Below are 115343 nucleotides of genomic sequence, written 5' to 3' on the forward strand. Positions count from 1 at the left end.
GTTATTACCGCGGTGAGCAGGCTTTCGATCCTGCTCGCCGCTGCAAAGAGGGTATCGAGCGCTGAGCCGCTTTATTCCGGCATGTTCCAGGGTTGTAGGTCGTAACCCTGTTGACTGAGCTCATCGCGGGACTTTTTCAGTACGCTGGCCAGTTGTTCTGGATCGGTATAGATGCTGCGGGACAGTTGTGTACGGCCAAGCAGGCGAGTACTGGTACGGTCGATGACGCTAAGGCTCAGTTCGCCAGTGCCGTCTTGTGGAGCCCAGGCGACGCATTGGAATGGTTGAAACGCGCGGCTGGCGATCAACAGTGCTTCGTTAAAACGGAGCGGGGTGTTCATGGGGTCGGTTTCTCCGAGTAGATCCCAATACAGTAAGCGGCCGCCGGCGCTAGACATACGCTGCTGGCCTGTCATGGGTGTTGATGATCAGAACTGATCTGCAAGTCACATTGGGTCGCAGAATTGATGGACTATGTCGCGAAAATGATAGGTTTTCAGGGTGTTGAGGATGATTTAGGGCGTTTGGCGGCATTTTGAGCTGAAGATGCCCTCTAAGGCGACGCAGCGAACGTGCTTTCTGAGCAGCAAATGGCAGTGCCCTGACCTGATTTTTGAACTCGAAGGAGGACATTTTTGTCGCTGAGCAGCTTCCGCACACCCAATTTGACCCATGGGATTCAGAAGAAAAGACAAAAAATTCGACAGGGCTTTCGTCGGCACGCGAATGGCCGAAGAGCCAGTAATGGTGCCGGTTCGGCTGTCGCTTCTGGCCTTGAGCGACTGCTCGTGGCGGGTTTTAGTCACTGCCGTTGGTCGGCAAAACTGCTCAAAAAATGAACGGATCCAGATTTTTCCGTTCAGAATAGCCAGTAGGTGACATGGGCCCAGATCCTCACCTACCCCCCAAAAGCGGAAGTGAAACCTCATATGCACGAAGTGCGAATGGGGGTTTTTATTACCTGAAAATGGAGATAACCGGATGATTGAAAGTTCGTTCGCTAGGCTCACTTTTTATCTCGATAGTGTAATGCCGCAAGATTAATTAATATAAATTGCTGGATTTTAATTGCAGTCGGTAATTAAAGAGTCCAGTTAAATCATACTGAATCGCTTGTTGATTCATTATTAGAATAAAGAGGTAACCATGGAACTCAATATAATTGCTTCGTTGTTAGAGCAAAAAGCGACCGTGGAGTTTTTGCGCTTAGGCGTTGTTTATTTTCACCTGATTGCCTGTTGTGTGGCGATTGGACTTGTTTTGACCAGTGACATTGCAATGGTCAAACAACTCCTTAAGGGGGATGCGTCAGGTCAGCACGATGATGCGCATATGGAAAGCCTGCAAAAAACAGTAGTGCTTGCTCTTGTAGCGCTCTGGATTACGGGCATTGCTATAGTCGGGATAGATTACGCCGGCAAGGGGATGGAGTATTTCCTCAACCCAAAGTTACAAGCCAAAGTTACTATAGTTATGCTGCTGACCTTTAACGGCGTCCTGTTGCATCGGGCTGTATTGCCTGCTCTGCAAAAAGCGGGTTCGTTGCTGAAGCTCTCCTTCAACCTGCGCATGCTGGCACTTTTCTCGGGAGCGTTGTCGGGCGTGTCGTGGTTCTATGCCACCCTGATGGGTGTTGGCCGCCCGCTGGCTTGGAAGTACTCGCTGGTGGAATTGCTGGCGGCCTATCCGGTCCTCATCGTCGGTGGATTCCTGGCGATGGTACTACTCACCAACTGGGCAAAAAGCAGAGACAGTGCAGGGCGCATGGAGCAAGGCACCTCGGCAGTAAGAAACACTGCTCTTGCTGCATGGTGAGGCCAAGCTGAACAAGGACGTTCAGTCTTAGCAAATAACCCCATTGTTAGGTGTTATATGACATGGCGGTCTCAGGCTTCAAATGCAACACCCGGGCAGGGTGCTGCTAGAAGTTTGAGATCGCCATGTTTATTTTAGGCGCTTGCTAGGTCTTTAATTCGAGCTGTTGCGCTCATGTCGATAAACACTCACCGCTTCATAAACCGCTTTGCGCAAGCGATTTATCCCCCCGATCGGTCGATGTTCCGGCAGCGAATGCCAGGGATTAAACGATAGATTGTCGCAAAATAGATTCTGCTCGGTGCTATCAAAGTCTTGGGCCGGCAGTTTAATGGTCGCGACTGTCTCGAACGCTGCTACCGACTCATCCCACTCGACGCTGGTGTCCTCAATGGGCATGTAGTGTTCGGGGTTTTGCCGTTGTACTTGCAAGGCAAAGCAGGCCGGAACGCGGTCGAGGGAGAGTTGTTGATAAAGCGCGTTACGTAGGAAGTTGGGTAAGTCATGGTTTTGCTTGGATAACTCGTAGTTCGGGCAATTCTCCGGGGTTGGGATGACGCGGTATTTGATGTTGTTTGGCCCGAGCTTGAACGGGGCGATGGAGTTGTAAGTCGTTGCCACCGGGCTTTCCGGTGCGGGGGCCAGCGTTTTCAGGGCGATGATCAGGTGACGCAATTCCCAACTGCGTGGGTCCCAGTTGGGAAAGAAGGCCAAGACTTTTTTGCCGCTGGCTTGGGCGGCGAAGTTGCTTTTGTACTCGGCGACGTCGCGGACGAAGAACGAGGGATGGTTGAACATCACGAAGTCTTGGTCGCCGGCGGTGCTCTGATTGGCCATCAGCTTCGCGCCGGGCACATCGAGCAGTTTGATCGCCATGCCACGAGCGTCGCGGGCACGGTCGAATTGTGGATAGGCGTTGCCGTTGGACAGGCGCATCCAGGCTTGCCAGGTTTTGCCCGGTTCGCTGAACACACCTTGACGCAAGGCTGGGTCGAGTTCCGCTAGCACGGTGAATTCGGCTTTCACGCAGCCGTGGGCTTTGGCATGGGCGTCACGCAGTACGCGGGTGTTGTCGCGGTGCTGTTCGACGACGCGGATGGCATCTTCGATGATGCCTTGGGTGAGGGCGGCTTCACCCGGCGGGATCCGTTCTTCGGCAGACACCGGGCCGGAAAATTTCCAGGCGTAGTAGAGGGAGCCAATGCCCCAGCCGCCGAGGCCGACGACCAGCAGAAGCACTATGAGTTTACCGAGCAAGTGGCCAAGCCAAAGCCAGCAGCGTTTGAGCATGGGGCGAGTCCTTGTTTGTTATGGGGTTTTCCGTGGAGGGATGTTTTCCCCTCACCCGAGTCCTCTCCCCAGCAGGGAGAGGGGATTGCTAGCCCTGACAACTGGGGCCTGGAGTCCAGGGTTTGGCTGCTATGGGTTTTAGTTGGCCTTCCAACTTGGCATTGCCCAGGGTCTTCAGGTACTCAAGCAGCGCCCAGCGTTCTTCGGGCTGTAGGGCGCGGCCGATAACGCCATCCTGACGGCAGCCATCGCGGAATTCGTGACCGCGATTACTGTTACCGGTGACGGTGGTTTTGAAGAGGAAACCGCCGTCGAACTTCTCGCTGTTAAAACCGACGCGCTGCGGGTCGTACTCGTGGTTGCCGACCCAGAACTGCTTCTCGCGTTCGGCGACGGGCGAGAGCAGTTGGAACAGCGTAGGCACCGAGCCGTTGTGTAGGAATGGCGGGGTGGCCCAGATGCCATCGAGTGGGCGAGCCTTGTAGCCACGCTTTTCCTGTACGCCGATGGGCAGGCCGTAGCCGTCCATGTTCCAGCGCTCCTCGGCTTGGATGCCGGCATCCTTATAGGCGCGGTTTTCCACGTAGGCGGTGACGTAGGCCAGGCCTTTAGCGCTGGAGATGCGGGCAAAGTCGACTTTCTCCGGGTTGCCGTCGAGCAATTTGACCCCGAGCTTGCCCAGTTCGGCCTTGTTCCAGCCGAGCTTAGTGATATCGAAACGGTGATCGGCGATGTTGTCGGCGGCGGTGGGGTCGGTACCCACGATGCGCGTCGGCACAATGCGCATCCGCCATTCTGGATCGCGGGCTGGCGCCAGGCGTTCGTCCGGCGCTTTAGGGTTTGCGGCGTGGCAATAGGCGCAATTTTCAGTGAACAGCGCGCGGCCTCGACTGGCCAGTTCGAGGTCGACCTTGCCGAGCACGTCTTCTGGCCAGGTCGGCGGCTTCAGTTGCTTGAGGGTTTCCTCCAGGGTGTAGAGGTCGCGCAGGCGCACGCTGGAGGCATAGCGCTCGGCTTCCGGCACGGCATGGCCGTTGGTTTCGAATAGGCGCAGGGTGGCGCCGACGCCAAGGGCTTCGCCGATATTGCGCGCCATTGGCTGCATGGCCGAGCCGTTCCACTGGACCCAGTCGAACTTCCAGATGTCCCAGACTTGCGGGTAGCTGACCGGGGCATTGCCGACGCGGTAGTTGCTGGGGTCAATCGCATCGCCGAACACGCTGTTGGCGATGCGGCCGAAGGCATCGGTGCGACCGAAGCCTTCTTCTGTGGGGTAGAGACCGCGATGGGTGTCGTTCCAGGCCTGGCCGAGGAGGCGGTTCAGTACGACTTTGAAGTCGTTGCGCAATTGGTCGCGACCCTTAGGGTACTGATGACCGAGCACCGTTTTGGCGAAGCGTTTGAACTTCAGCGGGTTGTAGTAGGTAAACGCCATGCTCATGCCGAGCGCTTGCCCAAAGCTGCCACCGCGCAGGGTCGGCACCGTGGAGGCCAGGGAGTGCAGGGCGGGGCCACCATCGATGCGCAGCGCATGGCCTTTATAACGCAACTCGCCGGTGTGGCAGGCGGCGCAACTGATGTCCAGGTATTGAGCGCCGGATTCGGCATCCTGATGGCGGGCGAAACCGACCGGCAGGTTCCCGGGATTAAGTGGCGTGGGTTGCTGCTGTGGCTCAGTCAGAAAGCCGAAGCGCGCGAGGTAATCGGGACTGGCGAATTTGTCTTGGCCGAAAGGTTGTTCCAGTGCGACGAACCAGTCGTAGCGCAGACCTTTCACTTGTGTGCCTTGCGGGGTGTAGTAGTAAGTCTGCCGCGCTGCTGGGCTCCACTGTTCAAGGTAGTGGAGCTGTTCAGGTTGCTGATAGCTCGGGAGGTTAGGGTTGGCAATGTAATAGAGCACCACGGCCAAGCCCGCCAATAGGGCAAACAGCAGCACAAGCAAGGAGCGGCGGAGGATTTGCATCGGATACTTCCTTGTAGCTTTCTTATGTACCTGACGTTATGCCAAGCAATTCGGCTATTGGCAAGATGCTATTACTGCGTCGGAGAAGTGCCTGCCTAGTAGCTCGCTGAGGCATCGCGCTTTGCTTACGACTCGACATCGACTTGGGCCAGTTCGGTGCGAAGATCCTCATGTGCGCTAAGCGGAATAGGCTTTATAGAGAAACGATCCAAACTGCGTCAAAGATGTTGCTAGCGTTACAGGTACGCGCGCCAAACTATTGTTTTTAATAAGTTTACAAAAAATGGCGCCAAGGATTGAGCATGCTTGAGGACGTCATACCTGCGCCTCGCCGCCTCTTGGTGGTGGATCCCTGCCATGAATGTGCGCGCCTTCTTTCGTACCTGCGTGCAGGAGGCTGGAGGGTGGAAAGCTGTGCCCTGGAAAAAGCCGCTGAGAGGGACTGCGATGTTGGCCTACTGCGCCTGCAAGCACTCAGTTTCCGTCCGCAGCAGATCAAGGAGTTGATTCGCAGCAGTGCTGCAGCATGGATCATCGCGTTGACTCCCAATGAACTGAACCTGCACGGCATTGGTGATTTTGTCGGTGAGTGGTTTTTTGACGTTCACACCTTGCCCTTTGACGTTGCTCGTCTGAAGGTTGCCCTTGGACGCGCCTGCATGGCGCGCCTACATGAGTTGGGTAGCAGCAGAAATCCGGCTTCTGAATACGAATTACTGGGTAACAGCCGGCGCATGAAGGAGCTGCGCAAGCTGTTGATCAAGCTGGGGCCAATCGCTTTACCGGTGCTTATCCGCGGCGAAAGTGGAACCGGTAAAGAACTAGTGGCCCGCACCCTGCATGCTCACTCGCGACGCCCATCGGGGCCATTTGTAGGGCTCAACTGTGCCGCGATCTCCGAGCCTCTGCTGCAGTCCAAGTTATTTGGTCACGAGGAGGGCGCCTTTACGGAGGGTTTTCGACGCACAATCGGCGGCATCGAGTCTGCGGATGGCGGGACTTTGTTTCTTGACGAGATCGACAGCCTTTCTTTGAAATTACAGGCCAATCTATTGCGCTTTTTGCAGGGGATGCAAAGCGGAGGTATCGGCGCTACTCAGTCCTTTTCTGTCAATGTTCGGCTGCTTGCGGCGACCGACCTCGATCTGGAACACGCCATTCGGCAGAAGCGTTTCCGTGAGGATCTTTACTACCAATTCAATGTGTTGCATGTGCAAACCGCTCCATTGCGCGAGCGGAGGATGGATATCCCGTTTCTGGCGGATCACTTAGCCTCGCTCCATTCGGTAGAAGTCGGCCGTTGTCTGCGACACTTCAGCGAGGCGGCACTCGAGGCGATGCTTAAGCATCCCTGGCCGGGGAATGTTCGCGAACTGTCCAACCGAGTGCGTCGCGCTTTGGTGCTGGCCGAAGGGCGGCAGATTGAGGCGCTGGATCTCGGACTGGAAAAAGAGCAGAACCTGGAACCTGCCATCGGCACCCTGAACGAATACATCTTCCGGGCTGAGCGCTTGGCGCTTAACGATGTGTTAACCCGCTATTCCGGCAATATGAGCGAAGCGGCGCGCGTGCTAGGGATATCCCGTCCAACGTTCTACCGCTTGTTGCACAAACACCAGATACGTTAAGCCAACACAACTAATTGCGGCTCGGGTTAGCCTGGCTATAAGAAATGAGCTGACTGCAAAGCTGCGGACAGCAGCACAGGGACTCGCTCTCCTTGACCTTTGAAACACCTGGTCTTTAAAACAACAGTTCCGGGCCGAGATAGGCATTGGCCTGATCGATGTCGTCATCGCCCAGCGCGCCGATGGCGGAGGCTAGTCGCAACTTGGAGAGCAGATACTTCAGTTTCGCTTCGAACAGGTTACGCCGAGCGGTGAACACCAGCTCCTCGGCGTTGAGAATATCGACGTTGGTGCTGCTGCCTGCGAGAAAGCCTTTTTTCGATGAATCGAGTGACTTTTCACTGGAACTCACCGCTTTTTCCAGCGCCCTGACTCGGGCCTCACCACTTTGCACACCGCGAAATTCACGCGTTGTGCCGGAGATGATCTCTTCGCGAGCGGCATTCAATTCTTCTTCAGCCTGGTCTCTGCTCGCCACCGTCTGACGAGCCCGTGCACTGACGTAGCCACCGCTGAACAGCGGGATATTCATCTCTACCCCGACCGAGCCGTAGCGGTTGCGTTGGTTCAGGGTGGACACCGACTCGCTTTCCCCAGAGGTGTAACCCAGCACGAAATCCAGTGTGGGCCAGTGCCCGGCTTTGGCTTTGTTCACTTCTTCTTCTGCTGCATTCACGCTGTAACGCCGAGCTTGTAGCACCGGGTTATCGCTCTGTGCCTTGATAATCCAATCCGGCAGGCTGCCGGGCTCCAGTGGAGGGGTCGGGAAACCTTCGCGCAGAGTGGCGAGCTGCTCGGGCACCTCACCGAGGTACTCCTGTAATAGGCGTCTAGCCACCAGCAGGCTGTCCTGCGCCTCGATCAGCTCGGCCAGTGCCAGGTCTCGCCGCGCAGTCGCTTCATCGACATCGGTGATGGTGCCGTCGCCAAGGTCAAAGCGCCGTTGTGCCGAGGCTACCTGCTGCTCGAAGGCCTTGAGCTTGGCTTTAGCCAATTCAATGGTCTTGTGCGCTAACAAAACGTCGAAATAACGTCCAGCAAGACGCACAGCAGCATCCTGGGTCTTGGCATCGAACACCGCCACGCTGTAGTCAGCCTGTTGCTTGCCCTGGCGATACTCGGCCATCTTTTGCTTGTTGAAGAGGGCTTGGCGCAGTTGCACCGTTCCACCCTTGGACTCGTAGTGGAGATCGTTCTCGACAGTGCGCCCTAAGGCGTTTGGTTCTTCCTGGGTGCCGTTGACGTGGTGATCGTATGCGCTGGCGTTGATCTGCGGCAGCAGGCCGGCCTGGCCAAGTGCGCGGTTTTCTTCACCCGCTTCCTTTTCATGTACGGCAGCCAGGTAGGTTGGTCCCTGATACTGCAGAAGGTGCCAGGCTTCTCGGAGGTCCAGTGCCTGCACCGGAAGGGCGATACAGGCGAGGCCCACGAGTATGAGGCGAGGAGCCATCTCACTGCTCCTTGAAGGAACTGTCGACCCGGTCGAGCAGGGGCTTCATCAGGTAACTCATCAGGCTGCGCTCCCCCGTCTTGATGGTGACGGTAGCTGGCATGCCTGCGCGGATTCGGTTGGCCCCGAGCATGGACATGCCGGCGGGGGTCACTTCGATCTGTGCGAGGTAGAAGGGCTGCTTGTTTTCCTCGTCGATCAGCCGGTCGGCCGAGACGGTCAGCACCGTGCCTGGAATGTTAGGGGTCTGCGCATGGTTGAAGGCGGGGAAGGCAATGTCTACCTGCAGCCCTGGCACCATTTTGTCAATCGCTTGAACTGGGATCATGGCGTCGACCTGTAAGGGTTCATTGGCCGGCACAATGTCCATGATTTTGAAACCTGGCTGAATCACTCCGCCGATGGTCGAGATGCTGAGCCCTTGCACCATGCCATCAATCGGCGAGCGAATTACGGTGTGCTTGACCTGGTAATCAAGCGCTTGTAGCCGGTCGGCAAGCGCGGTGTTTTCCTTTTGTACGTCAGTCAGCAGTGACTGCACTTCTTTACGGTAGTCGTACTCACGCTGGAGAATGCGCAGTTTGAGTTCGGCGATCTGGCCACGGGTGCGAGCAATGTTGTTGATGTTCTCCGCTTGAGAGGCGTTCAGCTCAGCGGCGCTTCGCTCGAGTTCGAGCATCCGGTTCCGTGGGATGTAGCCCTCGGCAGCGAGGCTGCGAGCACCGTCCAGCTCCTGCTGAAGGAATTTGAGCTGGCCTGCGCGCGCGGCATAAATTTGCTGCAAACCCTTGATTTGCCCTTCGGCGGACTTGAGTGTCTCTTGCAGGATGCTGACTTCGCCGGCGAGCCCCGTGAGGCGGGTTGCGAATAGGCGTCGCTGTAGGGTGAGCGAGGCGACGAGGCGTGGGTCGGCCTTGAAACGATCAATCAGTGCCGGGTCGAACGTCACGTCGCTCAAGCCGTCGCGCTCAGCTTCCAGCCGATTCTCAACGGTCTTGCTGACAATGTACTGGGCGCTGACCACGCCTTGCTCGGAGATCGCCTGGGTCGAATCGAGTCGCACCAGCTCCTGACCCTTTTTGACGCTGTCGCCCTCGCGCACCAGAATGGCGTCGATGGTGCCGCCGGTAAGATGCTGGATGGTCTTGCGGTTGCTCGTCACCTTGACGGTGGCGGTAGCGACCACCCCGGCATCCAGTGGCGCCAGCCATGACCATAACAAGAAGCCACCGAAGCCCAGTAACACCAGCAATACCCCCCAGCGCGCAGGTTTGCGATCGTCGACGTCGATGCCTAGCGCAGCATTGGCCAGGACCAGATTCTTGTGCTCAATATTTAACGTGGTCATTTATTCTCTCCCCCTGACCGCAGCCAATGTCGGGGGGCCCCCGGCCGGGAGCACGCTGGCTTGCCGGAGTGCTGCGAACACCTCTTCGCGTGGGCCGAATATCTGCATGTTGCCATCGCGCAGCATCAACACCTTGTCCACGGTGCCCAGCACGCTCGGTCGATGTGAGATAAGTATGGTGGTGGTGCCGCGACGCTTGAGATCTTCGAGCACCTCAACCAGTGCTTTCTCACCGGCGTCGTCGAGATTGGCGTTTGGCTCGTCGAGCACGATTATGGCTGGCTCGCCGTAGAGCGCTCGGGCCAGTCCGATGCGTTGTTTCTGGCCACCGGATAGTGGGCTGCCATCGGCGTTGAGACGCGTGTCGTAGCCTTGGGCAAAGTGCAGGATCATGTCATGGACGCCCGCTCGCTTTGCCGCGAGGATCGCCGCATCGCTGTCGATCTCGCCGAAGCGCGCGATGTTTTCGGCGATGCTGCCCTCAAACAGTTCGACGTCCTGTGGCAGGTAGCCTAGCCAGGGGCCGAGTTCTTCCTTGTTCCAGATAAATACATCGACGCCATCGAGCCGCACCTTGCCCCCCTGGGTTGGCCACACACCCACCAGCAGGCGGGCGAGGGTTGATTTACCCGCGGCGGAGGGGCCGATGATGCCAAGTGCCTCACCGGGTGAGAGGTTGAAGTTCACTCCACGAATGATCGTCTGAGAGGTGCCAGGTGCACCGGCGTAGACATTCTCCACGGCCAGCATTCCCAGTGGTCGCTGTAATGGCATCGCGGGCGGGCGAGCGGGGAAGTCATTCAGCAGTTGATTCAACCGCCCCCACGACCCGCGAGATGCGAGCAACTGCTTCCAGGAACCGATCGCCTGTTCGACCGGACCCAGGGCGCGCCCGGTCAAGATCGAGCAGGCGATCATCATCCCGGGGGTGATCTTGCCTTCGATCGCCAACAGCGCCCCAACCCCGAGAATCAGCGACTGCAAAGTTATCCGCACGAAGCGGCCGATACCGCTGATATAGGCCGCCCGATCAGAGGCCAGGGTCTGCATTTCCAGAATGCGCAGGTGGCTTGTGAACCAGCGCTTGCTGATGGCCGGGAGCATCCCCATGGCCTCAATGACTTCAGCGTTGCGCAGATTGTTATTGGCGAACGTGCCGGAGGTTTGCGAGGCCTGATTGGCTTCAGCCAGCGGCTTTTTGGTGGCGATCTCCGTCAGATAGGTAAGCAATATGAGAATCAGCGAGCCGATCAGTGTCAGCAGCCCGAGCAAGGGGTGAATCAGGTAGGCGACCAATAGATAGATCGGCGTCCAGGGCGCGTCGAAGAAGGCGAACAGGCCGTTGCCGGTAAGAAACTGGCGCACCTGGGCCAGATCCTGCAATGCCTGTGCGGGGTTGCCGCCCGCTCGCCCTAGGTTGCGCTCAAAGGCGGCGGTGAAGATCCGGCGATTGAGCGTCATGTCGAGCCGATTGCCGACTCGGATCAGTACCTTCGAGCGCACCACCTCCAGCAGCGCCATCAGCATATACAGCCCCAGTACCAGAACCGTCAGCATCAGCAAGGTGGTGACATTGCTGCTGACCAATGCACGGTCGTAGACCTGCAGCATATAAACCGCAGGCGTAAGCATTAATAGATTGATTACGCCACTGAAAGCGGCCAATGAGTAAAAGGTGCGGCGCACACGAAACAAGGCATCCGCCAGCTCAGAACGTGGGTTCGACTGCTTATCCATCGTGGTCATCCCTTGCTGCAGACTTTCTGGGAAATCCCGTGCGGCAAGAACCAGCTGACGGAGTACAGAGCTGTTCCATTCTGCTTACCGTCCGATCCTCAAGGATCTTGTTCCGATCACAACCGCCCTAGCTGTTTCCAAATCCAGAGTAGGTGAGGTTTGTCTCTTTGGCGAAACACCTTGTCTGCTTTTCGGCGTTCTTTGTTCTTTGTATAAAAATATTTATGTTTATAAACAGCTAGTTATGATTTTAATTGCCGCTTGTCGTGGAGATTGACGGATGCTTGACACTCATCATCGATGCAACTTAAGTCTACCTCAGGGCAACGGTTGACATTGTGAGCGGCACTGAGCTAGGGGTGCTGGAGCTGATGTCGGCGTCCCTTGCTAGGGAGAACATCATGAGCACTGCCGCGCACTCGCAAAGAGTGAAGGTACTTTTCCCGAAACCCGTCTTAGCCCCCGAGTTTCATGGGCCACCTATGACCTGAGCAACACCACCGACCCAGTCGGTGCGGAGTTGTTATGGGACTGAATTCCCCGTAGTCGAGCACGGCTGAGCGCATGCGATTCAGCACGGACTCGGCGTGGCTGTGATACCAGGTCCTGTCGTTTTTGTTCATTGAGTCCAACGCTAAACCACATGTTTGTAGCTGTGTTTTACGCATGTGGTTTCCTGACTTATTAAGCATCGAGGAAACAGTCATGGCCAACTTCATCAAATCCGATCTCGAGTTCATTCTTCAGCAAATTTTCATCGCCGAAGCCGACGCTGACCCGGACGGCCCAAGCCTTTCTGATCTGCTGCCGAACTCATTCGTGCCTTTTGGCCTGCGCACGGTAGACGGATCGTTCAACCACATATTCCCGGGGCAGAGCGAGTTCGGTGCAGCCGACACACTGTTTCCGCGCCTGACCACCCCGCTGTTCCGTCCGGCGGAGGGTAGCCCGGCGGGTTTCTTCGGCCCGGGCAGCCCCGCAGGGCCGGCCACCTCCTACAGCCAGACCAGCGGCCTGGTGTTCGACTCGCAGCCGCGGATCATCAGCAACCTGGTCGTCGACCAGACGATCACTAATCCGGCGGCTGTGCAGGCTTTCGTCGATGCGGGGCAGGGCACCATCGACCCTCTGACAGGTGCGTTGCTGGACCTCGATGGTGTGCCGATCCCTGCCGGCCAGACTCTGTTCATTCCCAACACAGCGCCGGACGTAGGCCTGTCGGCGCCGTTCAACGGCTGGTTCACCTTCTTCGGCCAGTTCTTCGACCACGGCCTCGACCTGGTGACCAAGGGCGGCAGCGGCACGATATTCATCCCGCTGCAGCCGGATGATCCGCTGTTTGTTGCGGGCAGCCCGACCAACTTCATGGTGCTGACGCGGGCCACCAATCAACCCGGTCCGGACGGCATTCTGGGCACCGCCGACGACATCCACGAGCACACCAATACCACCTCGCCCTTCGTCGATCAGAACCAGACCTACAGCTCGCATCCCTCGCACCAGGTGTTCCTGCGTGCCTACGAGTTAAACGCCGCCGGCGACCCGGTTGCGACCGGCAAGCTGATCGTCAATCGTATCCTCGGCGATGGCATCTTCGGCAACGCGGACGACGTTGTCACGGGTCCGGGTACGGGCGGCATGGCCACCTGGGCCGTCGTCAAGGCGCAGGCGCGCGATATTCTCGGCATCAATCTCACGGATGCGGACGTGTTCGACATTCCGCTGCTGGCGACCGATGCCTATGGCAACTTCATTCCCGGCGCCAATGGCTTCGTGCAGATGGTGGTGAGCAACCCCGATGGCACCACCAGCCTAGTGGAAGGGAATCCGCTTGCCCCCATCAGTACGGTCAACGCCGTGCGCACCGGCCATGCCTTCCTCAACGACATCGCTCACAGTGCGGTGCCCAACCCGGGGCTCGTGGTCGATGCCGATACCGTCGCCGGTACAGACGACGGCTTGGCCACCACCTATGACAACGAACTGCTCGACGCGCACTTCATCGCCGGCGACGGCCGCGTCAATGAGAATATCGGCCTGACCGCCGTCCACCACGTGTTCCACGCCGAGCACAACCGGCTGGTCGATCATACGAAGGAGGTGATCCTGCAGGCGGCAGCGGCGGGTGACGTGGCTTTTCTCAACCAGTGGCTGCTGACGCCTGTTGTTGCAGTTCCCGCTGACCTGTCGACCCTGGTGTGGGATGGCGAGCGCCTGTTCCAGGCCGCGAAATTCGGCACCGAGATGCAGTACCAGCACCTGGTGTTCGAAGAGTTCGCCCGTAAAGTCCAGCCGATGGTCGATGCCTTCCTGGCTCCGGAAGGGTTCGATACGACTATCGATCCATCGATCGTCGCCGAGTTCGCGCACACGGTCTATCGCTTCGGCCACACGATGCTGACCGAGACTGTCGATCGCCTCGACCCCAACTTCGCCTCGAGCGAGATCGGCCTGATCGAGGCCTTCCTCAACCCGCTCGCGTTCAATCAGCTCAGTGATGGTCTGGGCGGAACCGTAACCGTCAGTGCTGAAGCGGCAGCCGGTGCCATCGTGCGCGGCATGACCCGCCAGGCCGGCAACGAGATCGATGAGTTCGTCACCGAGGCGCTGCGCAACAACCTCCTCGGCCTGCCGCTCGACCTTCCCACCATCAATATCACCCGTGGCCGCGATACCGGCATTCCGTCCTTGAACGCGGCGCGCCGTGAATTTTATGAAATGACCAGCGACAGCCAGCTCAAGCCTTACACCAGCTGGCTCGACCTCACGCAATACCTGAAGCACGAGCTGGCGGTCGTCAACTTCATCGCTGCCTATGGCACGCACGGGACCATCACCGGCGCGACGACGCTGGCGGCCAAACGCGCGGCGGCCATGAACCTGGTGTTCGGCGATGCAACATTGACCGGGCAGGCTGCGATCGACTTTGAAGCAGACCGTCTCGCCTTCCTCAACAGCACCGGCGTCTGGGCGAGCGGCGCGGACGGCGTGACCATCACCGGCGTCGACGCCATCGACTTCTGGGTTGGCGGCCTGGCCGAGGAGCAGATGCCCTTCGGCGGCATGCTCGGCTCGACCTTCAACTTTGTGTTCGAGACGCAGATGGAGGCACTGCAGAACGGCGACCGCTTCTACTATCTGTCTCGTCTGGCGGGGCTGAACTTCCTCAACGAGATGGAGAACAACTCGTTCGCCAAGCTGGTGATGCTCAACACCGACGCGACGCACCTGCCGGCCGACATCTTCTCGACGCCGGGCTTTATCCTCGAGGTCGACCCGACGAAACAGTTCACGGGTCTGAACGATGCGGGCCCGGACGGAATTCAGGGCAATGCCGATGATGTCATTGGCCCGGATCTTATTGCCAACAACTCCGACCCGTTGGGCGGCAGCGCCCTCATTCCGCTGGTGATTCGCGACAACCCCGCCACCGCGGGCCTCGACACCAACTACCTGCGCTACACCGGCGTAGACCATGTGGTTCTCGGGGGTACCGCCGGTGATGACATCCTCATCGCCAGCATCGGTGACGACACGCTCTGGGGCGACGGCGGCAACGACAGGCTTGAAGGCGGCGACGGCGTCGACAACATCGAAGGCGGCGACGGCAACGACATCATCACGGATTGGGGTGGCGACGACATCCTCAAGGGCAATGCCGGCGACGACGTCATCCACGGCGGCAACGGCTTCAACCTGATCCTCGGCGGTGACGGCAGCGACTTCATCATCACCGGCGAGGACGTTTCCGAGACCTTCGGCGGTCAGGGCAACGACTTCATCCTCGGCGCGCAAATGAACTTGCCGACCTTCGGCAACGAAGGCGACGACTGGATCGAGATCGGCACCTCGGATGGCGCCGGCGGCGACAATTTCGACCCGCAAGAGGCCGGCACGGTGATCGGCCATGACGTCTTCATCACCGGCGGCGGCTTCGATGAAGCCGACGGCGAAGGCGGCGACGACATCATGGTCATGTCCGACGGCGAGGATCACTTTGGCGGCGGCGGCGGTTTCGACTGGGCCAGCTACAACAACGATCAGCTCGGCGTGACCGCCGACATGCTCGTCAACGACTTCATCGAGCCGCCGGTGGCGCCCTCGAACCAAGGCATCCTCGATCGGTTCGCCCAGGTGGAAGGTCTGACGGGATCGGCGTTCGGCGACGTGCTGCGCGGCGATGATGCCGATGCGGCCGAGATCGGCACCGGCGATGCGCAGGACAGCACGCTCAACGCTGCCGGCATCGCCCGCATCGCCGGCCTGCAGGAGTTCCTCACGCAGGCGTTCGGGGCGCCCGTGATCTCGTTCGGCGCCGGCAACATCATCCTCGGCGGCGGCGGCAGCGACATCATCGAGGGCCGCGGCGGCGACGACCTGATCGACGGCGACCGCTGGTTGAATGTGCGCATCGAGGTGACCGGGCATGTGCCTGCGGCAGGCCAACCGGTCATTACCAGTGTCAATAGCCTGGCTGAGCTTGTGCCCTATATGCTTTCGGGCGAAATCACACCCAGCCAGCTCAGCATCGTTCGTGAGATCAACACGGCCGCCGCCGCCTTCGACACGGCGATGTTCTCCGGCAACCAGGCGGATTACACGGTCGTCGTCAACGATAACCTCACCCCGCTCGACTTTAGCGACGATGTCGTCACGGTGACCGACAACGTCGGCACCGATGGCATCGACCGTCTCGTCAACATCGAGCGGCTGCAGTTCGCCGACTCGTCGCTCGTCCTGGTGCCCGGGCTCAACGCCGAGCCGCTGGGCTTGCTGACGATCGACGACCCTACGCCGGCGGTGAATCAAGTGTTGACCGTGTCGTCGGCGGGCGTGAGCGATGCGGACAATCCCGGCGGAACCATCACCGGCCCCATCAGCTTCGTCTGGCAGGTCGAATTGGTCGCCGGCTCGGGCGTCTTCACGGACATAGTGGCGCTCGGTGGCGGCAACCCTGCGACAGCGCACGGCAATACCTTCCGCGTCACGCCTGACCTCGATGGCTTGGCGCTGCGCGCCAGGGCCGTTTACCAGGACGCCAATGGCGTGCTGGAGAACGTGTTCTCTGCCTCAACCACGGCGGTCACTGGTGTTGTCGCTCTTCCGCCAGTAGCACCTGTGCCACTAGAGTCGCCAACCACCAGCCCTGGCAACGGTCTCCATCTGATCCGCGCCGACCTGCAATTCATACTCGACCAGATATTGTTCGCGGAAAGCCGTCCGGACGGTAATGTCCTCGACGTTATCCCGAACTCACGCCTGCCGTTCGGCCTGCGCACGGTCGACGGCACGTTCAACAACCTGGTCCGGGGCCAGACCGACTTCGGCGCCTCGGACCAGAACTTCCCGCTGCTGTTGGATCAGGTGTTCCGCGATGATGCGGACGGCGACACCTTCGGGCCGGTGATCAACACCAACTACGCCAGCACCATCAGCGTCGCCGATGCCGATCCGCGCATCATCAGCAATCTGATCGTCGATCAGACGATCACCAATCCGGTCGCCGTGCAGGCTTACGTCGATGCAGGCTTTGGCACCCTGGACGTGAATGGTGTCCTGCTTGACCTCGCTGGTGTCCCTATTCCGGGCGGCGTGACCCTGACCCTCCCCAACACGGCGACGGACGAGGGCCTGTCCGCGAGCTTCAACACCTGGTTCACCTTCTTCGGCCAGTTCTTCGATCACGGCCTCGACCTGGTCGACAAGGGCGGCAGCGGCACGGTCTTCATGCCGTTGCAGCCGGACGATCCGCTGTTCGTTGCGGGCAGTCCGACTAACTTCATGGTGCTGACACGGGCCACCAACAGCGCCGTCAACGCCGGAGCCGATCTCACACTCGGCACGTCCGACGACGTCCACTTCCACAACAACGAGACGACTCCGTTCGTCGACCAGAACCAGACCTACACCTCGCATGCCTCGCACCAGGTGTTCCTGCGCGAGTACGTGCTCGTCGATCACGACGGCCTTGCTGGAACTCCGTTGCGCCCTGTCGCCACCGGCCGGCTGATCGATGGCGCCAACGGCGGCATCGGCAGCTGGGCCGAGGTCAAGGCTCAGGCCGCGGATCTGCTCGGCATCCAGCTGAGCGATTTCGACATCCACGACGTTCCGCTGCTGGCCACCGACGCCTACGGCAAATTCATCCCCGGCGTGAACGGCTTTGCCCAGTTCGTCACCACCACCGGTCTCGTCGAGGCGAACCCGGCGGACAACGGCGGCTTGGGCACCCTGGTGCCGGCCAACGGGCTGCGCTCTGGCCACGCCTTCCTCAATGACATCGCCCATCACGCGTCTCCGGGACTGTTCGATAACGACGGAAATCCCGCCACGCCGGGGATTCCCCAGGTCGCCGATGCCGATGCCGGCCTCGAGGGCCTGTTCGGCGATGACCTTGATCCCGCGACCTACGACAACGAACTGCTCGATGCGCACTTAATCACCGGCGACGGCCGCGGCAACGAGAACATCGGCCTGACCGCGGTCCACTTCGTGTTCCACGCCGAGCACAACCGCCTGGTCCAACACATCCAGGACGTGGTCCTCGCCAGCAATGATCCGGCGTTTATCGCGCAGTGGCAGTTCCCGGACGGTTCGTGGAACGGCGAGCGCCTGTTCCAGGCCGCCCGCTTCGGCACCGAGATGCAGTATCAGCACCTGGTGTTCGAGGAGTTCGCGCGCAAGGTCCAGCCGCAAGTCGACGTATTCCTGGCTGAAGGCCAGGGCTACGATTCGACGATCAATCCGGCGATCGTTGCCGAGTTCGCCCACGTCGTCTATCGCTTCGGCCACTCCTTGCTGCCCGACACCATCGATCGCTTCGACGCGGACTTCAGCCTGGTCGGCGCGGATACCGCGCAGATTGGTCTGATCGAGGCCTTCCTCAATCCGCTCGAGTTCACCGCCAGCGGCGCGACGCCCGGGGAAGCAGCCGGCGCCATCATTCGTGGCGTCACCCGCCAGGTCGGCAACGAGATCGACGAGTTCGTCACCGATGCGGTGCGCAACAACTTGCTCGGCCTGCCGCTCGATCTGCCGGCCATCAACCTGGCGCGCGGCCGCGATACCGGCGTGCCATCACTCAACCAGGCGCGGGCCCAGTTCTACACCTGGACCGGCGACAGCCAGCTCAAGCCGTACGAGAGCTGGGCCGATTTTGCCGGCCACCTGAAGCACGAAGCCTCGCTCGTCAATTTCATCGCCGCCTACGGCACGCATGATTCGGTCACGCTTGCGACGACGACTCTTGCCAAGCGCGCGGCCGCCTACGCCCTGGTTTACGGGGACGGTGGTATTGATGGAGACGTGCTCACGCTCGGAGACAATCCGACCGTGCCTGTGCCGGCCGACCGTCTCGACTTCCTGAACGCGACCGGTGCCTTCGCGCCGGATGGCTTAGGCCCGAATGAGGACAGCCGTGGCGGCCTCAACAACGTCGACCTGTGGATCGGCGGCCTCGCCGAGAAGCAGATGCCGTTCGGCGGCCTGCTCGGCTCGACCTTCAACTACGTGTTCGAAAACCAGATGGAGAAGTTGCAGAACGGCGACCGCTTCTACTACCTGGAGCGCACCGCGGGGCTGAACTTCCTCACGGAGCTGGAGAACAACTCGTTCGCCAAGTTGATCATGGCCAACACCAACGCGACGCACCTGCCGGGCGACGTGTTCTCGACGCCGGGCTTTACCCTCGAGGTCGATCAGGCGTCGCAGTTCACCGGTCTCGGCCTTGACGGCCGTGCCGATCCCGTCGCCCTCGGCGCTCTGACTCCGCTGGTGAGCCGCGCCCCGGGCTTCCTCAAATACACCGGCGACCAGCATGTCGTCCTCGGCGGCACGAATCCAGGCAACCTCGCTAACCCCAGCGGAAATGACACCATCATCTCCAGCGAGGGCGACGACACGCTCTATGGCGACGCTGGCAACGACAGACTCGAGGGCGGCTACGGTAACGACATGATCCTCGGTGGTGCCGGCGACGACATCATCACGGACCTGGGCGGCGACGACAACCTTCAGGGCGGCGACGGTAACGACGCCATCCAGGGCGGCAACGGCGTCAACCTGATCCTCGGTGGCTTCGGCAACGACTTCATCGTCACCGGCGAAGACGAGTCGGAGGCCTTCGGCGGCACCGGCAACGACTTCATCTTCGGCGTTAAACCGGTCGAAATGCTGTTCGGCAACGAAGGCGACGACTGGCTCGAACACGGCATGGCCGATGGCAGTGCCGGCGAGAACTTCGACACCCGCGGGCTGGACTCGATTATCGGTAACGACGTCTTCATCGGCGACACTGTAGCCGACAGGATGTTGGGTGAAGGCGGCGACGACATCATGGTCGGCAATGGTGGCCAGGTGGATCGCTACATCGGTAGCTCCGGTTTCGACTGGGCCGTCTTTAAGGACGCTACAGCTGGCGCGAGCGTCGACTTGCGCCTGCGCGCCTTCGATGAAACGCCGGTGCCGCTGTCGCCCGCATCGACCCTTGCCCGGTACGAATCGGTGGAAGGTCTCTCGGGCTCGGCGTTCAGCGATATCCTGCATGGCGATGATGCCAACGCGGCCGCGATCGCCGCCTCCGGCTTCACGGGCAGCGTGCTGACCAATATCAGCCTGATCAATGGTCTGCAGGGCTTGCTCAATGACGTGCTCGGGGCGCCCGGAGTACCTGTGACTTCGTTCAGTTCGGGCAATATCATCCTGGGCGGCAACGGCAGTGACATCATCCAAGGCAATGGCGGTGACGACCTCATCGACGGCGACCGTTGGCTGAATGTGCGCATCAGCGTACGCACCAACCCGGACGATCCTCTCACGGAGTTCCGCAGTGCCAACAGCATGACCGAGCTCCAGGCGGACATCTTCGCAGGCACCATCAACCCCGGCCAGCTTGTCATCGTCCGTGAGATCCTGCCTGGGAGTGTCGGCTTTAACTTCGACACCGCCGGGTACTCGGGCCTTCTCGCTGATTATGTGGTCACGGAGGTCTTTCACGATAACGGGACGCTCGACATTGCCGACGACTTTATCTCCTACACGGTCACCGACCTTGTCGATGGCAGGGACGGGACTGACAGCATCATCAACATCGAGCGGCTGCAGTTCAACGATCAGTCGATGGTGCTCGTCGCCGGCTTGAACGCCGAGCCGCTGGGCTTGGTGACGATCAACGACACCACACCGGAAGTCGGCTCGCTACTGGCGGCATCGGTGCCCGGGGTGACCGATGCGGACAACCTTGGTGGTGCGATCACCGGGCCTGTGAGCTATCAGTGGCAGGCCGATGTGCGCGGCGACGGCGTCTTTGAAGACATAATCGTGGCGACCGGGCTAGGCGATGAACGTGCAAACGGCCCAACCTTCAGGGTGACGGCGGATCTCGCCGGGCTAGTGCTGCGCGTCAAAGCCATCTACCAGGACGCCAACGGTGTGCTCGAGACCGTGTTCTCGGCAACGACGGACGTGGTGGCGGCGGTTTCCGTCCAAGACGCACCGGTCGGCACCATGCTGATTAGCGACACGACGCCCCTTACCGGTCGGCAGTTGACCGCCATCCGCGCCTTCACCGATCCCGACGGCCCGGTTAACCCGACGCTCTCGTATCAGTGGCAAGCAAGAACCGGCGCAGACCCCTTCGTCGCTATCGCCGGCGCTACCACCGCGACCTTCACGCCGACCCTGGCGCAGATCGGTCAGCAGCTGCGCGTCGTCGTCACCTACACCGACGACCTCGGCACGCTGGAAACGGTGACCTCGGCGCCGACGGAGTTGGTGGGGTCTCTCATCATCGGCACTGCAGGAGACGATGTGCTTACCGGCACAGCGGGCGGCGACGAGATCCAGGGGCTCGGCGGTAACGACACCCTGAATGGGTTGGCTGGCAACGACATTATGACCGGCGGGCTGGGCAACGATACCTATGAAGTCACCGAGCTTGGGGATGTGGTGAACGAACTCCTCGGCGAAGGCACGGATACGGTGCGGACCTCGCTGGCGAGTTACGCCTTGGGGGCCAACGTCGAGAACCTCACCTTCTTTGGTGGTGGCAACCACACGGGCACCGGTAACGCCTTGGCCAACACCATCACGGGGGCCGCGGGTATCGACGTGCTCGACGGTGACGCGGGTAATGACGTGCTCAACGCTGGCGGGAGCAATGACACGCTCTTTGGTGGCACCGGCAACGACACGCTCAATGGCGGAGCCGGGGCCGATGCCATGGCCGGTGGCGCCGATGATGATACCTATATCGTCACCGAGGTCGGAGACGGGGTCACCGAGCTTGCTGGCGGAGGCAATGACGTGGTCTTTACCTTGCTCACCAGCTATACGCTGGGTGCCAACGTCGAGCGTCTCGTCTATGGCGGCGTCGGCAACTTCACCGGTACCGGCAATGCGCTCAACAACGCGATCACGGGTGGTGTGGGTAACGACGTGCTCAACGGTGGCGGGGGTAACGACACGCTCAGCGGTAGCGCCGGCAATGACACGCTCAACGGCGGAGCCGGGGCCGATAGCATGGCTGCTGGTGTCGGTGACGATACCTATATCGTCACCGAGGTCGGAGACCTGGTCACCGAGTTTGGCGGCGCAGGCGATGACATGGTCTTTACCTTGCTCAACAGCTACACGCTGGGTGCCAACGTCGAGCGTCTCGTCTACGGTGGCGTCGGTAACTTCACCGGTACCGGCAACGGACTCGCCAATGTGCTCAGAGGCGGCGTGGGTAACGACGTGCTAAGCGGTGGCAACGGCAACGATGTACTCTTTGGCGGTGCAGGCAACGACACGCTCATCGGTGGGGCCGGCAACGATACCTTCGTGTTTGCTGCCGGTTTCGGCACCGACTCGGTCCAGGGCTTCGACGCCAATCCGGCCGGGGGGCAGGACGTGCTCAACATCGCAGCGCTGGGAGTGACCGCGGCGAACTTTGCCGCCAGCGTGACCATCGCCGATGTCGGCGCGGACACCTTGGTGACGATTGGTGCGGGCTCAATCCGCCTGGTGGGTATCGTCGACGCGGCCACCGTAACCCAAACCGATTTTACCCTGGGGGTATGAGGAGAGCGCCAGAAGGCACTAGCTACAAACAGCACTCGCTATAAAGAGTTGTGGTGTGCGGCGCAAAGCCGCACACCATATTTTTTTCTAACGGTAACCCCCCCGAAAAACGCGCTGTCTTCACGCAACAATTTTCGCTGTGTACCCGTTAAATCTTGAGTTGGGCGGCAGCTCCTACGGGTTTTGCGTTTTTCCAACGCGCGCCTTGCAACAGCTGATGCAGTTCGTAGGCTGGGTTTCACTCCGTTCTACCCAGCCTACGATTGAGTCGGCGACCGGGCTACAAAGGGCGGCTCACCCGCGCAAACAGTGCGTAGGCTGGGGAGCGCTTCACGAAACTTAGTTGCGTTTCAGTCGTAACTGCTACCACTGCGACTAGTGTGCTGTCTCAGAATTATTGTTTCGATGACACCGGCTCGTAGGGTGCGCCGTGCGCACCAGGCACCCGGTTGTCAGTGGTGCGCACGGCGCACCCTACACAGGCCACTAGTGCCGACAATCGGGTCATTCAGACAGTCCGGCTTGCCGTCGTCATACAGATCTATCTTCACCCGGTTGCGGATCGCCCCGCCCACCGCGATCTGACCGGCAGGGCCTAATCTCTGCTTTCGCCCCGGATCGTGCGGGCGAGCATATCTATATCGCGCTCTGGTTGTGACATGTTGACCTCCAGATATGAAAAAGCCCGCGCGGGGCGCAATGCTGTTCACTTAAGGTCTGTGCATTTGGCTCCCCTCGCCCGTTTACGGGAGAGGGGCTGGGGGAGAGGGTAAATAGCGGGCAAAAGTGAATTCATTTGACCATGCTCCCCTCTCCCTAACCCTCTCCCCAAAGGGGCGAGGGGATAAAAAGCGCTGGCGCATGCTTAAGTGAACAGCATTGCGCGCGGGGCGGGCTATTGGTTTGAGTTATTTGCTCTTGCTCTGCATAATCCGCACCTACCACATGCTAAGCGTATAGCAATCAGTAGGGGGGGCGATGATCGGCGACGGACCTATACGTTTTATTGCGGCGGATGGTATCCGCGGACTTGCCTGCCTGATCGTTTTGCTCGTACATGCCGTTGCGGTTTTCTTCCCAGCATCTTTCCCTTATCTCAAAGGCTGCGGAAAAATTGGGGTCTGGCTGTTCTTCGTGCTTAGCGCATTTTTACTTTCCCATAAGCTACTACTCTCACAAATGCGCCCATTAGCCCTTGTTAATTATGGTCTCGGGCGATTCTTGCGTATTATCCCTCTGTTCATGTTAGCGGTGCTTGTGTACGCATGGGTTGGCCTGGTCTCTTGGCAAAAGACAATCGACGCATTGCTATTCAATACAGGCCTAATGCACTTCTGGACTATCCCGGTAGAGTTTAAGTTCTACGCTATTCTTCCGCTATTACTTTGGTGCCTGATAGCCGCTCACCGATTCGCAGGATGGAAGGGGGCTGTAGTCTTTACTGTGATTTTTATCGCAGTCCATCAAGCATTATTTCCTTTCTGGGAACTACAAGAGAGTTCGATATTTACCTCTTGGTATGTGCCAAGCTTCATCTTCGGGTGCACCGGCGCCGTCATTTATACGAAGCTAAGCACGGCAATTTCCGGTAGAGCATCTCTATATATTGGAATCGGCATCCTTTTACTGATGATCCTGTCGTCTCCCGGTGCACGGTTTTACCTATTTGGAATACCCATGACAGACGACCTGATGAACAAACATATCCCGTTTAGTTTGTTGTGGTTGTTTTTTATAATGGCCCTTATTGATGGGCGAGGTTGGCTGGGGGCAGTTCTCCGAACCGCCCCTATCAGCATGATCGGGAAGTGGAGCTATTCTATATATCTATTCCACTTTCTTATGCTTCTCAAACTCTCAGCGACGCACAAGAACAGCATTGCCTGGATGGCTTTGGCCATCATAGCGTCTGTCGCTATTGGAGCGTTGTCATATTACCTTGCCGAGCGCCCTCTGGAGTTTTTGCGAGGCAGAATGCAACTTCGGTATCTATCAAGCAAATATGAAACTGGGAAATAACTTGCTCCGCTCTCAAACGTATTGATAACCGAATTGAGCTGCACGTCGTAGCGCTTTTCGGTCGCCGATTCCTAGTGTGCTGTCTCGCAATAATCATTGCTCAAGCGGCTGGGCTGGCCTGTGTAGGGTGCGCCGTGCGCACCACTGACACCGGGTGCCTGGTGCGCACGGCGCACCCTACGAGCCGGTGTCATCGAAACAATAATTCTGAGACAGCACACTAGAATGTCGGAATGGTGCTGGCCGTAGTCATGGGGCTCGGACCCTGCAATGCTGTGGCAAAGGCGAGCGAGAAATTAGTTCGTAGGTTGGGTAGAGCCCCTACGAAACCCAGCCTACGATTGAGTCGGCGACCGGGCTACGCAGGGCGGCTCAGCCGCGCAGGCAGTCGAGCAGGGCCGCGTGCCAGTCGGGCAGAACCACACCCCAATCGGCCTGCAAGCGCGTGCAGGCCAGCCGCGAGTTGAGCGGGCGCGGGGCCGGGGTCGGGTAGGCGCTGGAGGGGATGGGCACGAGGCGCGCGTAGGGCTTGCCTTCGGCCTTGAGCCGTTCGGCGATGGCACTGGCGAGGCCGAACCAGGAGGTCTCGCCCTGGCAGCTGAAATGGTAGGTGCCCCAATGTGGGTTACCCTGCTGCCAGCGCTCGATCAGTTGGGCAGTAGCCTGAGCGATGCTGCCGGCCCAGGTCGGCGCGCCGATCTGGTCGTCTACCACCCTGAGTTCCTCGCGCTCCTGTAGCAGGCGTTGCATGGTCAGCAGGAAGTTGCGCCCGTGCAGGGAATAGACCCAACTGGTGCGCAGGATCAGGTGTGCGCCGCCGACCGCCTGGATCGCCTGCTCGCCGGCCAGCTTGCTCTGGCCGTAGACGCCGAGCGGGTTGGGCGCATCGTCTTCCTGGTAAGGAGACGGCTTGCTGCCGTCGAACACATAGTCGGTGGAGTAGTGGATCAGCGGCACGCCCAGCGCGGCGGCCTCCTCGGCCAGCACGCCAGGGGCCGTGGCGTTGAGCGCGAAGGCCTGCTCGGGCTCGCTTTCGGCCTGGTCCACCGCGGTATACGCGGCGGCGTTGATGATCAGCTCGGGGCACAGGCTACGCACCTGCCGGCGGATCTGCGCGCTGTCGCTCAGGTCCAGCTGTTCACGGCCAAGGGCGATGACTTCGGCTGTTCCGTCCAGGGTCAGTTGCAGCTCTCGGGCGACTTGGCCGTGCCGGCCAGTAATGAGGATTCTCATGGGAACAGCTCGGCGTCGTTCAGCGACAGGCCGGCCTGGTCCTTGACCGAGAGCTGCGGCGGTGTGCTCAGCGGCCAGTCGATTGCCAGGGTCGGGTCGTCCCAGCGGATGCAGCGCTCGTGGGCCGGGGCGTAGTAGTCGGTGGTCTTGTAGAGGAACTCGGCGAACTCGCTGAGCACCAGGAAGCCATGGGCGAAGCCTTCCGGCACCCATAACTGGCGCCTGTTCTCGGCGGACAGCCGCACGCCGACCCAGCGGCCGAAATTCGGCGAGCCGCGGCGAATATCCACCGCCACGTCGAACACCTCGCCGGCCGTGACCCGCACCAGTTTCCCCTGTGCCTGCTGGAGCTGGTAGTGCAGGCCGCGCAACACCCCGCGCTGCGAGCGCGAGTGGTTGTCCTGGACGAACGCCGGTTTGCGGCCGGTGGCCTCTTCGAAGGCGCGGGCGTTGAAACTCTCATAGAAAAAGCCGCGTTCATCGCCGAACACCTGGGGTTCGAGGATCAGGACGTCCGGCAGCTCGGTGGCGATCACCTTCATACATGCTCCCCCGCCAGTTTGAACAGGTACTGGCCATAGCCGGTCTTGCCGAAGGCCTCGGCCTGCTTGAGCAGTTGCGCACGATCGATCCAGCCGTTGTGGAAGGCGATTTCTTCCAGGCAGGCGACCTTCAGGCCCTGGCGGTGCTCGATGGTCTGCACATATTGCGAGGCTTCCAGCAGGCTGTCATGGGTGCCGGTGTCGAGCCAGGCGAAGCCGCGGCCGAGCTTTTCCACACGCAACTCGCCGCGCTCGAGGTAGGCGTTGTTGACGTCGGTGATCTCCAGTTCGCCGCGAGGTGAGGGCTTGACCGCCTTGGCGATCTCGATCACGTCGTTGTCGTAGAAGTACAGACCGGTCACCGCATAGCTGGATTTCGGCTGCTTAGGCTTCTCCTCGATGGACAGCGCACGGCCCTGCTCGTCGAAATCGACCACGCCGAAGCGCTCGGGGTCTTTCACCCAGTAGCCGAACACGCTGGCGCCGCTAGGCTCGGCGGCGGCACGTTTGAGCTGCTCGCTGAAGTGCTGGCCGTGGAAAATGTTGTCGCCGAGGATCAGGCACACCGAATCGTCACCGATAAACTCCTCGCCGATCAGGAAAGCCTGCGCCAAGCCGTCCGGCGAGGGCTGCTCGGCATAGCTGAACTCCACACCGAACTGGCTGCCATCGCCCAGCAGGTTACGGTACTGCGGCAGGTCGTGCGGAGTGGAGATGATCAGGATTTCACGGATGCCGGCGAGCATCAGCACCGAGACTGGGTAGTAGGCCATCGGCTTGTCGTAGATCGGCAGCAATTGCTTGGACACGCCGAGGGTGATCGGGTGCAGGCGGGTGCCGGAGCCGCCGGCGAGAATTATTCCTTTCATACTGAAGCTCCCAGTCGTTCACGTTGATAACTACCGTCCTGTACGCGGCGGCACCAGTCGAGGTTGTCCAGGTACCACTGCACGGTCTTGCGCAGGCCGGTTTCAAAGGTTTCCTGCGGCACCCAGGCCAGCTCGCGCTGGATCTTGGAAGCATCGATTGCATAACGCAGGTCGTGGCCGGGGCGATCCTTCACAAAAGTGATGAGCTCTTTGTAGGAGCGGGCTTGCCCACGGTTCGCGCCGTCAGGCATCGCCTCGGTTGCGGATTGCTTCGCGAGCCTGCTCGCTCCTACAGCGGTGGGCTGCAGTGGCATTAGCTCATCCAGCAACGCACAAATGCTTTCCACCACTTCGAGGTTGCGCTTCTCGTTGTGCCCGCCGATGTTGTAGGTCTCGCCCACCTGGCCCTCGCTCACCACCTTTAATAGGGCGCGGGCGTGATCCTCGACATACAGCCAGTCGCGCACCTGCTGGCCGTTGCCGTAGACCGGCAGCGGCTTGCCATCCAGGGCATTGAGGATCACCAGCGGGATCAGCTTTTCCGGGAAGTGATAGGGGCCGTAGTTGTTCGAGCAGTTGGTCACTAGCACCGGCAGTCCGTAGGTGCGTTGCCAGGCGCGCACCAGATGATCCGAGGCGGCCTTGCTCGCCGAGTAGGGCGAGCTGGGCGCGTAGGGTGTGGTTTCGGTGAACAGGTCATCGACTCCGTGCAGGTCGCCGTACACCTCGTCGGTGGAGATGTGGTGGAAGCGGAACGCCTGCTTTCGTTCGGTTGGCAGGTTCTGCCAGTAGGCGCGGGTGGCCTCCAGCAGGCTGTAGGTGCCGACGATATTGGTCTGGATAAACGCTGCCGGACCGTCGATGGAGCGATCGACGTGGGATTCGGCGGCCAGGTGCATGACGGCGTCCGGCTGGAACTGCGCTAGCGCCTGCGCCACCTCGGGCTGATCGCCGATATCGGCCTGCAAAAATTGGTAGCGCGGGTTGTCCGCGACGCTGGCCAGCGACTCCAGGTTGCCGGCGTAGGTCAGCTTGTCCAGATTGAGCACTTGGTGTTCGGTGTCGTTCAGCAGGTGGCGAATCAGCGCTGAGCCGATAAAGCCGGCACCGCCGGTGATCAGAATCCGCATATCAATTGCCTTTTTTCCTTAAGTTCAGCTAGTGAGGCGGCATGAACTTCACGCCCGCCATGATCAGTTGGTTATCTGGCAGCCAGTAGGGTGAAGGGCCTGTAGGAGCTCGTTCCTACAAAAAACGTCACAGGCCGATTCATCTTGATTAACTGTCGGATTCATAGGTGATTATTCAGGTGCCTGACCAGGGGATGTCCCCCCTGGTCAGGACGAAAGGCCTTGGACGGAAGTCGAGATCCTGGTACGCAGCGCTGTGGCTAAAGGCTTGATCGTGGCTCATACGTTCAGCCATCCCGATTGTCCAGTCGCGGTAGCGGGGGAGGCGGCGTAGCAGAACCAGGGCAAGCCTGAAGAGTGGCAAGGGCAGGCGCACGATCCGTGTCGGTTTCCCCAGGGCGGCGAATACTCTGGCTAGCATGTCCTGGTAACTCAACGCTTCGGCCCCGGACAAGATATAAGTCTTACCGGTTAATGGTTTGTTCAGGGCGGCCGTGCATGCCGCCGCTACATCGTCGGCATGCACGGGTTGCCGCAGCCCCAGGGCCTTGCCGAAAACCGGGAAGAAGCCCAGCCGCTGGATGGTCCGGGCCATCTCGGCTACGTTCCTATCCTGGCCATGCCCATAAATCAGGGTTGGACGCAGGATGATCCAATCGACCCGATTGGCTTCGGCCCAGCTCTGGAAGGATGCCTCGCTGTCGGCCAAGCGCTGGGCCAACTGGCGCTCACGCGGGTCAGGGGAGTGATCCTTGGCCATCAGGCTGGTGGAGGAAAGGGTTATCACACGTTGTGCACCCATGGCGCCAAGCTGCGGCAGGACTTCAACCAGCACCCAGATGGGGAGCAGGCTGATCCAGCGGCGAATGGGTTCGGCAAGCGCGTTGGCGCCAGCAGGCTCGGGAAAGCGCCGCCACTCGCCCCGCGCATCCTTAACAACCTCTGGCGGTTGCCTGGAAAAGGCAATGACCTTGCGCTCCGAGCCGGCCAGCAGCGTTAGCAGGCTAGTCCCCACTAGGCTACGCGCCCCCAGCACGCCCACGCCACCATCAGGCATCCTTATTACCCCGCTGCCACGAGCGTTTCAGCAAGTGATAGCAGACGACCGCGCTAAAGCGCAGCCACACACCGGAAACCACCATGCCCATCAGCGCCCCTGGGTACTGATTGCGAAAGAACTTGCGGTAAAAGCGCACCATGCCGAGGTGCTTGTGCCACTCGACAAAGAAGGGGCGTGCCACGCTACAGCGGCCTTTGTGGTGGGTTATGCGGGCGCCAGGCTCGAATAGGATACGCAAGCCTGCGGCGCGGAAGCGCATGCACCAGTCCAGGTCTTCGCAGTGCATGAAGTAGCCCTCGTCCATAGCGCCGACTCGCTCAAGGGCATGTCGGGGCACCAACATGCAGGCGCCGGAAATGGCTTCCACCTCGACTGCCGCCTCTGGCAGGGGCGAGAGATGCAACAAGTAGTCCGAGAACAGCCGCGGATAACGTTGGGCGAGGCTGGCCAAACCGAATGCCCGGACGAAGGTGCGCCAGGGCGTCGGTACTGAACGGCGGCCACCGGCCTGTTCGCTGCCATCGGCATTGAGCAACAGGCCGCCGACCATGCCCACGGACGTGTGGCTGTTGGCCGCGCGAGTCAGGCTGTTCACCGCATCGGGCGCCAGTTCGCTGTCGGGGTTGAGGAACAGCAGGAAATCCCCCTCGGCCATGGTCGCGCCCTGATTGCAGGCTCGGGCGAAGCCCAGGTTGCTGGTGTTGCGTATGACCTTGAGACGGGTACCGGCGGGAACGGTCTTTTCCGCCTGCCCCAGGCTGTCGTCGCTGGAAGCGTTATCCACCAGAATGATTTCCGCGACCTGGGCGCTGCAACTGACCAGGCAGCGGCTCAGGTAGGAGCCGGCATTATGGTTGACGATGACCACGGAAACCCTGTTCTTCGTTTCAAGTAATTCCAAAAGCAAAAAACTCCTAAACTTGCCTAGCAAGTAGCCAGATTATCTCGAGCAATGCGTTTGGATATTAGCCACTCACCAAGGCGCATGCCGTTACGCTCGATCAGGACGTGGGCGATTTGAGCCGCAACTACGACTAGAGCTATAGAAAGGATTGCGCAGAGTATAAATGAGACGCCATTTCCTAAAGAAAATCCATAAATTCTCTTATAGATAGGTTGGAGCATGTAAATAATTACGGGGTGGCATAAATAAATCCCGAAGCTTAGCTTTCCGAGGAAAGCAAAGGCTTTGTTTGATATAAGAGGGAATGGTTTGAGGCATTGGGAAACTATCAGGAGGGCAAACACCAGTCCCCAAAGGTTTGAGCGGCTCCCTATATGCGGTACAACAGCCCCTTCGAAGAGAATAACTGGAACCATGATAGCTAGTGTAATAGCAAGTATGGTATAGCCAAGATTGATTGGGGGATTTTTTTGAAGGTGTTTGTATAAAAAGTATGCAGGAGCGCCAAAGGAAAACACGCCGATTGAGCCAAGGAAGCTCATGTATGCGTAGCCTGGGGGGTAGCCCCCACTTTTGTAAAAGGTGTAAGCGAAAGCGCTTAATGCAATCATTGTTATGCAATAAGCAGTAGCGCTATATATGGTTTTTATAAGTGTTAGCAGGTAGGGAACAACTAGGTAGAATATTACCTCTACACCGATCGTCCAGCCTGCCCAAACTATGCTCTCATGTTTTCCTGGGAAGAGGTTGTAGAGTAGCGAAAAATTCATGATAATATCGATGGCGCTGTATGTTTTTCCAAATTTCAGATATATAAATATCAGAAAAAAAATAGTCATGGAATAAAATAGTGGTGCGATCCTGAAGATGCGCCGGAAGAAGTAGGCGGATAACCAACCATCTTGGCCGACTCGTGATGAGGTGCTGAGAAAGAGCGAGAAACAACTTATCGTGAAGAATAGTGGAACGCCGAGGCCGAAGTAGATATTTATAAAGCCAAACTGATCAGGTATGGCTAGTTTCGCGATTCCAAGTGTGTGAAATACCACAATGGAAAGAGCTGCTAAACCTCTTAATGAATGCAGCCCTGTTAGTGTCATTGTTATTTTCTCGAGTTAAATTTTTGATTTAGGATAACAAATTAATATTTGTTATCTGGGGAAATTATAGTGCTCAGCATACTCAATAAATGATCTATGTTTTCATTCGCACTAAATGCTTCGGTATTAATGACTAGCGCTGGGTTAACTGGTGGCTCATAGGGTGAATTGATGCCCGTGAAGTCCTTTACTTCGCCAGCTCGTGCGCGTTGGTATAAGCCTTTCACATCACGTTGTTCGCAGGTCTCCAGCGAGGTGGCCACATGCACCTCGAAGAAGGCCGCTGTGCCGATGATCTGTCTGGCCTGCTGGCGGTCTTCGCGGTAGGGCGAAATAAAGGAGGTGATGACGATCAGCCCGGCCTCGTTCATCAGGCGTGCCACCTCGGCAACACGGCGGATATTCTCGCAGCGATCCTCCGGGGAGAAGCCTAAATCACGGTTCAGCCCGTGGCGCACATTGTCGCCATCGAGCACGAAACAGGCATGGCCCATGGCGAGCAGGCGTGCTTCCAGAGCGAAGGCCAGGGTTGATTTGCCGGCTCCGCTCAGCCCGGTCATCCAGATGGTCACCGGGCTGTGGCCGAAGAGACGACCACGCTCTTCACGGGAGACGTGGCCATCTTGCCAAACGATATTTTCAGGCTTCATTTCTTATCCTTCACAGCGAAGACAGTTTTCACTAACCAAGGCTCTCGGCAGGGCTAGATGGCTAGCCGGTTGCAGCCCCGCAGGGTTACTTGGCCAAAAGCAGGTGCATTCGTTAGCGCGGGTTGAGCTCCAGCTTGGATCGCTGGGTGGCGCAGGCCAGTTTCCAGAATGCTGCATATTACAACAACGACCGTTTGGCGATTTTGTAACGGCGGCCCAGGCCTTTGTCCAGCAGGCGCCAGATGCTCCGGATGCCTGCTTGGCGCTGTGCCTGGATCGCGCGGCGCTTGCGCCACATGCGCGGTAGGCCACGGATGGCATCCCACTTGGCGCGCAGCAGCACCCGGCCCCTGCCACGGCAAACATAAATCAGTGTGGTCAGTAGGTTCATGAGTATATGGGCGGGCAGCATGAGCCAAAAGAGTGCGCCCGGCATGTTCTTCACATAGGTCCAGACCAGGTTGCGGTGCCCGTGGTAAAGGGCGAAATCGCTCTTCTGCCCACCGCTGGACGCCGAGCCGACATGCAGGGCTCGGGCAGTCGGCACCAGGCGGCACTGATGCCCGGCCAGCCACAGGCGAAAGCCCAGGTCGACGTCCTCGCAGTAGCAGAAGAAGTCCTCGTCCAGCCCGCCGACGGCCTCGTAGAGATCGCGCCGGTAGAGTGCCGTGGCGGCGCACGGGGAGAAGATCAGCCGCTCCTGAAGAGATTCCTCGTTCAGCGGCACGCCATGCCCCAGTCGCCAACAGAGGCCACTGGCATGATAGGCGTCGCCGATACCATCCAGCCGCGTTGGGTCCTGTGCCATCAGCGTTACTGCGCCGAAGCAGCCCACCTGCGGCTGACGCATGGCCGCCTGCAGTAGTTGCTCCAGACAATCGGGAGCGAGGAAGGCATCGGGATTGACCAGCGCTATCCACTCGCAATCCTGCAGCTCGGCCACCCCTAGGTTGTTCGCCCGGGCGAAGCCGACATTCTCGGCCAGGCGGATATAGTGGGTGTCGGCGGGTCGCTGGCTCGGCAACGCCTCGGGCGGATTGCGGCTGGCGTTGTCGATGACGATGGTTCTATGGATAGGCGCCTGCTGCCCGGCCAAGGCGGCCAGACAGCGCTCGAGCACGTCGAACGTATTCCAGTTGACGATAATCACGCCGACTCTTGGCCGCTCAAGAGCGGCTACCCCGGAGGAGGCGGTTAGAATGTCAGTGGAAAGGTTGTACATGGTGGTTGCGTGCCGGCGAGGTGGATATTCTAGTCAAATAAGCTCGAAAATTTGGGTTGTAGACTGCAGTAGTGTATCAGTGTTCAATCTTGGGACTTCCGGTGATCCATTTGCCAGTTGGCTAAAGCCGAAGCGCTACCCTATTCGCGGGTATGTCTGAGTTTCGGTCTCCCGAAAACTGCTTAGAGTCGCTGGCGCTCACGCTGAGCTGCAGGGTGTGAGCGCGACTCATGGTTGGAGTTTAATGCTTGCGACTGACCAGCACGTCGATATATTCGGCGCGGATGCCTTGGTCGATATCGTCGATCATTATAATTGTGGTGGGCGTTTTTGCCGAGTCCGAGATATAGCCGGCAATATCATAGCCCCAATGCATGGTGACCAAGGCGCCTTTGGCGTCGACAGGATTGCCATGATATTCAGGCTCGTGGTGGTAAATGATTTCACCCTCTTCGGTGCGGGAGGCCCAACGTTCGCTCTTATTACCCTTATTGATCAAAGGCGCGGTAAATATATGAGCGCCACCGGGTTTAAGCACTCGGGCAATTTCCTTGAAGGCCTTTTCCGGATCGAAGATGTGCTCCATCACGTCCTGGGTAATGAATAGGTCGAATGAGTTATCGGGAAAGGTAAGGTTTTCTAAGTCCTCGCAGCGAAAGCCACTCTGCGGGTGAGTTTTTCCAGGAGCGACGTTGGGATAATATTGCGAAGCAGAGTAGTCTCGGCATTCCTTGTGGAGTTTAACACTGGCGCCGCGACCACCAGGTGATGATTCGTGAATGCAGAGATCGCGATAGTTTGGGAAATAGTCAATAATTACTTTAAACAAGGCTCGCTCACGTGGTATTGAGCCACAGTTTGAGCAGAGCAAGTGGTCTCTGAACCATATATACTCAGCCGAGAAGGTAACTTCTTTTTCACAGATGGGGCATCGGCCATTATGCTGAAAAACTGTCATGTCAAGCTCCTGTTTGGTTCCTTGGTCTTGGCTGGTGCTGAAGGTTAGCGGATCAAGTTACTTTTCTGCCGAGTTGTATCAGCGCAGGTATTGCTTGCTCAATTATTGAGAGAAGATCTTGAGTGTTTAGTTCAAAGTCTGCCTGGGTACAGACACGGCGTGATGCATAGTGTTCAGCACTCCACCAGCGTGCATCATTCTTCATCAGCACTTTGGATGGCTCATCTAGCAGGTTATGCAGCAGCATATTGTCAGCACGGGTGGCGGCGATAATCTGTTCGGATAGTTCTTGATCAATGACCCAAGGTGCTTTTCCCTCAAACTTTAAGAACTTTGAAAGGATACTGTCGACGTCTGCGCCGTGGGTGCATCTGAGTGATGGGTATTTCTTTAAAAGCTTTATTAAAGTCGGATTAAGGCTGACGTTATTCCGCTCTTCGTGAGCTGCGCTGAGGGTTGGTCTAATATTGAAAAGCCCCATGAAATCTTCTACGACGTCACTCGGCTGCAGCCTTACAGTGATGTTTTCAACGCCAGGTAGTCTTTGCCACTTGGTGATCTGGTCTGCCCAGAGCATAAAATTATAGCCCCAGGCTTTGATGACATCGCCAGGGTTAGAGAACTCACTGGCCCAGGCATACCACTGCCACCAGGCCGAATTAAACCAGTCAACCTGTGGGCGTACATAGACTATGCCATGTGCTGTGCAGTCTAGTTGAGTGAATAAATCAGAGTTTTTAAAGTGACCGGCGCGGCGCCCCCAGTCTTCTTGTGAAAAAATCGGCGTATAACCAGCATCAAATATTTCGTCCAGTGCTTGTTTGATCTTCGAGAGATTCTCTGTTTCTGCGATGGCGGGGGAAGAGGCGATGTACTTAAGAGGGGTGAGTGAAGCTTTTTTCGTTAGCTCTTCGCCATAGATGATTCTTCCATCACTTTGAAGGCTGCAATAAAGCAGTCTTTCGTTCGTTTCAGGTGTTGTATGCTCGGGATTGAAGGACAAGTAAGACTGTAGCGCGGAGCTGCCGGTCTTACCGAATCCGATGTGAAAGTAAGCTTTTCTCAATTTTTCACCAAAGCTTAAGATTATGTTCTATCCAGGATGCAGTAAGGGCTATCCCGCTCTCGATAGTTGTTGAAGGCTTCCAGCCGGTATGTGCTGTGATTTTTACGTTATCCAGCACATTGCGCTTGACGTCCACGGATCTTGCTGCGGAGTAATTGACTTTTAATTCCAGTTCCAGCGACTTACCAAGTATCTCGATAAGTTGGTTGATCGAGTGGCCCATGGAAGTGCCAATGTTATAAATTTCACCAGACTTACCTGACCAAGCTGCAGCCAGGATGCCTTGGGTGGCATCGGTTATATAGATGTAATCCCTGATATTGGCGCCGTCGCCCCAGATTTCGATGGTATCGCCCTTGAGTGCCTTGTAAGTCAGCGCGGCGATAATGCCTTGCCCTCTGAGCGGGTGTTGCCAGGGGCCGTAGGGGTTGGCCAGCCGGGCGATCACATAGTCCAGGCCGTACAGTGTGCGGTACAGCGCGAAATACTTCTCGATGGCGACCTTCACCAGCCCATAGGAGCAGATGGGCTCGGTCGAGCTCGTTTCGACAATCCGCTCGCTGTCTTGCTGACCATAGACGGTACCACCGGAGGAGAGAAACACCCAGCGCAGGTTCCGTGCTTTGGTGGCTTCCAGGTAGCGCAGCGTGGTGGCCAGGTCGAGACTGACTTCTTCTGCCGCCTGGGCCGTACTGGGCGAGGGGCGGCAGGAGCTGACCAGGTGGAAGACCAGTGCATTGTCCAGGGCTTCCAGCAACTCGGCAGGCAGGCTGGCGAAATCGCCGATAATCGCCTTGGCTCCCACCGGCCACTGGGGCGAGCTGGCTCGGTCGAAGCAGATCAGCTCGTAGCCCTGCTCGGCCAGGGTGTTGGCGAGATTTATTCCGATAAATCCCGCCGCGCCGAGGATGACGGCTCTCTTATATGACTTGACTGATGCCATCACGGATTCCTTTACCGTTCTTGCTCGGTATCTGGAAGTGCTCATGCAGGTGCTCGATATAGGCATGTGCCTTGGCGAGCGCCGCCGCGGATGGTTCCGTCAGCTCGCGAGCGATTTCCTGAACTTTGCAAACTTCCTGCAGGTGATTGAGTTCCTGGGTGGAGCTGGTGACGCTGTTGGTGTGGCGGCGGTGCTGGTTCAGCGATTTCTCGCAGAAATACACCTTGCCCTGTAAGAGCGCATGAAGATAGATCAGCCAGTCCCCGGCGACCCGATAGCCGAACAGGTCATCGCCTATGGCATTGAATGCCCGTTCGAGCGCGGTTCTGCGGAACAGCACGGCGCTGACATTGGGAATGGTGTTCTTGATGCTCAGGGCTTCGCCGATTTCCTCACGGCCATCGCGCACATAGTGGGTCAGCCAGTGTTCTGAAATATCCTTGGTGTAGTCGAGATAGTTCGGTGCCAGTACCTTGCCTCTGTCGTCGATCTGTTTGGATTGACTGTAGGCCAGCACCACGGATGGGTCATGGAAGGCCGGCGCTAGCTCATCGAGGAAGTCACTGTCGGCGAGATCGTCGGCTTCGGCGATCCACAGCAGGTCACCTTTGCTCAGGGCCAGACCCTTCTGCCATTGGCGGAAGACCGAGCCGGAATTGCTCTGGTTGACAATCAATTGGCCATCGCTACCGCTGCGCTCGAGATGTTTCTCGATGACTTCGACGCTGTTATCGCTGGAGGCGTCGTCCAGCACTATCAGCTCATAGATCGGCCAGTTCTGCCGGTAGATGCTTTTCAGGCGCTTGCCGATGTGCCGTTCGTAGTTGTAGTTGGGTACGACCACGGAGATGCGCGGAAAACCATTGAGGTGGTGCAGCAGGTCCAGGGCATATTGCTGAAGCGAACCGACGGAGCGGCTGGGCTGTTCTACCGGGTTGGCCAGCAACTCGCAGAGCTGCCGGGCGAAGTCCTGCACATCCAGGTAGCTTGCCAGGCGACCACCTTGTTCCTGGATGAAATCGCCAGCCCCCGAGGCGCCTTCGAAAGCCACCACGGGCACGCCGACTTCGGCGGACTCCAGTACCACGTTGGGGAAGGGGTCCTCGCGCGAGGGTAGGGCATAGGCCGCCGCCGCCGCGTAATAGGCGAGGGGTTCGCGGTCGAAGCCGGTAAACAGGACGCGATCCTCTAACCCCAGTTGCTGAATGCGCTGGGTGACGGATTTCTCCATCTGCTGCTCGGCATGGCCAACCCAAATGAACGCTGAATTGGGGCGCACTTTGAGGGTTTGTGCGGCAATTTCGACGAACAGGTCGGCGCCTTTACGCGAATCGGCATAGCCGATACTGAGAATGATCTGGCAGTCGGCGGGCAGCTTGTGCTTCTTGCATATCTTGCTGTGGGCTTCGGCGCGGCGCGTCTTGTAGGGGTTCTTGCGCAGCACGCCCTGGGGGCGGATGACAACCTTCTCCACGGCGACCGGGGTAATCTCGCAGTAGCGCTGGTGCACCAGGGATGCAGGGAAGACGATCTTGTCGGCATGCTGGGCAATGGCCTCGGCATTGACCTCTTGCTGCATCTCACGGATTACGCCGGGAAGCTCGTGGATCAGGCTGAGCACACGGAAACCCAAGGCTTTCAGTTGCGGCAGCACGCGCCCGCTAACTACGGTGCTGGTGATGGCATCCGCACAGCCCTCGGCCCTGAGGTTGGCAAGGAACGTCTGCACGGCCTGGCCTCCCACTTCCTTGGCATTGAGGGTGCGACCGACGTGGGCGAAATCGTCCAGTAGCTTGCCGCCATCTAGAGCCAGGATGACGACCCGTAAGCCATTGGCCTTGAGCTGTTTGGCGGTTTCCAGGATGAGGAACTGGGCGCCATGCGGGTGACAGTCGTGGGTCACCAGCAAAATCGACTGGTCTTGGTTGGTGTCGGCAGGGCTGAGCGCGTCGCGGGTGGCTTGCAGGTAGGCATAGCCGTAATGAGCGTCGGGCTCCAGGTGGGCGCCTTCGGCCCATTCGTTCCAGGCGTTGACGAAGATCAACTGCTCATCAGGGTTGTCATGACGCTGCTCGGTGTCCTGAATGGCATTTTCCAGCCAGCGCCGATAGAGCGAAGGAGTGCTGTTGAGGAAGACGGTGCTGCGGTTCTTCCTGCGTGCGGTGTTGTCCCAGGCCGGGCAGACACTGCGGAACAGCTTGTAGTCGGGCTGCTGGTATTTCTCGCTGCGTTCGACGAATACTCGCCAATCGTAAACGGTGGCGCCGAAGTCTTCGTTCAGCGGGGTAACGCTGTTGGTGATGTTCGGCGGCGCGGAGTTGTTCGGCGGAAATTCGATGGCGGCGTCGAAGCCGTATTTGGCCGGGTCGACCGTCTCGAAGGACTGGGTGTAGGCCAGGTAGATTTCGCCGATGCCGTTGGCCCGGCACCAGGTGCGCCAGCGTTCGGCGGTTTCCTTGGCCGAGGGCAGCAGGCTGGGACGGTAGACCAAAAGCAGCGGCTTGCCGTCGATGCGAATGTAGCGGGCGTCGCGCATGTACTGGGCAACATGGGCGATAAAGGCCAGATCGTCTTCCGGTGAGTGTTGCTGGTCGATCAGGATTTCGCTGTCCAGGCCGTCCCAACGGCGACTCCAGTTTTCGTTGGCCCAGCACAGGCAGAACGGCAGATCCAGGCTGGCATCTTTCAGGTAGTTTTCAATCGGGGTTTCCAGCAGGCGCTTGCCGCCGAACCAATAAAAGTAGAAGCAGAAACCCTCGATACCATAGAGCTTGGCCAGTTCGGTCTGGCGTCGTTGCACGGCGGAGTCGAGCAGGCTGTAGTAGCCCAGTTCGGCCGGGACATGGGGCTGGTAGTGGCCGGCGAACTGCGGTTGGGCCGGCTGGACGTTGGTCCACTCGGTAAAGCCTTCACCCCACCAGGCATTGTTCTCGGCGATGGGGTGGAACTGCGGCAGGTAGAAGCAGATCAATTTCACCGGTTTGCTCTTCAAGGGCGCGCCCTGGAGCAGGGGAATGTATTCGGCACTGGCCGACGCCTGTAGCTGGGTTGGCGCTGTGGCAATGGCGCTGCAGGCTGGCGGATTGTGGTTGATCGGGGCGGTGAAGTTCTGCCAGCTGCGGTAGGCCTGGGTCCAGCGGAAGACAGTGGGCAGCGATTTGAAGATCGTGTTTTTGAACCGTTGCTTAGCTTCGCTGGAGAAGGGCAACTGGTGCCAAGCCGCATGCGCGGTATTGGAGAAGGTGCGACGGATAAACCGGTAAGGCCTGGTCATCATGCTTCTGCGGAGGAAGCGCAGCGGTTTGGTCAGGAACCAGGACTTGCTGCTGATAATCCGCGCCAGTTGGGCGTTGGTCTGCGCCAACTGCTGGCTGAGGTGCAGGACATTATGCTGTTCGGCCGCGTACTGGCCTTGTAGATGGCCTACCTGCTGCTGCAACTGGTCGCGGGTATCGTTCAGCTTTTCAACGCTCAATCGCGTGTCGTGTAGAGCTTTCCCGGTCTCGTCTTGTCGGGCGATCAGCCCGGTTTTTTCTTCCTGCAGGCGTTCTTGCTCTTGGCGTAAGTTTTCGAGTTGCGCCTGTGTGCCGGCGAGCTGCTGCTGAAGCTGTTGCGCGGTCTGGGCGCTTTGAGTATGCAGCTGTTTCACGTGCTGCAGGGTCTCGGTGAGCCTCGCGACTTCTTCTTGAGCGGCTTGTTGTGCAGCATTGAGCTGGTCGGTTAGATCGGCCTTTTCGCTCAGGCTGTACTCGTAGGCAGCGCTTACCTGCGCATGCTCCTGAGCAAGTTCGCTGAGGGTCTCGGTGAGCCTCGCGACTTCTTCTTGAGCGGCTTGTTGTGCGGCATTGAGCTGGTCGATTAGGTCGGCCTTTTCGCTCAAGCTGTGTTGGTAGGCAGCGCTTACCTGCGCGTGCTCCTGAGCAAGTTCGCTGAGGGCCTCGGTGAGCCTCGCGACTTCTTCTTGAGCGGCTTGTTGTGCGGCATTGAGCTGGTCGATTAGGTCGGCCTTTTCGCTCAAGCTGTGCTCGTAGGAGGCGCTTACCTGCGCATGTTCCTGAGCAAGTTTGCTCAGAGCCTGCTCTGCCGCGAGATGCTGGATTTGTAGCTGTTCGAGCTGGATACGCAGGCTGGTCAGCTCGTTGAACAGTTGCTCATGCGAGGCTGCCAGCGTTTGTTGGGCGTTGACTGCCTGATCTCTGGTATTGATTGCGATCGCCAGTTGTTGCAAGGCGCTCTCGCGCTCGCGGGTGGCGGCGTCCCGGGCTTTTTCCAGTAGGTCCGAGTGCGCCAGCAGCGGGAGGAACTCCAGATAACGCTGCTCGAAGGCTTGCCAGCGTTGTTCGAGGGCATTGCCGTTGGCGGGCAGGCTGTCCGCCGCCAACTGCTGGAGCAGTTGGTAGAGCTCGTGAATGAACGGCGAGACCTGCTGAGTATCGGTCAGGCGCTCGTGGGCTGCCACGTTATGCCGCAATGCCGGGGTCAGGAACTCTTCCGTGTATTCGCGCAGCGCTTGTGGGGCGCTCTGTGGGGGCGGCAGCTCGAGTGCTCGCGCAATTCGCGTCAATTGCTCTTCGGGCTCTTCAAGCATGGCGTCGTAGGTGACGAAGACGCGTTGCTGTTGATGGGTCCCGCGGAGTGCGCCGACCTGGTGTTTGGCCCACAGCATCAGGCCTTTAACCTGGGCAAAGTCGTCACGTTTGTGCAGCGACTGGGCTACGTCCAGCGGGTTGCGAATGGCGATGAGGTAACTGGCCTTCAGGTCGAGTTGGGCGAAGATGTTTTGCCAGAACGGCAGCAGTATCGCGACGCGTGGATCCTTGAAGGCGAATACGGTGTTGTCCGACAGCTTGCCTTGCAGGAGAGCGGTTGCGGTCTTGCGCTCCAGCGAGAACTCCGGGCGCAGCAAAACCTGGTCGTCCAGCTTGGCCAGGCGATGCCAGGCGGAGTCCAGCTTCTTTAAAAGGGCTTCGTTGAAGGCATTGATCTCGGCATCTTCCCAGAAGCCCTTCTCGTTGTTACCGGGAATGGCGCCGATCAGTTTGTCGCCGAGATCCAGGGAGAGCACCTGCAGCCCGCGGGTTATCGCGCTCGTACCGCTGCGGTGCATGCCAAGTACGACTACGATTCGCTTTGTCACTTCTGCCATAAGTTACTCTTCCGTACTTGCAGCCATCGAGGCGATATCAAAATTGATCAGGGCGTTTGTCATGCGTCCCTCGTAGGCTTGGACGCGGAACATTACCGCGTCGAGAATGCGATGCAGGTAGATGCGCTCGGGGTGAGTCGCGGTTTCCCCTTGCAGACCCGCGTTGAAGAAGTAGGTGCCCGGGTTCATCAGCGCACGAAAACTAAAGCTGACCTCGTAGGTTTGCCCTGCTTTCACCTCGGGAAGGTACTTGTTGACCGCCGGATAATTGGCTCCGCCGATTTCGAAACCACTGATGGTCTTTATTAACATGCCGAACTGTATGTTGCGCGCGTTCTCGATGAAGCGCACGGCATAGCAGTACTGGTACTCCTGCATGGCAACCAGGCTGTTGACCCGCTGCCCTTCGAGTGTCTCGATATGCGGGTCGGTGATGAGCGCACCGAGCTGTTCGTACTCGATCCGGCTCTGTGACACCAGGCCTTCGATGTAGTGTGGGCGTTCGGCTTTGACGGCTGGCGCGTTGAGCGCGGGGGCGCTTCCTGGCGGACTGATGTTCGAGTTGGCGGCGGGAGCTTGCGCGGCGTTGCGGATCTCCTGGAGCACATGGGCGCGGCGGGCCTCGGGGGCGAACAACAGCTTGTTGTAGAGGGCGATGGTTTCTTTGGGTGTGCCATCGAACAGCAGTTCGCCACTATCCAGCAGTAGGGCACGATCGCACAGTTCCACCACCAATGCGGCGGCGTGGGAGACGAATAGGATGGTGGTGCCCTTTTCGCGTAGCGCTTCGATGCGGGCGAAGCATTTGCGGCGAAACGCCTCGTCGCCAACCGCCAAGGCTTCATCCACGATCAGGATATCCGGTTCACGAGCCACCGAGACGGCGAAAGCCAGCCGCACCAACATGCCACTGGAGTAAGTCTTCACCGGCTGGTGGATGAACCTGCCGATATCGGCGAAGGCGAGGATGTCGGGCAGTATCTTTTCGATATGGCTGCGCGGCATGCCCAGAATCTGGCCATAGAGATAAACGTTCTCCAGCCCGGAAAACTGTGGGTTGAAGCCGGTGCCAAGTTCGAGCAGGGCGGCGACTTTACCTCGGGTTTCGCAATGGCCGGTGGTCGGGTTGAGGGTTCCGCAGATCAGTTGCAGCAGGGTGGACTTGCCCGAGCCATTGCGCCCGACGATGCCCACCGTTTCACCCCGGCGAATCTCGAAGGAGGCTCCGCGCAGTGCCCAGAACTCCCGATAGAACTGGCTCGGTTTGACCATGGCCAGGCGTTGCAGGCGTGGCACCAGAGATTGTTTAAGGCGATCCTGCGGGCGGCGATAGACTTGGTAGCACTTGCTTAGCTGGGTGACACGGATGACGGGTTCTTCAGATGACATCAGCAAATCCATTCCTCAACTTCTGGAACCACGCATAACCCAGCCAAGCTACCAGCAAGCTCAATGCCAGGTAGATGGCCCACCCCTGAAAATCGGGCAGTTGTCCCTGCAAAATAACGTTGCGGCTTTGCTCAATAATGAAGGTGAGTGGGTTGGCCATGGCCAGCGGCTGAATGTTTTGCGGTAGCGCTGAGAGCGGGTAAAAAATCGGGGAGAGGAACAGCAGGGCGGTATTCAGGAAGCCGGTTATCTGGCCCAGGTCGCGCAGGAAAACGCTGGTAGCGGCCAGCATCCAGCTGATGCCCAGCGCTACCAACACCAGAGGCAGCACGACTAGCGGGAAGAGTAAGCAGGTTAGCGGTAGCTGCCCGTGAATGATGAGCACGGCTGCCAGCAGCACCAGATAACTCACGAACAGCTGAGCCAGGGCCGAGCCGAGCGAGATCCAGGGGAGTGCATCGAGGGGGAACACGACCTTTTTGACGTAATTGGGGTTGCCCAGTATCAGTGACGGTGCACGGTTCACGCACTCTGCGAAGAAAGCATGCAGGATCATTCCGACGAACAAGGCGAATGCGAAGTCCAGATGGTTTTCACCACCCGGCCAGCGGGCCTTGAAGATCCCTGAGAAGACGAAGGTGTATATGCCAAGCAGGAGCAGCGGAGTTATCAGCGCCCACGCCAGGCCGAGAAAGGTGCCTTGATAGCGGGTAGCAATTTCGCGCGTGATCATTTGCCAGATCAGTGCGTGGTGAGCAACCGCACCGCGCAGCAGCGCGGCCGGAGAATAAGTATGCCGGACCATCAACTGTGACTTACTGCTTGCATCTGTTCTCACGCGGTGTGCTTTTTGTGATCGCCCAGCTTGAGCCATTCCCCGGCAATTTTCAAGGTAAGATGGCGGTGTAGACGCAAGCCGCAACAGCTTAAGCTCGTGCGCGAGGGGCGATGTTATTCCTGTTGGTGGGCGCGGGGGCTCTGCGCCGATTTCGTCTGAACGATTGTCGGTTCCTCGCTGTTGTGGGGGAATGCAGCACCGATACCATCTGTCGGCAATAACTCATAGTAAGCACTCGCCGAGCATCCAGGCCGCTGGAAACAACTGCAGGTTTAGTAGTGGCCAGGCAGTGGCAGTCCTACCGACTGTTTTGCCTTATGGCGCATACTTCGAGGCCGAGTTCATGGCGCGGCTAGGGATCTGGTCGATTGCCGCCCGCCCCTGGCACGTACAAAAATCACAGCAAAAAAGCTTGCTCGATCGCATCAGGCGCAAGATCGAATACGCCAAGGCGCAGGTCCGTGCGAAGATCGAGCATCCGTTCCGGGTGGTCAATCGCCAGTTCGGCTACACCAAGGAGTGCTTTCGCGGCCTGGCGAAGAATGCCGTCCAGCTAACCACGCTGTTTGCGTTGTCGAGCCTGTGGATAGCGCGAATATAGTTACTGATTGCAGGAGAGGTGCGCTTGTAATGCAGGGAGTCTCCTTTGGGAAGTGCTCCTCAAGGGTGAGCGCATGAATGCGAAGGGAGAAAGTGAGCTGGCTGGATTGTTGATAAAATTTCTGTTTGTTGATGTAATTGAGAGTGGCCTGGGCTAATTTAGGCCTTCTTATATTAATTGACGCATCTTGATCTCGCAGGAAATCGCAGATTTTGAAAGATACCCTGAAAGTGGATGGTCGTGATATTTCCAGGCCCGTGAAGAGTAGTGTTTTTGTTCGCTTGTTTCATGGGGGGAAGTGGGCGTTCATTTTTCGCTTCATGACCTCAATTATCGGATTCTTGGTCAGTATGCTTTTGGCAAGAATCTTGTCGGTTTCGGATGTTGGGCAGTATTTCTTGGCGCTTAGTGCTGTGTCGATACTCTCTGTCGTGGCCTTGTGTGGCGTTAATTTTTCTGCTGTCAAGTTGGTGGCGGAGTCTGTTGAGTTGAAAATGCTGGAGCAGCTTAAGGGGGTTTTCTGGGGGTGTTCCGCGGTAGTTTTTTTGGCTTCTTGTTTGGTTTCTTTTTTGTTCTATGTTTCTTTGAATGGCCTAGAATTTAATTTTGGAGGGCTGAGTTATTTAAAGGGGGATATGGCTGCGCTAGTGGCTGTTTGGATGGCTTTGTTTTCAATTCAGATGTTTTTTGCCGAATTTTTTCGTGGGCTGCAGGATGTTTTTAGGGCGTCAATTTTCAGTGGGTTTTTGTCGGGATTGTTGACGCTTATGACCTTGTTTTTTTGCTGGGTAAATAATTATACGGGGTCGTTGAGGTCGGTTGTTATTGTAGTAATAATTTCAAACTTACTGGCATGCATTATTCCTGGGTGTCAGCTTCTCAGTAAGTTTTGGTCTGTGGATTTTTATATTCCATGGAAGAAAATGTTTATCGTTTCAATGCCGCTCTGGATTACAAATTTAATGCTGGTTGTTTTGCTTCAGGCGGATATTTGGATACTCAGTTTTTATGCGGATGGCTCTGCGGTTGCCTTGTATGGTGCGGCGTCTCGATTTACGCAGTTTTTAACCCTGCCGTTGATGGTTGTGAATATGGCGTTGATGCCAATAATAAGTGAGTTGTATGTGCGAGGGGATATTTCCAGGTTGGAAAATGTCTTGCGCGCAACTGCCTCTATTGCATTTTTGCCTGCGCTTTTTGTTATTATCGCATTTTTATTTGTTGGTCGTGATGTGTTGGGTGTCGTGTATGGTTATGAATACTCGGATGCCTATTACGTCTTGTTGATTCTGAGTGCTGGGCAGTTGGTGAGTGTTGCATGTGGGTCTGCTGGCTATGCATTGATGATGACGAACAAGCAGCAGGCGATGATGTGGATCACTGCCTCCTGCGGCGCGCTTTCTGTAATGCTTAGCTTGGTGTTGGTTTCTAATTATAACGCGCTCGGAGTTGCGACCGCTTCTGCGCTCGGTCTATCTCTCCAAGGTGTTCTCATGCTGATTTGGGTTAGAGGTGGGCTTGGAGTCTGGACTGCTCCAGTGGTCGGCCTGTTGCTTAGGCCTCATAAGATTTTAAGTTATTTCGATTAATTTTAAAGGGATTGGTTGTGTCTGAAGGGTATCCAAAGGTCTCTCTGGTTGTTCCTGTTTATAATGCGGAAGGGTATATAGCGGAGGCGATAGATAGTATACTGGCGCAGTCTTATGAAAATATCGAACTAATAGTCATTGATGATGGCTCGTCTGACGGGTCACTTAAGATCATAAATGCGTATGCCGATCGCTGTACTGTAATCTCACAGGAAAATCGCGGTCAATCAGCGGCGCTTAATGCCGGCTGGCAGATCAGTACGGGAGATATGCTTGGCTACTTAAGCGCAGACGATAAGCTTGAGAGTGATGCTATTGAATGCTTGGTTTCTGCTTGGAGAGCTCAACCGGAAGCGGTGATGGTATACCCGGATTACTGGTTAATAGACGAGTATTCCCGTGCTTTTCGCCTTGTCGAGGTGCCATCCTTCGATTATTCGGATGTGGTGCTCAGAGGTGTCTGTCCTGTGGGGCCTGGTGCTTTATTTAAGCGAGAACTTCTCGAGTTGACGGGGGGGTGGGATTGTCAGTTAAGGCAAATTCCTGATTATGATTTTCTGTTGCGGGTTGGTCTGTTTGGCAATGTGTTGCATGTTCGCAAGGCATTGGCAGGTTTTCGCGTTCATGGTGGTTCCCAAACCTTTGCTGCTTCGGATGAGGCGAAGGCAAGAGAGTATCACTATGTATTGGATAAGTTTTTTTCTCGTGATGATGTGCCTGCTGTTTTTCGTGATAAGCGACCAATGGCCGAGGCTAACTCACTTGTCTTGATGGCTCGATTGCATTTGCGTGCGGGGCGCTACCTGAGAGCGCTCGGCTGCTTGAAGCAGGCTTATAGTCTTATAGGGGTTGCTGTTCTTAATTATAGAAGCATTCGTTTGTTGATTAATGGTGTTTTTGGTCGGGCGCTCCATGGGTTTCGAGTGGCATACTCAAAATGGATTTGAATAAAATTATACGTTCAGGCCTCAAGGGCGAGTCAGGGGTGGTAATGGGCGAATTGCTTCTGACGGTGTGTTCTAGAGAAATTTGGCTTTCTATTTTTACAGCCGCTTTCCTCTTGTTGTGCTTTGGTTCGTTTTTTCATTATCCCGGGAGTGCTCTTGTACTCCTGTTCTTTCAGCTGGCTTTCCTTTTGATGTTCATGCTGGCCTGGATGCGCCCGTTTGTGGGTTCTTACTTCTTTTTGGCATTATTCTTGTTTCTGGGGTTTTGCCTTAAATTCAATGTTCATCTTCTTGTTGAATATCCATTCGTTGAGCCTGTCGGTGATTTTGATGGGGCTCCCGAGGATTGGGATAGAGCCTTAACTGGGGCGGCAGTTGCTGCTTTAGGGGTCTTGGTGTTTAGGGTTTTGCAATTAGCTAGATACTATTTTTATCCTTCGACTGGGTCTGTTGCAGGTCAGATGGTTCCTGCTTGGTATTCGAAACTGTCCGGGGGTGTCTGGGCTGTCTTGATACTGTTCTTCATTGTTTTGTACGTGGCGAATTATTTTTTTGCTTTTTTCCAGACTGGGGTAAACCCGCTTCACGCGCTTCCTTTTGGCTTGGGTGCTGTGCTTGCATGGCTTTGCTATTGTGGTGCAATTGTTGCTCTTTATCTTGTGTTGGACTGGGAGTCTGCTCGAAGAAAAGACCGTACGTGGCCAATTGTGTGGTCACTTTGTTTATTTGGTGTGTTGGTGTCTGTGTCGTTGGCCAGCAGGGCGACAATGATCCTGATCTTCTTAAGTGTTTCTGTGGCTTTGGTTTTTCATAAGAAAGACCTGTTTCTCCAGTTGTTGAGAGTTTGGCGGTGGAGAATTCTGATTTTGCCGGTTGTGTCTCTGTTCATTAGCCTCGTCCTCGTTTCTTGGTTTAGGATGAATACTTACAACTATGAGCCCGCAGCGGTTTCCGCTGTGCAGGCTGCGGATCAGATAGCGTCAGCTCAATTCGAGGAGGCGAGCATTACGCCAACGTTAATGCTTGTCGAGGTGATGCGTCTGAGTGTTGACCGTTGGATCGGACTTGAAGGGATGTTGGTGTTTTCGGTAAGTGATGCGCGTGGGTTATTTATGTTGAAGGGTATTTTGAGTGAGAGCCCGAACGCGGGCGTCAATTCAATCTATCAACAACTCTCTCGCTCGCCTTATAAGTTTTTAGAGAATTTTACTTATCTGACTTTGCCAGGAGCGCCGGCGCTATTGTTTTCAAGCGGTTCGTTGATAATTACTTTTGGTGGTATGTTTTTGCTTACGGCTCTTTTGGGTTTGTTTGATGGCTTCACTTTTTGGGCGTCGCAGAGTAGGTTCGTGACTTCCTGGATAGGAGTTCTGATGGCCAATGCTGTATGTCAAATGAACTCTCCCTATCTGTGGGTTGTGTTTGTTGTGGAGTCTTTTTTGGCTCTGAGTGCTCTCGCTTTTATTATTAGGAGGGCATGAGATGAGCGTTGGGCATTCGGCTGATAAAAAGATTGTTTGTGTAACGGGCGGAACTGGTTTCATTGGGTCCTATCTATTACCTGCCCTATTAAGCCAGAAAGATATAGGCGTGCGGGTTTTGCAAAGGTCGGTTGCTGCGAAAGTATCCGAGCAGGTGACGACTTTTAGTGGTGATCTTCTTGATAGAGACAGTTTGGCCAAGTTTTTGAGCGGGGCTCATAGTGTTATCAATCTTGCTCTGCCATCAGTGGAGCACGGCGAAAAAAGTATATTGGCCGTACAAAATCTTGCGCAGATGAGTCGTCATGCTGGTGTTAAACGGATGCTTCATATTAGTACTGCCATGGTTGTCGGCTCCTCGGGAGGAACTTGTGTAAACGAGGACACACTGTGTAAGCCCATTAATGCATATGAGCGTCATAAGTTTCTTGCTGAGCAAGTCATTCAGCAGGAGTTAGCCGGCAGTGTTGATCTAGGCATCCTGCGCCCTACCGCTGTTTTTGGTACCGGGGGTAAGAATTTGCTCAAGTTGATTGGTGTCATCGCTCAAGCCGCTCCGTGGTACAGGCTCTTGCTTCGATTCGTTCACGGGGATAGGCGCATGCACCTTGTCAGCGTTGAGGATGTTGTCGCCGCTATTGTTTTTCTTACCATGAGTGCACGTTCACTTGAGGGCAACATTTTCCTTATCTCTGCGGACCATGAGCCATGCAATAACTATCAGGCAATAGATGCCATCTTGGGGGGGGAGATGGGTAAGCCCATGCCAAAGCGTTCAATGTGCCTGCCGCACTGGGGGTTGCGATTGTTGTTGGCACTGGCAGGGCGATCTCAATCCAATCCACAGCTTATTTATGACAGCAGCAAGCTGCAGTCGTGGGGGTTTCAGCGCAAAACCGACTTCGAAAGTGATGTGAAACGGTTTGCGTACAGCTATAAGGCAGAGAGTCGTTCCTGATGAAAGTGCTGCATGTTTCGGACGCTATCGATCCTTCCTTGGGGGGCGGGACGGCGGAGCGTACTTTTCAACTGGCTCTAGCGCTGCATCGAGCAGGTGTTGGCTGCACGGTGCTTTGTACGAATCTTGGACTGGGTAAGAAGCGCAAGGCCGAGCTCCAGGCGATCGAGCTGATCGCCGTGCCGACTTTGATGCGAAGGTTTCTGATTCCGCGAATTTCATTGAAGCGCATCAAGGCGCTGGTGGCGGATGCGGATGTCGTGCATGTCACCGGGCACTGGAGTGTTCTGGGGGCGCTGGTTTGTTTGGCTGCCCTTCGGCTGGGGCGCCCCTATGTTTATTGTCCTGCTGGGTCGTTGCGAGTCTTTGGGCGATCCGCTCCGTTGAAGCGGCTCTATAACGGGCTTGTTGGTAAGCGGATTGTCCAGGGCGCATCTCGTTGCCTGGCTGTGACCGAACTTGAGCGGGAGCAGTTTCACGAGTATGGGGTGGCGGATTCCCGAATCGGCCTGTTGGCAAATGGCGTGCACCCCGACCCCGATATGATTGCTGACCCTCAGGCCTTCAGGGATCGTTATGGTTTGGATGGCGGACCGCTCATTCTTTTTCTTGGCCGCCTCAGTCCTATCAAGGGGCCTGATCTGCTTTTGACGGCCTTCTGCAAAATTGTTTCGCAACTGGGGGCGGCCAAACTTGTGTTCGCCGGGCCCGACGCGGAGCTGGGTGAGCAATTACGCGCTAGGGTTGTTGCTGCAGGATTGTCCGAACGTGTGGTGTTCACAGGGTTTCTGGCTGGGCAGGACAAGCAGAGTGCTTTGGCTGCTGCCGATCTTCTGGTCGTGCCGTCTCGTCAGGAGGCCATGTCATTGGTTGCCTTGGAAGCAGGCCTGTGCGGAACCCCTGTGTTGTTGACCGACCAGTGTGGTTTCGATGAGGTGCAAAGCATGGGTGGTGGGGGTGTAGTCAGGGTGGATGTCGATGAGTTGGCCAAGGCCATGCACGTCATGCTGCAAGACCCACAGGAGCTGCGTGCCAAGGGTGAGCGTTTACGCGAGCTGGTGCTATCCCGTTACACCTGGGACGGGCTGACACGGCGTGCGCTGGCGCTTTACGGCGATCTTAAGTCCGCGCGTTAGAAGCGTAGTGCCTGGCGTGGCCAACTGAAAGTGAACAACCTTGAAGTTATTACTCGTTTCCCAGTATTTCATCCCTGAAAACTTCATCATCAACGACGTGGTTCGCATGCTCTCCGCTCAGGGCCACGAGGTCGTCGTTGTGACAGGCAAGCCCAACTATCCGGACGGGGAGGTATTTCCCGGTTATCGGGCGGGTGGGGTTCAGCGCGAGTTATTTTGGGAAAAGGTCGAAGTGATCCGTGTGCCGCTTTGGCCGCGAGGCAATGGTGGTGCTCGTAATTTGATCCTGAATTACCTTTCATTTGTGTTCTCCGGCCTCGTCTTCTGTCCGTGGCTGCTAAGAAAGCGTGAGTTCGACGCTATCCTGGTGTTTGCGCCGTCTCCGATCACCCAGGTTATTCCGGCTATCCTGCTCAAATGGCTGAAGAGGGCTCACCTGGCCGTATGGGTTCAAGATCTGTGGCCGGAGAGTCTGGCGGCCACTGGGTTCGTCAGGCTCCCGCACCTTCTCAAGGCGGTTGGCTATCTCGTCAGGGGAATATATGCAGGGTGCGATACCTTGCTGGTTCAATCCCGTGCGTTCGTCGAGCCTGTGGCTCGCTATGCGCGGCGGGAAAAGATCATCTATTACCCCAATTCAATGGATATTCAGTCGCCGACCGTAGCCGTGGAGAGGATTTCGCCCGAATTGGCCGGGGACCTTGAGCAGCATTTCAGTGTTGTTTTCGCGGGCAATCTGGGTACGGCCCAAGCGCTCGAGACTCTACTCGAGGCAGCTATTCAACTGAAACACGACCCGGAAGTCCGCTTGGTACTCGTCGGCAGCGGCAGCCGGCTCGCCTGGCTGCAGGCGCAGAAGCAGGCACACCAACTGGATAATTTGCTGCTACCTGGGCGCTTTCCAATGGAGACGATGCCGCAGATTTTCGAGCGTGCGGATGTTTTGCTGGTGTCGCTCAGGGATGAGGAGATCTTCGCTCAGACAATTCCGAGTAAAATCCAGGCCTATCTTGCCGCCGGGCGACCGGTTATTGCCTCGCTGCGAGGCGAGGGCGCGCGCGTCGTGATGGAGGCAGGGGCGGGAAGGGCTTGCGAACCCGATGATCCCGCTGCTCTGGCTGCGCTGATCTGCACCATGAAGAATCTACCTGCCGTTGAGCTTCAAGCCATGGGGCGGGCCGGTAAAGCGTATTTCTATGAACATTTCGAGATGAGCAGTCAGGTGACGCGCCTGGTTGAGATTCTCGATACCCAGCGCAAGGAGCGACAGTCGTGCGTGTATTGATAGTGGGCGTAACGGGCATGCTAGGCAGTGCCGTACTCAGGACCTTAAGCCAGGATCCGGAACATGAGGTCTGGGGCACGCTGCGTAGCGCCGGCGCGCTGCGGCATTTTGCCGAGCAGGACAGGGGGCGCTTGCTGAGTGGGGTGGATGTGCTCGACCAGGATGCGCTGGTCAGCGTGCTGGAGCGTATCCGTCCGGATGTGGTCATTAACTGCGTAGGCCTGATCAAGCAGTTGGCCGATGCCAAAGACCCGCTTTCGGCTTTGCCGATTAATGCCATGTTGCCGCATCGCTTAGCGAGGCTTTGCGGACTGGCAGGCGCTCGCTTGATTCATGTGAGCACGGATTGCGTGTTCTCTGGTCGTAAGGGTGGGTATGTCGAAGCTGATATCTCCGATGCCGAAGACATCTATGGCAAGTCCAAGTTTATTGGTGAGCTTCATGAGGTAGCGCATGCGATTACGCTGCGTACGTCGATCATCGGTCATGAACTCGGCAGCAACAATGCCTTGGTCGACTGGTTTCTTGCGCAAGAGGGCCCGGTCAAGGGTTATGCCAAGGCCCTCTTCTCCGGGTTGCCCACGGTCGAGCTGGCTCGGGTAATGAAGGACTATGTGATCCCGAGTCCCGAACTGCATGGGCTCTATCATGTGTCGGTCGAGCCGATCGACAAGTTATCGCTGCTCAGGCTGGTGGCGGAAGTGTACGGAAAGAAGATCGAAATCATTCCAGATGAGCAAGTCTGTATCGACCGCTCATTGGATTCGTCACGCTTTTGCCAGGCAACCGGTTATGTGCCGCCGACTTGGTTCGAACTGGTCAAGATGATGCATGACCAGCGTTAATTTTTATATTTTCTAGTTTGGTGACTGTTTATGTTCGATGACAAAGTCTTGATGATTACCGGCGGTACTGGTTCGTTCGGTAATACCGTGCTGAAGCGCTTCCTCGATACCAACGTCAAGGAAATCCGGGTGTTCAGCCGGGACGAGAAGAAGCAGGAGGACATGCGCATCGCCTTGGCGAACGATAAGGTCAAGTTCTACATTGGTGATGTTCGGGATTACAGCAGCGTGGCACAGGCGATGGTCGGCGTTGACTATATCTTCCACGCTGCGGCTCTGAAACAGGTGCCTTCCTGCGAGTTTTATCCAATGGAGGCGGTCAAGACTAATGTCATCGGTACAGAAAATGTGCTGAATGCTGCAATTGCCACAGACGTCAAACGGGTAGTAGTGCTTAGTACCGATAAAGCGGTGTACCCGATCAATGCCATGGGCATCTCCAAGGCGATGGCGGAAAAGCTTATGGTCGCCAAATCGCGGATGATTCCAGAGTCTGGTCCGGTTATTTGCGCGACTCGCTACGGTAACGTGATGGCTTCGCGTGGCTCGGTGATCCCGCTGTTTATCAGTCAGCTCAAGAGTGGCGAGCCACTGACTGTAACCGATCCGAACATGACCCGCTTTCTGATGTCGCTGGAGGATTCGGTCGATCTTGTATTGCATGCATTCGAGCATGCTGAGCAGGGCGACATCTTTGTGCAAAAGGCTCCCGCTTCAACGGTGGCGGATCTTGCTCAGGCGCTCAAGGAGCTGTTTTCCCGCGAAAACCCAGTCAAGGTTATCGGCACTCGGCATGGCGAGAAGCTTTATGAGTCACTGATTTCCCGCGAGGAAATGGCCAAGGCCGAAGACATGGGGCGCTATTACCGAATTCCGGCGGATAACCGGGACCTCAACTACAAAAAGTTCTTCGTTGAGGGAGAGCAGCATATTTCCGAACTGGATGACTACACCTCGCACAATACCGAGCGCCTGAACATTCAAGGTATCAAGGATGTATTGCTGAAGCTGGATTACATTCAGGAGCAGCTCGATGCTTAAGGTAATGACGCTGGTTGGCACTCGCCCGGAGCTGATCAAGATGAGCCGCGTGATCGCGGAGTTGGATAAGCAGGTTCAGCACGTTCTGGTGCACTCGGGGCAGAACTACGATTTCGAACTGAATCAAGTGTTTTTCGATGATCTGGAAATTCGCAAGCCGGATCATTTCCTGGGGGCTGCTGGCGATACCGCGGCAAAGACCATCGCCGAGGTGATTTCCAAGGCCGACGAGGTATTCGAGCTGGAAAAGCCTGATGCGCTCTTGCTGTATGGCGACACCAACACTTGCTTAGCGGTGATTGCGGCCAAGCGCCGGAAAATTCCTGTCTTTCACATGGAGGCTGGAAATCGTTGTTTCGATCAGCGCGTGCCGGAGGAGCTGAACCGCAAGGTGCTCGACCATTTGAGCGATATCAATATGGTGCTGACCGAGCATGCTCGCCGCTATTTGATTGCCGAAGGTATTCGCCCGGAAACCATCATCAAGACGGGCTCGCATATGGAGGAGGTGCTGGACTACTACATGCCACGAATCCAGGCGTCTGATGTGCTGGTTCGGGAAGGGTTGGAGGAGGATAAGTTTTTCATCGTCAGCGCCCACCGGGAAGAGAACGTCGATACGCCGGAGAACCTGCGGGACTTGTTGGAAACTCTGCGAGCGCTGGCTGAGACCTATCAGTACCCGATCATCGTTTCCACGCACCCGCGCACGCGTAAACGTTTGGAGGCTCTTGGCGAATCGCTGGACCATCCGCTGATTCGCTTCGTCAAACCCTTCGGTTTGTTGGATTACATCAAGCTGCAGATGTCGGCGTTCTGCGTGCTCTCTGACAGTGGCACCATTACCGAAGAGGCTTCGCTGCTGAACCTGCCGGCGATCACCATTCGCAATGCCCATGAGCGGCCTGAGGGCATGGATGAGGGCACACTGATCATGAGTGGCCTGAGAAAGGAACGTGTGCTGGAGGCGGTGCGTGTGTTGACCAGCCAGCATGATCGTGCCCGGCGCGTGATTCCCGTGGTGAAGGACTATCAGGCGGGGCCTGTTTCGAAGCAGGTCGTCAGGGTAGTGCTCAGCTACACGGACTACATCAACCGCACTGTCTGGTCGAAAGCCTGAGCATTCCCGAGGTAAAGAGATGCGTGTTTTGTTGACCGGCGCCACCGGCTTCGTCGGCCGGGGATTGCTGGAAAGGATGTCCACTTTGGTCAACCTGGAGCTGGTCGCGGCGGTGCGTAGTAGGCCAGCATCAGGGCTTCCCGAGCATGTTGCGAGCCGGCAGATTGCAGGGCTTGAGGCTGGTACTGACTGGCGAAAGGCGTTGGAGGGAATCGAAGCGGTCATTCACAGTGCCGCTCGCGTTCACGTCATGCACGATCAGGCGTCCGACCCGCTTGCCGAGTTCCGCAAGGTCAATGTCGACGGCACATTGAGCCTCGCTCGCCAGGCCGCGGAGGCGGGTGTGCGCCGCTTCATCTTTATCAGTTCGATCAAGGTCAACGGCGAAGGCACGCCAGTAGGTGCGCCCTACATTGCCGATGCTCAACCGGCACCGGCGGACCCTTATGGCATTTCCAAGATGGAAGCTGAACAGGGTTTACGTGCGCTTGCCGCCGAAACTGGGATGGAGGTTGTGATTATCCGTCCGACGCTGGTCTATGGGCCGGGGGTGAAAGCCAACTTCTTGAGCATGATGCGTTGGCTGCACAAGGGGGTGCCGTTACCGCTGGGAGCCATCCCAAATAAGCGCAGTTTGGTGGCGCTGGACAATCTGGTGGATCTGATCGTGACCTGCATCGATCATCCCGCCGCTGCTAACCAGACCTTTCTGGTCAGCGATGGTGAGGATTTGTCCACCAGCCAATTGCTCAGCCGGATGGGGCAGGCGCTGGGTAAGCCGGCGCGGCTGTTGCCGATTCCCACCTGGATGCTGGCGCGTGCTGCAACTTTGTTGGGTAAGACGGCGGTTGCTCAGCGCTTGTGCGGCTCGCTACAGGTCGATATCAGCAAGACGCGTGAATTGCTGAACTGGTCTCCGCCGATCAGCGTTGATGAAGCGCTGCGTAGAACGGCCAAGCATTTTCTGGAACATCAAACTCGATGAGCATCTGGTGGTTGCTGCCGGCCATGGCCGGCGTTTCTGTATTTTTGACGGGCGCCTTGCGCCGATACGCCTTGGCGCGCAGCCTGATGGATATTCCCAATGGCCGCAGTTCGCACTCGGTGCCCACGCCGCGTGGCGGCGGGGTGGCGATTGTGCTCAGTTTTCTGGCAGCGCTGCCTCTATTGGCCTTGGTTGGTGTAATGGCATGGCCGGTGATGTGGGCCTTGCTGGGCGCGGGTGCCTGGATCGCCGTGGTGGGGTTTCTCGATGACCATGGTCATATCGCTGCGCGCTGGCGGTTGTTGGCGCATTTCATCGGTGCCGGTTGGGCACTGGGCTGGTTGGGTGGTTTGCCGTCGCTGGTGATCTTCGGCTTCGACCTGGAGCTGGGCTGGCTGGGTTATGCGCTGGCGGCGTTTTACCTGGTTTGGTTGCTCAATCTGTATAATTTTATGGATGGCATTGATGGTATCGCCAGTGTCGAGGCGATCTGCGTGTGCTTGGGTGGCGCGTTGCTCTATCTGTTGCTGGGCGAGGGGGCTACCGCCCTGGCGCCCTTGTCGCTGGCGGTGGCGGTGGCGGGCTTCCTGTTCTGGAACTTCCCGCCGGCGCGCATCTTTATGGGCGATGCCGGCAGTGGCTTTCTCGGTATGGCGTTGGGTGTGCTCTCGCTGCAAGCCGCCTGGGTGGCGCCGCAGTTGCTGTGGAGTTGGTTGATCCTACTCGGGGTGTTCATCGTCGATGCCACTTGGACGCTGTTTCGCAGGCTGCTGCGGGGCGATAAGGTGTACGAGGCGCACCGCAGCCATGCTTACCAGTACGCATCGCGCCAATTTGGCAAGCACTTGCCGGTGACGCTGGCGGTTGGGGCGTTGAACCTTTTCTGGTTGCTGCCGATTGCGCTTTGGGTCGGGCTTGGTGGAGTGGATGGCGCCTTGGGAGTGTTGGTGGCTTACCTACCCTTGGTGTGGTTGGCGGTAAGGTTCAAGGCTGGGGAACGGGAGTAGTGTCCCTCACCCCTGATCCCTCTCCTGGCGAGAGTGCAAGGTTGAGTTCGTTGCTGGGCGTTACGAATGCTAACAGTGAGTAGGATGGAACCCTTGTGGGGTATGCCGTTTACCCAGTGTTGATTCCGGGCGTGGCTGAGTGTTTGGCGCTGAAGATTAACTGCGTTGCGGCCGATCTGTGTATTGGGTTGTTAAAGATTTCGAGGACGCTCTTGTGTTAAGGACTGCTGATAAGTTGCGCGAAGGGCTGTTGCGGCTGCCGCGCCGTTACAAGCGCTTGTTGCAGGTGACCACCGATGTGGCGCTGGTATGGGCCGCTTTGTGGTTGGCATTTGTCGTGCGCCTGGGCACCGACAACCTGATTCAGCCGTGGGGAGGGCAGCTCTGGCTGTTTGTGGTCGCCCCGCTGATTGCTATCCCGCTGTTCGTCAAGTTCGGCATGTACCGGGCGGTGATGCGCTACTTCGGTAACGACGCGCTGCTCGCTATCGCCAAGGCTGTCACCCTGTCTGCCTTGTTTCTCGCGCTCGCGGTGTATTGGTACCGCGGTGCTCCAGAAGTTGTACCGCGCTCATTGGTGTTCAACTACTGGTGGTTGAGCCTGGTGATGGTCGGCGGGTTGCGCCTGGGAATGCGCCAGTACTTTATGGGCGACTGGTTCTCAGCCAGCCAACCGATGCCGTTTATGAACCGTGCTGACGGTTTGCCTAAGGTGGCAATCTATGGCGCTGGGGCTGCCGGTAACCAGTTGGTGGGGGCCTTGCGGATGGGGCGCGCGATGCGCCCGGTGGCGTTCATCGACGATGACAGCGGCATTGCCAATCGGGTAATTGCCGGACTGCGGGTGTTCAAGCCCAAGCATATCCAGCAGATGATCGAGGATACGGGGGCGCAGGAGATCTTGCTGGCAATTCCTTCGGCCTCCCGCGGGCGCCGGCGCGAGGTGTTGGAGCTTCTTGAACAGTTCCCGCTGCATGTGCGCAGTGTGCCGGGCTTTATGGATCTGGCCAGTGGCCGGGTGAAGGTCGATGACATCCAGGAAGTGGATATCGCCGACTTGCTCGGACGTGATGCGGTTCCGCCGCAACAGGAGTTATTCGAACGTTGCATTCGTGGTCAGACCGTTATGGTGACGGGCGCTGGAGGCTCGATCGGTTCCGAGTTGTGCCGCCAGATCATGGCGAGTGAGCCCACCACGCTGCTGCTGTTCGAGCACAGCGAATTCAATCTGTACAGCATTCATGCCGAGCTTGAGCAGAGGATCGAGCGTGAGTCCTTGCCGCTACGGCTGGTGCCCATCCTGGGCTCGATCCGCAATCCAGAGCGGCTGTTGGACATTATGCGGACCTGGCAGGTGGACACCCTCTACCATGCGGCCGCCTACAAGCATGTGCCGATGGTGGAGCACAACATTGCCGAGGGGGTGCTGAACAACGTCATGGGTTCGCTGTACACCGCTCAGGCTGCGGTGCGGGCCGGCGTTGAGCATTTCGTGCTGATTTCCACCGACAAGGCGGTGCGGCCGACCAACGTGATGGGCAGCACCAAGCGCCTGGCTGAAATGGTTTTGCAGGCGTTGAGCCGGGAATCGGTTCCGGTGCTGTTTGCCGACAAGGATGCCGTCCATCAGCTCAACAAGACCCGTTTCACCATGGTGCGTTTCGGTAATGTGCTGGGTTCTTCGGGATCGGTGATTCCACGGTTTCATGCGCAAATTCGTCGCGGCGGGCCGGTGACGGTCACGCATCCCAATATCACTCGTTACTTCATGACCATTCCCGAGGCCGCTCAGCTGGTGATTCAAGCCGGCTCGATGGGGCAGGGAGGGGATGTGTTCGTGTTGGATATGGCCCAGCCGGTGAAGATTCTCGAACTGGCGGAAAAGATGATTCACCTTTCCGGCCTCAGTGTGCGTTCGGAGAAGAATCCTCACGGGGATATTGCCATCGAGTTCAGCGGCTTGCGTCCTGGCGAGAAGCTGTATGAGGAATTGCTGATCGGCGATAACGTCAGTCCGACCGATCACCCGATGATCATGCGCGCCAATGAGGAGCATCTGCCCTGGGAGTCTCTCAAGACGGTGCTGGCAGCATTGCTCGAGGCCGTTGAGCAGGACGATTACGCTAAAGTGCGTCAGTTGCTGCGCGAGACGGTCAACGGCTATGCCCCGGAAGGGGAGATCGTCGACTGGATACATCTGCAGCGCCGGATCGAGCCCTGATCGTTGGCACGTTTGGCAAAGGGGGGGAGCGGCTAAGTTAGACTCTGCGGCTTTAGGTTCTGTACGGAAAGTGCCTGGGGGGATTCGGCTGTTACTCCGCTCCGTTGCGCCTTGCCTGATCTTCGCTCGAAGACTTTTCGTTGCGGTCTCAGAGGAGAGGTTAACGGCCCTCGGCAGCGGGCGTTGAGCCCGCTCACAGACAAAACTGTAACGACTTCGGGACGCGACCAGGGCGCTGGGCTCGTGCGCGCCAGCTGAGCCCCGCGAACCACTGTTCAAGGCTACAGGCTGGAGCCAAGCCGCGTAAAAACTAGCAAGCCAGACTGTCGGCTTGGCGATAGAGCATCAGCAGCTTACGCGTGATGGTCTGTTGGATATCGTCACGCTCGAAGGCGGAGAGGCGCGTGAGTTTGTTTACCTGCAGGCGGTGTAGGTGGATGTAGGGCATCTGCTGGTCGAACTCGCGTAGATCGCCCTTCATCATGATGGGCAGGAAGACATCGCCGATCTTCTTCTGGCTGCTGATGATCTGCGCCAAGGCTAGCTTGAACGGCATGGTTTTGGGCGCTGGGCCACCCCCTTTGATTTGCGTGGTCAGCAACAGCCCAGGTTTGCCCAGGACCACTCCCGGCAGCACGCAAAGCCCGGTCTTGCGCACGGCGCTGGCCTCGATGCCATGCAAGGTATCGTGAAAGGCATAAGCGTCTGGCAGCACCACCATCTTGCGGCCGAGATCGCAGGGGAAGTGCAGGGTGTAGTTGGTATACAGCAGGCGTACTGATTCCGAGTACACACAAAGGCGGTTCTCGAACAGCCGAATGAAACGCTCGGCCAGTTCGCGGCGGGCCATGCTGTCCAGATCCCAGATCAGGTCCTGATTCTGCGGCTGTTTGAGATCGACTTCCTGGTGCTCCATGTTGCTCATGCTATCCCTCTCATACGCGCAATTGCCCTAACCAACGGTTCAACTGCTCGGCCAACTGGTTCAGCTGTTGGCTAGCGCCGCTGGACTGTTGCGCGGCCAGTGCATTGTTGTGGGTCAGACTAGCCGCCTGGATAACAGTTTGGTTGATATTTTCCATTGCGTGCGACTGTTGCAGCCCCGGCACTGGCGATCGAGGCATTCAAGCCGGTCAGGTTAGGCAGTGACTGGCCGAAGCAGGGCAACGCTATTGGCCTTAATGGCAGCAGCGATTATTCAGGATGTCTGTTAGCATTTCGGCCGCCAAAGCGGCAAACCTAAGCGCCTGCTGGTCTGTCGTTCCGCTTTGGAGCCTACTTTGTTGCCCGCGAGTCTTAGACTCGCTACGCCGCACGACCACCAAATAGATTGATTCGCGATGCCTGTGGCATTGCACCACGGGGGATTGCATGGATCTTTGGACCGCCGCGCAAGCGTTGATTTTGGGCCTCGTTGAGGGACTGACGGAGTTTTTGCCGATTTCCAGCACCGGTCACCAGATCATAGTCGCCGACTTGATCGGTTTCGACGGCGAGCGGGCCAAGGCCTTCAACATCATCATCCAGCTCGCCGCGATCCTCGCGGTGATCTGGGAGTACCGACGCAAGATCCTCGATGTGGTCGTCGGCCTGCCGAAACAACAGCAGGCGCAGCGCTTCACCGCCAATCTGCTGATAGCCTTTATTCCCGCGGCTATCCTTGGTGTGACCTTTGCCGATGCGATTCAGCATTATCTGTTCAACCCCATTACCGTCGCTGCGGCGCTGGTGGTAGGCGGGGTGGTCATGCTCTGGGCCGAGCGCCGCAAGCATGTGATCCGCGCCGAGAGCGTCGACGACATGTGCTGGAAGGACGCCCTCAAGGTCGGCTGCGCCCAGTGCCTGGCGCTGATTCCGGGCACCTCGCGCTCCGGCGCCACCATTATCGGTGGCCTGCTGTTCGGCTTGTCGCGCAAGGCGGCCACCGAGTTCTCCTTCTTCCTGGCGATGCCGACCATGGTCGGTGCGGCGGTTTACACGGGGTACAAGCACCGTGAGCTGTTCCAGCCAGGCGATTTTCCGGTATTCGCCTTAGGCTTCGTCGCCTCCTTTGTGTTTGCCATGCTGGCGGTGCGCCAACTGCTGAAATTTATCGGCAACCACAGCTACGCGGCGTTTGCCTGGTATCGCATCGGCTTTGGGCTGTTGATTCTGGCGACCTGGCAGCTCAGCCTGATCGACTGGAGCACGGCGCAACACTGATGTGCCGGAGGCTCCCGGCGGGACCATTGAATCCGTCTAGCGAGACCAGTATGTCGCCCACCGAGCGTTTCGACGGCCCCGAGCAAACCGCCATTACCGGCGAAACCGTGCTGCGCTACCACTATTGCTGGAAGCGCCGGGATCTCGACGGGGTGATGGCGCTCTATCACCCGGATATCGAATACAACGACTTCTTCCAGAACCGCGTGATGCACCTGGCCGAGTTGCGCGACTACGTGCGCCTTACCATGCCGCGTGGCCCGGAAGAGGCGCTGGAACATAGCGACCGGATTCGGCTGGATGGGGACACAGCCTTTATCCAATACCGGATCACCTTGCGTGGCGGCGAAGGGCTGGTGTCGTTCCGAGCCAGTGAGGCGCTGACCGTGCGCGATGGCCTGATCTGGCGGGTCAATGAATACGCCTCGTTGGTGCATGAAAGTCGTGCGCTCAACGCCGCAGCCGACAGCCGTCCGGCGATCAGTCGCCTGGGCCTGTCGGCGCGGCAGTTGGGTTTCCTGGCGCAAGACCTGCAGCAGTATTTCGAGCGCGATCAACCCTATCTCGACCCCGAGCTGAATCTGCAACAAGTGGCGACTAACAGTGGCTACAGCCGCAACCAGATTTCCTACCTGCTTAATCAGGTGCTCGGGCAGAGCTTCTACCGCTATGTGAACCAGGCGCGCCTACAGCATTTGCTGGCCGCGCTGGCAACGGCCCCGCAGCCGGTACGGATCGACGAACTGGCCTTCGCGGCGGGTTTCAATTCCATGTCCGCCTTCTATAGCTGCTTTCGCCAGCACACCGGGCTGTCGCCCAAGGCCTATTTAAAACTGAATGCCGGCGAGCAAATTTCTTTGCGGGCACGCGCGCAAGACAAGCCCTGAGCTGAGCCACTAGTCTCTTTCGGAATACAGTCCAACCCTGGAGTTTCCGAATGAGCGCCTGGCGCAACATCAGCCTGTGGATGGATCAGCTTGACGACGAACTGAGCGCACGTCCGGCTCTGGATGGCGCGCTGGAGGCTGACGTCGCGATCATCGGCGCAGGCTATACCGGGCTTTGGACCGCGTATTACCTCAAGCGTCAGGCGCCACAATTGCGCATTGCCATAGTCGAGGCCGAGACCGCCGGCTTTGGCGCCTCCGGGCGCAATGGTGGCTGGCTGATGGGCAATATCCTCGGCGAGGATCGCCTGCTTGCCGGCCTGCCAGCCGAGCAGCGGCGCGCTGCCTTCGACCTGCTGCACGGCATTCCCGACGAGGTGGCGGCGGTGCTCGAGCGTGAAGGCATCGCTTGCGACTACCGCAAAGCCGGGGTGCTGTACTGCGCCGCGCGTTACCCGGAACAGGAAACCAGCCTGCGCCAGTGGCTGGAACACCTCTATGGCCAGGGCCTGAGCGAAGCGGATTATCGTTGGTTGAGCCCCGCTGAACTGAGCCAGCAACTGCGTATCGCCAACCCTTTCGGGGCGATCCACACCCCGCACTGCGCGACCATCCAGCCGGCCAAACTGGTTCGTGGCCTGGCCCGTAGCGTTGAGCGCATGGGCGTCCAACTGTTCGAAAAAAGCCGCGTCACCGACTGGCAGCCGGGGTTGATTCGTACCGCGCGCGGCACCGTCAGCGCCCGCTGGGTGGTGCCGGCGGTGGAGGGCTATGCGGCCAGCCTGCCGCCCTTGGGGCATTACCAGCTACCGGTGCAAAGCCTGTTGGTCGCGACCGCGCCCTTGCCGGCCGCCACCTGGGCCGAGATCGGCCTGGATCGCGGCCAGGCCTTTAGCGAGAGTAGCCGTCAGGTCACCTACGGCCAGCGCAGCGCCGATGATCGCTTGGTGTTCGGCGCCCGCGGGGGCTATCGGTTCGGCGGCAAACTGCGCTATGACTTCAATCTCAGCGAGGACGAAGTCGGCTTGCGCCGCTACCTGTTCGGCGAACTCTTCCCGCAGTTGAAAGACGTCGAAATCACCCATTCCTGGGGCGGCAACCTGGGCATGTCGCGGCGTTTCCACCCGCACATGCTCTGCGACCGCAAGAATGGCATCGCGCTGTCCGGTGGTTATGGCGGTGAAGGCGTGGGCGCCAGCAACCTCGGCGGGCGGACCCTGGCGGATTTGATTTTGGCCCAGGACAGCCTGCTCACCCGCCAGCCCTGGGTGCTCAAGGACGACGCCATTCAGGCGCTGAAAGCCTGGGAGCCCGAGCCCTGCCGCTGGCTTGGCTACAACGCCATCATCCGCAGTTTCGTGCATGAGGATCAGGTGCTCGTCAACCCCCACAGCCCCGTTTGGAGACGCAAGCTCGCCAGCCGCCTGGCGGACTTCATGGAAGGTTTCATGCGCTAGAACCCCGCTGGTTACTGACTAGCGGACGATCAACAAAAAGGTACTCGAACCATGAGCATCACCCACTTTAAAAGCACCGCCAGCGTGGCCCTTGCCGACTCTGCACCGGTAGCCGTGCCCTTGAGCGAGACCATCGCCATCGCCTCGACAACCAGCGTGGAAAGACCCGATGGCGTCGAGACCGGCATCTGGGAGTGCACGCCCGGGCGCTGGCGCAGGCAAATCGTGCAGCAGGAGTTTTGCCACTTCATCCAGGGCCGTTGCACCTTCACCCCTGACGGCGGCGAACCCCTGCAGATCCAGGCTGGCGATGCGTTGATGCTGCCGGCCAACAGCACCGGTATCTGGGATATCCACGAAACGGTACGCAAGACCTACGTGCTGATTTTCTGAAGCCGCTGTAAGCACCGCTTCAAGCAACCGCTAACCACAAAATCCTTAACCACAACAAAATCAAAGTAAGGGATAAACATGCGAAAGCTGATAGCACCACTGATGCTGATGGCCTCGATGAGTCAGGCCGCTGAAACCGTCAAGATTTACAACTGGTCCGACTATATCGCCCCGGATACCTTGAAAAACTTTCAGGCGCAAAGCGGCATTCAAACCACCTACGACGTTTATGACAGCAACGAAACCCTCGACGGCAAGTTGATGACCGGCAAATCCGGCTATGACGTGGTTTTTCCGTCTAACCACTTCATGGCGCGGCAGATCCAGGGCGGTGCGCTGAAGAGGCTGGATAAGAGCCAACTGCCGAACTGGCAGAACCTCAATCCGGTGCTGCTCAAAGCGCTGGAGAGCAACGATCCGGGCAACCAATACGGCTTCCCCTATCTGTGGGGCAGCACCGGCATCGGTTACAACGTGGCCAAGGTCAAGGCCGTGCTCGGCGACGATGTGGCGCTGGACTCCTGGGACCTGATTCTCAAGCCAGAGAACATGAAAAAGCTCAGCCAGTGCGGCGTAGCCATTCTGGACAATGGCCCGGAATTGCTGCCGGTGACGCTCAACTACCTGGGCCTGCCGCATCACAGCAAGAATGCGGCGGACTATAAAAAAGCCGAAGCGGCCTTGATGCAGGTGCGTCCTTATATCCGCTACTTCCACTCCTCGAAGTACGTCAGCGATCTGGCTAACGGCGAGATTTGCGTAGCGGTGGGCTTCTCCGGCGACATCATGCAAGCCGCAACCCGTGCCAAAGAAGCCAAGAATGGCGTGGATATCATCTACTCGATCCCCAAAGAAGGTGCGCCTATGTGGTTCGACATGGTGGCCATGCCCGCCGATGCCCCGGATGAAAAAGCGGCCTACGCCTTCATGAACTACCTGCTACGCCCCGAAGTGATGGCGAAGATCAGTGATTATGTGCGCTACGCCAACGGCAACGAGAAAGCCGATGGGTTGGTCAGCACCGAGCTCAAGGCCGATACCAAGGTCTACCCCAGCGCAGGCACCATGACCGCGCTATTCGCCCTGGAAGCCATGCCGCTGAATATCGACCGCGTCCGTACCCGTCTGTGGAGCAAGATCAAGTCAGGTAACTGAGTCGTTGCCCTGCGTCAGCTGTTCTCGCTGGCGCAGGGCGGTCTTTGCCGACGGGCAAAGAGAGGCGCATGCCTCGTCGGCCACATCTCACTGGGTAAGCCTGATCAAGGCCCAGGCCGATCAGTCCAGGTCGAGCAGTAAACCAACCTGGCGGATCTTCGGCAGCTTGCGCACCACCAGTTGATGGGAGCGGGTGAGCAAGTCTTTCAGCTCCGCCTCGCTCAGCGGGTAGGGCGCCGTCATGCTGATCCAGTGCGCGCGCGCGAGGTAGGGCGCCGGGCGAATACCGGGGCGGTCGACATAGCCGAGGAACAGTTCGCTATCCACCTTGAACGCCAGGCCATCGCCGAGAAAGTCGAGGATGGCGATCATCTTAGTGCCGGCGATGGAAAACACCCGGTTGTTGCCCCACTTGAGGTCTTCACGGACGCCGGGCAGTTGCAGCAGGAACGAGGCGACGGCGGCGGGTGTCATGCTTGACTCCAAGTCGAGAGCTGATTCGGTTAGCGGCAGGTTGCTCATACCGGTTGGGTCCAGTCACTCTTGAAGGCCTCGGTCAGATGATCGATCCAGGCGCGTACCGTGGGCGACATGCCGCGTCGATGCGGATAGACCGCCTGTAAATAGCCGCTGGGCAGTGTCCAGTCGGGTAACAGCTGTTGCAGTCGACCATCCGCCAGCTCCTCCTGACAATACATTGACGGCAGCATGGTCAGCCCCAGGCCGGCCAGCGCGGCGTTCTTGCGCACGAGAAAATCATCGATACCGAGGCGGGCCTCGAGGGCTATGTCGCGTTTTCCGCCATCCATGCCGAGCAGGCGGAAATGCACCTTGCGGTCGGTTTCCAGGGCGCCGAGAACCGGCAGCTTGCTCAAATCCTGCGGTTTTTCGATGCTCTGCCCGACAAGCAGTGAAGGCGCCGCGACCAATACGGCCAACGCCGGGCGCAGTTTGCGGGCGATCAGCGCCGGGTCTTCATCGCCCTCATCGCGCACGCGCAGCGCCACATCTATGCCTTCGCCGAGCAGATCGACGCGCCGATTGAGGAGCAGCATATCCAGTTGCACCTGCGGGTAGGCGCTGAGAAAGTCAGTGATGATCTGCGGCAGGTAGGACTGCGCCAACACCACTGGGCTGGACACCCGCAGGCGCCCGCGCGGCTCGCTGGAAAGGGTGGCGACGGCTTCATCGGCCATCTCGGCTTCCAGCAGCATGGCCTGGCAATGGCGGTAGTAACGCTCACCAATATCGGTCAGCGACAATTTGCGGGTGCTGCGCTGCAGCAGGCGCGCACCCAGGCGGTTTTCAAGCTCGGCGATGCGCCGTGACAGCCGCGACTTGGGGATGCCCAGCAGTCGGCCAGCAGCCGCAAAGCCGCCGGCTTCCACCACTTTGGCGAAATAGAACAGATCGTTAAGGTCTTGCATGGCTTTATCGTCCTATGAGTGGGACGAACTATCACATTTTCACCAGCTAATACGCTATTGGTTTCATTGGTAGGCTTTGTCCCACTCGATCGCCAGCCCGCGATTCCTACTTGGGAGAACGCCATGAAACTTTTGCACCTCGATTCCAGCATCCTCGGCGACGCATCCGCTTCGCGCCAGCTCAGCCAGACCGTGGTGGCAGCTTGGCAGGCAGCAGAGCCGGCGGCCAAGGTCAGCTACCGCGACCTGGCCGGCGATGCCCTGAGCCACTTGTCGTCCGCCAGCCTGGTGGCTGGGGGTACTCCAGCTGAGCTGCGGGATGCCGCGCAGAAGCACGAAGTCGAACTGGCTGAGTCGACCCTGCAAGAGTTCCTGGAGGCGGATGCCATAGTGATCGGCGCGCCGATGTACAACTTCAGTGTGCCGACCCAGTTGAAAGCCTGGATCGACCGCATCGCGGTGGCCGGCAAGACGTTCGCCTACGACGAGAATGGCCCGAAAGGCCTGGCCGGCGGTAAAAAGGTGGTGATCGTCTCCACCTCCGGCGGGCTGCACGCGGGCCAGCCGACTGGCGTGGCTCATGAAGATTACCTGCTGGTGGTGCTTCGTTTCCTCGGCATCACCGACATTGAAATCATCCGCGCCCATGGCCTGGCCTACGGCGAAGAGCCGCGCGCCAATGCCTTGAGTGCGGCTAATCGGCAGGTCAGTGAGCTGTTCGCCGCTGCCGTTGCCTGAGTCACACAGCAGCACATGAATAAAAACGCCCCGTCGAAACGGGGCGTTTTTATTCATGCGTTACAGCTGTAATCAGACCACAACGCCCTGGCTACGCAGGTAGTCGTCGTAGGTGCCGCTGAAATCGATCACACCGCTGGCGGACAGCTCGATGATGCGCGTGGCCAGGGAGGATACGAACTCACGGTCATGGCTGACGAAGATCAGCGTACCCGGATAGTTCTCCAGCGCCAGGTTGAGTGCCTCGATGGACTCCATGTCCAGGTGGTTGGTCGGTTCGTCCATGATCAGCACGTTGGGCTTTTGCAGGATCAGCTTGCCGAACAGCATGCGGCCCTGTTCACCACCGGAGATGACCTTGACCGATTTGAGGATCTCGTCGTTGGAGAACAGCATGCGGCCGAGGGTGCCGCGCACCACTTGCTCGCCACCCTGAGTCCAGCGGCCCATCCAGTCGAACAGGTTGCTCTCGTCTTCGAAGTCGTCGGCGTGATCCTGGGCGTAGTAACCCAGTTCGGCGCTTTCGGTCCATTTCACCGAGCCGGCGTCCGGGCTCAGTTCGCCGACCAGGGTGCGCAGCAGGGTGGTCTTACCGATGCCGTTCGGGCCGATGATGGCCACCCGCTCGCCGGCTTCCACGGTGAAGCTGAAGCCTTTGAACAGCGGCTTGCCGTCGAAGCCTTTGGCCATGTTTTCCACATGCACGGCCTGGCGGTGCAGCTTCTTGGTCTGCTCGAAACGAATAAACGGGCTGACGCGGCTGGACGGCTTGACCTCGGCCAGCTGGATCTTGTCGATCTGCTTGGCGCGCGAAGTCGCCTGCTTGGCTTTCGAGGCGTTGGCCGAGAAGCGGCTGACGAAATTCTGCAGCTCGGATATCTGCGCCTTCTTCTTGGCGTTGTCGGACAGCAACTGCTCGCGCGACTGGGTGGCGGCGGTCATGTATTCGTCGTAGTTGCCTGGGAACAGACGCAGCTCGCCATAATCCAGGTCAGCCATGTGGGTGCACACGCTGTTGAGGAAGTGCCGGTCGTGGGAAATGATGATCATGGTGCTGTTGCGTGTGGTCAGGATGCTTTCCAGCCAACGGATGGTGTTGATATCCAGGTGGTTGGTCGGTTCATCCAGCAGCAGCACTTCCGGATCGGAGAACAGTGCCTGGGCCAGCAGTACACGCAGTTTCCAGCCGGGCGAGACTTCGCTCATCGGGCCGAAATGCTGTTCGATGCCGATGCCCAGGCCGAGCAGCAACTCGCCGGCACGGGATTCGGCGGTGTAGCCGTCCATTTCGGCGAATTCGGTTTCCAGTTCGGCCACGGCCATGCCGTCGTCTTCGCTCATTTCCGGCAGCGAGTAGATGCGGTCGCGCTCGGCCTTGACCTTCCACAGTTCTTCGTGGCCCATGATCACGGTATCGATCACGCTGAATTCTTCGTAGGCGAACTGGTCCTGGCGCAATTTACCCAGGCGCACGTTCGGTTCCAGCATCACCTGGCCACCGGAGGACTCCAGATCGCCACCGAGGATCTTCATAAAGGTCGACTTGCCGCAGCCATTAGCCCCGATCAGGCCGTAACGGTTGCCGTTGCCGAACTTGACGGAAACGTTCTCGAACAGGGGTTTAGCCCCGAATTGCATGGTGATATTGGCGGTGGAGATCACGAATCTGGTCCAGGAAGCGAGCGCACGCAGCGCGAAAGGGTCGCGATTGTAGCGGTTTAGGGCGCTGAAGGGCAGTTCTGGAGATAGACGGATTGAGTGGTGCTTTTAAACAGCCTGTTGAAAACGTAGCGAGCGCAGTAGTTTTCAGCTCACTCGCGATAAAACACCTGCACCAGGTGAAAGCCGAACTGGCTTTTCACCGGGCCGTGGACTTCCCGCAGAGGCTTTTTGAAGATCACCTGATCGACCGCCCGCACCATCTGCCCTGGGCGCACCTCACCGAGATCGCCACCGCGTTTGCCCGAGGGGCAGGTCGAGTATTTTTTCGCCAACACATCGAAGGCCTCGCCATTGGCGATGCGTTTTTTCAGCTCGGCGGCTTCGGCTTCGGTTTTGACCAGAATGTGGCGAGCCATTGCTTTGGCCATGATCGATTTCTCATCTGAACGGATACTGCCATTGTGCCAGGAATGCGCTGGCTTTATCGTGCAGCCGCCGCTGCTGATACGTCTGATCAATACGCCGGATGTCGGCGCAAAGTGGCCTAACGAATAATTACACTGCCTTGCGGATGCTTACCCATGGACCTTAATCCAATGCTGAAAATCCTGGCCAGCCAGGATGGTTCTGACCTCTATCTGTCCACCGGGGCGCCGCCCTGTGCCAAGTTCAACGGCGTGCTCAAACCGCTCGGCAGCGAGCCGCTGAAAGCCGGCGAAGTCGCGGCCATCGCCGACTCGATCATGGATTCGGCGCAGAAGCTCGAGTTCGAGCGCGAGTTGGAGATGAACCTGGCCATCTCGTTGGCACATATCGGTCGCTTTCGCATCAACATCTTCAAGCAGCGCAACGAGGTATCCATCGTCGCGCGCAATATCAAGATGGAAATCCCCAAGTTCGAAGACCTCAAATTGCCGGAAGTGCTGCTCAAAACGGTGATGGAGAAGCGCGGTCTGGTGCTCTTCGTCGGCGGCACCGGCTCGGGTAAATCCACCTCCTTGGCGGCGCTGATCGACTACCGCAACCGCAACAGTGGCGGCCACATCATCACCATCGAAGACCCGGTCGAGTACGTGCACCGGCACAAGAAGTCGATCATCAACCAGCGCGAGGTCGGCGTGGACACCCGCAGCTTCCACGCCGCGCTGAAGAACACCCTGCGTCAGGCGCCGGATGTGATCTTGATCGGCGAGATTCGCGACCGCGAGACCATGGAACACGCCCTGGCTTTCGCCGACACCGGCCACCTGGCGATCTCGACGCTGCACGCCAACAACGCCAACCAGGCGCTGGACCGCATCATCAACTTCTTCCCGGAAGAGCGTCGTCCACAGCTGTTGAATGACCTGGGCAACAACCTCAAGGCCTTCGTCTCCCAGCGTCTGGTAAAAACCAGCGACGGCAAGCGCCGGGCGGCGGTGGAGGTGCTGCTCGGCACGCCGACCGTGCGTGACCTGATCAAGCGCAGCGAGCTCAGCGAGATCAAGGAAATCATGGAGAAATCCAAGAACCTGGGCATGCAGACCTTCGACCAGGCGCTGATCGATCTGGTCCACGAAGGCGTCATCGACGAAGAAGAGGCGGTGAAAAACGCCGACTCGGCGAACAACGTGCGACTCAAACTCAAGCTCTACCGCGAGGCACCGGTGGCCCCGGCCCCCGTTGCCGCGCCAGCCGCTGCCGTTGTCGCACCAGCCAAGGTCGCCGATGCCGGCGATTGGGGGCTGGAACTGAGACTCGAAGAGCTGGAAAAAGACGCTCCACCGGAAGATCCGGGCCGGCGTGGGATTTGAGTAACGGTTTAGCCCGGATCAGCGCAACGCTATTCGGGCTTGGCGGCAGCCTTTAGGCCCGAGGCTGCTCAACCTGTACTGATAGATTTACTTCCCGCTGTACTTACCGCTCGTGACGCAGGGGTATAGATTCCTGGGGTGCAGTCAATTGTGAACCTGCGCTCCGGGAGGTTGTGATGCGTATTGCCGTTCTGACGTTCGAAGGCTTCAACGAACTGGACTCCTTTGTCGCCGCGGGCATTCTCAACCGCATGCGCGGTAAGGGCTGGGAAGCGCAGATCACCTGCCCGCAGCCGTCGGTGACCTCCATGAATGGCGTGGTCGTGCAGGCCCGGCAGCCACTGGAATATGCCAATGGCGCCGATGTGGTGCTGTTCGGCAGCGGCATCCATACCCGTGATATCGCCCAGGACCCTGCCATTCTCGATCGCCTGCAACTCGACCCGCAGCGCCAGCTGATAGGCGCGCAATGCTCCGGCACCTTGCTGATGGCGAAACTGGGGTTGCTTGGCGAACTACCGGCCTGCACCGATCTAACCACCAAGCCCTGGGTGATCGAGGCGGGCGTGCGCGTGCTGGATCAGCCGTTCTATGCCCAGGGCAACCTGGCCACAGCTGGCGGCTGCCTGTCCGCCCCCTACCTGGCGGCCTGGGTGATCGCGAAGCTGGCGGGAGAGGATGCCTGTGCCACGGCGCTGCATTACGTAGCGCCAGTGGGTGAGAAAGAGGCATTCATGGAAAGGGCGCTGGCGGTGATCCGTCCTTACCTCTGATGGAGTGGGTAGGGCGGGCGAAACCCACCCTGCAACGCTGACTATCAAACGCTGCATGATGGCATTCGACCCCCAACAATAAGCCCGGAATGTCCGGGCTTATTGTTGTGTCAGGTACGAGAAGTCAGCTCTGCAACTCCGGCAGATCCCGGAACAGCTCCAGCGCCTGCGGGTTGGCCAGGGCGTCGGTGTTTTTCACCGGTTTGCCGTGCACCACGTTGCGGACCGCCAGTTCGACGATCTTGCCGCTGATGGTGCGTGGGATATCCGCCACGGCGATGATCTTGGCCGGCACATGGCGCGGGGTGGTGTTGGCGCGGATGACCTTGCAGATGCGGGTCTTCAGCTCATCGGTGAGTGCCACGCCAGCGCGCAGGCGGACGAACAGCACCACCCGCACATCGGCGTCCCAGTCCTGGCCGATGGCGATGGATTCCAGCACCTCCTCGACCTTTTCCACCTGACGGTAGATCTCCGCGGTGCCGATGCGCACGCCGCCGGGGTTGAGTACGGCGTCCGAGCGGCCATGGATCACCAGGCCGCCGTGCGCGGTTTCCTCGGCGTAATCGCCATGGGCCCAGATGCCAGGGAAGGTGTCGAAATAGGCGGCCTTGAACTTCTCGCCCTGCGGGTCGTTCCAGAAGCCCACCGGCATCGAGGTGAAATGCCTGGTGCAGACCAGTTCGCCTTTCTCGCCTTTGACCGGCTTGCCGTCGTCATTCCAGACCTCGACGGCCATGCCCAGGCCCTTGCACTGCAATTCGCCACGCCGCACCGGCAGCACCGGGTTGCCGAGGGCGAAGCAGGAGACGATATCGGTGCCGCCGGAAATCGAGGACAGGCACAGATCGCTTTTGATCTCGCGGTAGACGTACTCGAAGCTCTCGTGGGAGAGCGGCGAGCCGGTGGAGAGGATGGCCTTCAGGCGTTCCAGCTGGTGCGTGCTGCCGGGCTTGGCGCCGGCCTTTTCCAGGGCGGCGAGGTACTTGGCGCTGGTGCCGAAGATGCTGATGTTTTCCGCGTCGATCAGGTCGATCAGGCGTTCTGCGCCAGGATGGAAGGGTGAGCCGTCGAACAGTACCAGGGTGGCGCCCAGGGCCAGGCCTGAGACCAGCCAGTTCCACATCATCCAGCCGCAGGTGGTGTAGTAGAACAGCGTGTCGGAGGCAGTGAGGTCGGTGTGCAGCCCGAGCTCCTTGACATGCTGCAACAGCACGCCGCCGGTGCCATGGACTATGCACTTGGGTACGCCGGTGGTGCCGCTGGAGTAGAGGATATAGAGCGGCTGGTCGAAACCGACCTGGGTGAATTCGGGTTCGCCGCCGGCCTGGTAGAAGTCCGCCCAGAGGGCGACTTTGGCAGGGGTCTGGAAGTCGCTGGCCTTGGCTTCGGCGCGGGCGTAGGGCACCACCACCAACTGTTTGAGTGAGGGCAGGCGTTCGAGGATTTCGTTGAGCTTGCCAGTCAGGTCGAGGTTCTTGCCGGCGTAGCGATAACCGGCCGAAGCGATCAGTACGGTCGGCTCGATCTGGCCGAAACGGTCGATCACGCCCTGGGTGCCGAAGTCCGGCGAGCAGGATGACCAGGTCGCCCCGAGGCTGGCGCTGGCGAGCATGCCGACCAGGGTCTGCCAGGTGTTCGGCATAAAGGCCGCGACCCGGTCGCCCAGGCCGACGCCGGCGGCCTTCAGGCTGCGTTGCAGACCGGCGACCTGCGCCGCCAGTTCGGCGTAGCTCAGCTCTTCGCGCGAGCCGTCTTCGCCAATCGCAACCAGCGCCGGGTGCTGGTCGCGGCGGCGCAACAGGTGCTCGGCGAAGTTCAGGGTGGCGCCGGGGAACCACTGCGCGCTGGGCATGGCCGGGCCTTCTTCGAGTACGGCCCGCGGCTGGCGGCTGAAACGGATCTCGAAGAACTCGACTATGGCCAGCCAGAAGGCCTCGCGCTGCTCCACGCTCCAGGCATGCAGCGCGGGGTAGTCGGCCAGTTGCAGGCTGTGGCGCCGGTTGACGAAGCGGCGGAAGGCATCCATCCGGGTGGCGGCGATGCGGGCCGGGGAGGGGGTCCAAAGTGGCTGGTTCATCTGCGCTCCCATCGGTGCTGATTGTTCGGAGCCGCACACTGCGGGCGGCTGGAACCGCATGCTTTGCATAATGGCACGGAGCCGGGGGCTTTGCCCTGCAGGGGGGCCGTCAGGCGCCACCCGGCTGTATTTCGACCCGCGGCAGGTCCAGGCTGTTCCAGTCCCTGACGTGCAGCAGTACATCGCTGAGGGCCTGCGCGGCGCTCGACAGCTTGTGCTCGGCAAGCCGCAGCAGGCCGACGCGCCGCTCCACCTGCGGCCCGTACAGGGCCACGCAGCGGGCGCCGAGTTCCTGCATCTGCTGGATGCACAGGCTCGGCACGGCGCTGACCCCGAGGCCCTGCGCGACCATGCGGCCGACGGTCACCAGTTGGTGGCTCTCGAAGGCGACCGGCAACCTGCCGTGCTGGGCCGCGATGCTTTCCTCCAGCAGCAGGCGCACCGCCGAGGGACGCTGCAGGGTGATGAAGTTCTCCCGCAGCAGCTCCGCCCAGCTCACCGCGGGTCGCCCGGCCAGTTCGCAATCCGCCGGCACCACCGCGACGAAGCGGTCGGTGTAGAAGGGCGTGAAATCCAGGCGTTCGAGCGAGTCCGGCTCGAAGGCGATGCCCAACTCGACGCGGCGGTTGCGCACCATCTCCAGCACCTGTTCGTTGATCACGTCATGCACCGCCACGTTCACCCTTGGGTGGCGGTCGCGGAACGCCTTCAGCGCCACCGGCAGCAGGTTGCCGGCGAAGGAGGGCATGGCGGCGATGGAGACCTTGCCCAGTTGCAGGGTGAAGTGCTGGCGCAGCAGCTCCTCGGTGTTGTCCCAGTCCGCCAGCAGGCGCCGGGCGATGGGCAGCAGGGTTTCGCCCTCCGGCGTCAGGCTGACGCTGCGGGTGGTGCGCACCAGCAGCTGGCCGCCGAGCGACTCTTCCAGGGTCTTGATCGCCAGGCTCAGGGCCGGCTGGGACAGGTGCAGGCGCTCGCAGGCCTGGGCGAAGCTCAGGCTCTGCGCCACCGCGAGGAAGGCACGCAGCTGCTTGATGGTCATTGATTTGTTTTAGTGATTAATAGTTAAGAAAAACAAACTTAACAAATCAGTCCGCAGAGGTGAAGCTCTGACTCGCTTTAGACAACTACAAGAGGCGCAGCAGCATGAGTGGACTCGACAAGCGGGTAGGCAGCTACGAGGAGGCCCTGGCCGGGCTGACCGACAACATGACCGTCCTCGCCGGTGGCTTCGGCCTGTGCGGAATTCCGGAAAACCTGATCGCCGAGATCCGCCGCCGCGGCGTCAGCGGGCTGACCGTGGTCTCCAACAACTGCGGCATCGACGGCTTCGGCCTGGGCGTGCTGCTGGAAGACCGGCAGATCCGCAAGATGATCGCCTCCTACGTGGGCGAGAACGCCCTGTTCGAGCAGCAACTGCTGAGCGGCGAGCTGGAGGTCGAGTTGACCCCGCAAGGCAGCCTGGCCGAGAAACTGCGCGCCGGCGGCGCCGGCATCCCGGCCTTCTACACCGCCACCGGTTATGGCACGCCGGTCGCCGAAGGCAAGGAGGCCCGCGAGTTCAACGGCCGCCACTACATCCTCGAGCCGGCGATCACCGGCGACTTCGCCATCGTCAAAGGCTGGAAGGCCGACCACTTCGGCAACGTGATCTACCGTCACACCGCGCAGAATTTCAACCCCATAGTCGCCACCGCCGGCCGCATCACCGTGGTCGAGGTGGAGGAGATAGTCGAGCCGGGCGAACTGGACCCGACCCAGATCCACACCCCGGGCATCTACGTCGATCGCATCATCCAGGGCAGTTTCGAGAAGCGCATCGAGAAGCGCACCCTGCGCGCCTGACCATCCACGACTAAACAACAAGAGAATTCCGACATGGCACTTACCCGTGAACAGATGGCTCAGCGTGTGGCGCGCGAGTTGAAGGATGGTTACTACGTCAACCTGGGCATCGGCATCCCGACCCTGGTGGCCAACTATGTGCCGGAAGGCATCGACGTGATGCTGCAGTCGGAGAACGGCCTGCTCGGCATGGGCGCCTTCCCCAGCGAGGACGAGGTGGACGCCGACATGATCAACGCCGGCAAGCAGACCGTGACCGCGCGCACTGGCGCCTCGATCTTCTCCTCGGCCGAGTCCTTCGCCATGATCCGCGGCGGCCATGTCGACCTGACCGTGCTCGGCGCCTTCGAGGTGGACGCCAACGGCAACATCGCCTCCTGGATGATCCCCGGTAAACTGGTCAAGGGCATGGGCGGCGCGATGGACCTGGTGGCCGGTGCCGACAACATCATAGTGACCATGACCCACGCCTCGAAGGACGGCGAGTCCAAGCTGCTGTCCCACTGCAGCCTGCCGCTCACCGGCTGCCGCTGCATCCGCAAGGTGCTCACCGACCTGGCCTACCTGGAGATCGAGAACGGTGCCTTCATCTTGCGCGAGCGGGCGCCGGGCGTCAGCATCGAGGAGATAGTCGCCAAGACCGCCGGCCGGCTGATAGTGCCGGACGATGTCGTGGAAATGAGCTTCTAAGAACAGCTGCGGGAACCGCTCAGGCCGTTCCTCTCGACCGGAGATTCACCATGCAAGAAGTCGTTATAGTCGCCGCCACCCGTACCGCCGTCGGCAGTTTTCAGGGCTCGCTGGCGGGCATTCCTGCCGTCGATCTGGGGGCGGCGGTGATCCGCAGCCTGCTCGAGCAGACCGGCCTGAATGGCGCGCAAGTGGACGAAGTGATCTTCGGCCAGGTGCTGACCGCCGGCGCCGGACAAAACCCGGCACGCCAGGCCGCGATCAAGGCCGGGCTACTCCATGCGGTGCCGGCGCTGACGCTGAACAAGGTCTGTGGCTCCGGCCTCAAGGCCCTGCACCTGGGCGCCCAGGCGATCCGCTGCGGCGACGCCGAGGTGATCATCGCCGGCGGCCAGGAGAACATGAGCCTCTCCGCCTACGTCATGCCGGGCGCCCGCACCGGCCTGCGCATGGGCCACGCGCAGGTCATCGACACCATGATCAGCGACGGCCTGTGGGATGCCTTCAACGACTACCATATGGGCATCACCGCGGAGAACCTGGTGGACAAGTACGGCATCAGCCGTGAGGCCCAGGACGCCTTCGCCGCCGCCTCGCAGCAGAAGGCCGTGGCCGCCATCGAAGGCGGGCGCTTCGCCGAGGAAATCACCCCGATCCTGATTCCGCAGCGCAAGGGCGAGCCCCTGGCCTTCGCCACCGACGAACAGCCGCGCGCCGGCACCACGACCGAGGCCCTGGGCAAGCTCAAGCCGGCGTTCAAGCAGGACGGCAGCGTCACCGCCGGCAACGCCTCCAGCCTCAACGACGGCGCCGCCGCCGTGCTGCTGATGAGCGCCGCCAAAGCCAAAGCCCTCGGTTTGCCGGTGCTGGCGCGCATCGCCGCTTACGCCAATGCCGGCGTCGACCCGGCGATCATGGGCATCGGCCCGGTCTCGGCGACCCAGCGCTGCCTGGCAAAGGCCGGCTGGACGCTGGAGCAGCTGGACCTGATCGAAGCCAACGAGGCCTTCGCCGCCCAGGCCCTGGCGGTCGGCAAAGAACTCGGCTGGGAGGCCAGCAAGGTCAACGTCAACGGCGGCGCCATCGCCCTCGGCCACCCCATCGGCGCCTCCGGCTGCCGGGTGCTGGTGACCCTGCTGCACGAGATGATCAAGCGCGATGCCAAGAAAGGCCTGGCCACCCTGTGCATCGGCGGCGGTCAGGGCGTGGCGCTGGCCATCGCCCGCGACTGACCTAAGGCACTCCCACCTGCCATCCAACCCCGCTCGTGGGGTTCGGAAAGAAGTCGACGCCACGCCTATTCGATGGGCGTGGCGTTTTCGTTTTCTAGCGGTGGAAGGGCCTGCGGGGGCAGGCGTACAGACGGGCGCCGCGGTGCCGGAGACTGCGGTCAAGGATATGCCCGCGCTTAGGCGGGCGTCCGTACCAGGCGGGCGCGGGCCACCCGCGAACCGTTCTCCTTGCCGAGCACCGCGCAGATGCGCTGGCCGGCGGCGATCAGCTTGTCCAGGTCGACGCCGGTCTCGATCCCCAGGCCATTGAGCATGTAGAGCACATCCTCGCTGGCCACATTGCCGCTGGCGCCCTTGGCGTAGGGGCAGCCGCCGAGGCCGGCGACCGAGCTGTCGAATACCTTGATGCCCTCCAGCAGGCTGGCGTAGATATTCGCCAGGGCCTGGCCGTAGGTGTCGTGGAAGTGCCCGGCGAGTTTCTCGCGGGGTATCTCGCGGCCGACCATCTCGAATAGCCGGCGGGTGGCACTCGGCGTGCCGGTGCCGATGGTGTCGCCGAGGGACACTTCGTAGCAGCCCATGGCGAACAGCTCCTTGGCCACGCTGGCGACCTGCTGCGGCGCGACGTCGCCTTCATAGGGGCAGCCGAGCACGCAGGACACGTAACCACGCACGCTGATGCCGTGCTGTTTCGCCGCGGCCATCACCGGTACGAAGCGCTCGAGGCTTTCGTTGATCGAGCAGTTGATATTGCGCAGGGAGAAGGCTTCGGTGGCGGCGGCGAACACCGCAACCTCCTTGACTCCGGCCTCGACAGCGGCTTCGAAGCCCTTGAAGTTGGGCGTCAGCGCGGCATAGGTCACGCCGGCCTTGCGCTGGATCTGGGCGAAGACTTCGGCCGAGCCAGCCATCTGCGGCACCCACTTCGGCGATACGAAGCTGCCGGCCTCGATGTAGCTGAGGCCGGTGGCGGACAGTTCATCCACCAGCCGGACCTTATCCGCCACGCTGATGGGTTGGGCCTCGTTTTGCAGGCCATCGCGCGGGCCGACTTCGACCAGACGGACGTGTTTGGGAATCGCCATTGCTTCACCTTTACGTAGGGTGGATGACGCTTTATCCATCCACCTGTGTTGTCTTGTCATGCCCACCACCGGACTGGTGGAAAACCGCTGCGCGGGTTTTCCACCCTACGCCTCTTCCAGCTCTACCAGTACGGTGCCTTCGCTGACCATTTCGCCTTCGCTGCAGTACAGCGCCTTGACGATGCTAGCCTGTGGCGCGCGGATGCTGTGCTCCATCTTCATCGCCTCCAGCACCACCAGGGCGGTACCGGCCTCGACGTGCTGACCGGCTTCGACCAGGACCCGCACGATACTGCCGTTCATGGGGGCGGTCAGCCCGCCATGCTGGTGATGGCTGGCTTCGACCTCGGCGATCGGGTCGAAGTACTGCACCGCCCGCAGTTCGCCTTGCCACTGCAGATAAAGCCTAGGGCCCTGGCGGATCGCCAGGTGTTGGCTGCGCGTGCCGTTGTGCTCGACGACCAAGCGTTCGCCGCGCAGTTGCACGGCGCTGTCGCTGCCTGTGCTGCGCAGGCGCACGACTTGCTGCTCGCCGGCGCAGGTCAGGTGCAGATCGGTTTCAGTCGGCAAGCCGGCGCGCCAGCCGGTGGAAACGGCCCAGGAGGAATGCCGGTCATCCTCGCGCTGGCGCGCCGGTTCGCTTAGGGCTAAGGCGTGCGCGGCCAGTTGCCAGAACTCGGCGGGCAGGGCGCTGGCTGGCGGCAGCAATTGCTCCTGGTAGCGCGGGATAAAACCGGTATCCAGTTCGGCGGCGGCGAACGCCGGATGGGCGAGTACGCGCCGCAGGAACGCCAGGTTGGTTCTCACCCCACCGACGGCGGTTTCACCGAGCATCGCCAGCAGGCGCTGACGGGCTTCCTCGCGGGTCTCGCCCCAGGCGATCAGCTTGCCGAGCATCGGATCGTAGAACGGCGACACCGTATCGCCTTGTTCTACGCCGCTGTCTACGCGGCGGCCAGGGCCGGCAGCGGACTCACGGTAAAGCGCGAGGGTGCCGGTGGCGGGCAGGAAGTCGTTGTCCGGATCTTCGGCATACAGGCGCACTTCGATGGCGTGGCCAATCAGCGGCACCTCGGCCTGGGTCAGGGGCAGCGGTTCGCCACGGGCCACGCGAATCTGCCAGGCGACCAGGTCGAGGCCGGTAATCGCCTCGGTGACCGGGTGCTCGACCTGCAGGCGGGTGTTCATCTCCATGAAGAAGAAGTCGCCACGCTCGTCCAGCAGGAACTCCACGGTGCCGGCGCCGACATAGCCGATGGCCTGGGCGGCGCGTACCGCCGACTCGCCCATGGCCTTGCGCAGTTCCGGGCTGAGGCCGGGGGCCGGCGCCTCTTCGACCACCTTCTGGTGGCGGCGCTGGATCGAGCAGTCGCGCTCGTTGAGGTACAGGCAGTTGCCGTGCTGGTCGGCGAACACCTGGATTTCGACGTGGCGCGGCTTCAACACATACTTTTCGACCAGCATCCGCGAATCGCCAAACGACGACTGTGCTTCACGCTGGGCCGAGGCCAGTGCCTCCGCCAGCTCGGCTTCGCGCTCGACCACCTTCATGCCTTTGCCACCACCACCGGCGGCGGCCTTGAGCAGTACCGGGTAGCCGATGCGTTCGGAAGCGACGCGGAAGGTCTCCAGGTCCTGCGCTTCGCCGTGATAACCCGGCACCAGCGGTATGCCGGCTTCTTCCATCAGCGCCTTGGCGGCGGATTTGCTGCCCATGGCGTCGATGGCGCTGGCCGGTGGGCCGAGAAACAGCAGGCCGGCGTTCTCGATGGCGCGGGCGAAGCCGGCGTTCTCGGAGAGGAAGCCATAGCCCGGGTGAATCGCCTGGGCGCCGGTGGCCTTCGCGGCGGCGATCAGTTTATCCACCAGCAGGTAGCTCTCCGCCGGTTTGGCGCCGCCAAGATCGACCGCGATATCCGCCTCGCGCACATGGCGGGCGTTGCGGTCGATGGCGCTGTGGACGGCCACGGTGGTGATCCCCAGGGCCTTGGCCGTGCGCATCACCCGGCAAGCGATCTCGCCACGGTTGGCAATCAATAAGGTGCTAATCATGCTTCGGGCTCCTGCCAGGCGGGTTTGCGCTTGTCGAGGAAGGCGCGCAGGCCTTCTTGCCCCTCGGGGCTGACGCGGATGCGGGCGATGGCGTTTTCGGTATAGCGGCGCAGGGCCGGGGTCAGCACGCCGCTGCCGACTTCCTGGAGCAGGGTCTTGCTGACCTGCATGGCCTGCGGGCTGTTGAGCAGCAAGTTGTCGACCCAATTGCTTAGGGCTCGATCCAGCTCCCCCGACGCGTAGCACTCGGCGAGCAGGCCCAGTTGTTGGGCCCGTTCACCGCTGAAACGCTCGGCGGTCAGCGCATATCGCCGTGTCGCGCGCTCGCCAATCGCCTGCACCACGAAGGGGCTGATCACCGCCGGGGCCAGGCCGATGCGCACTTCGGACAGGCAGAACTGCGCATCGCTCGCGCCAATCGCCATGTCGCAGCAACTGATCAGCCCCAGTGCGCCACCAAAGGCGGCGCCTTGCACCACGGCCAGGGTCGGCAGCTTGAGGTGGTAGAGGTTGTGCATCAGCTCGGCCAGTTCGCGCGAGTCATTCAGGTTGGCGTTGTAGTCGAGGGTCGCCGAGTGCTGCATCCAGGCCAGGTCGGCCCCTGCGGAAAAGTGCTGGCCGCGGCCACGCAGCAGCAGGAAACGCAGGCTGCGGTCGGCCTGGACGGCATCCAGGGCGAGGATCAGCTCGCGGATCATCTCGGCGTTGAAGGCGTTGTTCTTCTCCGGGCGATTGAGCCACAGCGTGGCAATGCCGCGCGGATCTTTTTCCAGTTGTACGGTGGTGAAGTCGGTCATGGTCATTCCTGTAGGGTGCGCTGTGCGCACCGATACGTTGAACATTGGTGCGCGCGGCGCACCCTACATGCGAAAGACGCCAAAGGTGGTCGGCTCGATAGGGGCATTCAGGGACGCGGACAGTGCCAGCGCCAGCACCTCGCGGGTTTGCGCCGGGTCGATCACGCCGTCATCCCAGAGCCGCGCGCTGGAGTAGTAGGGGTGGCCCTGGTGCTCGTACTGTTCGAGGATCGGCTGTTTGATCTTCGCTTCATCCTCGGCGCTGAGGCTGTGGCCGCTGCGTTCCGCTTGTTCGCGTTTGACCTGCGCCAGTACCCCGGCGGCCTGTTCGCCGCCCATTACGCCGATTCGCGCGTTCGGCCACATCCACAGGAAGCGCGGATCGTAGGCGCGACCACACATCCCGTAGTTGCCCGCGCCGAAACTGCCGCCGATGATCACGGTGAACTTCGGCACCCTGGCGCAGGCCACCGCGGTTACCAGTTTGGCGCCGTGCTTGGCGATGCCGCCGGCTTCGTACTTCTGCCCGACCATAAAGCCGGTGATGTTCTGCAGGAACAGCAGCGGAATGCCGCGCTGGCAGGCCAGTTCGATGAAGTGCGCGCCTTTCTGCGCGGACTCGGCGAACAAGATCCCGTTATTGGCGATGATCGCTAGCGGATAGCCCTGGATATGCGCAAAGCCGCAGACCAGGGTGGCGCCGAACAGCGCCTTGAACTCATCGAATTCGGAGCCGTCGACCAGCCGCGCTATCACCTCGCGCACATCGAAGGGGTGTTTGGCGTCGGCCGGGATCACGCCGTACAGTTCATCGCCGGCATACAGCGGCAGGCGTGGCGTGCGGCTATGCAGTTGGCCTTGTTTGCGCCAGTTCAGGTTGCCGATGCAACGGCGGGCGAGGGCCAGCGCATGCTCGTCGTTCTCGGCGTAGTGGTCGGCGACCCCGCTGGTCTTGCAGTGCACATCGGCACCGCCGAGGTCTTCGGCGCTGACCACTTCACCGGTGGCGGCCCGCACCAGCGGCGGGCCGGCGAGGAAGATCGTGGCCTGGTTGCGAACCATGATGGTTTCGTCGGACATGGCCGGCACATAGGCGCCGCCGGCGGTGCAGGAACCCATCACCACCGCAATTTGGGGAATCCCCATGGCGCTCATATTGGCCTGGTTGAAGAAGATTCGGCCGAAGTGTTCGCGGTCCGGAAACACCTCGTCCTGGCGCGGCAGGTTGGCGCCGCCGGAGTCGACCAGGTAGATGCATGGCAGGCGGTTTTCCCGGGCTATGGTCTGCGCGCGCAGGTGCTTCTTCACCGTCAGCGGGTAGTAGCTGCCGCCTTTGACCGTGGCGTCGTTGGCCAGGATCATGCACTCGATGCCTTCGACACGACCGATCCCGGCGATCACGCCGGCGGCCGGCACGTCCTCGCCATACACCTCGTGGGCGGCCAGCTGGCCGACTTCCAGGAAGGGCGAGCCGGGGTCGAGCAGGCGATTGATCCGTTCCCGCGGCAGCAGTTTGCCGCGCGAGCGGTGCCGCTCCTGCGCCTTGGCGCCGCCGCCTTCGTGGACGCGGCCGAGCAGGGCACGCAGGTCGTCGACCTGCTTGAGCATGGCCGCGTTATTGGCGGCGAACTCCGGCGTGCGGGTATTGATCTGGGTGTTGAGGATGGCCATGGGAAGTCCCTGTAGGGTGCGCCGCGCGCACCATCATGTTTGCCCGGTGCGCATGGCGCACCCTACGGGTTACTTGGTCTCGTTGAACAGCTCGCGCCCAATCAACATGCGGCGGATTTCGCTGGTGCCGGCGCCGATTTCGTAGAGCTTGGCGTCGCGCAGCAGGCGGCCGGTGGGGAACTCGTTGATGTAGCCGTTGCCGCCGAGGATCTGGATCGCATCCAGGGCCATCTGCGTGGCGCGCTCGGCGCTGTAGAGGATGACCCCGGCGGCGTCCTTGCGGGTGGTTTCGCCACGGTCGCAGGCATTCGCCACGGCATACAGGTAGGCGCGGCTGGCGTTGAGCTGGGTATACATGTCGGCGACCTTGCCCTGGATCAGCTGGAACTCGCCGATGCTCTGGCCGAACTGCTTGCGGTCGTGGATGTAGGGCAGCACGACGTCCATGCAGGCCTGCATGATCCCGATGGGGCCGCCGGAGAGCACCACACGCTCGTAGTCCAGGCCGCTCATCAGCACCTTCACGCCGCCGTTGAGCACGCCGAGGATGTTTTCTTCCGGCACTTCGACGTCATCGAAGAACAGTTCGCAGGTGTTCGAGCCGCGCATACCGAGCTTGTCGAACTTGCTGCTACGGGAGAAACCTTTCCAGTCGCGCTCGACGATGAACGCGGTGATGCCCTGCGGGCCTTTCTCCAGGTCGGTCTTGGCGTAGATCACATAGGTGTTGGCGTCCGGGCCGTTGGTGATCCAGGTCTTGCTGCCGTTGAGGACGAAGTGCTCGCCCTTGCGGTCGGCGCGCAGTTTCATCGATACCACATCGGAGCCGGCATTCGGCTCGCTCATCGCCAGGGCGCCGATATGCTCGCCGGAGACCAGCTTGGGGAGGTATTTGGCTTTCTGCTCGGCAGTGCCGTTGCGGTTGATCTGGTTGACGCAGAGGTTGGAGTGGGCGCCGTAGGAGAGGCCGACCGAGGCCGAACCACGGCTGATCTCTTCCAGTGCGACCACGTGCGCCAGGTAACCGAGGCCCGAGCCGCCGTATTCCTCCGGGACTGTGATGCCGAGCAGGCCCATGTCGCCGAACTTCTTCCACATGTCAGCCGGGAAGAGGTTGTCGCTGTCGATGGCGGCAGCACGCGGGGCGAGTTCAGCGGCAACGAAGGCTTGAACCTGGTCGCGCAGCATGTCGATGGTTTCGCCGAGGGCGAAGTTGAGGGACGGATAGCTCATGGTTCCACCTATGATCTTTATGATTAGGTTTAAACGGTAAGGTCTTGTTGTTTAAGCGTTTCGGCGAGTGCGATATGGCAGCGTTCCTCGGCCGTATCCAGCTCCAGCTGCATCTGCTGGATATCTAGCAGTTGCTGTTCAAGCTGCGCGCGGCGCTCGGTGATCTTGCGCATAAAGGTTTCCAACTGCTTGCGATTGCCGCCGCTCGGGTCGTACAGCTCGATCAGCTCACGGCATTCGGCGAGGGAAAAGCCGATGCGCTTGCCGCGCAGAATCAGCTTCAGGGAAACCTTGTCGCGTGCCGAATAGATGCGTTCCTGGCCACGCCGCTCCGGCGTGAGCATGCCTTGCTCTTCATAGAAGCGGATGGCACGGGTAGTGATATCCAGTTCGCGGGCAAGGTCGGAAATGCTGTAGGTCGTAGACATGGATGAGTGCTCGCAATGCGTTTACCTTTACGTTAACGTAAAGCTACAAGGCAGGGCTGTCAATAACCGAACGCTGTGCACGGCCTTTACTGTCAGCGGGTCTAGGTGTAGACATTTTACAGCGTGCGCGTTTTGTCATCGGCCACCCTAGCCCAGCCAGTCGATCGGGGCGGTGTTGATGCAAACCCAGCCGGAGTGAGAGATGAGCCAATCATTTTCAACAAAAATAATAAGCACCGACCCGCTGCATGAGTCCCGACTGGTTCGGGAGAAACTGATTGTCGATGGGCAGTTGCCGCAAGGTCTGCTGCGTGACGAAATCGATGCGTCCTGGCGGCGCAGTATCGGCCATGGCCTGAGCTGCATCGATGAAGAAGCGATCGGTTTGCACCTGAGCAATGACCTCGCGTTATTGCTGGCGCAGAACCGCGTGCTGATCGATGCCGCCACCCCCGAGCTGGACTACCTGATCGCCCAGCAAGGTAAAGGCGGGCTGATCGTTCTCGGCAATGCCGATGCGACTGTGCTGGCCGTCGAGGGGCAAACCGAATACCTCAAGGCCTTCGAGCTACGCGACCTGGCGCCGGGCAACTGCTGGAGTGAAGCGCTGCGGGGCACCAATGCCCTGGGCACGGCCGTGGTGGAAGGCCGGCCGACCCTGATCAACTGTGGCGAGCACTACCTGGATCGCTTGAGCCGGTTCTCCTGCACCTCGGTGCCGATCAAGAATCCACTGGGCCAAGTCATAGGAGTCATCGATCTGACTCGCGAAGGCGTGTTGACCCAGCCGCAGGACAGCCTCGCGACCTTGATGCTGGTGGCCAGCAATATCGAGGGCCGGCTATTCGGCGCTTTTTATCCCGAGCAGATCATTCTGGCGTTCCACAGCCGCCAGCAATACTTGGGGTCCGCCTGGCACGGCCTGTTGGCGCTGAGCCTGGATGGTGAAGTGCTGGCGGCCAACCAGCAGGCCTGCGATCTGCTGAAACTGCCGAGGGCGAGCCTGCTCGGGCGTCGTTGCCAGGACTTTCTCGGCGGCCGTAGCGGCCAGTTCATCTCCCGTCTGTTGCAGGGCGCGGTCAGCAGCGTGCAAACCGCCAGCGGCGAGTTCTTCTTCAAGGCGCTGCAGGTTCCGCGCTGCGCCGCCATGGCCACGCCTGCGGCCGCACCGAAAGCCGCCGCGCCGAAACGCCTGCTGCTGGAAGAGCTGGCCGGTAGCAACAGCCGCTTCGCCCGCTCGTTGCGCATGGCCCAACAAGGTCTGGCGGGCGGCCTGCCGGTGTTGCTGCTGGGCGAAACCGGCACCGGTAAGGAAGTGGTCGCCCGGGCGTTGCATCAGGCCAGCGTGCGTGCCGATAAACCTTTCGTCGCAGTGAACTGCGCGGCGATTCCCGAAGGCTTGATCGAGTCGGAACTGTTCGGCTACCGCGAGGGGGCGTTCACCGGCTCACGCAAGGGCGGCATGCTCGGGCGCCTGTTGCAGGCCAATGGCGGCACGCTGTTTCTCGATGAAATCGGCGATATGCCCTTGAGCCTGCAAGCCCGCCTGTTGCGTGTGCTCCAGGAGCGCAAGGTGGCGCCTTTGGGCGCCGGCGAGGAGCAGGACATCGACGTGGCGGTGATTTGCGCCACCCACCGCGACCTGAAGCAGCTGGTGCAGGACAAGAGCTTCCGCGAAGACCTCTATTACCGAGTCAACGGTGTGAGCCTGCGGCTGCCGGCGCTGCGCGAGCGGGACGACATCGACGGCTTGATCGCCACTGTGCTGAACAAGCTGGGCGCCAGCCATATAAGCATCGACCAGGAACTTGGGGAACTGCTCGCCCACTACGATTGGCCGGGCAATATCCGCCAGCTGGAAATGGTCTTGCGCGCCGCGCTGGCCATGCGTGAAGGGGCGGAAACCGAATTGGGCCTGGAGCACCTGACCGACAGCCTGCTGGACGATCTGACCGCCAGTTGCCGGCAACCCTGCGGGCGTATCCGTGAGAACGAACTGGAGCTGATTCGCAGCTCCCTCGACCGGCACCACGGCAATGTGTCCGCCGCGGCCGACTCCCTAGGCATCAGCCGCGCGACCCTGTATCGCAAGCTGAAGCAGTTCCGCGCATAGCATTGATGCGGACGCCAATTCCGGCGCCCGGCTTCCCCCCGATTGGATGGCGTTGATCACCGATGTCCAGGTTTTTGCTCCGCTTTATCGAAACAGACGCCCCGGCAACTTTTCAGCAGGCGATTGCCTGGCTGTTCGGTTTCGTGCGCCCGCACCTGCGCGCCATCCTCGGCCTGCTGGCGCTCTCGCTAAGCGCCTCGCTGCTGGTGCTGGCGCAGCCCTGGCTGACCAAGATGCTGATCGACGACGGCTTGTTGGCCAAGGACTTCGGCGTGTTGCTGAAGGTGGCACTGGCGATGATTGCGGTGGGCATTTTCAGCACGCTGCTGGCCGGGATCAACCGCTACCTGCACACGCGCTTGTCCGGGCGGATTCTGTTCGCCCTGCGCGATGCGCTGTATCAGCACCTGCAGCGGCTGTCGCCGGCATTTTACGGGCGCAAACGGATCGGCGATCTGCTCTCGCGGCTGGATGGCGATGTCGCGGAAATCCAGCGTTTCGCCGTGGATTCGCTGTTCTCGGCGGTCTCCAGCGTGATCGGCCTGCTCGGCGCGGTGGCCTTGTTGCTGACGCTGAACTGGAAGCTCGCGCTGATCGTCGCCCTGTTGATCCCGTTGGAAGTCCTCTGGTTGCGCTGGATGCGCCGCAAGGTCGAACGCAATGTGCGCCAGTTGCGCGAACGCTCGGCGGATGTCTCCTCGTTCCTGGTGGAAACCCTGCCGGCGATGAAATTTATCCAGTCCGCCGGCCAGCAGCAGCGCGAATCCCAGCGCCTGCAACATCTGGGCGACAGCTATATGAGCCAGCTGCTGAGGTTGCAGGTGACCGAGTTTTTCACCAACGCGGTGCCGGGCACACTGACCTCGCTCTCCCGCGCCGGGGCCTTTCTGATCGGCGGCTATTGGGTGATCCAGGGCACCTGGCAACTGGGCGCGCTGATCGCTTTTTCCACCTATCTGGGCATGGCCGTGGGGCCGGTGCAGAGCCTGCTGGGCCTGTACGTGGCCCTGCAGCGCATGAGCGTCAGCCTCGGGCGGGTGATGGAGCTCAAGCGCGAGCCGGCCCAGGTCAGCCAGCCGGCGCAGCCCCGCGATTTGCCGGCTGGTGTGGGTGACTTGAGCTTCGAGAACGTCTGGTTCGGCCACGACCAGCGCGCGCAGCCGGTGTTGCGCGGGCTCGACGCGCAGATTCCGGGCGGGCTGAAAGTAGCCATCAGCGGGGCCTCGGGGGTCGGTAAGTCGACGCTGATCGACCTCTTGCAGCGGTTCTACGATCCGGATCAGGGCTGTATCCGCCTGCAAGGCATCGACTTGCGGGAGCTGGATCTATTTGCCCTGCGCCGGCGCATCGCCGTGGTCAGCCAGGACATCGTGCTGTTTCGCGGCAGCCTGGCCGACAACCTCAGCTACAGCGCGCCCCAGGCCAGCCGAGGGGAAATCGAGAAGGTCGCCCAACTGGCGCAGCTCGACGGCTTGATCGAATCACTGCCGCTGGGGCTGGACAGTCTGCTGGGCGAACGCGGCCAGCAACTGTCCGGCGGGCAGAAACAACGCATAGCTATTGCTCGCGCCTTGCTGCAGGACCCATTGATTCTGGTGCTGGATGAAGCCACCTCGGCGGTCGATGAGGCCACCGAGCGGGAAGTGATCGCCGCCATCGACCAGCTGTTCATTGGCCGTACGCGGATTCTCATCAGCCACCGGCCCTCGACCCTGGCGCAAGCCGAACTGCGCTTCGAGCTGCACGACGGCCAGTTGTTGGCCTGCGCTATTGAGGAGCCAGCGCAGCATGGTCGCTGAGTTGCGCATCGGCATCATCGACAGTGGCCATAGCGCCGCGCAGGCCGATCAGGTACTGGTCGCGCGGCGTTTCTGGCTGGCGGATGACAACTTGCAGGAGGGCGCGGCCCAACCGGATCGCCTCGGGCACGGCACGGCGGTGCTGAGCGCCATCGCCGAGCGCGCGGCTGCCGTGCAATTTTGCCTGGCCCAGGTGTTTAGCGAGCGCTGGCTGACCAGCCCGCTGCAAATCGCCGCGGCGATTTACTGGCTGATGGAGCAGGACGTGGCGCTGATCAACCTGAGCCTGGGCGTACGCCAGGACCGCCCGTTACTGCGTGAAGCCTGCGAGGCCGCGCAGGCGGCCGGCATCCTGCTCTGCGCGGCCAGCCCGGCGCGCGGTGAGCCGGTGTTTCCGGCCAGCTATCCCGGTGTGCTGCGGGTCACCGGCGATGCGCGCTGTACGGGCGGGCAATGGTCCTGGCTGAACAGCCCGCAGGCGGATTTCGGCGCGCCTGTGGCCTCGGCAAGCGGCGGCCTGGCCGGCGCCAGTATTGCCAGCGCAGTGCTCAGCGGGCATGCCGCGGCTTATCTGCTGGAGCATCCCGCAGCCAGCGTGGCGGCGCTGCTCGAACATCTGCGCAGCCAGGCCGCCTTCGTCGGCCCGGAGCGGCGTGGGCTGGTGTCTTGATGGACAAACAGCGTGATGAATAAACAGATAGTCGTGCTCGGCGCCGGCCCGGCCGGCGCGGCGGTGGCGCTGGGGCTCAAACGCCTGGGCTATGGGGTGTGCGTGGTCAGTGAATGGCGACGCTTCGCGGCGCTGGAAGGGGTTTCCCAGCGAGTGCTGGAGGGTTTGCGCCAGGCCGGGCTGCCCCAGGCGCTGGCCAGTGCCTGCGCGGCTTCGCCCCGGCAGGTGCAGTGGAACGGCGAAGCCCATGCACCGAATGTGGAGCATCTGCTGGATAGGCCGGTGTTCGATGCGGCGATCCGTCAGGACCTGTTGGCGGCCGGCGTCGAGCTGATCGAGGCGCGGGTGCGCGAGCTGAGTTCGACGGCCGCGGGCCATCGCCTGCAGCTGGACAGCACCAGCGGCCCGCTGAGCTGTCACGCCGATTTCCTGGTGGAAGCCCGTGGGCGTCAGGCGCCGTTATCCGGCAAAGGTCTGCGCGGCCAGGAAAGCCTCAGCCTGCTCAATGCCTGGCAGGAACAGCCCGGCCCGGCCCGCTCGGCGGTGGAGAGTCTGGCCGATGGCTGGGCCTGGATGGCGCGCCTGGGCGATGGCCGTTGTTTCTGGCAGCTGACCCTCGATGTGGCCAGCGCCGACTTGCCGGAAAAGTCCAAACTGGCGGAATTCTGCGCGGCACAGCGGGCGCAATCGGCCTTGGTGCGGGAGCTGTTCGGTGCGCCGGCGTTGCAACCGACTGCGCTGCACGCGCGCAGCAGCACGGCCACGCTGTGCCTGCAAACCTCCGGTGATAACTGGCTGCGCGTCGGTGATGCGGCGATGGCCGTCGATCCGCTCTCGGGTAATGGCATCTTCCAGTCGCTGTCGTCGTCCCTGCAGGCGCCTGCGGTGATCAACACGCTGCTGCAAAGGCCCGAGCGGGCTGCATTGGCGCGGCAGTTTCATCAGCAGCGGGTGGAGCAGCTGTTTCTGCGCTTCGCCCGAATCGGCCGGGATTTTTACGCCATGGAACAGCGGTGGGCCGCGCGGCCGTTCTGGCAGAGTCGGCGCAACTGGCCGGATGACCTGCCGCTGCACCAGCCGGCGGATTACGCGAGCCTGCGGGTGGCGCGGGCGCCGGTGATCCATGGCGAGCTGATCGATGAGGTGGAGGTGGTGATAACCGCGGATCAGCCGCTGGGGATCTGGCATCTGCAGGGGATAGAGCTGGCGCCGATAGTGCGGGCGCTACAGTCCGCGCCGCTCGCCGAGGTGCTGGCACCGCTGGCCGTGGCGCAACAGCGGATGGTCTACGGCTGGCTGCGGGCTCAGGGTTATCGCCAGGCCTAGAGTCGGGTGGGCTAAGGCCCATCTTGCAGGTCTTAGTCGAGTAACGAACAAGCCACTTCCTACACCTGAAGGGGGCGGAAGCGGCTTGCCATGCAGTTGCAGCTTAGTGGTGGTCAGCTACCGGTGTTTTCACCGCTTTGCTATCAAAGAGCTTGCCATCAACGAAGCGATCATCTTCATTCAGCACGGCGTCGGCCGCGACGAACACCGACTGCTGCTCCGAGTTGCCGGCGCGGAAGTGGTTGAACAGCAGATTCAAGAGGATCGCCATGATCGCCGCCGAGCTGATGCCGGAGTGGAAGATGGTGGCGAACCAGCTAGGGAAATGCTCATAGAATTTCGGCGCGGCGATCGGGATCATGCCGAAGCCGATTGAGGTCGCGACTATGATCAGGTTCATGTTGTTGCGGTAGTCGACCTTGGACAGGGTACGGATGCCGCTGGCGGCCACGGTGCCGAACAAGACGATCCCCGCACCACCGAGGACCGAAGCAGGCACGGCGGCGACGATGCGGCCCATCACCGGCAATAAGCCCAGGGTCACTAGAATTAGACCCGCAGAGGCCACTACATAACGGCTCTTGACGCCGGTGACGGCAACCAAACCGACGTTCTGGGCGAAGGCGCTCTGGGTGAAGGAGCCGAAGATAGGCGCGAACATGCTGGAAATCATGTCGGCGCGCAGGCCGTTGCCAAGACGCTTGGAGTCCACCTTGGTCTCGATGATGTCACCGACCGCGAGGATGTCCGCCGAGGTTTCGACCATGGTCACCATGATGACTATCAGCATGGAAACGATGGCCGCCACTTCAAAAGTCGGCATGCCAAAATGGAAAGGCGTAGGGAAGGCCAGCATCGGGCCGGTGCTGACTTGGGAGAAATCGGTCATGCCCAAGAACAGGGCGGTCAGGGTGCCGATGACCATTGCCAGCAGGATCGACAGGCGCGAAATAGTCGCGTTACCCAGTTTGCTCAGCAGCAGCACTATGGCCAGGGTAAAAGCGGCCAGACCGATATTGCCCATGCTGCCAAAATTTTCGGCTGTCGGGTTGCCGCCCATGGCCCAGAACGCCGCGACTGGCATCAGCGTCAGGCCAATGGTGGTGATCACTATTCCCGTCACCAAATCCGGGAAGAACTTGATGATCCTGGAAAAGATCGGTGTCACTAAAAAGCCGATCAGCGACGCGACTATCACCGCGCCAAGCACCGCCGGGAGACCACCCCCGGTGGTGACTATGGCGATCATGGTGGCGACACCCGCGAAGGACACGCCTTGCACCAGCGGCAACTGACAACCGAAGAAGGGCAGGCCGAGGGTCTGCAATAACGTCGCCAAGCCGCCGACGAATAGCGACGCGGTAATCAGCATGCCGATCTCGCTGGGTGACAGCCCGGCCGCCTGACCGATGATCAGAGGCACCGCGACAATGCCGCCGTACATGGTCAAGACGTGCTGCAGGCCGTAGGCCAAGTTGGCGCCAACACTCAGTTTTTCGTCCTCAGGACGTTGTTCTGCAGATGTTCTAGCAGGCGATGTATTCATGTCGAACTCCTCTCGTTATTGTTTTGCGCGCCCAATGTAGACAATCAATACAATGATTGTCTAATTATTTGTATACAAATTAACTTGTCTTTTGAGTCAAGTTTTTCCTGAGGATGCACCGCTACAGAACGACGCCGGAAAGTCCGCGCTATTGGTTAGCTCGGTCTGCGGGGAGGCTTATGCAAGCTCTGTTGCGGCTACTGCGCTGCGCTTATTGGCACCCATGATTGGCTAATTATTTGTATACATATTTATTTCCTGTCTCTGCGGTCAGCTTTTATATGGGGATGAGTTGATCTATAACGACGCCGGAAAGTCCGCGCTAGTGGTTAGCTCGGTCTGCGGGAAGGTTTATGCAGGTTCTGCTGCGGCTAGTGCGACGCTCTTATTGGCACGCTGCCGGTGAATGGGCGCGATATTTCGGCCACCGTTGCGGTGGCCGAAGTCATGAGCAGAAGGAGTGCGGCGGGAGATGTCTGTGCGGGTGGGCTAACCCCAGCCTGCAGACTGGGGACTGATCGGCTTCAGAGCTTGATCAATACCGACTTCAGCTCGGTGTAGTGCTCGATGGCCGCCGCGCCCATCTCGCGGCCGACGCCGGACATCTTGTAACCGCCGAAGGGCAGGGCCGGGTCCAGGGCGCTGTGGCAGTTGACCCAGACCGAGCCGGATTTGATCCGCGGGATCATCCGGTGGACCGCCGCGAGGTCGTTCGACCAGATGCTGGCGCCCAGACCGTAGCGGTTGTCGTTGGCCAGGCGGATCGCCTCCTCGATGTCGTCGAAGGGCATCGCCACCAGCACCGGGCCGAAGATCTCCTCCTGCACCAGCGGGCCGCGTTGATCGACATCGACCAGCACCGTCGGCTTGACGAAGTAGCCGGGGCCGAATTGCTCGCCGCCGCAGGCGATGGTGGCGCCCAGCTCGCGGCCGCGCTCGATGTAGCCATACACGCGTTCCTGCTGGCGCGCCGAAATCAGCGGGCCCATGGCCACGCTCGGATCCAGGCCGTTACCGAGCTTCATGGCGTTGGCGATGTCGGCGATGTCGGCGATCACCTTGTCGAAGTGCTTGCGCTGTACGTACAGGCGCGAGCCGGCGCAGCAGACCTGGCCCTGGTTGAAGAAGATGGCGCTGGCCGCACCGGCGGCCGCCTGTTGCAGGTCGGCATCGGCCATGACGATGGTCGGCGACTTGCCGCCCAGCTCCAGGGTGACGCGGGTCATGTTGTCCATGGCCGCCCGGCCTATCTGCTTGCCGACTTCGGTGGAGCCGGTGAAGGTCAGCTTGTCGACATCCGGGTTGTGGCTGAGCGCCGCACCGGCCTCGATTCCGGTGCCGGTGACCACGTTGAAGACGCCCGCCGGGTAGCCGGCTTCGAGTACCAGTTCGGCGAGCTTCAGGGCCGACAGCGGGGTTTCGTCCGCCGGTTTGAGCACCAGGGTGCAACCGGTCGCCAGCGCCGGACCGAGCTTCCAGCAGGCCAGCAGCAGTGGGAAGTTCCAGGCGACTATGGCGCCGACCACGCCTATGGCTTCGCGGCGGATAAAGCCATGGAACTGATCATCCGGCATTAGCGGCATCGACACCTCGACGCAGGAACCCTCGATCTTGGTGGCCCAACCGGCCATATAACGCAGAAAGTCGATGGACAGCTGCACGTCCATCAGCCGGGCCACTTGCGCGCTTTTGCCGTTGTTCAGGCACTCGATCTCGGCCAGCACCTCGGCGTCGCGCTCCATCAGCTCGGCCAGGCGCCACAGCAGGTTCTGCCGTTCCCGTGGGCGCATGCGGCTCCAGGGCGAATCGTCGAAGGCCTGGCGGGCAGCCTGCACGGCGTTGTCGACGTCGGCCTTGGAGGCGCGGGGCACCTCACTCAGCACTTCACCGGTAGCCGGGTTGCGCACGCTCATGGTCGCGCCGCTGGCGGCATCGAGCCATTGCTCGCCGAGCAACATTCTTTGCCTACGCTGAATGAACTCGAGCGTTCTCGGGTTAAGGGGCGGGTTAAGGGGCAGGGAAGAACTCATGGAATCAGCCTCGGTTAGTGCTCTTGGGTGAGGGCTCTTTCGCAACCGTCATGCCAACCCCGGGTTGTTTAAATAGGTTATTGAAATTAAAGGTCTTTAACTAGATTTTAGGGCGCGAACGGCAAGCTCGGCTGTAACAGTTTGAGACGGCTTGAGACAGCCCTGGAACAGGCCGCCATGGCAGTTTCCAGGTGCTGCGCGAGCTTCTGTCGCAGAGTTGTACAGCTGTCGCGAATTTAAACGCCGGGCGCCCGAATCCTAGACCTGAATATCGTCATTAAAATCGCTCATCCAGCTGATTTATAAGAGTTTTATAAACGCTGGCATGCAATGTGTATTTGCCATGACAGTCGCACTCCTATGTAGCTGGGCAGTGGCGCCAATCATAAGAAAAAACCGTGGAGGTCTGATTTTGAAGATGACACTACTCCGGCATTACCTGAGCGTCGGAACGCTAACGCTGGCTATTGGTGCGGCGTTGCAATCGCCCCAGGCCATGGCTGCAAGGGATGGTGCCACCATCCTCAAAGAGACCTGTCAGGGGTGTCACATCCCGGAAGGTGACAAGGACCTGAGCCGCATCAGTCATCAGCGTAAAACGCCCGAGGGCTGGCTGATGAGCATCGCGCGGATGCAGATCATGCATGGCCTGCAGATCAACGACGAGGATCGCCGCTCCCTGGTGAAATACCTCGCCGACAAGCAAGGCTTGGCACCCAGCGAAACCGATGGCGTGCGTTACGCCTTGGAGCGCCGGCTGAACAGCGTCGAGCAGTTCGACGAAAAATTCACCCAGATGTGCGCGCGCTGCCACTCCGGTGCGCGGGTGGCCCTGCAGCGTCGTCCGGCCAAAGAATGGGAACACCTGGTCAATTTCCACCTGGGGCAGTGGCCGTCGCTTGAGTACCAGATGATGGCCCGCGACCGCGACTGGCTGGATGTTGCGCTCAAAGAGGTGGTGCCTGAGCTGGCCAAAAAATACCCGCTGGACAGCCAGGCCTGGGCCGACTGGCAGCAACAGCGCCCGGATGCGGCGAAATTGGCCGGCGGGTGGAGCTTCAGTGGCCACCTGCCGAGCAAGGGCGATGTACGCGGCCTGATGAGCGTCACGGTCAGCGGCAAGGATGAATTCAAGGTCAGCCTCGAGGGCCAGTACGCCGACGGCAAAGCCTTTGCTGGCAGTGGTTCGGCCGTGCTGTTCAACGGCTACGAGTGGCGCGCCAACCTCAAGGTCGACGGCGTCGCCATGCGCCAGGTGCTCGCCGCCAATGGCGGGGAAATCCGCGGGCGGATGTTCGAGACCGAGCACGATGAGCGCGGCCTGGACTTCGTCGCCGCCAAACAAGGCACGGCGCGCCTGCTCTCGGTACAGCCGGAGTATCTCAAGGCCGGTAGCGAAACCGAACTGACTTTGGTCGGCACTGGCTTGAGCGGTAAGCCGGTGTTCGGTGAAGGGGTCGAGCTGGTCTCGGTGCTGGAGCAGACCCCGGAGCGCGTGCGGGTCAAGGTCAAGGCCGCCGGCGATGCGCCGGTCGGCGTGCGGGTGGTCAGCCTGGGTGCGCTGAAGGGCGTGAACCTGGCGGTGTACCAGCAGATCAGTGAAGTCAAAGTGGTGCCGGCGTTCTCCGTGGCGCGGGTCGGCGACAACGGCGGTTCGACGCCCAAGGTGCAAGGTCGCTTCGAGGCCGAGGCCTGGGGCCAGGGTGCCGACGGCAAGGCCTACCGCATCGGTTTCGTGCCGGCCACCTGGTCTGTGGCGCCCTTCGATGAGCGCGCGGCCGAAGACCAGGACGTCAAGTTCGCCGGTGTGATGAGCGCCGAGGATGGCGTCTTCACCCCTGCTGGCGCCGGGCCGAACCCGGCACGCAAGATGTCCACCAACAACGCCGGCAATCTCAAGGTCATAGCCGCAGTCACCGAAGGCGAGCAGTCCCTCAAGGGTGAAGGCCAGATGATCGTGACCGTGCAACGCTGGAACAACCCACCCATCCCTTGAGCGCGCAGCACCTGGGCGGGCGCCGCCCGCTCAGGCCTGAACGGCTGGATTGAGACGATTCTCGGAGGTTGTAATGGGCGCAATTTTGAATTTGGTGGAACGCAATCTGCACGAAGTGAAGGTCGATGCAGAGCGCATGTTGTTCCACATTCCCAGCAGTTCGCTGTTTCAGACGGATGAGCTGACGGGCGGCATTATCGATGCACTGCGTGAGCAGGGTTGCTCCTCGGCTGAGCTGGTGCAACGGCTGGCCGGGCGGTTTGCCGATGCCGAGGTGAACGAAACGCTGCGCGACCTGATGGCGCTGGAGGTGGTCAGCGACGGCTCGCCGCTGACGCCGGACATCACCGCCAAACGTGTTGAACGTATTGCCTTGAATACCCTGGTGCTGAACGTCAACACCGGCTGCAACCTGAGCTGCACCTATTGCTACAAGGAAGACCTGGACAAGCCGTCTGCCGGCAAGAAGATGCAGCTGGACACCGCCATCGCCTCGGTGGAGATGCTGCTCAAGGAGTCGCCGGACGAGCAACGCTACACCGTGGTGTTCTTCGGCGGCGAGCCGCTGAGCAACCGCAAGCTGATCGAACAGATGGTCGACTACTGCGAGCAGCGCTTCGCCGAGCTGGGTAAGTTTGTCGAGTTCGTCATGACCACCAACGCCACCTTGCTGACCGAAGAAGTGGCCGACTACCTGAATCGTCACCGTTTCGGTCTGTCCATCAGCATCGATGGGCCGAAGACCGTGCATGACCGCAACCGCATCACGGTGGGCGGGCAGGGCACCTATGAGGTGGTCAGGAAAAAAGCCGAGATGCTCCTGGCGCGCTACGACAGTCGGCCGGTTGGCGCCCGGGTGACCCTGACGCGGGGCATCACCGACGTCGAGCACATCTGGGATCACCTGTTCAATGAGTTGGGGTTTGCCGAAGTCGGCTTTGCCCCGGTGACCTCGGGCGACCTCAGCGACTTCAACCTCACGTCCGAAGAGCTGGTCGAGGTCTTCGCCAATATGAAGGCGCTCGGCCGGCGTTATCTGGAGGCCGCGCTGGAGCACCGCAACATCGGCTTTTCCAACCTCCACCAGCTGATCACCGACATCCACGAAGGCCACAAGAAGGCGCTGCCATGCGGTGCCGGGCTGAAGATGCTGGCGGTCGACCACAAGGGTGAGCTGAACCTCTGCCACCGTTTTACCGGCTCGGACCTGCCGACCTTCGGCAACGTCCATGAGGGGGTAAAACAGGTGGAACTGGGCGACTTCCTCTCCAAGCGTCTGGACCGGACCGACACCGGCTGCGAAAGCTGCCGCATCCGCAACCTGTGTTCCGGCGGTTGCTACCACGAGAGCTACGCGCGCTACGGCGACCCAACCCACCCGACCTATCACTACTGCGATCTGATGCGCGACTGGGTGGACTTCGGCATCGAAGTCTACAGCCGCATCATGGCCGGCAACCCGGCCTTCATCAGCAGCTATATCACTCCGCGGAAGGCGAAATGAGATGAAGCATCTGAAGCCGATCAATAACAAAGCACAAAAATTGCAACAGGCCGCCCAGGAAGACCGTATCGAGGAGGTGCTGGCGATGAGCACCGTGGTTGGCTGTGCCTCGACCACCGACCCGGGTTGGGAAATCGATGCCTTCGGTGGCGTCAGCTCGCTCTGCCAGCCGATGGAAGCCGACTTGTATGGTTGCTCCGACCCTTGCTGGTGGCCCGCCCAGGTGCCGGACATGATGAGCACCTACCCGGACTGGAACAAGGATGCGATCAGCTCCAATGAGAGCTGGCGCAACCTTGACACCGTATTCCCGAAAGACAAGTAGTCGGTCAAGAACTAGTCGGCCCAGAACAAGAAGAGGAATTCCGCTATGTCGTTCAAGCACTCCGGCACCATCGCTGCCGCATTAGCCGCGCTGGTCACTTCCTGGTCCGTGGCGGCGTTGGCCGAAACCGGCCCCGCCCTGCAGTCAGGCCACGAATACATGGTCGTGGGCAACTACCCGAACAACCTGCACCTGGTCGATACCCAGACCGACAAGCTGTATAAAACCTGCACCCTGCCGGATGCCTTCGGCCCGGGTACCGCGCAGATCGCTCCGGACCATAAGACCGCTTACATCCTCAACAACCACTACGGGGACATCTACGGCGTCGATCTGGACAGCTGCAAGCTGGTGTTCCATGCCGCCCTGGCGCAGAAGCCCGGCGAACGTGCGCGGGCGCTGTTCTCGATCGCCATCAGCCCGGATGGCAAGGAGATCTACAGCGTCGTCAACCCGACCCAGTTGGGGCTCGACCACTATGAGGTGCAAGCACCGCGGCTGCAGGTCTATGCCGCCGATGGCGGGCTGGCGGCCAAACCGCTGCGCAGCTTCCCGGCACCGCGCCAGGTGACGGTGATGCAAACCGGTGATGACGGCACGCTGTATATGGCCGGCGCCGACATCTACAAGGTCGATGTGAACACCGGCAAGGTCGGCGTGGCAGTGCCCAGCCGTAACTGGAAGCGCCCGCTCTACAGCCCGCCGGATGTGCTCTACGCCTGGGCGCAGCAGCCACCTACGCGGGACTTCAGCATTCTCTACACCGCGGCCAAGTTCAAGGATGAGAAGCAGGACATGGCGACTGCCGAGTTCGTCTATGGCTTCTTCAATATCGACCTGGCCACCGGCAAGAGCGAGACCGTGGATTTTGCGCCGCTGACGGAGATCTACTTCACCGCCATGCGCTCACCGAAGGACCCGAACCTGATCTACGGTGTGCTCAACCGCCTGACCAAGTACGACATCAAGCAGAAGAAACTGCTGGAAGTAGGTGAGCTGGATCACTCCTACTACTGCGTTGCGCTGAACAAGTCGGGGAGCAAGGTCTATCTGACTGGCACCTTCAATGATGTGGCGGTGTATGACGCCGACTCGTTGAAGAAGCTGACTAATATCAAGTTGCCTGGCGGCGACATGGCGATCGCCACTTCGCAAATCTTCACCCGTTAAACCTGCGGCGCCGGCATGATCGCGGCGCCTCTAGTCAGTGCAGAACAGGCGCTTGCATTCATCTATTAAATACAAACACCTAATAAATACAAAAGTGGAATCACGATGTCTGGACTGAGTTATACCCAAGGTCGGCAGGACAAAGCCCTGTTGGCCATGACCATAGGCGAGGCTTTCGATCGCACCGTCGCGCGCTTTGCCGAGCGCGAAGCGCTGGTGGTGCGTCATCAAGGGCAACGCTACAGCTGGGCGCAACTGGCCGAACTGGTCGACCGCCACGCACGGGCTTTGTTGGCGCTCGGGCTCGAACCCGGAGACCGCCTGGGTATCTGGGCGCCCAACTGCGTGGAGTGGTGCATCACGCAGTTCGCCAGCGCCAAGGTTGGCGTGGTTCTGGTCACTATCAATCCGGCCTACCGCAGCAGTGAGTTGGAGTACGCCCTCAAGCAGTCCGGTTGCCAATGGCTGATTTGTGCCAGTGCCTTCAAAACCTCGGATTACCACGCCATGCTCACCGGGCTCCTGCCCGAACTCGCGCAGTATCTGCCGGGTGAGTTGCGCAGCGAGCGGCTGCCGGAGTTTCGTGGGGTGGTGAGCCTGGCGGCTGAACCGCCCTCAGGCTTCTTGTGCTGGTCGGAGCTGAGCCTGCTCGCTGCGACCGTGTCGCACGAACAATTGCTGGCGCGCCAGAGCGAGCTGCACTTCGATCAACCGATCAATATCCAGTACACCTCCGGCACCACCGGTTTCCCCAAGGGCGCCACGCTCAGCCACCATAACATCCTCAACAACGGCTACATGGTTGGCGAGAGCCTGGGGCTGACCGAGCACGACCGCCTGGTGATTCCAGTGCCGCTGTACCATTGTTTCGGCATGGTGATGGGCAACCTCGGCTGCCTGACCCACGGCTCCACCATGATCTACCCAGGCGATGCGTTCGATCCGTTGGCCACCCTGGCGGCGGTGGCGGAAGAGAAGGCCACCGCCTTGTATGGCGTGCCGACCATGTTCATTGCCGAACTGGACCATCCGCAACGCAGCGCATTCGACCTATCCAGTTTGCGCACCGGGATCATGGCCGGCGCTACGTGCCCGGTCGAGGTGATGCGGCGGGTGATCGACGACATGCACATGAGTGAAGTGCAGATCGCCTATGGCATGACCGAAACCAGCCCCGTCTCCCTGCAAACCAGCGCCGATGACGAACTGGAAGTGCGGGTGACCACGGTCGGCCGCACCCAGCCACAACTGCAAAGCAAGATAGTCGACGAGGCGGGCAATCTAGTCGCCCATGGCCAGATCGGCGAACTCTGCACCCGTGGTTACAGCGTGATGATCGGCTATTGGGGCAATCCGCAGGCCACCGCCGAGGCCATAGATAAGGACGGCTGGATGCACAGCGGCGACCTCGCGGTGATGAACGAACGGGGCTATGTGTGCATAGTCGGGCGCAGCAAGGACATGATCATTCGCGGCGGCGAAAACATTTACCCGCGCGAGTTGGAGGAGTTCTTCTTCACCCATCCGGCGGTAGCCGATGTGCAGGTGATCGGCATTCCCGACCAGAAATACGGCGAGGAAGTCGTCGCCTGGATCAAGTTCCACCCCGGCCAGAGTGCCAGCGAAGAGGAGCTGCGCGGCTGGTGCAAGGAGCGCATCGCGCACTTCAAGACGCCGCGCCATTTCAAGTTCGTCGAGGCCTTCCCGATGACAGTGACCGGCAAGATCCAGAAGTTCCGCATGCGCGAAATAAGCATCGAGGAACTGAGCGAGGCTGCTTCACAACGGCAAGTCAGCAATCATCGGTGAGGACGGCTGGTGGCGACAGGATACCCAGTGCAGACTAGCGCTTTGCGGCAGCCGCAGCGGCTGCGCGCTGGCCCGCAACCGCTAAGCAGCCCCGTCACCATGAGCGTCGAAAAAGGCACCATCTCCGTCAAACAGGTCAATGAAGCCTTGCTTGAGCTGCGCCGGCGGGGGGGCGACGAACTGCCCCTGCTGACCCAGGCGGGGATTGCTCCCGAGCTGCTGACGAAACCCTATGGGCGGGTTTCGTCCGTGGCTTACTCGCGGCTCTGGCTGTTGATCGCCCAAGCCATGGACGATGAGTTCTTCGGCATGAACGCGCGGCGGATGAAGGTCGGCAGCTTCGCCTTCATGTGCCGCACGGCCCTGCACGAACCGATGCTCGAAGGGGCGCTGAACGCTGCGCTGCGCTTTCTCTCGCTGGTGTTCGATGACCTGCAACCGCTGCTGACGCGCAAGGGCGGGTTGGCGGAAATCAGCCTGCGCGAGCCGGCCGAGTCGCAGTGCCGGGCCTTCGCCTACTTCACCCTGTGGATGATAGTGCACGGGCTGGCCTGCTGGCTGACGGGGCGGCGCATCCCGATTCTGGCGCTCGACCTGCGCTGCACGGCGCCGGACTACCTCGAAGACTACCGGGTGATGTTCACCGACAATCTGCGCTTCTCCCGGCGCCAGAGTCGCCTGCTGTTCAAGGCCGAATGGCTGGATCTGCCGGTGCGCCGCAGCCAGCAGGAGCTGCGGGGTTTTCTCGCCGGCGCGCCGGCGAACATCCTGGTCAAGTACCGCGACCCGCAGAGTCTGGCGGCCCGCATCAAAGCCTATCTGCGCAGCATCAAGCCCGAGCGCTGGCCGGATTTCGAGGCGCTGGCCGGGCACTTCTTCATGGCCGCCTCGACCCTGCGGCGCAAGCTGGCGTTGGAAGGGCAGTCCTATCAGTCGCTGAAGGATCAGGTCCGCCGCGATCTGGCCATCGCCCGGCTGGACAACGGCGATGGCAACTTCAGCGACCTGGCTTTCGAGTTGGGTTTTGCCGATACCAGCGCCTTTTACAAGGCGTTCAAGAAGTGGACCGGCTCCACCCCAGGTCAGTACCGCGCGATCATGCCCTCGGACTCGTCCTGAGCAGCCCACTCGCCCTGAATCGCGATTAACCCCTGCCGTATTCCTGCCCGCCGTCCAGCGGCTCTGGAGCCCGGGCGGCGGCTATTTAGCTCCCCGGGTAATCCCCCCTGAAATCAGCGCTCGGCTATTAATCTTTCGTGAACAAATTCCTTAAATTGTTCGGCTGGCAGTGCTGGGGAAAACAGATAGCCTTGGAAGGCCTGGCAGCCATGATTGACCAGAAAGGTGCGCTGAGCCTCTGTCTCCACACCTTCTGCAATCACCGCAAGACCCAAACTCTGGCTCAAGCTTACAATCGCGCAGGCGATGGCAGCATCGTTAGGATCAATCAGCACATCCCTGACGAAGGACTGGTCGATTTTAAGTTCATCTAACGGAAGGCTCTTCAGGTAAGACAGCGACGAGTAGCCGGTTCCGAAATCGTCTAAGGAGAGGCCTATGCCGTTCTCTTTCAATTCGACCATTTTGGCGACGGTATTTTCTACATCCTCTATCAGCAAGCCTTCGGTCAGCTCCAGTTTCAACTTCTCTGGATCGGCACCGGTGTATTTCAGTACTGAGAGCACTTCCTCAACGAAGTCCGGATGGTGAAACTGACGGGCGCTGACATTCACTGCCATGCTCAGCCGGGCGGTTTCTGGATGTTTTGCCCAAGCTACCAACTGAGCACAAGCAGTTTCCAGCACCCAACGGCCTAACGGCAGAATCAGCCCTGTTTCCTCCGCCACTGGAATGAACTCAACTGGCGATACGGTTCCGCGTTCAGGATGCTGCCAGCGCACAAGCGCCTCTGCCCCTATGATGCAGCCTCCATTATTCAACTGCGGCTGGAAATGAAGCAGGAATTCCTTTCTCTGCAAGCCTTGGCGTAAGTCTGCTTCCAGTCTGACGCGTGCCGTGGCAACCGCCTGCATTTCCGGATCGAAGAAACGCATGGTATTACGGCCCGCCGCCTTGGCGCGATACATCGCCAGGTCAGCGCGTTTCATAATATCGTCCACAGTGTTTAGCTGACCCTGAAACAGGGCAATGCCGACGCTGGGGGTGCTGTGGTGCTCATAACCATCCAGTTGGTAGGAAATGTTGAGCGAACTGAGAATTTTCTCGCCGATAGCCTTGGCCTGGACAGCTGCTTCTGGAGGGTTCTCATTAAGATCTTCCAGCAAGACCACGAATTCGTCTCCGCCCAGGCGGGCCACGGTGTCGCTCTCGCGTATGCAGCCGGAGAGACGCAGAGCAACTTGCCGCAGCAACATGTCGCCTCTGTCATGCCCCAGTGTGTCGTTCAGCGCCTTGAAGTTATCTAGATCAATAAGTATTACCGCGCTCGTATGTAGACTGCGGGCGCTGCCCGCCAGCGCGTGCTGTAATCGGTCCAACATAAGTCGCCTGTTGGCCAGCCCGGTCAACTGATCGTAGAAGGCCAAACGCGTGACCTCTTGCTCTGCTGACTTGCGGTGGGTGATGTCGGTGTTAATCGACAGAACAGACTGCGGTTGGCCACGGTCGTCTCTCACTAGAGTTCGGTGGCTTTCAAGCGTGATGGTGCAGCCATCCTGGCGTCGAAGCGTGACCTCACCAGCCCAATCGCCAGTTTCTATCAAGCTATTAGTGGCCAGATTGAAAGCGCTATGGCCTTGGTAGATTAACTCCTGTGCCGATTTGCCGAGTGCCTCTTCCTTTGACAAGCCGTAGAGACGCTCGGCACTCTTGTTCCAGTACAAAATGCGGTGATCCATCCCGTGAACGACAATGGCATCCTGGGCCTTGTCCAGCAACGATGCTTGCTGGCGGAACTGCTTCTCGCTTTCGCTCAGCTCTACAAGGTAGCCCTCCCTTTCGGCTGCATGCGACTCCATTTCGCGCTTGATCTTGCGCCCGTAAGTAACGGCCGCACTGACCATTAGCAGCACGAACGCCATGATTCCATACTCGACCCGGCGCAGTACCTCGACCGATTCCAGCTCCTCCTCTAGAAGCTTGCCTTGAATTAGGCCGACGCGCTCCCGCACAGTAGCGAGTGAGGCGAGCAACTTGGCATACTTCCTGTCCATTGTTGCCATGCGCTTGCCGGCATTGTCCGACTGGCCCTCCCTGAAGTAAGAAAATATCAGCAAGGCCTCATCGACCATTTTCACCATCGCAACGTCGACTGCATCCACCTCATCCTTCAATGCAAGAGTGAAGGTTTGGATGTCTGCACTGCGCTCAACTTGATTAGCGATCCGAGCTTGTAGCTGTTCTTTGGCCATTGCCAAATGCTCGTTGAAGGCACGCAGCGCTTCACTCATGTTCCGTGATTCGGCTTCGACCTCATGTGTATCGAACACATTGTTGCCCGGTGCATTGACTTCGGAGGCCAAGCTGCCCAGCGTTGAATAGCTCGACAGCTGTTGGACCCACGACTGGTTTGCCTTGATGGAACGGTGATAAGTGTCGACAATCTGGTGATTCAAGAGCACGCCCAGCACAACAACCAGCACGTCGAAACCCGCAAGGAAAAAATACATACGGTGCCATTTTTTCGAGCTCGAATTATTTGGGCTGGCGAGCATATTTTGCTTTGCGGCGCTTTCACTTTTGAAAAAATCCATTTCACGGTCTCCAAATACAATCTCTCTAAATGGGCCAATAAAAGTGATTTTCGGAAACTAATTAACCTATTCTGCCGGCACCCTAAACCTGAGAATAAACTGCACTTAGCATTAACCAACCGCTTTCGCTGTTCTGGGCTCACGTTGCTTTTCGTAAGCGGAAGTTCCCGAGACAAGCAATAGCTACCCTAGGTTCGTTGGAAGTACATTTCGCTGGCAAACCGGGATGAGTCGATACATGGACAACGCTGTTCTTGTCCACCGGCTTGTGTGAATGGCCGATAAGGGCCAACTCCTGCCAGTGGTGAGCTGCTCAGTTGCCAATGATGCTCAGTCTCTCCAGCCTGAAAGATGAAAAATAAATCAGTGATGTCGGAGAGCCGCTCGGTGCGAGCCCCCAAGGGACAAAAGGGTCAGAGCGACTTACGCTCGCAAATGGCTCTGAGCCCGCTTCACTTCAGCATGCCAGAGGCCTTGGCAGCGTGCGTCGCGATGGCATCCATCAGCACTGGCGACAGGCAGTCATAAGGCTCCAGGCCTAGTGCCTTCAGCCGGGCACGCACAGCGCCCATGATGGCCGGATCCGCGCCCGATTCGATGATCGAGGAGACGAACGCGGCGAATTGCGGCGCGGACCATCCCGGCTCCGACGACAGCTCGGCGTGGATGAAGTCGAGCCCGTAGAAGGGATGCCCGGTGTTCTCGATCCGGCCGTACATGTGCACGCCGCACTTGGTGCAGGCGTGCCGCTGGATGGTGGCCTTGGGATCGACCACTGCAAGCTTCTCGGCATGCTCGGTGACCCTGAGCTTGTCGCGCGGCACCACCGCCACTACGGAGAAAAGTGCACCCTTCGGCTTCCAGCACTTGGTGCAGCCGCAGGCGTGGTTGTGGGCCGATTGCGAATCGACCCGCACCCGGACAGGGTCCTGAGCGCAGCGACAGACGAGGGTCCCGCCAGCGAAGTTGTCTGCGCCCGCTTGGATGCCGTTGTCGACCGACGGATGAATCGAAAATGCGCTAGTCATAGCCCACCTCCTTAGTAGTCCAATCGAGAATAGCGCAAAACCCTGTCCCCTGTATGAGCCCCCAGCCGCGGAGGATTCGTGAACTGCGTCGATGACTTAGTGTTGTCCCTGCCGCTCAAGAACCTGCCGGCCACGACGTAACCCCGTATTGAGTAACGGCTCGACCAATGAAAAACATAACGCTAGTGTGCTGTCTCAGAATTATTGTTTCGATGACACCGGCTCGTAGGGTGCGCCGTGCGCACCAGGCACCCGGTGTCAGTGGTGCGCACGGCGCACCCTACACAGGCCAGCCGCAGCCGCTTGAGCAATGATTATTGCGAGACAGCACACTAGTGAGGCTTCATGGGGTGGCTCTTTATCAATAAAAAAGAGCAGAACCGCGATGGATACCTGCTCAAAAGGGCTTACAGCGGATAATGGGCCAGCTCGCGGGCGATCAGCAGGCGCTGGATCTCGCTGGAGCCCTCGTAGATCTGGGTGATGCGTGCGTCGCGGTAATAACGCTCCACCGGGTAGTCCTCCAGATAGCCGTAGCCGCCGTGGATCTGCATGGCCTTGGAGCACACGCGCTCGGCCATTTCCGAGGCGAACAGCTTGGCCTGCGAGGCTTCCGACAGGCAGGGGTGTCCGGCGCTCTTCAGGCGTGCCGCATGCAGGATCAGCAGGCGCGCGGCATTGAGCTGGGTGTGCATGTCGGCGAGCAGGTTGGCGATGCTCTGGTGCTCGATGATCGGTTGACCGAACTGCACCCGCTCCCGGGCATAGGTCAGCGCCGCTTCGAAGGCCGCGCGGGCTATGCCCAGCGCTTGGGCCGCGATACCGATGCGGCCGCCCTCGAGGTTGGACAGGGCGATGGCCAGGCCCTTGCCGCGTGAACCGAGCAGGTTTTCCTCCGGGATCACGCAATCGCTCAGGGTCACCGCACAGGTGTCGGAGGCGCGGATGCCCATCTTGTGTTCGCTGCGGTCGACCACGAAGCCGGGGGTGTCGGTCGGTACCAGGAAGGCCGAGAGGCCCTTCTTGCCCAGTTGCGGATCGGTGACGGCGAAGACGATGGCCAGCTTGGCACGCTTGCCGTTGCTGACGAACTGCTTGGCGCCGTTGAGCAGCCACTGGCCGTCACGCAGCACGGCGCGGGTGCGCAGGTTGTGGGCTTCGGAACCGGCCTGGGGCTCGGTCAGGCAGAAGCAGCCGATCGCCTGGCCGCTGGCCAGCGCGGGCAGCCAGGTTTGCTTCTGCGCCTGGGTGCCGTACCTGAGGATGGGGCCGCAGCCGACCGAGTTGTGGATGCTCATCAGCGCACCGACGGCACCGTCGCCGGCGGAGATTTCCTCCACCGCCAGGGCATAGGCGACGTAGTCGATATAGGAGCCGCCCCATTCCTCCGGCACCACCATGCCGAGCAGGCCCAGCTCGCCCATCTGCGCCACCAGGGCATCGTCGATCCAGCCGGCCTTTTCCCATGCCTGGGCCTTGGGCGCGATCTCGCGGCGGGCGAAATCGCGGGCCAGGTCGCGGATCATGCGTTGTTCTTCGCTCAGTTCGAGGTCGTGCATCGGGTATCTCTCTGGTTCTGTGGCACTGCTCAGGCCGAAACCGTGCGGCGGGATTTGCTGGCGGCCGGCTTGAAGCCGGTAAAGAAGTCGTGCACCCGTTCGGCGGTAACCGCCGCCAGGCTGGGCGGATTCCAGCGCGGGGTCTTGTCCTTGTCGATGATCAGCGCGCGCACGCCCTCCATGATGTCGCCCTTGGCGAACCACTGGCGACCGAGGTGCAGCTCCAGCTCGAAACAGTCGGCCAGCGGCAGCTCGCGACCGCGGCGCAGCAGCTCCAGGGTGACGCTCATGGCCAGCGGCGAGCGGCTATCCAGCAGCTTGACGGTTGCCTCGGCCCAGTCGTGAAACTCGGGGCGGGTTTCTGCCAGCAGTGCAGCGCGGATGGACGGAATATCCGGGAGAGAGAAGTGCTCGTCGATGGCCTGGCGCAAGGCCTTGAACGCCGCGCCTGGCAGCTTGTTGCTGGCCAAGGTGGCGAGCAGGGTGCGCAGGGCTTCCTGGGGATGGGTAGTCCAGGCCATATTGTCGAGGCAGCGATCGAACTCTGGGAGCAGATCGCTGGGCAGACACCAGTCGGCCAGGCGCGCATAAAGCGCATCGGCAGACCTAACCTGGGAGCCGGTTACGCCCAGGTAGAGCCCCAGTTCGCCCGGCAGGCGCGAGAGAAAGTAACTGCCGCCGACATCGGGGAAGTAGCCGATGCCGACTTCCGGCATGCCCATCTTCACGCGCTCGGTGATCACCCGCAGCGAGGCGCCCTGGACCAGCCCCATGCCGCCGCCGAGCACGAAACCGTCCATCAACGCCAGGATGGGTTTTTCATAGTCATGGATGTAGTGGTCGAGGGCATATTCTTCCTCGAAGAAAATGCTGTGCAGGTTATCGCCGGACTCATAGCTGTCGTAGAGCGAGCGGATATCGCCGCCGGCACAGAAGGCTTTCTCCCCGGTGGCGCGCAGCACCACGGCGAGGATGGCCGGGTCCGCTTCCCAGGCCTGCAACTGCTGCCAAAGGAAACGAACCATCGGCAGGGTCAAGGCGTTCAGCTCGCCCGGACGGTTGAGGGTCAGATGGCCGATGCGGTTGCGTACCGCAGCCAGCACGGGGGCCTCGATCTCGCTCATGCTCAGGCGTCCTTGCGGTACAGGTTGATGATCGCCGAGAAGTCCAGGCCGCCGTTGCCCTGGGCGCTGAAGCTCTGGTACAGCTGCTGGGCCAGGGCGCCGAGGATCACCGGCTGGCGTGCCTGCTTGGCCGATTCAGTCGCTAGCCCCAGATCCTTGAGCATCAGGTCGGTGCCGAAGCCGCCGCTGTAGCCGCGCGAGGCGGGCGCATTTTCCAGCACGTCAGGGAAGGGGTTGTAGGTGTCCGAGCTCCAGCAGCGCCCGCTTGAGGTGTTGATGATGCCGGCCAGCACCTTGGCGTCCATACCCAGCGATACGCCGAGTGCCATGGCTTCGGAAACACCGATCATGGAGATGCCCAGTAGCATGTTGTTCGCCACCTTGGCCACCTGGCCGTTGCCGGAGTCGCCGCAGTGCACGATGTTCTTGCCCATGGCGGCGAGAATCGGCTGGGCTCGGTCGAAGTCGGCGGCAGTGCCACCGACCATGAAGGTCAGGGTGCCGGCCGTGGCGCCGCCGGTGCCGCCGGAGACCGGCGCATCGAGCATCGGGTTGCCGTGCTCGGCGGCAGCCTTGGCGACTTCGCGGGCGCTGAGCGGATCGATGGTCGAGCAGTCGATCAGCATGACCCCGGCACGGAGGTTGGCGAGCAGACCGTCCTCGCCCAGGTAGACGCTTTTCACCTGGGCGGCGGCGGGCAGCATGGTGATGATCAGTTCGGCATCGCTCTGGGCGATGGCGGCGGGCGAGGCGGCGGGCGAGGCGGCGGCAGCGGCGCCGAGTTCGACCAGGGCGGCAATAGCCGGGGAGGCCGGGTCGAATACGCTCAGCTGGTGACCCGCCTTGAGCAGATTTTGGGCCATGGGCCCGCCCATGTTGCCGAGACCGAGAAAGCCGATATGCATGGTGGATACCTTTTGTGTTGGTTCTTGTCAGGTTTCAGCGATGCTTGAACTGCGCCGGGCGCTTCTCGATGAAGGCGGCCATGCCTTCCTTCTGGTCGGCGGTGGCGAATATCGAGTGGAACAGCCGGCGCTCGAAGCGCACGCCTTCGCTCAGGCCGCCCTCGAACACGCGGTTGATGCATTCCTTGACCATCATGCTGCTCGGCAAGGATTTTTCCGCGATGGCATGGGCGGCCTTGAGGGTTTCTTCCAGCAAGCTGTCGGCGGGTAGTACGCGGGCCACCAGGCCGGCGCGCTCGGCTTCCTGGGCGTCCATCTGGCGGCCGGTCAGGCACATCTCCATGGCCTTGGCCTTGCCGAGGGCACGGGTCAGACGCTGGGTGCCGCCGATCCCGGGGAGTACGCCGAGGGTGATTTCCGGCTGGCCGAACCTGGCGTTGTCGGCGGCGTAGATGAAGTCGCACATCAGCGCCAGTTCACAACCGCCGCCCAGGGCGTAGCCGGCCACCGCCGCGATCAGCGGTTTGCGCCTGTTGCCGATGCGGTCGGCGGCGGCGAAGAAGTCGTCCAGGTAGATCTGCGGATAGCACAGCTCGGCCATTTCCTTGATATCGGCACCGGCGGCGAAGGCCTTGGCCGAGCCGGTGAGAACCATACAGCCGATGCCGGGGTCGCTCTCCAGGCGGTCTAATGCCAGGTTCAGCTCGGCGATCAGTTGGCCATTGAGAGCGTTGAGCGCCTGGGGACGATTGAGGGTGATTAGCCCGACACGCCCTTGGACGTCGAGCAGCAGGGTTTCAAATTGCATGACGCAGACTCCTGAGTCAGGCAGGCGCCAGGCAGGCGCCTGCCTGGCGGCTTATTTCAGGGTGATGGTGGTGTTGACGGCGCCGCTGACTTCGTCTTCGTCGAACCAGCGCTGGGTGACGGTCTTGGTCTGGGTATAGAACTGCACCACCTGCTTGCCGTACGGGCCAAGGTCGCCGAGCTTGGATGCGCGCGAGCCGCTGAAGGAGAACAGCGGTACCGGCACCGGGATTGGCACGTTGATGCCGACCTGGCCGACGTCGATTTCTTCTTGGAAGTGCCGTGCAGCGGCGCCGGAGCGGGTGAACAGGGCCGTGCCGTTACCGTTCGGATTGGCGTTGATCAGCGCGATGGCATCGTTCAGGGTGTCGGCGTGCAAGACGCAGAGTACCGGGCCGAAGATCTCTTCGCGGTAGATGCTCATGTCGGTGGTCACGCCGGAGAAGATGGTCGGGCCGACGAAGTTGCCCTGGGCGTAGCCAGCCACCTCGGGGTTGCGACCGTCCAGTTCCAGCGTGGCGCCTTCGCCGATGCCCTTGGCGATCAGGCTGCCGATGCGATCCAGCGCCGAGCAGGACACCACCGGGCCGATGTCGGTGCCCGGCTCGGCGCCACCGCTGATCTTCAGGGTCTTGGTTTTCTCGATCAGCTCCGGCAACCAGCTCTGTGCTTCGCCGACCAGGATCACCACTGGCAGCGCCATGCAGCGCTGGCCGGCGGCACCGAAGGCGGCGCCGAGCAGGTTGTTCAGGGTCTGCGACTTGTTCGCGTCCGGCAGCACGATGGCGTGGTTCTTCGCGCCCATCATGCACTGTGCGCGTTTGCCGTTCTGGGTGGCGCGGTTATAGACGTGGGTGCCGACCTTGGTCGAGCCGACGAAGGACACGGCCTTGATATCCGGGTGATCGCAGATCAGGTTGACCGCATCGACGCCACCGTGGATGACGTTGAGCACGCCCGGCGGCACCCCTGCCTCCATGGCCAGTTCGGCCAGACGCATGGTCACCATCGGATCCTGCTCGGACGGCTTGAGGACGAAGGTGTTGCCGGTGGCGATGGCCATCGGGAACATCCACAGCGGAATCATCGCCGGGAAGTTGAACGGGGTGATGCCGGCGCACACGCCCAGCGGCTGCAGCAGGGTATAGGTGTCGACGCCGCCGGCGACGTTGTTGGCCAGCTCGCCGAGTTGCAGGTTGCCGATGCTGGCGGCGTGCTCGACCACTTCCAGGCCGCGGAACACGTCGCCTTCGGCGTCCGGCAGGGTCTTGCCTTGTTCGGCGGTGAGGATCGCCGCCAGCTCCTTGATGTTCTCGCGGATCAGCTGCTGGTACTTGAGGAAGATCCGTGCGCGGGCGCCGATGGGAGTCTTGCGCCAGGTCTTGAACGCTTCCTTGGCGCTGGCCACGGCGGCGTTCATCTCTTCGGTTGTGGCGAAGGGCACGCGGGCCAGCACTTCCTGGGTGGCCGGGTTGACCACGTCGCGCCAGTGGCTGGTGGTGGATTCGACCAGCTTGCCGCCGATCAGCAGCTTGACGGTGGGAACGCTGTTCTGGATGTTTGCTTGCGCTGTCATTCTGACTCCAGCCTTTCGAGGGCAGATGCTGTGGGTGATCTCATCGCGGGGGGCTTTGAGCGCCTTGGCTTCGATCCTAGCAGTGCGTTTTTGTCTGTAGCAATGCGGGTATATGCAGGGCTATTCTGCGTTTTTGCACAATTGCGAGGTCGGCTTCATGGATTGGGATAACCTGCGCTATTTCCTCGAACTCTCCCGCGCGGGCAAGCTGACGGCGGCCGCGCGCAGGCTGGGCGTCGACCACACCACGGTGGCGCGCCGTGTGCAGGCCCTGGAAAAGAGCCTGGAGGCCCAGCTGTTTATCCGCGCGGCGGCGGGCTACAGCCTGACCGAGGCGGGGCGGAATCTGCTGCCTCAGGCAGAAGCGATGGAGAGCGCTTGTTCGGCCATAGAACAAGCGAGGGCCGGGTCGGGGGACAGTCTCTCCGGCCAGGTGCGGATCGGTGCGACCGAGGGCTACGGCTGCGTCATGCTGGCCCCGCAACTGGCCGTGCTCACCCGGCGTTATCCGCATCTGGGCATCGACCTGCTGGCTGTGCCGCGCATGGTGCAACTGTCGCGACACGAGGCCGATATCGTGATTACCCTGGAGCGGCCGGTACGTGGGCCGTTCATCATCACCAAGCTGACCGATTACGTGCTCAAGCTCTATGCCTCGGCCAGCTATCTAGAGCAGCATCCGCCCATTCGCCAGCGGGATGACCTGCGCGAGCACGGTTTCGTCAGCTATATCGAAGACTTGCTCTACAGCAAGGAGCTGCTTTACCTCGATGAAATCGGCCGGCCTCGCCATGTCGCGCTGCGCAGTACCAGCATTCTCGCGCAGCAGCAGGCAACCGCAGCCGGGGCCGGGATTGCCATTCTCCCGTCCTTCTCCGCCGATGCGGACCCACGGCTGAAACGCGTGCTGGGCGAGCAGATCGAGTTCACTCGAACCTTCTGGATGTTGATGCCGATCGAGCTCAAGGACATTGCCCGGATGAAGACCACCTGGAACTTTCTGCGGGAAATGGCGGCGGCGAACCAGGGACTGTTGATGGGCCGTCAGCTGGACTGAGTAGTTTTCCGGCCTGTCCAAATCGCTCACTGACAATGGTGGCTTTCGACATTGTCGCCATCGGCCCGCAGCGCGAATATCCGGTTAATTCCACATACGAACAAACCGGGGAGTCATAGCGATGCGCGATTACCTTACCGCCGCAACTGGGTTCGATTACACCAGTACGGCCGACGCCGACCTTGCGGGCTCTCTCGATGCCCTCAATGCCTGTGTCGAATGCTGCGACCGGCATGCCTTGCCGGGGCGCATCGCGTTGTTCTGGGAGGGCCGTGACGGCTCGGTCGCCAACTACAGCTTCAGCCAGCTGAAAGAACTCTCCGGGCGTTTCGCCAATTTCCTCCACAGCCAAGGCGTGCGCCCCGGCGACTGCGTGTCGGGCCTCTTGCCGCGCACCCCGGAGCTGCTCATCACCATCCTCGGGACCTGGCGCCTCGGTGCGGTCTATCAACCGCTGTTCACCGCCTTCGGCCCGAAAGCCATCGAACACCGGGTGAAGATCGCCGGCCCCCGGGTGTTGGTCACCGACGGCACGAATCGGCCGAAACTCGATGAGGTGGACAACCCGCCGACCCTGGTCACAGTTGGCGGCGCCAAGGGGCAGGGCATCGCCCGTGGCGATTTCAGCTTCTGGGCGGAAATCGAGCGGCATTCCCCGGCGTTCGAACCGGTCATGCGCAGCGCCGAAGACCCGTTCCTGATGATGTTCACCTCGGGCACCACCGGGCCGGCGAAACCCTTGCCGGTGCCGCTCAAGGCGCTGATCGCGTTTATCGGCTACATGCGCGATGCGATCGACCTACGCCCCGAAGATTCGTTCTGGAACCTCGCCGATCCGGGCTGGGCCTATGGGCTCTACTACGCGGTGACCGGACCGCTGGCGATGGGGCATCCGACCACCTTCTACGATGGCCCGTTCACGGTCGAAAGCACCTGCCGGATCATCCGCAAATATGCCATCAGCAATCTGGCCGGCTCGCCGACGGCGTATCGGATGCTGCTGGCCAACGCCGCCGAGGTCGCCCAGTCGATCAAGGGCTGCCTGCGCGTAGCCAGCAGTGCCGGCGAACCGCTCACCCCGGAGGTGATCCGCTGGTTCGACGCTCAGCTTGGCGTACCGATCCACGACCATTACGGGCAGACCGAGACGGGCATGGTGCTGTGCAACCACCACGCGCTGGAGCACCCGGTGCGCATCGGCGCGGCAGGCTTCTCGGTGCCCGGTCATAGGGTCGTAGTACTCGATGAGCAGAACCGCGAATTGCCGCCAGGCGAGCCGGGCATCCTCGCCATTGACCGTAAGCACTCGCCGCTGTTCTGGTTTCCCGGTTATCTGGGGGTGCCGACCAAGGCCTTTGTCGGCGACTACTACCTGAGTGGCGACACGGTCGAGCTGAACGACGACGGCAGCATCAGCTTCGTCGGTCGCGCGGACGATGTGATCACCACGTCCGGCTACCGGATTGGCCCCTTCGATGTCGAGAGCGCGCTGATCGAGCATCCGGCGGTGATCGAAGCCGCGGTGATCGGCAAACCGGACCCGGAACGCACCGAACTGATCAAAGCCTTCGTGGTGCTCGGCGCGCAGTACCTGCCCTCGCCGCAGTTGGCCGAAGAACTGCAGCAGTACGTGCGCAAGCGCCTGTCCGCCCACGCCTATCCGCGGGAAGTCGAGTTCGTGCTCGAACTGCCGAAGACCCCGAGCGGCAAAATTCAGCGTTTCCTGCTGCGTAATCAGGAAATCGCCAAACAGCGTGAAGCCGAACCGCACTCGGCGGCGCAGTGAGTCAGGCGTGATCGACCCAGTACTGATTGATTAAGGAGAGCGTTTTGCGTATCGAAGACCGTGTATTCCTGGTGACCGGCGCCAGCTCCGGGCTGGGCCTGGCGACGGCACAGATGTTGATCGCCAACGGCGGCAAAGTAGTGCTGGCCGATCTGAATGCCGAGGCCGGGCTTGCCCGTGCCGCGGAGTTGGGCGGCAATGCGCGCTTCGTCCAAGCCGATATCACCCAGGAGGCCGATGGCCGCCAGGCGATCGCCTGCGTCCTGGAGAGTTTTGGCGCCTTACATGGCCTGGCCAACTGCGCGGGCATTGCGCCGGCGGAAAAGGTCGTAGGCCGACAGGGCGTCCATGGCCTGGAGAGCTTCGCCCGGGTGGTCGGGGTCAACCTGATCGGCACCTTCAACATGCTGCGCCTGGGCGCCGAGGCCATGTCCCAGGGGCCGGCGGACGAGGGCGGCGAGCGCGGGGTGATCATCAACACCGCCTCGGTCGCGGCTTTCGACGGGCAGATCGGCCAGGCCGCCTATGCCGCCTCGAAAAGCGGCGTGGTCGGCATGACCCTGCCGATCGCCCGCGAGCTGGCGCGCTTCGGCATCCGCGTGATGTGCATAGCGCCAGGCATCTTCGCCACGCCGATGCTGACCAGCATGCCGCAGGAGGTGCAGGACTCCCTGGGCGCCAGCGTGCCATTCCCGTCGCGCCTCGGCCGTCCGGACGAATACGCCGCGCTGGTGCGGCACATCATCGAAAACAGCATGCTCAACGGCGAGGTGATTCGTCTCGACGGCGCCATTCGCATGACCGCTAAATAAAGCTGTCCAACTAGTGTTAGTGGTTTGACTGCGCGCGGCTCGCGACAGTTGTGAGGAGGTAAGACATGAGTAATCAACAGGATCCGGTAGTTATCGTCAGTGCCGCCCGCACGCCGATGGGCGGCTTTCTTGGTGACTTCAAGGACGTCACGGCTGCCGAACTGGGCGCCACGGCGATTCGCGCCGCGCTGGCGCGGGCCGGGCTGCAGCCGACGGAGATCGACGAAGTGATACTCGGCTGCGTACTGCCCGCCGGCCAGGGCCAGGCGCCCGCGCGGCAGGCGGCGCTCGGCGCCGGGCTGGCACGCGGTACCGTGTGTTCGACTATCAACAAGATGTGCGGTTCGGGCATGAAAGCCAGCATGTTGGCGCATGACCTATTGCTGGCCGGCAGTGCCGACATAGTGCTGGCCGGCGGCATGGAAAGCATGTCCAACGCGCCCTATCTGCTGGAGCGGGCGCGCAGCGGTTACCGCATGGGCCACGGTCGGGTGCTCGATCACATGTTCCTCGA

Annotated in this window: 84 protein-coding genes and 2 pseudogenes (1 of these 86 running past the window's edge); 42 read left to right on the forward strand and 44 right to left on the reverse strand. The window is 60.1% G+C overall.

Going from position 1 to position 115343, the window contains the following annotated elements; translation table 11 throughout:
* Nucleotides 1-71: 71 nt before the first annotated feature.
* Complete coding sequence (locus FFS13_RS14070; protein WP_137819710.1) at nucleotides 72-341, reverse strand: hypothetical protein; 270 nt, start codon at nucleotides 339-341, stop codon at nucleotides 72-74.
* Between the two features lie 805 nt (nucleotides 342-1146).
* Here FFS13_RS14070 and FFS13_RS14075 point away from each other — a divergent pair.
* A complete protein-coding gene (locus FFS13_RS14075) occupies nucleotides 1147-1815 on the forward strand; it encodes a hypothetical protein (RefSeq protein ID WP_137819711.1) in 669 nt (222 codons plus the stop codon).
* Nucleotides 1816-1968: 153 nt separating this feature from the next.
* Here FFS13_RS14075 and FFS13_RS14080 read toward each other — a convergent pair whose 3' ends face one another.
* Complete coding sequence (locus tag FFS13_RS14080) at nucleotides 1969-3105, reverse strand: catalase family protein (RefSeq protein ID WP_137819712.1); 1137 nt, start codon at nucleotides 3103-3105, stop codon at nucleotides 1969-1971.
* A gap of 88 nt (nucleotides 3106-3193) precedes the next feature.
* On the reverse strand, nucleotides 3194-5068 hold the full coding sequence (locus FFS13_RS14085; protein ID WP_137819713.1) for a di-heme-cytochrome C peroxidase: 1875 nt from the start codon (nucleotides 5066-5068) through the stop codon (nucleotides 3194-3196).
* Between the two features lie 302 nt (nucleotides 5069-5370).
* Between FFS13_RS14085 and FFS13_RS14090 the strand changes: the two genes are divergently transcribed.
* A complete protein-coding gene (locus tag FFS13_RS14090; protein WP_137819714.1) occupies nucleotides 5371-6696 on the forward strand; it encodes a sigma-54 dependent transcriptional regulator in 1326 nt (441 codons plus the stop codon).
* Between the two features lie 115 nt (nucleotides 6697-6811).
* On the opposite strand, the gene FFS13_RS14095 is transcribed toward FFS13_RS14090, so the two are convergent.
* From FFS13_RS14095 to FFS13_RS14105, 3 genes are read right to left on the reverse strand one after another with little or no spacing between them, the layout of a single operon-like run.
* Nucleotides 6812-8146: a TolC family outer membrane protein gene (locus tag FFS13_RS14095; RefSeq protein WP_137819715.1), complete on the reverse strand. Its 1335-nt coding sequence runs from the start codon at nucleotides 8144-8146 to the stop codon at nucleotides 6812-6814.
* Between the two features lies 1 nt (nucleotide 8147).
* Nucleotides 8148-9494: an HlyD family type I secretion periplasmic adaptor subunit gene (locus tag FFS13_RS14100; RefSeq protein WP_137819716.1), complete on the reverse strand. Its 1347-nt coding sequence runs from the start codon at nucleotides 9492-9494 to the stop codon at nucleotides 8148-8150.
* Nucleotides 9495-11231, reverse strand: coding sequence for a type I secretion system permease/ATPase (locus tag FFS13_RS14105; protein WP_137819717.1), 1737 nt, complete (start codon nucleotides 11229-11231; stop codon nucleotides 9495-9497).
* A gap of 705 nt (nucleotides 11232-11936) precedes the next feature.
* Between FFS13_RS14105 and FFS13_RS14110 the strand changes: the two genes are divergently transcribed.
* On the forward strand, nucleotides 11937-22292 hold the full coding sequence (locus FFS13_RS14110) for a peroxidase family protein (protein WP_137819718.1): 10356 nt from the start codon (nucleotides 11937-11939) through the stop codon (nucleotides 22290-22292).
* A 978-nt stretch (nucleotides 22293-23270) separates the two neighbouring features.
* Nucleotides 23271-24311, forward strand: a complete 1041-nt coding sequence (locus tag FFS13_RS14115; RefSeq protein ID WP_137819719.1) for an acyltransferase — start codon at nucleotides 23271-23273, stop codon at nucleotides 24309-24311.
* A gap of 372 nt (nucleotides 24312-24683) precedes the next feature.
* On the opposite strand, the gene rfbD is transcribed toward FFS13_RS14115, so the two are convergent.
* From rfbD to FFS13_RS14190, 15 genes are all read right to left on the reverse strand, one after another.
* A complete protein-coding gene (rfbD, locus tag FFS13_RS14120; RefSeq protein ID WP_137819720.1) occupies nucleotides 24684-25544 on the reverse strand; it encodes a dTDP-4-dehydrorhamnose reductase in 861 nt (286 codons plus the stop codon).
* On the reverse strand, nucleotides 25541-26086 hold the full coding sequence (rfbC, locus tag FFS13_RS14125; RefSeq protein ID WP_137819721.1) for a dTDP-4-dehydrorhamnose 3,5-epimerase: 546 nt from the start codon (nucleotides 26084-26086) through the stop codon (nucleotides 25541-25543). Before rfbC ends, rfbD begins: the two co-directional genes overlap by 4 nt.
* Nucleotides 26083-26955 carry a glucose-1-phosphate thymidylyltransferase RfbA gene (gene rfbA, locus FFS13_RS14130; protein ID WP_137819722.1) on the reverse strand — a complete coding sequence of 291 codons (873 nt, stop codon included), beginning with the start codon at nucleotides 26953-26955 and terminating at the stop codon, nucleotides 26083-26085. Before rfbA ends, rfbC begins: the two co-directional genes overlap by 4 nt.
* Entirely contained in the window at nucleotides 26952-28085 is a 1134-nt protein-coding gene (gene rfbB, locus FFS13_RS14135; RefSeq protein WP_137819723.1) for a dTDP-glucose 4,6-dehydratase, read from the reverse strand. Before rfbB ends, rfbA begins: the two co-directional genes overlap by 4 nt.
* A 175-nt stretch (nucleotides 28086-28260) precedes the next feature.
* Nucleotides 28261-29142, reverse strand: coding sequence for an NAD(P)-dependent oxidoreductase (locus FFS13_RS14140; RefSeq protein ID WP_137819724.1), 882 nt, complete (start codon nucleotides 29140-29142; stop codon nucleotides 28261-28263).
* Nucleotides 29135-30046 carry a glycosyltransferase family 2 protein gene (locus tag FFS13_RS14145; protein WP_137819725.1) on the reverse strand — a complete coding sequence of 304 codons (912 nt, stop codon included), beginning with the start codon at nucleotides 30044-30046 and terminating at the stop codon, nucleotides 29135-29137. Before FFS13_RS14145 ends, FFS13_RS14140 begins: the two co-directional genes overlap by 8 nt.
* Nucleotides 30047-30069: 23 nt before the next feature.
* A complete protein-coding gene (locus tag FFS13_RS14150; protein ID WP_137819726.1) occupies nucleotides 30070-31149 on the reverse strand; it encodes an acyltransferase in 1080 nt (359 codons plus the stop codon).
* A 41-nt stretch (nucleotides 31150-31190) separates the two neighbouring features.
* A complete protein-coding gene (gene cysC / locus FFS13_RS14155) occupies nucleotides 31191-31799 on the reverse strand; it encodes an adenylyl-sulfate kinase (protein WP_137819727.1) in 609 nt (202 codons plus the stop codon).
* A 178-nt stretch (nucleotides 31800-31977) separates the two neighbouring features.
* Nucleotides 31978-32949 carry a glycosyltransferase family 2 protein gene (locus tag FFS13_RS14160; RefSeq protein ID WP_218568625.1) on the reverse strand — a complete coding sequence of 324 codons (972 nt, stop codon included), beginning with the start codon at nucleotides 32947-32949 and terminating at the stop codon, nucleotides 31978-31980.
* A 313-nt stretch (nucleotides 32950-33262) separates the two neighbouring features.
* Nucleotides 33263-33979 carry a class I SAM-dependent methyltransferase gene (locus FFS13_RS14165; RefSeq protein WP_137819729.1) on the reverse strand — a complete coding sequence of 239 codons (717 nt, stop codon included), beginning with the start codon at nucleotides 33977-33979 and terminating at the stop codon, nucleotides 33263-33265.
* Between the two features lie 52 nt (nucleotides 33980-34031).
* On the reverse strand, nucleotides 34032-35045 hold the full coding sequence (locus FFS13_RS14170) for a hypothetical protein (protein ID WP_137819730.1): 1014 nt from the start codon (nucleotides 35043-35045) through the stop codon (nucleotides 34032-34034).
* 4 nt (nucleotides 35046-35049) lie between these two features.
* Nucleotides 35050-35988, reverse strand: a complete 939-nt coding sequence (locus FFS13_RS14175) for an NAD-dependent epimerase/dehydratase family protein (protein ID WP_171006493.1) — start codon at nucleotides 35986-35988, stop codon at nucleotides 35050-35052.
* A complete protein-coding gene (locus FFS13_RS14180) occupies nucleotides 35966-41134 on the reverse strand; it encodes a glycoside hydrolase family 99-like domain-containing protein (protein ID WP_137819732.1) in 5169 nt (1722 codons plus the stop codon). The genes FFS13_RS14175 and FFS13_RS14180 overlap by 23 nt, the downstream gene beginning before the upstream one ends.
* A 3-nt stretch (nucleotides 41135-41137) precedes the next feature.
* On the reverse strand, nucleotides 41138-42523 hold the full coding sequence (locus FFS13_RS14185; protein WP_218568626.1) for an ABC transporter ATP-binding protein: 1386 nt from the start codon (nucleotides 42521-42523) through the stop codon (nucleotides 41138-41140).
* On the reverse strand, nucleotides 42513-43361 hold the full coding sequence (locus tag FFS13_RS14190) for an ABC transporter permease (RefSeq protein WP_256657903.1): 849 nt from the start codon (nucleotides 43359-43361) through the stop codon (nucleotides 42513-42515). The genes FFS13_RS14185 and FFS13_RS14190 overlap by 11 nt, the downstream gene beginning before the upstream one ends.
* A 337-nt stretch (nucleotides 43362-43698) precedes the next feature.
* Here FFS13_RS14190 and FFS13_RS14195 point away from each other — a divergent pair.
* The 13 genes and pseudogenes from FFS13_RS14195 to FFS13_RS14255 form a co-directional block, all read left to right on the forward strand.
* Nucleotides 43699-43962: pseudogene (locus FFS13_RS14195) on the forward strand (transposase); the annotation flags it as partial.
* A gap of 212 nt (nucleotides 43963-44174) precedes the next feature.
* Nucleotides 44175-45551 (forward strand): flippase, encoded by a 1377-nt coding sequence (locus FFS13_RS14200; protein WP_137819734.1) that lies wholly within the window; start codon nucleotides 44175-44177, stop codon nucleotides 45549-45551.
* Nucleotides 45552-45568: 17 nt separating this feature from the next.
* On the forward strand, nucleotides 45569-46498 hold the full coding sequence (locus tag FFS13_RS14205) for a glycosyltransferase (protein ID WP_171006494.1): 930 nt from the start codon (nucleotides 45569-45571) through the stop codon (nucleotides 46496-46498).
* A complete protein-coding gene (locus tag FFS13_RS14210; RefSeq protein WP_137819736.1) occupies nucleotides 46489-47979 on the forward strand; it encodes a hypothetical protein in 1491 nt (496 codons plus the stop codon). Before FFS13_RS14205 ends, FFS13_RS14210 begins: the two co-directional genes overlap by 10 nt.
* 1 nt (nucleotide 47980) lies before the next feature.
* A complete protein-coding gene (locus FFS13_RS14215) occupies nucleotides 47981-48937 on the forward strand; it encodes an NAD(P)-dependent oxidoreductase (protein WP_137819737.1) in 957 nt (318 codons plus the stop codon).
* The gene (locus FFS13_RS14220; RefSeq protein ID WP_137819738.1) at nucleotides 48937-50073 is read left to right on the forward strand and encodes a glycosyltransferase; all 1137 of its coding nucleotides are present in this window, start codon (nucleotides 48937-48939) and stop codon (nucleotides 50071-50073) included. The genes FFS13_RS14215 and FFS13_RS14220 overlap by 1 nt, the downstream gene beginning before the upstream one ends.
* A 40-nt stretch (nucleotides 50074-50113) precedes the next feature.
* Nucleotides 50114-51358 (forward strand): glycosyltransferase family 4 protein, encoded by a 1245-nt coding sequence (locus tag FFS13_RS14225; RefSeq protein ID WP_137819739.1) that lies wholly within the window; start codon nucleotides 50114-50116, stop codon nucleotides 51356-51358.
* On the forward strand, nucleotides 51346-52203 hold the full coding sequence (locus FFS13_RS14230) for an SDR family oxidoreductase (protein WP_137819740.1): 858 nt from the start codon (nucleotides 51346-51348) through the stop codon (nucleotides 52201-52203). The genes FFS13_RS14225 and FFS13_RS14230 overlap by 13 nt, the downstream gene beginning before the upstream one ends.
* Before the next feature lie 30 nt (nucleotides 52204-52233).
* The gene (locus FFS13_RS14235; protein WP_137819741.1) at nucleotides 52234-53244 is read left to right on the forward strand and encodes a polysaccharide biosynthesis protein; all 1011 of its coding nucleotides are present in this window, start codon (nucleotides 52234-52236) and stop codon (nucleotides 53242-53244) included.
* Nucleotides 53237-54364 carry a non-hydrolyzing UDP-N-acetylglucosamine 2-epimerase gene (gene wecB / locus FFS13_RS14240; protein ID WP_137819742.1) on the forward strand — a complete coding sequence of 376 codons (1128 nt, stop codon included), beginning with the start codon at nucleotides 53237-53239 and terminating at the stop codon, nucleotides 54362-54364. Before FFS13_RS14235 ends, wecB begins: the two co-directional genes overlap by 8 nt.
* Nucleotides 54365-54383: 19 nt before the next feature.
* Nucleotides 54384-55349: an SDR family oxidoreductase gene (locus tag FFS13_RS14245; RefSeq protein WP_137819743.1), complete on the forward strand. Its 966-nt coding sequence runs from the start codon at nucleotides 54384-54386 to the stop codon at nucleotides 55347-55349.
* A complete protein-coding gene (locus FFS13_RS14250; protein WP_137819744.1) occupies nucleotides 55346-56356 on the forward strand; it encodes a glycosyltransferase family 4 protein in 1011 nt (336 codons plus the stop codon). The genes FFS13_RS14245 and FFS13_RS14250 overlap by 4 nt, the downstream gene beginning before the upstream one ends.
* Nucleotides 56357-56570: 214 nt before the next feature.
* Entirely contained in the window at nucleotides 56571-58577 is a 2007-nt protein-coding gene (locus FFS13_RS14255; protein ID WP_137819745.1) for a nucleoside-diphosphate sugar epimerase/dehydratase, read from the forward strand.
* 310 nt (nucleotides 58578-58887) lie between these two features.
* Here the strand turns inward: FFS13_RS14255 and FFS13_RS14260 are convergent, their stop codons facing one another.
* Together FFS13_RS14260 and FFS13_RS14265 are read right to left on the reverse strand one after the other, a co-directional pair.
* Nucleotides 58888-59502, reverse strand: a complete 615-nt coding sequence (locus FFS13_RS14260) for a hypothetical protein (RefSeq protein ID WP_137819746.1) — start codon at nucleotides 59500-59502, stop codon at nucleotides 58888-58890.
* A gap of 10 nt (nucleotides 59503-59512) precedes the next feature.
* Nucleotides 59513-59735 (reverse strand): annotated as a pseudogene (locus tag FFS13_RS14265) (methyl-accepting chemotaxis protein); the annotation flags it as partial.
* Between the two features lie 213 nt (nucleotides 59736-59948).
* On the opposite strand from FFS13_RS14265, the gene FFS13_RS14270 reads away from it, so the two are divergent.
* The 5 genes from FFS13_RS14270 to FFS13_RS14290 all read left to right on the forward strand — a co-directional run bounded on the left by FFS13_RS14270 (nucleotide 59949) and on the right by FFS13_RS14290 (nucleotide 64671).
* Entirely contained in the window at nucleotides 59949-60779 is an 831-nt protein-coding gene (locus FFS13_RS14270; RefSeq protein ID WP_137819747.1) for an undecaprenyl-diphosphate phosphatase, read from the forward strand.
* A gap of 50 nt (nucleotides 60780-60829) precedes the next feature.
* Nucleotides 60830-61666, forward strand: coding sequence for an AraC family transcriptional regulator (locus tag FFS13_RS14275; RefSeq protein ID WP_137819748.1), 837 nt, complete (start codon nucleotides 60830-60832; stop codon nucleotides 61664-61666).
* Nucleotides 61667-61716: 50 nt separating this feature from the next.
* A complete protein-coding gene (locus FFS13_RS14280; protein WP_137819749.1) occupies nucleotides 61717-63123 on the forward strand; it encodes an FAD-binding oxidoreductase in 1407 nt (468 codons plus the stop codon).
* 51 nt (nucleotides 63124-63174) lie between these two features.
* The gene (locus tag FFS13_RS14285) at nucleotides 63175-63516 is read left to right on the forward strand and encodes a cupin domain-containing protein (protein WP_137819750.1); all 342 of its coding nucleotides are present in this window, start codon (nucleotides 63175-63177) and stop codon (nucleotides 63514-63516) included.
* Nucleotides 63517-63594: 78 nt separating this feature from the next.
* A complete protein-coding gene (locus FFS13_RS14290) occupies nucleotides 63595-64671 on the forward strand; it encodes an extracellular solute-binding protein (RefSeq protein ID WP_137819751.1) in 1077 nt (358 codons plus the stop codon).
* 120 nt (nucleotides 64672-64791) lie between these two features.
* Here FFS13_RS14290 and FFS13_RS14295 read toward each other — a convergent pair whose 3' ends face one another.
* Both FFS13_RS14295 and FFS13_RS14300 read right to left on the reverse strand, forming a co-directional pair.
* Complete coding sequence (locus FFS13_RS14295; RefSeq protein WP_137819752.1) at nucleotides 64792-65145, reverse strand: MmcQ/YjbR family DNA-binding protein; 354 nt, start codon at nucleotides 65143-65145, stop codon at nucleotides 64792-64794.
* Nucleotides 65146-65189: 44 nt separating this feature from the next.
* On the reverse strand, nucleotides 65190-66098 hold the full coding sequence (locus FFS13_RS14300; RefSeq protein ID WP_137819753.1) for a LysR substrate-binding domain-containing protein: 909 nt from the start codon (nucleotides 66096-66098) through the stop codon (nucleotides 65190-65192).
* Nucleotides 66099-66221: 123 nt separating this feature from the next.
* Here FFS13_RS14300 and FFS13_RS14305 point away from each other — a divergent pair, with 123 nt between their 5' ends.
* A complete protein-coding gene (locus tag FFS13_RS14305) occupies nucleotides 66222-66836 on the forward strand; it encodes an FMN-dependent NADH-azoreductase (RefSeq protein WP_137819754.1) in 615 nt (204 codons plus the stop codon).
* A gap of 72 nt (nucleotides 66837-66908) precedes the next feature.
* Here the strand turns inward: FFS13_RS14305 and FFS13_RS14310 are convergent, their stop codons facing one another.
* Both FFS13_RS14310 and FFS13_RS14315 read right to left on the reverse strand, forming a co-directional pair.
* Entirely contained in the window at nucleotides 66909-68498 is a 1590-nt protein-coding gene (locus FFS13_RS14310) for an ABC-F family ATPase (RefSeq protein ID WP_137819755.1), read from the reverse strand.
* A 149-nt stretch (nucleotides 68499-68647) separates the two neighbouring features.
* On the reverse strand, nucleotides 68648-68926 hold the full coding sequence (locus FFS13_RS14315) for a peptidylprolyl isomerase (protein WP_137819756.1): 279 nt from the start codon (nucleotides 68924-68926) through the stop codon (nucleotides 68648-68650).
* 153 nt (nucleotides 68927-69079) lie between these two features.
* Between FFS13_RS14315 and FFS13_RS14320 the strand changes: the two genes are divergently transcribed.
* Both FFS13_RS14320 and FFS13_RS14325 read left to right on the forward strand, forming a co-directional pair.
* Complete coding sequence (locus tag FFS13_RS14320; RefSeq protein WP_171006495.1) at nucleotides 69080-70291, forward strand: PilT/PilU family type 4a pilus ATPase; 1212 nt, start codon at nucleotides 69080-69082, stop codon at nucleotides 70289-70291.
* 176 nt (nucleotides 70292-70467) lie between these two features.
* A complete protein-coding gene (locus FFS13_RS14325) occupies nucleotides 70468-71064 on the forward strand; it encodes a DJ-1/PfpI family protein (RefSeq protein ID WP_137819757.1) in 597 nt (198 codons plus the stop codon).
* Between the two features lie 124 nt (nucleotides 71065-71188).
* Here FFS13_RS14325 and FFS13_RS14330 read toward each other — a convergent pair whose 3' ends face one another.
* The gene (locus tag FFS13_RS14330) at nucleotides 71189-73144 is read right to left on the reverse strand and encodes an acetoacetate--CoA ligase (protein ID WP_137819758.1); all 1956 of its coding nucleotides are present in this window, start codon (nucleotides 73142-73144) and stop codon (nucleotides 71189-71191) included.
* Nucleotides 73145-73253: 109 nt separating this feature from the next.
* The gene (locus FFS13_RS14335; RefSeq protein WP_137819759.1) at nucleotides 73254-74183 is read right to left on the reverse strand and encodes a LysR family transcriptional regulator; all 930 of its coding nucleotides are present in this window, start codon (nucleotides 74181-74183) and stop codon (nucleotides 73254-73256) included.
* A 104-nt stretch (nucleotides 74184-74287) separates the two neighbouring features.
* Between FFS13_RS14335 and FFS13_RS14340 the strand changes: the two genes are divergently transcribed.
* The 3 genes from FFS13_RS14340 to FFS13_RS14350 are packed head-to-tail and all read left to right on the forward strand — an operon-like array spanning nucleotide 74288 to nucleotide 76908.
* Nucleotides 74288-74986 (forward strand): CoA transferase subunit A, encoded by a 699-nt coding sequence (locus FFS13_RS14340; RefSeq protein WP_137819760.1) that lies wholly within the window; start codon nucleotides 74288-74290, stop codon nucleotides 74984-74986.
* Nucleotides 74987-75019: 33 nt separating this feature from the next.
* The gene (locus FFS13_RS14345) at nucleotides 75020-75676 is read left to right on the forward strand and encodes a CoA transferase subunit B (protein ID WP_137819761.1); all 657 of its coding nucleotides are present in this window, start codon (nucleotides 75020-75022) and stop codon (nucleotides 75674-75676) included.
* Between the two features lie 50 nt (nucleotides 75677-75726).
* Entirely contained in the window at nucleotides 75727-76908 is a 1182-nt protein-coding gene (locus tag FFS13_RS14350) for an acetyl-CoA C-acetyltransferase (RefSeq protein ID WP_137819762.1), read from the forward strand.
* A 176-nt stretch (nucleotides 76909-77084) separates the two neighbouring features.
* Here the strand turns inward: FFS13_RS14350 and FFS13_RS14355 are convergent, their stop codons facing one another.
* From FFS13_RS14355 to FFS13_RS14380, 6 genes are all read right to left on the reverse strand, one after another.
* Nucleotides 77085-77993: a hydroxymethylglutaryl-CoA lyase gene (locus FFS13_RS14355; RefSeq protein ID WP_137819763.1), complete on the reverse strand. Its 909-nt coding sequence runs from the start codon at nucleotides 77991-77993 to the stop codon at nucleotides 77085-77087.
* A gap of 105 nt (nucleotides 77994-78098) precedes the next feature.
* Entirely contained in the window at nucleotides 78099-80045 is a 1947-nt protein-coding gene (locus tag FFS13_RS14360) for an acetyl/propionyl/methylcrotonyl-CoA carboxylase subunit alpha (RefSeq protein WP_137819764.1), read from the reverse strand.
* A complete protein-coding gene (locus FFS13_RS14365; protein ID WP_137819765.1) occupies nucleotides 80042-80842 on the reverse strand; it encodes a gamma-carboxygeranoyl-CoA hydratase in 801 nt (266 codons plus the stop codon). The genes FFS13_RS14360 and FFS13_RS14365 overlap by 4 nt, the downstream gene beginning before the upstream one ends.
* Before the next feature lie 63 nt (nucleotides 80843-80905).
* Nucleotides 80906-82513 (reverse strand): carboxyl transferase domain-containing protein, encoded by a 1608-nt coding sequence (locus FFS13_RS14370; RefSeq protein WP_137819766.1) that lies wholly within the window; start codon nucleotides 82511-82513, stop codon nucleotides 80906-80908.
* 69 nt (nucleotides 82514-82582) lie between these two features.
* Complete coding sequence (locus FFS13_RS14375; protein WP_137819767.1) at nucleotides 82583-83746, reverse strand: isovaleryl-CoA dehydrogenase; 1164 nt, start codon at nucleotides 83744-83746, stop codon at nucleotides 82583-82585.
* A gap of 29 nt (nucleotides 83747-83775) precedes the next feature.
* Nucleotides 83776-84174, reverse strand: coding sequence for a MerR family DNA-binding transcriptional regulator (locus FFS13_RS14380; protein WP_137819768.1), 399 nt, complete (start codon nucleotides 84172-84174; stop codon nucleotides 83776-83778).
* A 202-nt stretch (nucleotides 84175-84376) separates the two neighbouring features.
* On the opposite strand from FFS13_RS14380, the gene FFS13_RS14385 reads away from it, so the two are divergent.
* From FFS13_RS14385 to FFS13_RS14400, 4 genes are all read left to right on the forward strand, one after another.
* Nucleotides 84377-86287 carry a sigma-54-dependent Fis family transcriptional regulator gene (locus FFS13_RS14385; RefSeq protein WP_137819769.1) on the forward strand — a complete coding sequence of 637 codons (1911 nt, stop codon included), beginning with the start codon at nucleotides 84377-84379 and terminating at the stop codon, nucleotides 86285-86287.
* Between the two features lie 62 nt (nucleotides 86288-86349).
* Nucleotides 86350-88086 carry an ABC transporter ATP-binding protein gene (locus FFS13_RS14390; protein ID WP_137819770.1) on the forward strand — a complete coding sequence of 579 codons (1737 nt, stop codon included), beginning with the start codon at nucleotides 86350-86352 and terminating at the stop codon, nucleotides 88084-88086.
* Nucleotides 88076-88756, forward strand: coding sequence for a S8 family serine peptidase (locus FFS13_RS14395; protein WP_137819771.1), 681 nt, complete (start codon nucleotides 88076-88078; stop codon nucleotides 88754-88756). Before FFS13_RS14390 ends, FFS13_RS14395 begins: the two co-directional genes overlap by 11 nt.
* Nucleotides 88757-88771: 15 nt before the next feature.
* Nucleotides 88772-90082 (forward strand): FAD-dependent monooxygenase, encoded by a 1311-nt coding sequence (locus FFS13_RS14400; protein ID WP_171006496.1) that lies wholly within the window; start codon nucleotides 88772-88774, stop codon nucleotides 90080-90082.
* Between the two features lie 103 nt (nucleotides 90083-90185).
* On the opposite strand, the gene FFS13_RS14405 is transcribed toward FFS13_RS14400, so the two are convergent.
* Together FFS13_RS14405 and FFS13_RS14410 are read right to left on the reverse strand one after the other, a co-directional pair.
* The gene (locus FFS13_RS14405) at nucleotides 90186-91628 is read right to left on the reverse strand and encodes a nucleobase:cation symporter-2 family protein (RefSeq protein ID WP_137819773.1); all 1443 of its coding nucleotides are present in this window, start codon (nucleotides 91626-91628) and stop codon (nucleotides 90186-90188) included.
* Between the two features lie 524 nt (nucleotides 91629-92152).
* On the reverse strand, nucleotides 92153-93586 hold the full coding sequence (locus FFS13_RS14410) for an aldehyde dehydrogenase (protein WP_371922964.1): 1434 nt from the start codon (nucleotides 93584-93586) through the stop codon (nucleotides 92153-92155).
* Nucleotides 93587-94076: 490 nt separating this feature from the next.
* Here FFS13_RS14410 and peaA point away from each other — a divergent pair, with 490 nt between their 5' ends.
* From peaA to FFS13_RS14440, 6 genes are all read left to right on the forward strand, one after another.
* The gene (peaA, locus tag FFS13_RS14415; protein ID WP_137819829.1) at nucleotides 94077-95654 is read left to right on the forward strand and encodes a quinohemoprotein amine dehydrogenase subunit alpha; all 1578 of its coding nucleotides are present in this window, start codon (nucleotides 94077-94079) and stop codon (nucleotides 95652-95654) included.
* A gap of 73 nt (nucleotides 95655-95727) precedes the next feature.
* On the forward strand, nucleotides 95728-97158 hold the full coding sequence (peaB, locus tag FFS13_RS14420; protein ID WP_137819775.1) for a quinohemoprotein amine dehydrogenase maturation protein: 1431 nt from the start codon (nucleotides 95728-95730) through the stop codon (nucleotides 97156-97158).
* Nucleotide 97159: 1 nt separating this feature from the next.
* Nucleotides 97160-97483 (forward strand): quinohemoprotein amine dehydrogenase subunit gamma, encoded by a 324-nt coding sequence (gene qhpC / locus FFS13_RS14425; protein ID WP_137819776.1) that lies wholly within the window; start codon nucleotides 97160-97162, stop codon nucleotides 97481-97483.
* A gap of 45 nt (nucleotides 97484-97528) precedes the next feature.
* A complete protein-coding gene (peaD, locus tag FFS13_RS14430) occupies nucleotides 97529-98653 on the forward strand; it encodes a quinohemoprotein amine dehydrogenase subunit beta (RefSeq protein WP_137819777.1) in 1125 nt (374 codons plus the stop codon).
* A 105-nt stretch (nucleotides 98654-98758) separates the two neighbouring features.
* Nucleotides 98759-100462, forward strand: a complete 1704-nt coding sequence (locus FFS13_RS14435) for an AMP-binding protein (RefSeq protein ID WP_137819778.1) — start codon at nucleotides 98759-98761, stop codon at nucleotides 100460-100462.
* Nucleotides 100463-100561: 99 nt separating this feature from the next.
* Nucleotides 100562-101581 (forward strand): AraC family transcriptional regulator, encoded by a 1020-nt coding sequence (locus FFS13_RS14440; protein WP_137819779.1) that lies wholly within the window; start codon nucleotides 100562-100564, stop codon nucleotides 101579-101581.
* A 113-nt stretch (nucleotides 101582-101694) separates the two neighbouring features.
* Here the strand turns inward: FFS13_RS14440 and FFS13_RS14445 are convergent, their stop codons facing one another.
* The 7 genes from FFS13_RS14445 to FFS13_RS14475 all read right to left on the reverse strand — a co-directional run bounded on the left by FFS13_RS14445 (nucleotide 101695) and on the right by FFS13_RS14475 (nucleotide 111174).
* Nucleotides 101695-104175 carry a bifunctional diguanylate cyclase/phosphodiesterase gene (locus tag FFS13_RS14445; protein ID WP_137819780.1) on the reverse strand — a complete coding sequence of 827 codons (2481 nt, stop codon included), beginning with the start codon at nucleotides 104173-104175 and terminating at the stop codon, nucleotides 101695-101697.
* A 452-nt stretch (nucleotides 104176-104627) separates the two neighbouring features.
* A complete protein-coding gene (gfa, locus tag FFS13_RS14450) occupies nucleotides 104628-105203 on the reverse strand; it encodes an S-(hydroxymethyl)glutathione synthase (RefSeq protein WP_137819781.1) in 576 nt (191 codons plus the stop codon).
* 407 nt (nucleotides 105204-105610) lie between these two features.
* Nucleotides 105611-106762 carry an acyl-CoA dehydrogenase family protein gene (locus FFS13_RS14455; RefSeq protein WP_137819782.1) on the reverse strand — a complete coding sequence of 384 codons (1152 nt, stop codon included), beginning with the start codon at nucleotides 106760-106762 and terminating at the stop codon, nucleotides 105611-105613.
* A gap of 29 nt (nucleotides 106763-106791) precedes the next feature.
* The gene (locus tag FFS13_RS14460) at nucleotides 106792-107886 is read right to left on the reverse strand and encodes an enoyl-CoA hydratase/isomerase family protein (protein ID WP_137819783.1); all 1095 of its coding nucleotides are present in this window, start codon (nucleotides 107884-107886) and stop codon (nucleotides 106792-106794) included.
* Between the two features lie 2 nt (nucleotides 107887-107888).
* Nucleotides 107889-108791 carry a 3-hydroxyisobutyrate dehydrogenase gene (gene mmsB, locus FFS13_RS14465; RefSeq protein ID WP_137819784.1) on the reverse strand — a complete coding sequence of 301 codons (903 nt, stop codon included), beginning with the start codon at nucleotides 108789-108791 and terminating at the stop codon, nucleotides 107889-107891.
* 34 nt (nucleotides 108792-108825) lie between these two features.
* Complete coding sequence (locus tag FFS13_RS14470; protein ID WP_137819785.1) at nucleotides 108826-109599, reverse strand: enoyl-CoA hydratase; 774 nt, start codon at nucleotides 109597-109599, stop codon at nucleotides 108826-108828.
* A 51-nt stretch (nucleotides 109600-109650) separates the two neighbouring features.
* Nucleotides 109651-111174, reverse strand: coding sequence for a CoA-acylating methylmalonate-semialdehyde dehydrogenase (locus FFS13_RS14475; RefSeq protein WP_137819786.1), 1524 nt, complete (start codon nucleotides 111172-111174; stop codon nucleotides 109651-109653).
* 157 nt (nucleotides 111175-111331) lie between these two features.
* Here FFS13_RS14475 and FFS13_RS14480 point away from each other — a divergent pair, with 157 nt between their 5' ends.
* From FFS13_RS14480 to FFS13_RS14495, 4 genes are all read left to right on the forward strand, one after another.
* Nucleotides 111332-112231, forward strand: coding sequence for a LysR family transcriptional regulator (locus tag FFS13_RS14480; RefSeq protein ID WP_137819787.1), 900 nt, complete (start codon nucleotides 111332-111334; stop codon nucleotides 112229-112231).
* Nucleotides 112232-112352: 121 nt separating this feature from the next.
* Nucleotides 112353-114017 carry an acyl-CoA synthetase gene (locus FFS13_RS14485; RefSeq protein ID WP_137819788.1) on the forward strand — a complete coding sequence of 555 codons (1665 nt, stop codon included), beginning with the start codon at nucleotides 112353-112355 and terminating at the stop codon, nucleotides 114015-114017.
* 44 nt (nucleotides 114018-114061) lie between these two features.
* Nucleotides 114062-114829, forward strand: a complete 768-nt coding sequence (locus FFS13_RS14490; RefSeq protein ID WP_137819789.1) for a 3-hydroxyacyl-CoA dehydrogenase — start codon at nucleotides 114062-114064, stop codon at nucleotides 114827-114829.
* A 65-nt stretch (nucleotides 114830-114894) separates the two neighbouring features.
* Nucleotides 114895-115343: the 5' portion of an acetyl-CoA C-acyltransferase gene (locus tag FFS13_RS14495; protein WP_137819790.1), read on the forward strand. Its footprint extends 745 nt past the window's final position; the window shows 449 of its 1194 coding nt (coding positions 1-449); the start codon lies at nucleotides 114895-114897; its stop codon lies beyond the right edge, outside the window.

This window comes from Pseudomonas sp. 2FG, assembly GCF_005502935.1.
GTDB lineage: Bacteria > Pseudomonadota > Gammaproteobacteria > Pseudomonadales > Pseudomonadaceae > Aquipseudomonas.

Bases quoted from the DNA above. Each gene is read 5' to 3' on its own strand.
- FFS13_RS14365 (WP_137819765.1), bottom strand. From the start codon at position 80,842: ATGACCGACTTCACCACCGTACAACTGGAAAAAGATCCGCGCGGCATT.
- FFS13_RS14445 (WP_137819780.1), bottom strand. From the start codon at position 104,175: ATGGATTTTTTCAAAAGTGAAAGCGCCGCAAAGCAAAATATGCTCGCC.
- FFS13_RS14245 (WP_137819743.1), top strand. From the start codon at position 54,384: ATGCGTGTTTTGTTGACCGGCGCCACCGGCTTCGTCGGCCGGGGATTG.
- FFS13_RS14350 (WP_137819762.1), top strand. From the start codon at position 75,727: ATGCAAGAAGTCGTTATAGTCGCCGCCACCCGTACCGCCGTCGGCAGT.
- FFS13_RS14340 (WP_137819760.1), top strand. From the start codon at position 74,288: ATGAGTGGACTCGACAAGCGGGTAGGCAGCTACGAGGAGGCCCTGGCC.
- FFS13_RS14345 (WP_137819761.1), top strand. From the start codon at position 75,020: ATGGCACTTACCCGTGAACAGATGGCTCAGCGTGTGGCGCGCGAGTTG.
- FFS13_RS14485 (WP_137819788.1), top strand. From the start codon at position 112,353: ATGCGCGATTACCTTACCGCCGCAACTGGGTTCGATTACACCAGTACG.
- FFS13_RS14470 (WP_137819785.1), bottom strand. From the start codon at position 109,599: ATGCAATTTGAAACCCTGCTGCTCGACGTCCAAGGGCGTGTCGGGCTA.
- wecB (WP_137819742.1), top strand. From the start codon at position 53,237: ATGCTTAAGGTAATGACGCTGGTTGGCACTCGCCCGGAGCTGATCAAG.
- FFS13_RS14325 (WP_137819757.1), top strand. From the start codon at position 70,468: ATGCGTATTGCCGTTCTGACGTTCGAAGGCTTCAACGAACTGGACTCC.
- rfbD (WP_137819720.1), bottom strand. From the start codon at position 25,544: ATGAGAATCCTCATTACTGGCCGGCACGGCCAAGTCGCCCGAGAGCTG.
- peaD (WP_137819777.1), top strand. From the start codon at position 97,529: ATGTCGTTCAAGCACTCCGGCACCATCGCTGCCGCATTAGCCGCGCTG.
- rfbA (WP_137819722.1), bottom strand. From the start codon at position 26,955: ATGAAAGGAATAATTCTCGCCGGCGGCTCCGGCACCCGCCTGCACCCG.
- FFS13_RS14410 (WP_371922964.1), bottom strand. From the start codon at position 93,586: ATGTTGCTCGGCGAGCAATGGCTCGATGCCGCCAGCGGCGCGACCATG.
- FFS13_RS14455 (WP_137819782.1), bottom strand. From the start codon at position 106,762: ATGCACGACCTCGAACTGAGCGAAGAACAACGCATGATCCGCGACCTG.
- FFS13_RS14285 (WP_137819750.1), top strand. From the start codon at position 63,175: ATGAGCATCACCCACTTTAAAAGCACCGCCAGCGTGGCCCTTGCCGAC.
- FFS13_RS14440 (WP_137819779.1), top strand. From the start codon at position 100,562: ATGAGCGTCGAAAAAGGCACCATCTCCGTCAAACAGGTCAATGAAGCC.
- FFS13_RS14320 (WP_171006495.1), top strand. From the start codon at position 69,080: ATGGACCTTAATCCAATGCTGAAAATCCTGGCCAGCCAGGATGGTTCT.
- FFS13_RS14105 (WP_137819717.1), bottom strand. From the start codon at position 11,231: ATGGATAAGCAGTCGAACCCACGTTCTGAGCTGGCGGATGCCTTGTTT.
- FFS13_RS14385 (WP_137819769.1), top strand. From the start codon at position 84,377: ATGAGCCAATCATTTTCAACAAAAATAATAAGCACCGACCCGCTGCAT.
- FFS13_RS14395 (WP_137819771.1), top strand. From the start codon at position 88,076: ATGGTCGCTGAGTTGCGCATCGGCATCATCGACAGTGGCCATAGCGCC.
- FFS13_RS14375 (WP_137819767.1), bottom strand. From the start codon at position 83,746: ATGAGCTATCCGTCCCTCAACTTCGCCCTCGGCGAAACCATCGACATG.
- FFS13_RS14300 (WP_137819753.1), bottom strand. From the start codon at position 66,098: ATGCAAGACCTTAACGATCTGTTCTATTTCGCCAAAGTGGTGGAAGCC.
- FFS13_RS14280 (WP_137819749.1), top strand. From the start codon at position 61,717: ATGAGCGCCTGGCGCAACATCAGCCTGTGGATGGATCAGCTTGACGAC.
- FFS13_RS14275 (WP_137819748.1), top strand. From the start codon at position 60,830: ATGTCGCCCACCGAGCGTTTCGACGGCCCCGAGCAAACCGCCATTACC.
- FFS13_RS14390 (WP_137819770.1), top strand. From the start codon at position 86,350: ATGTCCAGGTTTTTGCTCCGCTTTATCGAAACAGACGCCCCGGCAACT.
- peaB (WP_137819775.1), top strand. From the start codon at position 95,728: ATGGGCGCAATTTTGAATTTGGTGGAACGCAATCTGCACGAAGTGAAG.
- FFS13_RS14335 (WP_137819759.1), bottom strand. From the start codon at position 74,183: ATGACCATCAAGCAGCTGCGTGCCTTCCTCGCGGTGGCGCAGAGCCTG.
- gfa (WP_137819781.1), bottom strand. From the start codon at position 105,203: ATGACTAGCGCATTTTCGATTCATCCGTCGGTCGACAACGGCATCCAA.
- FFS13_RS14355 (WP_137819763.1), bottom strand. From the start codon at position 77,993: ATGGCGATTCCCAAACACGTCCGTCTGGTCGAAGTCGGCCCGCGCGAT.
- rfbC (WP_137819721.1), bottom strand. From the start codon at position 26,086: ATGAAGGTGATCGCCACCGAGCTGCCGGACGTCCTGATCCTCGAACCC.
- cysC (WP_137819727.1), bottom strand. From the start codon at position 31,799: ATGAAGCCTGAAAATATCGTTTGGCAAGATGGCCACGTCTCCCGTGAA.
- FFS13_RS14295 (WP_137819752.1), bottom strand. From the start codon at position 65,145: ATGACACCCGCCGCCGTCGCCTCGTTCCTGCTGCAACTGCCCGGCGTC.
- FFS13_RS14250 (WP_137819744.1), top strand. From the start codon at position 55,346: ATGAGCATCTGGTGGTTGCTGCCGGCCATGGCCGGCGTTTCTGTATTT.
- FFS13_RS14210 (WP_137819736.1), top strand. From the start codon at position 46,489: ATGGATTTGAATAAAATTATACGTTCAGGCCTCAAGGGCGAGTCAGGG.
- FFS13_RS14270 (WP_137819747.1), top strand. From the start codon at position 59,949: ATGGATCTTTGGACCGCCGCGCAAGCGTTGATTTTGGGCCTCGTTGAG.
- FFS13_RS14435 (WP_137819778.1), top strand. From the start codon at position 98,759: ATGTCTGGACTGAGTTATACCCAAGGTCGGCAGGACAAAGCCCTGTTG.
- FFS13_RS14095 (WP_137819715.1), bottom strand. From the start codon at position 8,146: ATGGCTCCTCGCCTCATACTCGTGGGCCTCGCCTGTATCGCCCTTCCG.
- FFS13_RS14290 (WP_137819751.1), top strand. From the start codon at position 63,595: ATGCGAAAGCTGATAGCACCACTGATGCTGATGGCCTCGATGAGTCAG.
- FFS13_RS14400 (WP_171006496.1), top strand. From the start codon at position 88,772: ATGAATAAACAGATAGTCGTGCTCGGCGCCGGCCCGGCCGGCGCGGCG.
- FFS13_RS14380 (WP_137819768.1), bottom strand. From the start codon at position 84,174: ATGTCTACGACCTACAGCATTTCCGACCTTGCCCGCGAACTGGATATC.
- FFS13_RS14150 (WP_137819726.1), bottom strand. From the start codon at position 31,149: ATGACACTAACAGGGCTGCATTCATTAAGAGGTTTAGCAGCTCTTTCC.
- FFS13_RS14175 (WP_171006493.1), bottom strand. From the start codon at position 35,988: ATGGCATCAGTCAAGTCATATAAGAGAGCCGTCATCCTCGGCGCGGCG.
- FFS13_RS14360 (WP_137819764.1), bottom strand. From the start codon at position 80,045: ATGATTAGCACCTTATTGATTGCCAACCGTGGCGAGATCGCTTGCCGG.
- rfbB (WP_137819723.1), bottom strand. From the start codon at position 28,085: ATGCGGATTCTGATCACCGGCGGTGCCGGCTTTATCGGCTCAGCGCTG.
- FFS13_RS14080 (WP_137819712.1), bottom strand. From the start codon at position 3,105: ATGCTCAAACGCTGCTGGCTTTGGCTTGGCCACTTGCTCGGTAAACTC.
- FFS13_RS14305 (WP_137819754.1), top strand. From the start codon at position 66,222: ATGAAACTTTTGCACCTCGATTCCAGCATCCTCGGCGACGCATCCGCT.
- FFS13_RS14070 (WP_137819710.1), bottom strand. From the start codon at position 341: ATGAACACCCCGCTCCGTTTTAACGAAGCACTGTTGATCGCCAGCCGC.
- FFS13_RS14100 (WP_137819716.1), bottom strand. From the start codon at position 9,494: ATGACCACGTTAAATATTGAGCACAAGAATCTGGTCCTGGCCAATGCT.
- FFS13_RS14110 (WP_137819718.1), top strand. From the start codon at position 11,937: ATGGCCAACTTCATCAAATCCGATCTCGAGTTCATTCTTCAGCAAATT.
- FFS13_RS14140 (WP_137819724.1), bottom strand. From the start codon at position 29,142: ATGCCTGATGGTGGCGTGGGCGTGCTGGGGGCGCGTAGCCTAGTGGGG.
- FFS13_RS14260 (WP_137819746.1), bottom strand. From the start codon at position 59,502: ATGAGCAACATGGAGCACCAGGAAGTCGATCTCAAACAGCCGCAGAAT.
- FFS13_RS14405 (WP_137819773.1), bottom strand. From the start codon at position 91,628: ATGAATACATCGCCTGCTAGAACATCTGCAGAACAACGTCCTGAGGAC.
- mmsB (WP_137819784.1), bottom strand. From the start codon at position 108,791: ATGCATATCGGCTTTCTCGGTCTCGGCAACATGGGCGGGCCCATGGCC.
- FFS13_RS14215 (WP_137819737.1), top strand. From the start codon at position 47,981: ATGAGCGTTGGGCATTCGGCTGATAAAAAGATTGTTTGTGTAACGGGC.
- qhpC (WP_137819776.1), top strand. From the start codon at position 97,160: ATGAAGCATCTGAAGCCGATCAATAACAAAGCACAAAAATTGCAACAG.
- FFS13_RS14185 (WP_218568626.1), bottom strand. From the start codon at position 42,523: ATGTCATCTGAAGAACCCGTCATCCGTGTCACCCAGCTAAGCAAGTGC.
- peaA (WP_137819829.1), top strand. From the start codon at position 94,077: ATGACACTACTCCGGCATTACCTGAGCGTCGGAACGCTAACGCTGGCT.
- FFS13_RS14235 (WP_137819741.1), top strand. From the start codon at position 52,234: ATGTTCGATGACAAAGTCTTGATGATTACCGGCGGTACTGGTTCGTTC.
- FFS13_RS14330 (WP_137819758.1), bottom strand. From the start codon at position 73,144: ATGAACCAGCCACTTTGGACCCCCTCCCCGGCCCGCATCGCCGCCACC.
- FFS13_RS14090 (WP_137819714.1), top strand. From the start codon at position 5,371: ATGCTTGAGGACGTCATACCTGCGCCTCGCCGCCTCTTGGTGGTGGAT.
- FFS13_RS14460 (WP_137819783.1), bottom strand. From the start codon at position 107,886: ATGAGCGAGATCGAGGCCCCCGTGCTGGCTGCGGTACGCAACCGCATC.
- FFS13_RS14165 (WP_137819729.1), bottom strand. From the start codon at position 33,979: ATGACAGTTTTTCAGCATAATGGCCGATGCCCCATCTGTGAAAAAGAA.
- FFS13_RS14115 (WP_137819719.1), top strand. From the start codon at position 23,271: ATGATCGGCGACGGACCTATACGTTTTATTGCGGCGGATGGTATCCGC.
- FFS13_RS14370 (WP_137819766.1), bottom strand. From the start codon at position 82,513: ATGGCCATCCTCAACACCCAGATCAATACCCGCACGCCGGAGTTCGCC.
- FFS13_RS14480 (WP_137819787.1), top strand. From the start codon at position 111,332: ATGGATTGGGATAACCTGCGCTATTTCCTCGAACTCTCCCGCGCGGGC.
- FFS13_RS14180 (WP_137819732.1), bottom strand. From the start codon at position 41,134: ATGGCAGAAGTGACAAAGCGAATCGTAGTCGTACTTGGCATGCACCGC.
- FFS13_RS14075 (WP_137819711.1), top strand. From the start codon at position 1,147: ATGGAACTCAATATAATTGCTTCGTTGTTAGAGCAAAAAGCGACCGTG.
- FFS13_RS14315 (WP_137819756.1), bottom strand. From the start codon at position 68,926: ATGGCCAAAGCAATGGCTCGCCACATTCTGGTCAAAACCGAAGCCGAA.
- FFS13_RS14220 (WP_137819738.1), top strand. From the start codon at position 48,937: ATGAAAGTGCTGCATGTTTCGGACGCTATCGATCCTTCCTTGGGGGGC.
- FFS13_RS14475 (WP_137819786.1), bottom strand. From the start codon at position 111,174: ATGACAGCGCAAGCAAACATCCAGAACAGCGTTCCCACCGTCAAGCTG.
- FFS13_RS14085 (WP_137819713.1), bottom strand. From the start codon at position 5,068: ATGCAAATCCTCCGCCGCTCCTTGCTTGTGCTGCTGTTTGCCCTATTG.